The organism is uncultured Pelagimonas sp. (assembly GCF_947498515.1).
In the GTDB taxonomy this organism is placed as follows: Bacteria; Pseudomonadota; Alphaproteobacteria; order Rhodobacterales; family Rhodobacteraceae; genus Pelagimonas.
In genome coordinates, this window is record NZ_CANMKO010000006.1 from 1 (window position 1) to 108,891 (window position 108,891).

The 108,891-nt window shown below is 56.8% G+C and carries 123 protein-coding genes and 1 tRNA gene (1 of these 124 only partly in view); 58 read left to right on the forward strand and 66 right to left on the reverse strand.

Annotation, left to right across the window (positions count from 1 at the left end):
- Both Q1A43_RS12115 and Q1A43_RS12120 read right to left on the reverse strand, forming a co-directional pair.
- The coding region (locus Q1A43_RS12115) for a GTP-binding protein (RefSeq protein WP_299929833.1) at positions 1-242 on the reverse strand (242 nt) is incomplete at its 3' end.
- Between the two features lie 198 nt (positions 243-440).
- Positions 441-977, reverse strand: a complete 537-nt coding sequence (locus Q1A43_RS12120; protein WP_299929830.1) for a hypothetical protein — start codon at positions 975-977, stop codon at positions 441-443.
- Positions 978-1,104: 127 nt separating this feature from the next.
- Here Q1A43_RS12120 and Q1A43_RS12125 point away from each other — a divergent pair, with 127 nt between their 5' ends.
- On the forward strand, positions 1,105-2,472 hold the full coding sequence (locus tag Q1A43_RS12125; protein ID WP_299935493.1) for a cytochrome P450: 1,368 nt from the start codon (positions 1,105-1,107) through the stop codon (positions 2,470-2,472).
- 220 nt (positions 2,473-2,692) lie between these two features.
- Here the strand turns inward: Q1A43_RS12125 and Q1A43_RS12130 are convergent, their stop codons facing one another.
- The 4 genes from Q1A43_RS12130 to Q1A43_RS12145 all read right to left on the reverse strand — a co-directional run bounded on the left by Q1A43_RS12130 (position 2,693) and on the right by Q1A43_RS12145 (position 5,084).
- Entirely contained in the window at positions 2,693-3,268 is a 576-nt protein-coding gene (locus Q1A43_RS12130; RefSeq protein ID WP_299929824.1) for a cob(I)yrinic acid a,c-diamide adenosyltransferase, read from the reverse strand.
- 1 nt (position 3,269) lies between these two features.
- Positions 3,270-3,470, reverse strand: coding sequence for a twin transmembrane helix small protein (locus Q1A43_RS12135; RefSeq protein ID WP_299929821.1), 201 nt, complete (start codon positions 3,468-3,470; stop codon positions 3,270-3,272).
- 38 nt (positions 3,471-3,508) lie between these two features.
- Positions 3,509-4,339 (reverse strand): SDR family NAD(P)-dependent oxidoreductase, encoded by an 831-nt coding sequence (locus Q1A43_RS12140; protein ID WP_299935495.1) that lies wholly within the window; start codon positions 4,337-4,339, stop codon positions 3,509-3,511.
- Positions 4,340-4,529: 190 nt separating this feature from the next.
- Positions 4,530-5,084 (reverse strand): SH3 domain-containing protein, encoded by a 555-nt coding sequence (locus Q1A43_RS12145; RefSeq protein WP_299929814.1) that lies wholly within the window; start codon positions 5,082-5,084, stop codon positions 4,530-4,532.
- Positions 5,085-5,246: 162 nt separating this feature from the next.
- On the opposite strand from Q1A43_RS12145, the gene Q1A43_RS12150 reads away from it, so the two are divergent.
- The 5 genes from Q1A43_RS12150 to Q1A43_RS12170 all read left to right on the forward strand — a co-directional run bounded on the left by Q1A43_RS12150 (position 5,247) and on the right by Q1A43_RS12170 (position 12,259).
- Positions 5,247-7,670 carry a DNA topoisomerase IV subunit A gene (locus Q1A43_RS12150; RefSeq protein ID WP_299929811.1) on the forward strand — a complete coding sequence of 808 codons (2,424 nt, stop codon included), beginning with the start codon at positions 5,247-5,249 and terminating at the stop codon, positions 7,668-7,670.
- A gap of 252 nt (positions 7,671-7,922) precedes the next feature.
- Positions 7,923-9,122 (forward strand): DUF898 family protein, encoded by a 1,200-nt coding sequence (locus Q1A43_RS12155; RefSeq protein WP_299935497.1) that lies wholly within the window; start codon positions 7,923-7,925, stop codon positions 9,120-9,122.
- Positions 9,119-10,279 (forward strand): M48 family metallopeptidase, encoded by a 1,161-nt coding sequence (locus Q1A43_RS12160; RefSeq protein WP_299935500.1) that lies wholly within the window; start codon positions 9,119-9,121, stop codon positions 10,277-10,279. Before Q1A43_RS12155 ends, Q1A43_RS12160 begins: the two co-directional genes overlap by 4 nt.
- Positions 10,280-10,571: 292 nt before the next feature.
- Positions 10,572-11,330 carry an electron transfer flavoprotein subunit beta/FixA family protein gene (locus tag Q1A43_RS12165; protein ID WP_299929801.1) on the forward strand — a complete coding sequence of 253 codons (759 nt, stop codon included), beginning with the start codon at positions 10,572-10,574 and terminating at the stop codon, positions 11,328-11,330.
- Positions 11,330-12,259 (forward strand): FAD-binding protein, encoded by a 930-nt coding sequence (locus tag Q1A43_RS12170; RefSeq protein ID WP_299935502.1) that lies wholly within the window; start codon positions 11,330-11,332, stop codon positions 12,257-12,259. The genes Q1A43_RS12165 and Q1A43_RS12170 overlap by 1 nt, the downstream gene beginning before the upstream one ends.
- A 139-nt stretch (positions 12,260-12,398) precedes the next feature.
- Here Q1A43_RS12170 and Q1A43_RS12175 read toward each other — a convergent pair whose 3' ends face one another.
- Positions 12,399-13,238, reverse strand: a complete 840-nt coding sequence (locus Q1A43_RS12175; protein ID WP_299929795.1) for a DUF6473 family protein — start codon at positions 13,236-13,238, stop codon at positions 12,399-12,401.
- 157 nt (positions 13,239-13,395) lie between these two features.
- Here Q1A43_RS12175 and Q1A43_RS12180 point away from each other — a divergent pair, with 157 nt between their 5' ends.
- On the forward strand, positions 13,396-14,271 hold the full coding sequence (locus Q1A43_RS12180; protein WP_299929793.1) for a 3-hydroxybutyryl-CoA dehydrogenase: 876 nt from the start codon (positions 13,396-13,398) through the stop codon (positions 14,269-14,271).
- 86 nt (positions 14,272-14,357) lie between these two features.
- On the opposite strand, the gene Q1A43_RS12185 is transcribed toward Q1A43_RS12180, so the two are convergent.
- The 7 genes from Q1A43_RS12185 to Q1A43_RS12215 are packed head-to-tail and all read right to left on the reverse strand — an operon-like array spanning position 14,358 to position 19,776.
- Positions 14,358-15,242 carry a lysophospholipid acyltransferase family protein gene (locus Q1A43_RS12185; protein WP_299935504.1) on the reverse strand — a complete coding sequence of 295 codons (885 nt, stop codon included), beginning with the start codon at positions 15,240-15,242 and terminating at the stop codon, positions 14,358-14,360.
- A 48-nt stretch (positions 15,243-15,290) separates the two neighbouring features.
- Positions 15,291-15,569, reverse strand: a complete 279-nt coding sequence (locus tag Q1A43_RS12190; RefSeq protein ID WP_299929787.1) for an HPr family phosphocarrier protein — start codon at positions 15,567-15,569, stop codon at positions 15,291-15,293.
- Positions 15,570-15,602: 33 nt separating this feature from the next.
- Positions 15,603-15,992: a PTS fructose transporter subunit IIA gene (locus Q1A43_RS12195; protein ID WP_299929784.1), complete on the reverse strand. Its 390-nt coding sequence runs from the start codon at positions 15,990-15,992 to the stop codon at positions 15,603-15,605.
- Positions 15,989-16,918 (reverse strand): RNase adapter RapZ, encoded by a 930-nt coding sequence (rapZ, locus tag Q1A43_RS12200; protein ID WP_299935509.1) that lies wholly within the window; start codon positions 16,916-16,918, stop codon positions 15,989-15,991. The genes Q1A43_RS12195 and rapZ overlap by 4 nt, the downstream gene beginning before the upstream one ends.
- Positions 16,919-16,920: 2 nt before the next feature.
- Positions 16,921-17,346: an HPr kinase/phosphorylase gene (locus tag Q1A43_RS12205; protein ID WP_299935511.1), complete on the reverse strand. Its 426-nt coding sequence runs from the start codon at positions 17,344-17,346 to the stop codon at positions 16,921-16,923.
- A 3-nt stretch (positions 17,347-17,349) separates the two neighbouring features.
- Positions 17,350-19,071, reverse strand: a complete 1,722-nt coding sequence (locus Q1A43_RS12210) for a sensor histidine kinase (protein WP_299935513.1) — start codon at positions 19,069-19,071, stop codon at positions 17,350-17,352.
- Between the two features lie 3 nt (positions 19,072-19,074).
- Positions 19,075-19,776: a response regulator transcription factor gene (locus tag Q1A43_RS12215; RefSeq protein WP_299929774.1), complete on the reverse strand. Its 702-nt coding sequence runs from the start codon at positions 19,774-19,776 to the stop codon at positions 19,075-19,077.
- A 358-nt stretch (positions 19,777-20,134) separates the two neighbouring features.
- On the opposite strand from Q1A43_RS12215, the gene Q1A43_RS12220 reads away from it, so the two are divergent.
- From Q1A43_RS12220 to Q1A43_RS12245, 6 genes are all read left to right on the forward strand, one after another.
- Positions 20,135-21,733 carry a phosphoenolpyruvate carboxykinase gene (locus Q1A43_RS12220; protein ID WP_299929771.1) on the forward strand — a complete coding sequence of 533 codons (1,599 nt, stop codon included), beginning with the start codon at positions 20,135-20,137 and terminating at the stop codon, positions 21,731-21,733.
- A gap of 155 nt (positions 21,734-21,888) precedes the next feature.
- The gene (locus tag Q1A43_RS12225; RefSeq protein ID WP_299935515.1) at positions 21,889-22,410 is read left to right on the forward strand and encodes a DUF3859 domain-containing protein; all 522 of its coding nucleotides are present in this window, start codon (positions 21,889-21,891) and stop codon (positions 22,408-22,410) included.
- A 220-nt stretch (positions 22,411-22,630) separates the two neighbouring features.
- Positions 22,631-23,131 carry a YbjN domain-containing protein gene (locus Q1A43_RS12230; RefSeq protein WP_299929765.1) on the forward strand — a complete coding sequence of 167 codons (501 nt, stop codon included), beginning with the start codon at positions 22,631-22,633 and terminating at the stop codon, positions 23,129-23,131.
- Positions 23,132-23,290: 159 nt separating this feature from the next.
- Positions 23,291-24,106, forward strand: a complete 816-nt coding sequence (proC, locus tag Q1A43_RS12235; RefSeq protein WP_299935518.1) for a pyrroline-5-carboxylate reductase — start codon at positions 23,291-23,293, stop codon at positions 24,104-24,106.
- Positions 24,099-24,437: a tRNA-binding protein gene (locus Q1A43_RS12240; RefSeq protein ID WP_299935521.1), complete on the forward strand. Its 339-nt coding sequence runs from the start codon at positions 24,099-24,101 to the stop codon at positions 24,435-24,437. Before proC ends, Q1A43_RS12240 begins: the two co-directional genes overlap by 8 nt.
- 75 nt (positions 24,438-24,512) lie before the next feature.
- Complete coding sequence (locus Q1A43_RS12245; RefSeq protein WP_299935524.1) at positions 24,513-25,631, forward strand: beta-ketoacyl-ACP synthase III; 1,119 nt, start codon at positions 24,513-24,515, stop codon at positions 25,629-25,631.
- 6 nt (positions 25,632-25,637) lie between these two features.
- Here the strand turns inward: Q1A43_RS12245 and Q1A43_RS12250 are convergent, their stop codons facing one another.
- On the reverse strand, positions 25,638-26,807 hold the full coding sequence (locus Q1A43_RS12250; protein WP_299935527.1) for a benzoate/H(+) symporter BenE family transporter: 1,170 nt from the start codon (positions 26,805-26,807) through the stop codon (positions 25,638-25,640).
- 6 nt (positions 26,808-26,813) lie between these two features.
- Positions 26,814-27,398 (reverse strand): thymidine kinase, encoded by a 585-nt coding sequence (locus Q1A43_RS12255; RefSeq protein WP_299935530.1) that lies wholly within the window; start codon positions 27,396-27,398, stop codon positions 26,814-26,816.
- Between the two features lie 331 nt (positions 27,399-27,729).
- Here Q1A43_RS12255 and Q1A43_RS12260 point away from each other — a divergent pair, with 331 nt between their 5' ends.
- Positions 27,730-28,188, forward strand: a complete 459-nt coding sequence (locus Q1A43_RS12260) for a hypothetical protein (RefSeq protein ID WP_299929746.1) — start codon at positions 27,730-27,732, stop codon at positions 28,186-28,188.
- Here the strand turns inward: Q1A43_RS12260 and Q1A43_RS12265 are convergent.
- The 3 genes from Q1A43_RS12265 to Q1A43_RS12275 form a co-directional block, all read right to left on the reverse strand.
- Complete coding sequence (locus tag Q1A43_RS12265; protein WP_299935531.1) at positions 28,185-28,985, reverse strand: hypothetical protein; 801 nt, start codon at positions 28,983-28,985, stop codon at positions 28,185-28,187. The two genes, Q1A43_RS12260 and Q1A43_RS12265, sit on opposite strands and share 4 nt — an antisense overlap.
- Before the next feature lie 176 nt (positions 28,986-29,161).
- Positions 29,162-30,532 carry a 30S ribosomal protein S12 methylthiotransferase RimO gene (gene rimO / locus Q1A43_RS12270; RefSeq protein WP_299935534.1) on the reverse strand — a complete coding sequence of 457 codons (1,371 nt, stop codon included), beginning with the start codon at positions 30,530-30,532 and terminating at the stop codon, positions 29,162-29,164.
- 42 nt (positions 30,533-30,574) lie between these two features.
- Positions 30,575-31,171 carry a LysE family translocator gene (locus Q1A43_RS12275; protein ID WP_299935536.1) on the reverse strand — a complete coding sequence of 199 codons (597 nt, stop codon included), beginning with the start codon at positions 31,169-31,171 and terminating at the stop codon, positions 30,575-30,577.
- A gap of 93 nt (positions 31,172-31,264) precedes the next feature.
- On the opposite strand from Q1A43_RS12275, the gene Q1A43_RS12280 reads away from it, so the two are divergent.
- On the forward strand, positions 31,265-32,158 hold the full coding sequence (locus Q1A43_RS12280) for a LysR family transcriptional regulator (protein ID WP_299935539.1): 894 nt from the start codon (positions 31,265-31,267) through the stop codon (positions 32,156-32,158).
- A 52-nt stretch (positions 32,159-32,210) separates the two neighbouring features.
- Here the strand turns inward: Q1A43_RS12280 and Q1A43_RS12285 are convergent, their stop codons facing one another.
- Positions 32,211-32,813 carry a GcrA family cell cycle regulator gene (locus Q1A43_RS12285; protein ID WP_299935541.1) on the reverse strand — a complete coding sequence of 201 codons (603 nt, stop codon included), beginning with the start codon at positions 32,811-32,813 and terminating at the stop codon, positions 32,211-32,213.
- Between the two features lie 115 nt (positions 32,814-32,928).
- On the opposite strand from Q1A43_RS12285, the gene Q1A43_RS12290 reads away from it, so the two are divergent.
- Positions 32,929-33,750: an ABC transporter permease gene (locus Q1A43_RS12290; protein ID WP_299929728.1), complete on the forward strand. Its 822-nt coding sequence runs from the start codon at positions 32,929-32,931 to the stop codon at positions 33,748-33,750.
- Here the strand turns inward: Q1A43_RS12290 and Q1A43_RS12295 are convergent.
- Complete coding sequence (locus Q1A43_RS12295) at positions 33,740-34,624, reverse strand: LysR family transcriptional regulator (RefSeq protein WP_299935544.1); 885 nt, start codon at positions 34,622-34,624, stop codon at positions 33,740-33,742. The genes Q1A43_RS12290 and Q1A43_RS12295 overlap by 11 nt on opposite strands.
- Before the next feature lie 100 nt (positions 34,625-34,724).
- Between Q1A43_RS12295 and Q1A43_RS12300 the strand changes: the two genes are divergently transcribed.
- Complete coding sequence (locus tag Q1A43_RS12300) at positions 34,725-35,939, forward strand: acyl-CoA dehydrogenase (RefSeq protein WP_299935546.1); 1,215 nt, start codon at positions 34,725-34,727, stop codon at positions 35,937-35,939.
- Positions 35,940-36,056: 117 nt separating this feature from the next.
- On the opposite strand, the gene Q1A43_RS12305 is transcribed toward Q1A43_RS12300, so the two are convergent.
- The 5 genes from Q1A43_RS12305 to Q1A43_RS12325 form a co-directional block, all read right to left on the reverse strand.
- Positions 36,057-37,328 carry a trehalase family glycosidase gene (locus Q1A43_RS12305; protein ID WP_299935549.1) on the reverse strand — a complete coding sequence of 424 codons (1,272 nt, stop codon included), beginning with the start codon at positions 37,326-37,328 and terminating at the stop codon, positions 36,057-36,059.
- A 20-nt stretch (positions 37,329-37,348) separates the two neighbouring features.
- A complete protein-coding gene (locus tag Q1A43_RS12310; protein WP_299935551.1) occupies positions 37,349-38,389 on the reverse strand; it encodes an ABC transporter ATP-binding protein in 1,041 nt (346 codons plus the stop codon).
- 25 nt (positions 38,390-38,414) lie between these two features.
- On the reverse strand, positions 38,415-39,230 hold the full coding sequence (locus tag Q1A43_RS12315; RefSeq protein WP_299935553.1) for a carbohydrate ABC transporter permease: 816 nt from the start codon (positions 39,228-39,230) through the stop codon (positions 38,415-38,417).
- Positions 39,227-40,072, reverse strand: a complete 846-nt coding sequence (locus tag Q1A43_RS12320; protein ID WP_299929710.1) for a sugar ABC transporter permease — start codon at positions 40,070-40,072, stop codon at positions 39,227-39,229. Before Q1A43_RS12320 ends, Q1A43_RS12315 begins: the two co-directional genes overlap by 4 nt.
- 79 nt (positions 40,073-40,151) lie before the next feature.
- Positions 40,152-41,417, reverse strand: a complete 1,266-nt coding sequence (locus Q1A43_RS12325; protein ID WP_299929706.1) for an ABC transporter substrate-binding protein — start codon at positions 41,415-41,417, stop codon at positions 40,152-40,154.
- 234 nt (positions 41,418-41,651) lie between these two features.
- Between Q1A43_RS12325 and Q1A43_RS12330 the strand changes: the two genes are divergently transcribed.
- Positions 41,652-42,665 (forward strand): LacI family DNA-binding transcriptional regulator, encoded by a 1,014-nt coding sequence (locus tag Q1A43_RS12330; protein WP_299935556.1) that lies wholly within the window; start codon positions 41,652-41,654, stop codon positions 42,663-42,665.
- On the opposite strand, the gene Q1A43_RS12335 is transcribed toward Q1A43_RS12330, so the two are convergent.
- Positions 42,662-43,684: an AraC family transcriptional regulator gene (locus tag Q1A43_RS12335; RefSeq protein WP_299935559.1), complete on the reverse strand. Its 1,023-nt coding sequence runs from the start codon at positions 43,682-43,684 to the stop codon at positions 42,662-42,664. The genes Q1A43_RS12330 and Q1A43_RS12335 overlap by 4 nt on opposite strands.
- Positions 43,685-43,800: 116 nt before the next feature.
- On the opposite strand from Q1A43_RS12335, the gene Q1A43_RS12340 reads away from it, so the two are divergent.
- Positions 43,801-45,558, forward strand: coding sequence for an acyl-CoA dehydrogenase (locus tag Q1A43_RS12340; RefSeq protein WP_299935562.1), 1,758 nt, complete (start codon positions 43,801-43,803; stop codon positions 45,556-45,558).
- A gap of 19 nt (positions 45,559-45,577) precedes the next feature.
- A complete protein-coding gene (locus Q1A43_RS12345; RefSeq protein WP_299935564.1) occupies positions 45,578-46,384 on the forward strand; it encodes a crotonase/enoyl-CoA hydratase family protein in 807 nt (268 codons plus the stop codon).
- A gap of 16 nt (positions 46,385-46,400) precedes the next feature.
- Here the strand turns inward: Q1A43_RS12345 and Q1A43_RS12350 are convergent, their stop codons facing one another.
- From Q1A43_RS12350 to Q1A43_RS12385, 8 genes are all read right to left on the reverse strand, one after another.
- Complete coding sequence (locus Q1A43_RS12350; protein ID WP_299929692.1) at positions 46,401-47,312, reverse strand: LysR family transcriptional regulator; 912 nt, start codon at positions 47,310-47,312, stop codon at positions 46,401-46,403.
- 85 nt (positions 47,313-47,397) lie between these two features.
- Complete coding sequence (locus Q1A43_RS12355; RefSeq protein ID WP_299935566.1) at positions 47,398-48,438, reverse strand: oligopeptide/dipeptide ABC transporter ATP-binding protein; 1,041 nt, start codon at positions 48,436-48,438, stop codon at positions 47,398-47,400.
- Positions 48,435-49,427: an ABC transporter ATP-binding protein gene (locus Q1A43_RS12360; protein ID WP_299929686.1), complete on the reverse strand. Its 993-nt coding sequence runs from the start codon at positions 49,425-49,427 to the stop codon at positions 48,435-48,437. The genes Q1A43_RS12355 and Q1A43_RS12360 overlap by 4 nt, the downstream gene beginning before the upstream one ends.
- 5 nt (positions 49,428-49,432) lie before the next feature.
- The gene (locus tag Q1A43_RS12365; RefSeq protein ID WP_299929683.1) at positions 49,433-50,377 is read right to left on the reverse strand and encodes an ABC transporter permease; all 945 of its coding nucleotides are present in this window, start codon (positions 50,375-50,377) and stop codon (positions 49,433-49,435) included.
- Entirely contained in the window at positions 50,374-51,378 is a 1,005-nt protein-coding gene (locus Q1A43_RS12370) for an ABC transporter permease (RefSeq protein WP_299929680.1), read from the reverse strand. Before Q1A43_RS12370 ends, Q1A43_RS12365 begins: the two co-directional genes overlap by 4 nt.
- A 134-nt stretch (positions 51,379-51,512) precedes the next feature.
- A complete protein-coding gene (locus Q1A43_RS12375) occupies positions 51,513-53,069 on the reverse strand; it encodes an ABC transporter substrate-binding protein (RefSeq protein ID WP_299935569.1) in 1,557 nt (518 codons plus the stop codon).
- Positions 53,070-53,492: 423 nt separating this feature from the next.
- Complete coding sequence (locus Q1A43_RS12380) at positions 53,493-55,688, reverse strand: PASTA domain-containing protein (protein ID WP_299935572.1); 2,196 nt, start codon at positions 55,686-55,688, stop codon at positions 53,493-53,495.
- Positions 55,689-55,937: 249 nt separating this feature from the next.
- A tRNA-Lys gene (locus Q1A43_RS12385) sits at positions 55,938-56,013 on the reverse strand.
- Positions 56,014-56,148: 135 nt separating this feature from the next.
- Between Q1A43_RS12385 and dapF the strand changes: the two genes are divergently transcribed.
- From dapF to Q1A43_RS12410, 5 genes are all read left to right on the forward strand, one after another.
- On the forward strand, positions 56,149-56,994 hold the full coding sequence (gene dapF / locus Q1A43_RS12390; RefSeq protein WP_299935574.1) for a diaminopimelate epimerase: 846 nt from the start codon (positions 56,149-56,151) through the stop codon (positions 56,992-56,994).
- Between the two features lie 11 nt (positions 56,995-57,005).
- Entirely contained in the window at positions 57,006-58,259 is a 1,254-nt protein-coding gene (mtaB, locus tag Q1A43_RS12395) for a tRNA (N(6)-L-threonylcarbamoyladenosine(37)-C(2))-methylthiotransferase MtaB (RefSeq protein ID WP_299936032.1), read from the forward strand.
- A gap of 39 nt (positions 58,260-58,298) precedes the next feature.
- Entirely contained in the window at positions 58,299-58,991 is a 693-nt protein-coding gene (locus Q1A43_RS12400) for a CDP-alcohol phosphatidyltransferase family protein (RefSeq protein WP_299935577.1), read from the forward strand.
- Positions 58,992-59,016: 25 nt separating this feature from the next.
- Positions 59,017-59,457, forward strand: coding sequence for a ribose 5-phosphate isomerase B (gene rpiB, locus Q1A43_RS12405; RefSeq protein WP_299935580.1), 441 nt, complete (start codon positions 59,017-59,019; stop codon positions 59,455-59,457).
- Between the two features lie 67 nt (positions 59,458-59,524).
- Positions 59,525-60,430: a DMT family transporter gene (locus tag Q1A43_RS12410; RefSeq protein WP_299935583.1), complete on the forward strand. Its 906-nt coding sequence runs from the start codon at positions 59,525-59,527 to the stop codon at positions 60,428-60,430.
- Between the two features lie 65 nt (positions 60,431-60,495).
- Here the strand turns inward: Q1A43_RS12410 and Q1A43_RS12415 are convergent, their stop codons facing one another.
- Positions 60,496-60,741, reverse strand: a complete 246-nt coding sequence (locus Q1A43_RS12415) for an accessory factor UbiK family protein (protein ID WP_299926379.1) — start codon at positions 60,739-60,741, stop codon at positions 60,496-60,498.
- 196 nt (positions 60,742-60,937) lie between these two features.
- Between Q1A43_RS12415 and lgt the strand changes: the two genes are divergently transcribed.
- The 5 genes from lgt (at position 60,938) to Q1A43_RS12440 (ending at position 64,971) form a co-directional block, all read left to right on the forward strand.
- On the forward strand, positions 60,938-61,825 hold the full coding sequence (lgt, locus tag Q1A43_RS12420; RefSeq protein ID WP_299935585.1) for a prolipoprotein diacylglyceryl transferase: 888 nt from the start codon (positions 60,938-60,940) through the stop codon (positions 61,823-61,825).
- Positions 61,822-62,886, forward strand: a complete 1,065-nt coding sequence (locus Q1A43_RS12425) for an SAM-dependent methyltransferase (RefSeq protein WP_299935588.1) — start codon at positions 61,822-61,824, stop codon at positions 62,884-62,886. Before lgt ends, Q1A43_RS12425 begins: the two co-directional genes overlap by 4 nt.
- The gene (gene pgeF, locus Q1A43_RS12430; RefSeq protein ID WP_299935590.1) at positions 62,883-63,635 is read left to right on the forward strand and encodes a peptidoglycan editing factor PgeF; all 753 of its coding nucleotides are present in this window, start codon (positions 62,883-62,885) and stop codon (positions 63,633-63,635) included. Before Q1A43_RS12425 ends, pgeF begins: the two co-directional genes overlap by 4 nt.
- Before the next feature lie 135 nt (positions 63,636-63,770).
- Positions 63,771-63,929 carry a hypothetical protein gene (locus Q1A43_RS12435; RefSeq protein WP_299935593.1) on the forward strand — a complete coding sequence of 53 codons (159 nt, stop codon included), beginning with the start codon at positions 63,771-63,773 and terminating at the stop codon, positions 63,927-63,929.
- Between the two features lie 361 nt (positions 63,930-64,290).
- Positions 64,291-64,971: a Hint domain-containing protein gene (locus Q1A43_RS12440; RefSeq protein ID WP_299926394.1), complete on the forward strand. Its 681-nt coding sequence runs from the start codon at positions 64,291-64,293 to the stop codon at positions 64,969-64,971.
- Positions 64,972-65,211: 240 nt separating this feature from the next.
- On the opposite strand, the gene dddP is transcribed toward Q1A43_RS12440, so the two are convergent.
- From dddP to Q1A43_RS12460, 4 genes are all read right to left on the reverse strand, one after another.
- Positions 65,212-66,546: a dimethylsulfonioproprionate lyase DddP gene (gene dddP, locus Q1A43_RS12445; protein WP_299935595.1), complete on the reverse strand. Its 1,335-nt coding sequence runs from the start codon at positions 66,544-66,546 to the stop codon at positions 65,212-65,214.
- Between the two features lie 235 nt (positions 66,547-66,781).
- Positions 66,782-67,282: an Lrp/AsnC family transcriptional regulator gene (locus Q1A43_RS12450; protein ID WP_299926398.1), complete on the reverse strand. Its 501-nt coding sequence runs from the start codon at positions 67,280-67,282 to the stop codon at positions 66,782-66,784.
- Positions 67,283-67,488: 206 nt separating this feature from the next.
- Positions 67,489-67,845, reverse strand: a complete 357-nt coding sequence (locus Q1A43_RS12455) for an antibiotic biosynthesis monooxygenase (RefSeq protein ID WP_299935597.1) — start codon at positions 67,843-67,845, stop codon at positions 67,489-67,491.
- Complete coding sequence (locus tag Q1A43_RS12460) at positions 67,842-68,180, reverse strand: NIPSNAP family protein (protein ID WP_299935600.1); 339 nt, start codon at positions 68,178-68,180, stop codon at positions 67,842-67,844. The genes Q1A43_RS12455 and Q1A43_RS12460 overlap by 4 nt, the downstream gene beginning before the upstream one ends.
- Before the next feature lie 71 nt (positions 68,181-68,251).
- Here Q1A43_RS12460 and Q1A43_RS12465 point away from each other — a divergent pair, with 71 nt between their 5' ends.
- From Q1A43_RS12465 to Q1A43_RS12480, 4 genes are all read left to right on the forward strand, one after another.
- The gene (locus Q1A43_RS12465; protein WP_299935602.1) at positions 68,252-68,932 is read left to right on the forward strand and encodes a winged helix-turn-helix domain-containing protein; all 681 of its coding nucleotides are present in this window, start codon (positions 68,252-68,254) and stop codon (positions 68,930-68,932) included.
- Between the two features lie 86 nt (positions 68,933-69,018).
- Entirely contained in the window at positions 69,019-69,960 is a 942-nt protein-coding gene (gene trxB / locus Q1A43_RS12470; protein WP_299935605.1) for a thioredoxin-disulfide reductase, read from the forward strand.
- Positions 69,957-70,457, forward strand: a complete 501-nt coding sequence (locus Q1A43_RS12475; RefSeq protein WP_299935631.1) for an RES family NAD+ phosphorylase — start codon at positions 69,957-69,959, stop codon at positions 70,455-70,457. Before trxB ends, Q1A43_RS12475 begins: the two co-directional genes overlap by 4 nt.
- 78 nt (positions 70,458-70,535) lie before the next feature.
- Entirely contained in the window at positions 70,536-70,868 is a 333-nt protein-coding gene (locus tag Q1A43_RS12480; RefSeq protein ID WP_299926414.1) for a ribonuclease E inhibitor RraB, read from the forward strand.
- Between the two features lie 35 nt (positions 70,869-70,903).
- Here the strand turns inward: Q1A43_RS12480 and Q1A43_RS12485 are convergent, their stop codons facing one another.
- Positions 70,904-71,377, reverse strand: coding sequence for a GNAT family protein (locus Q1A43_RS12485; protein ID WP_299935634.1), 474 nt, complete (start codon positions 71,375-71,377; stop codon positions 70,904-70,906).
- Positions 71,378-71,603: 226 nt separating this feature from the next.
- Here Q1A43_RS12485 and Q1A43_RS12490 point away from each other — a divergent pair, with 226 nt between their 5' ends.
- Positions 71,604-73,679 (forward strand): bifunctional sulfate adenylyltransferase/adenylylsulfate kinase, encoded by a 2,076-nt coding sequence (locus tag Q1A43_RS12490; protein ID WP_299935636.1) that lies wholly within the window; start codon positions 71,604-71,606, stop codon positions 73,677-73,679.
- A gap of 156 nt (positions 73,680-73,835) precedes the next feature.
- Here the strand turns inward: Q1A43_RS12490 and Q1A43_RS12495 are convergent, their stop codons facing one another.
- From Q1A43_RS12495 to Q1A43_RS12525, 7 genes are all read right to left on the reverse strand, one after another.
- Positions 73,836-74,312, reverse strand: a complete 477-nt coding sequence (locus Q1A43_RS12495) for a pseudoazurin (protein ID WP_299935638.1) — start codon at positions 74,310-74,312, stop codon at positions 73,836-73,838.
- Positions 74,296-75,069: an ABC transporter ATP-binding protein gene (locus tag Q1A43_RS12500; RefSeq protein ID WP_299926426.1), complete on the reverse strand. Its 774-nt coding sequence runs from the start codon at positions 75,067-75,069 to the stop codon at positions 74,296-74,298. The genes Q1A43_RS12495 and Q1A43_RS12500 overlap by 17 nt, the downstream gene beginning before the upstream one ends.
- The gene (locus tag Q1A43_RS12505) at positions 75,066-76,142 is read right to left on the reverse strand and encodes an iron ABC transporter permease (protein ID WP_299935640.1); all 1,077 of its coding nucleotides are present in this window, start codon (positions 76,140-76,142) and stop codon (positions 75,066-75,068) included. Before Q1A43_RS12505 ends, Q1A43_RS12500 begins: the two co-directional genes overlap by 4 nt.
- Positions 76,143-76,198: 56 nt before the next feature.
- Positions 76,199-77,347 carry an ABC transporter substrate-binding protein gene (locus Q1A43_RS12510; RefSeq protein WP_299926432.1) on the reverse strand — a complete coding sequence of 383 codons (1,149 nt, stop codon included), beginning with the start codon at positions 77,345-77,347 and terminating at the stop codon, positions 76,199-76,201.
- A 169-nt stretch (positions 77,348-77,516) separates the two neighbouring features.
- The gene (locus tag Q1A43_RS12515) at positions 77,517-77,672 is read right to left on the reverse strand and encodes a hypothetical protein (protein ID WP_299935643.1); all 156 of its coding nucleotides are present in this window, start codon (positions 77,670-77,672) and stop codon (positions 77,517-77,519) included.
- A 122-nt stretch (positions 77,673-77,794) separates the two neighbouring features.
- The gene (locus tag Q1A43_RS12520; protein WP_299926437.1) at positions 77,795-78,022 is read right to left on the reverse strand and encodes a DUF1150 family protein; all 228 of its coding nucleotides are present in this window, start codon (positions 78,020-78,022) and stop codon (positions 77,795-77,797) included.
- 5 nt (positions 78,023-78,027) lie between these two features.
- The gene (locus Q1A43_RS12525) at positions 78,028-78,438 is read right to left on the reverse strand and encodes an Hsp20 family protein (protein WP_299926736.1); all 411 of its coding nucleotides are present in this window, start codon (positions 78,436-78,438) and stop codon (positions 78,028-78,030) included.
- A 159-nt stretch (positions 78,439-78,597) separates the two neighbouring features.
- Here Q1A43_RS12525 and Q1A43_RS12530 point away from each other — a divergent pair, with 159 nt between their 5' ends.
- The 4 genes from Q1A43_RS12530 to Q1A43_RS12545 all read left to right on the forward strand — a co-directional run bounded on the left by Q1A43_RS12530 (position 78,598) and on the right by Q1A43_RS12545 (position 81,152).
- Entirely contained in the window at positions 78,598-78,822 is a 225-nt protein-coding gene (locus Q1A43_RS12530; RefSeq protein ID WP_299926439.1) for a DUF465 domain-containing protein, read from the forward strand.
- Between the two features lies 1 nt (position 78,823).
- Complete coding sequence (locus tag Q1A43_RS12535) at positions 78,824-79,384, forward strand: GNAT family protein (RefSeq protein WP_299926440.1); 561 nt, start codon at positions 78,824-78,826, stop codon at positions 79,382-79,384.
- A 67-nt stretch (positions 79,385-79,451) separates the two neighbouring features.
- Positions 79,452-79,961, forward strand: coding sequence for a 5-(carboxyamino)imidazole ribonucleotide mutase (gene purE / locus Q1A43_RS12540; protein WP_299935645.1), 510 nt, complete (start codon positions 79,452-79,454; stop codon positions 79,959-79,961).
- A 120-nt stretch (positions 79,962-80,081) separates the two neighbouring features.
- Positions 80,082-81,152, forward strand: coding sequence for a 5-(carboxyamino)imidazole ribonucleotide synthase (locus Q1A43_RS12545; RefSeq protein WP_299935648.1), 1,071 nt, complete (start codon positions 80,082-80,084; stop codon positions 81,150-81,152).
- A 60-nt stretch (positions 81,153-81,212) separates the two neighbouring features.
- Here the strand turns inward: Q1A43_RS12545 and Q1A43_RS12550 are convergent, their stop codons facing one another.
- Complete coding sequence (locus Q1A43_RS12550) at positions 81,213-82,355, reverse strand: alpha-D-ribose 1-methylphosphonate 5-triphosphate diphosphatase (RefSeq protein ID WP_299935651.1); 1,143 nt, start codon at positions 82,353-82,355, stop codon at positions 81,213-81,215.
- Positions 82,345-83,103 (reverse strand): alpha/beta fold hydrolase, encoded by a 759-nt coding sequence (locus tag Q1A43_RS12555; RefSeq protein WP_299935654.1) that lies wholly within the window; start codon positions 83,101-83,103, stop codon positions 82,345-82,347. Before Q1A43_RS12555 ends, Q1A43_RS12550 begins: the two co-directional genes overlap by 11 nt.
- A 54-nt stretch (positions 83,104-83,157) precedes the next feature.
- On the opposite strand from Q1A43_RS12555, the gene Q1A43_RS12560 reads away from it, so the two are divergent.
- Positions 83,158-83,613, forward strand: coding sequence for an NUDIX hydrolase (locus Q1A43_RS12560; protein WP_299935657.1), 456 nt, complete (start codon positions 83,158-83,160; stop codon positions 83,611-83,613).
- Here the strand turns inward: Q1A43_RS12560 and Q1A43_RS12565 are convergent.
- The 4 genes from Q1A43_RS12565 to Q1A43_RS12580 form a co-directional block, all read right to left on the reverse strand.
- Positions 83,583-84,437, reverse strand: a complete 855-nt coding sequence (locus Q1A43_RS12565; RefSeq protein ID WP_299935660.1) for a DMT family transporter — start codon at positions 84,435-84,437, stop codon at positions 83,583-83,585. The two genes, Q1A43_RS12560 and Q1A43_RS12565, sit on opposite strands and share 31 nt — an antisense overlap.
- Positions 84,438-84,462: 25 nt before the next feature.
- Positions 84,463-84,816: a hypothetical protein gene (locus Q1A43_RS12570; RefSeq protein ID WP_299935663.1), complete on the reverse strand. Its 354-nt coding sequence runs from the start codon at positions 84,814-84,816 to the stop codon at positions 84,463-84,465.
- Between the two features lie 53 nt (positions 84,817-84,869).
- Entirely contained in the window at positions 84,870-88,325 is a 3,456-nt protein-coding gene (smc, locus tag Q1A43_RS12575; RefSeq protein ID WP_299935665.1) for a chromosome segregation protein SMC, read from the reverse strand.
- A gap of 151 nt (positions 88,326-88,476) precedes the next feature.
- A complete protein-coding gene (locus Q1A43_RS12580; protein WP_299926459.1) occupies positions 88,477-88,869 on the reverse strand; it encodes a hypothetical protein in 393 nt (130 codons plus the stop codon).
- A 120-nt stretch (positions 88,870-88,989) separates the two neighbouring features.
- Here Q1A43_RS12580 and Q1A43_RS12585 point away from each other — a divergent pair, with 120 nt between their 5' ends.
- On the forward strand, positions 88,990-90,198 hold the full coding sequence (locus Q1A43_RS12585) for a hypothetical protein (protein WP_299935668.1): 1,209 nt from the start codon (positions 88,990-88,992) through the stop codon (positions 90,196-90,198).
- Positions 90,199-90,312: 114 nt separating this feature from the next.
- Here the strand turns inward: Q1A43_RS12585 and Q1A43_RS12590 are convergent, their stop codons facing one another.
- The 7 genes from Q1A43_RS12590 to Q1A43_RS12620 form a co-directional block, all read right to left on the reverse strand.
- A complete protein-coding gene (locus tag Q1A43_RS12590) occupies positions 90,313-91,122 on the reverse strand; it encodes a division plane positioning ATPase MipZ (RefSeq protein ID WP_299926465.1) in 810 nt (269 codons plus the stop codon).
- 208 nt (positions 91,123-91,330) lie between these two features.
- On the reverse strand, positions 91,331-91,891 hold the full coding sequence (locus tag Q1A43_RS12595; RefSeq protein ID WP_299926468.1) for a F0F1 ATP synthase subunit B: 561 nt from the start codon (positions 91,889-91,891) through the stop codon (positions 91,331-91,333).
- Positions 91,892-91,894: 3 nt separating this feature from the next.
- Complete coding sequence (locus Q1A43_RS12600) at positions 91,895-92,446, reverse strand: F0F1 ATP synthase subunit B' (RefSeq protein WP_299926471.1); 552 nt, start codon at positions 92,444-92,446, stop codon at positions 91,895-91,897.
- Positions 92,447-92,536: 90 nt separating this feature from the next.
- On the reverse strand, positions 92,537-92,761 hold the full coding sequence (locus Q1A43_RS12605) for a F0F1 ATP synthase subunit C (protein ID WP_072630388.1): 225 nt from the start codon (positions 92,759-92,761) through the stop codon (positions 92,537-92,539).
- A gap of 65 nt (positions 92,762-92,826) precedes the next feature.
- On the reverse strand, positions 92,827-93,585 hold the full coding sequence (locus Q1A43_RS12610; protein ID WP_299926479.1) for a F0F1 ATP synthase subunit A: 759 nt from the start codon (positions 93,583-93,585) through the stop codon (positions 92,827-92,829).
- Positions 93,575-93,913 (reverse strand): AtpZ/AtpI family protein, encoded by a 339-nt coding sequence (locus Q1A43_RS12615; protein WP_299935671.1) that lies wholly within the window; start codon positions 93,911-93,913, stop codon positions 93,575-93,577. The genes Q1A43_RS12610 and Q1A43_RS12615 overlap by 11 nt, the downstream gene beginning before the upstream one ends.
- A 207-nt stretch (positions 93,914-94,120) precedes the next feature.
- Positions 94,121-95,008, reverse strand: a complete 888-nt coding sequence (locus Q1A43_RS12620; RefSeq protein WP_299935674.1) for a LysR substrate-binding domain-containing protein — start codon at positions 95,006-95,008, stop codon at positions 94,121-94,123.
- 107 nt (positions 95,009-95,115) lie between these two features.
- Here Q1A43_RS12620 and Q1A43_RS12625 point away from each other — a divergent pair, with 107 nt between their 5' ends.
- Positions 95,116-95,334 carry a hypothetical protein gene (locus tag Q1A43_RS12625; RefSeq protein ID WP_299935677.1) on the forward strand — a complete coding sequence of 73 codons (219 nt, stop codon included), beginning with the start codon at positions 95,116-95,118 and terminating at the stop codon, positions 95,332-95,334.
- 31 nt (positions 95,335-95,365) lie between these two features.
- Positions 95,366-95,740: a metalloregulator ArsR/SmtB family transcription factor gene (locus tag Q1A43_RS12630; RefSeq protein WP_299926491.1), complete on the forward strand. Its 375-nt coding sequence runs from the start codon at positions 95,366-95,368 to the stop codon at positions 95,738-95,740.
- Here the strand turns inward: Q1A43_RS12630 and Q1A43_RS12635 are convergent.
- From Q1A43_RS12635 to Q1A43_RS12645, 3 genes are all read right to left on the reverse strand, one after another.
- Positions 95,722-96,633, reverse strand: a complete 912-nt coding sequence (locus tag Q1A43_RS12635; protein WP_299935680.1) for a DMT family transporter — start codon at positions 96,631-96,633, stop codon at positions 95,722-95,724. The genes Q1A43_RS12630 and Q1A43_RS12635 overlap by 19 nt on opposite strands.
- Positions 96,630-97,511 (reverse strand): LysR family transcriptional regulator, encoded by an 882-nt coding sequence (locus tag Q1A43_RS12640; RefSeq protein WP_299926497.1) that lies wholly within the window; start codon positions 97,509-97,511, stop codon positions 96,630-96,632. The genes Q1A43_RS12635 and Q1A43_RS12640 overlap by 4 nt, the downstream gene beginning before the upstream one ends.
- Before the next feature lie 174 nt (positions 97,512-97,685).
- Positions 97,686-97,907, reverse strand: a complete 222-nt coding sequence (locus Q1A43_RS12645; protein ID WP_299926500.1) for a hypothetical protein — start codon at positions 97,905-97,907, stop codon at positions 97,686-97,688.
- Positions 97,908-98,308: 401 nt separating this feature from the next.
- On the opposite strand from Q1A43_RS12645, the gene ffh reads away from it, so the two are divergent.
- From ffh to Q1A43_RS12720, 15 genes are all read left to right on the forward strand, one after another.
- A complete protein-coding gene (gene ffh, locus Q1A43_RS12650; RefSeq protein ID WP_299935682.1) occupies positions 98,309-99,820 on the forward strand; it encodes a signal recognition particle protein in 1,512 nt (503 codons plus the stop codon).
- A gap of 70 nt (positions 99,821-99,890) precedes the next feature.
- Positions 99,891-100,397 carry a GNAT family N-acetyltransferase gene (locus Q1A43_RS12655; RefSeq protein WP_299935684.1) on the forward strand — a complete coding sequence of 169 codons (507 nt, stop codon included), beginning with the start codon at positions 99,891-99,893 and terminating at the stop codon, positions 100,395-100,397.
- Positions 100,397-100,918: a GNAT family N-acetyltransferase gene (locus Q1A43_RS12660; RefSeq protein ID WP_299935686.1), complete on the forward strand. Its 522-nt coding sequence runs from the start codon at positions 100,397-100,399 to the stop codon at positions 100,916-100,918. The genes Q1A43_RS12655 and Q1A43_RS12660 overlap by 1 nt, the downstream gene beginning before the upstream one ends.
- Before the next feature lie 88 nt (positions 100,919-101,006).
- On the forward strand, positions 101,007-101,537 hold the full coding sequence (locus Q1A43_RS12665; protein ID WP_299935688.1) for a GNAT family N-acetyltransferase: 531 nt from the start codon (positions 101,007-101,009) through the stop codon (positions 101,535-101,537).
- Entirely contained in the window at positions 101,534-102,043 is a 510-nt protein-coding gene (locus tag Q1A43_RS12670; RefSeq protein ID WP_299935690.1) for a GNAT family N-acetyltransferase, read from the forward strand. Before Q1A43_RS12665 ends, Q1A43_RS12670 begins: the two co-directional genes overlap by 4 nt.
- Positions 102,040-102,633, forward strand: coding sequence for a GNAT family N-acetyltransferase (locus tag Q1A43_RS12675; protein WP_299935692.1), 594 nt, complete (start codon positions 102,040-102,042; stop codon positions 102,631-102,633). Before Q1A43_RS12670 ends, Q1A43_RS12675 begins: the two co-directional genes overlap by 4 nt.
- A complete protein-coding gene (locus Q1A43_RS12680) occupies positions 102,633-103,235 on the forward strand; it encodes a GNAT family N-acetyltransferase (protein ID WP_299926521.1) in 603 nt (200 codons plus the stop codon). The genes Q1A43_RS12675 and Q1A43_RS12680 overlap by 1 nt, the downstream gene beginning before the upstream one ends.
- 1 nt (position 103,236) lies before the next feature.
- A complete protein-coding gene (locus tag Q1A43_RS12685) occupies positions 103,237-103,542 on the forward strand; it encodes a chorismate mutase (RefSeq protein ID WP_299926738.1) in 306 nt (101 codons plus the stop codon).
- Between the two features lie 48 nt (positions 103,543-103,590).
- Complete coding sequence (rpsP, locus tag Q1A43_RS12690; RefSeq protein WP_299926524.1) at positions 103,591-103,965, forward strand: 30S ribosomal protein S16; 375 nt, start codon at positions 103,591-103,593, stop codon at positions 103,963-103,965.
- A gap of 84 nt (positions 103,966-104,049) precedes the next feature.
- On the forward strand, positions 104,050-104,187 hold the full coding sequence (locus Q1A43_RS12695) for a hypothetical protein (protein WP_299926526.1): 138 nt from the start codon (positions 104,050-104,052) through the stop codon (positions 104,185-104,187).
- A 288-nt stretch (positions 104,188-104,475) separates the two neighbouring features.
- On the forward strand, positions 104,476-104,985 hold the full coding sequence (gene rimM, locus Q1A43_RS12700) for a ribosome maturation factor RimM (protein ID WP_299926529.1): 510 nt from the start codon (positions 104,476-104,478) through the stop codon (positions 104,983-104,985).
- Between the two features lie 325 nt (positions 104,986-105,310).
- Positions 105,311-106,417: a hypothetical protein gene (locus Q1A43_RS12705; protein ID WP_299935695.1), complete on the forward strand. Its 1,107-nt coding sequence runs from the start codon at positions 105,311-105,313 to the stop codon at positions 106,415-106,417.
- Positions 106,418-106,476: 59 nt separating this feature from the next.
- Positions 106,477-107,295 (forward strand): tRNA (guanosine(37)-N1)-methyltransferase TrmD, encoded by an 819-nt coding sequence (gene trmD / locus Q1A43_RS12710; protein ID WP_299926535.1) that lies wholly within the window; start codon positions 106,477-106,479, stop codon positions 107,293-107,295.
- Positions 107,296-107,372: 77 nt separating this feature from the next.
- Positions 107,373-107,711 carry a hypothetical protein gene (locus Q1A43_RS12715; protein WP_299926538.1) on the forward strand — a complete coding sequence of 113 codons (339 nt, stop codon included), beginning with the start codon at positions 107,373-107,375 and terminating at the stop codon, positions 107,709-107,711.
- Positions 107,712-107,716: 5 nt separating this feature from the next.
- Entirely contained in the window at positions 107,717-108,175 is a 459-nt protein-coding gene (locus Q1A43_RS12720; protein WP_299935697.1) for a GNAT family N-acetyltransferase, read from the forward strand.
- Positions 108,176-108,242: 67 nt separating this feature from the next.
- Here Q1A43_RS12720 and Q1A43_RS12725 read toward each other — a convergent pair whose 3' ends face one another.
- Complete coding sequence (locus Q1A43_RS12725) at positions 108,243-108,632, reverse strand: response regulator (RefSeq protein WP_299926546.1); 390 nt, start codon at positions 108,630-108,632, stop codon at positions 108,243-108,245.
- A protein-coding gene (locus Q1A43_RS12730; RefSeq protein WP_299935700.1) for an ATP-binding protein crosses the window boundary here: on the reverse strand, positions 108,629-108,891 show its 3' end. The gene runs 1,306 nt beyond the window's last position; the window shows 263 of its 1,569 coding nt (coding positions 1,307-1,569); its start codon lies beyond the right edge, outside the window; its stop codon occupies positions 108,629-108,631. Before Q1A43_RS12730 ends, Q1A43_RS12725 begins: the two co-directional genes overlap by 4 nt.

Here is a 108,891-nt window from a genome sequence, read left to right on the forward strand (position 1 = left end):
GCGTGGCCGGGGCAGTCAACGTGCGCGTAGTGACGTGCATCGGTTTCATACTCAACGTGCGCGGTCGAGATGGTGATACCACGAGCTTTTTCTTCTGGCGCGCCATCAATCTGGTCGTACGCTTTGAAGTCACCAAAATACTTGGTGATCGCCGCCGTCAGCGTGGTTTTACCGTGGTCAACGTGACCAATGGTGCCAATGTTACAGTGCGGCTTGCCGCGTTCAAACTTTTCCTTGCCCATCTTCAGACGCCTCAAGTTAGGGGGCCGCACTGGCCCAAGTTACATCGCGCGCCGTTTATTTGGTTGAGCACGGAAAATCAAGTGCCGGATGCATCGCAACACTGCGAGTCTGACAAGACGCGGCATTTGAGTCGGCATATTCAAGCCGATCTCAGGTCAAACTCCGACCCCGAGCCAACCCAAACTAGAGAAAAGGCCTTATTCTGTGGGCTTTTCTTCAGAACGCGCCGCGAACCACCCCTTGGCGGCATGCTCTTCGCGCATCCATTTTTCAATCATCAAGGCCCCTTCTTCGGCCAAGAGTTTGATCTGATCTTCGCGCGACAAGCTAAGACGCGATTCGAAAACCCGAATAACATGGAACAGCTCGGTTTCTTCGTTGAGTTTTTTGCCCAAAGCGTCATCCCAAACGGTTGCGCGCAGGGCGATGGCCGATTTGCCGGGGGCCATGGACGGCGGGATCGAATAGGCCTCGATGCTGACACCGATATGATAATACTGGGTGCCTTCGTAGCGACGGAACCGTTCTTCCAATGCACCATCAACGGCGGCAATCAACTCTTCTTCACTGGCCTCTTGGCTGATCAGCAGCTTTTCAAGATTGGGGGCCACAACTTCGGCATGTCCCAGCTTGAAGGCCCCAATCGGAACCGCAGGCTTGTCCAAATCAGACGGTGATGCGTTACAGCCTGCAAGAAACAGCCCGACGCAAAGCGCTGCGATCATTCGAAACATCCGGATCCCCCAAAGGTTTGTGGTTCGAAACCGGATACCCGAGCCAGCCCGCCTTAGCAATACACCCACGCCTTTGTCATTTCCCCGCTGCGCGCTATCATTAAACGGATCAAGGGTGGAGTGTCAGATGTTAGCAACCCAAACGATAGCCAAACCCGTGCCGCCTCGGGTGCCTCTGGTCACCCAACCCATGGGGATCTGGAAAAGCCTGCAAACCTCGCGGCGCAACGTTCTGGCAATCATCCCGGACATCGCCACGCGCCAACCCATGGTCTCTGGCAAGACCGGGAAACGCTGGCACATGGTAACGGACCCAACCGCCAACCGGCGGATATTGCTAGAAAACTTGGACAATTACCCGAAATCCATGGTGACCAAGAACCTGTTGCGCCCTGCCATTGGTGAATCGCTGTTTATCGCCGAAGGGGCACATTGGCGCTGGCAACGCCGCGCCGCCGCCCCCGCCTTTTCGCATCGCAATGTCATGAACCTTGCGCCAATCATGAGCGCCGCCGCGCAGCGTTCGGCCGAGCGAATCCATGACGCCGGGCCAAGGGCGATCAACTTTCTCGACGAAATGGTGTCTCTTACCTTTGATGTGATTTCAGATGTGACATTTTCCGGCGACGAAGGGTTTGACCGAAACTCAGTCCACACCGCCATCGACGCCTATATTTCCGAGGCCGGAAAACTATCGCTCTTCGACATTCTCGGCTTTCCCGATTGGGTGCCACGCCCGGGCCGCATGTTTTCAGCGGGCGGTGTCTTGCAGATGAAAAAGGTCGCCGATCACGCCATCGAAGAACGCTCCAAACGCGATGTGTCTGGTGTGCCCGACCTGCTTGACCTGCTTTTGGCAGGCGAAGACCCTGAAACCCTGCGAAAGATGAACACAGCCGAGCTTCGGGATAATCTTCTGACCTTTATTGTCGCCGGGCACGAGACCACCGCACTGACGCTGGCATGGTCGCTTTATCTGTTGGCCTTTGATCCGGAGGTGCAAGAGCGCGCGCGCGCCGAAGTGTTGGCCGTTCTGGATGGCGACACCGCAACCGGCGAGGACGTCGCCAAGCTCCCCTTCATTCGTCAAATCGTTGACGAGGCGCTACGCCTATACCCTCCGGCGGGAATGGTGTCGCGCACGGCTTTGGCCAAAGACGAACTCTGTGGGCGGCAAATCTTGCCCGGCGATACGGTGATTTTGCCGATCTACGCCCTGCACCGGCATCACATGCTCTGGGACGATCCGGATCAGTTCAATCCTGATCGCTGGGCGGCGGGGAAACCCGACAGGTACAGCTATCTGCCCTTCGGTGATGGGCCACGCATTTGCATCGGATCGTCTTTCGCAATCCAAGAAGCGGTGATTGTCCTCGCCACCTTGCTGGCGCGATTCCGGTTTAGCACCGTAGCAGGCAAGGTCCCCGATCCGGTGATGATCATCACGTTGCGGCCGCAAGGCGGTGTCTGGCTTGAGGCGGAACCTATTAACTGACAGGACCACAGGGTTCGCGACTTGGTTCACCAAATTCCTTGCAAGGAATTTGCAAATCCCGTGCACGGGATTTACCACCGCTTGCCACTCATAGATACATTTCCAAAAACCGAAACGCGATTTCCCCCGGACATTCCGCCGCTAGTCGCGGTTCGCTCCTGCCCAAAGGGCCGGGGCTCCGCCCTTCCAGGAGCCGCGATGTCCCCCGGACATCCCGCCGCTAGTCGCGGTTCGCTCCTGGAACCCACAACACATCTTCTCGACCGTTGTCATTGGCGATTCGCGCTGCTGCAAAGAACCAATCCGACAGCCGGTTCAAATACTTAACCGCCGCCGGATTCACCGTTTCAACCGCCGCCAAGGCCACAGCCAAACGCTCAGCCCGGCGTGCAACCGTTCGGCATTGGTGCAGATTGGCCGACAGGGCGCTACCACCGGGTAGGATAAAACTACGCAGCGGTTCCAACACAGCCGTCATAGCGTCGATCTCGGTTTCCAACCGATCGACCTGCGCCTGTACCATCCGCAACGGCGGGTACTCTGCCTCGTCGTCCTTATCCATATCCGGCTGGCACATGTCTGCGCCAAGATCGAAGAGATCGTTCTGAATACGGCTTAGCTGCGCGTCCATCTCGCCACCTGCATGCAACCGCGCCAGTCCGACAATCGCGTTTAGCTCATCCGATGTGCCATAGGCCTCAACCCGCGCGTCATATTTCGCCACGCGCGCGCCATTGCCCAGCGCCGTATCGCCCTTATCACCCGTGCGGGTGTAGAGTTTGTTCAACACAACCATCTCAGCTGCTCCGCATCCAAGCAAAACCAACAACCAACACAACCGCGATAAACTGGGCAATGATACGCCAGCGCATCGCCTTGTTGGCGTGTTTGCGATTGAACTCTCCGCCTTTGGCAAAGCTTCCTATGCCAAAGAACAAGATCCCGACCACCGCCGCCAAAGCGATGAGGATCACAAAAAATAACGGGTCCTGGGCCATGTAATCTCCGATCAGTTGCGTCAGACTTAGCGGCTCTCTCAGCCCTTGGAAACCAGCCAATCCATCGCAGGTGTCGACAACAATCGTCGCGCCGCCCCCATCAGATAGGTCGCCGTGGTGATATAGTATCTAGGCTTGGGGCGCTTGGCCTCAAGCGCATGGATCAATTTTGCGGTCACGGCCGAGGGCGGAAGCTCAAACACATCCGGCCCTCGCTCTTCGTACAACCGCGTGAGCAGTTGCTCCTCATATTGATCCGCGCGCGCCGAGGATTTCCAATCGATCCAGCGTTCAAACTGTTTGATCGCGTTTTTGCGAAACTGCGAGGTCACGGGCCCGGTATTAAGCGACGCTACATGGATCGGTGTGTCGCGCATCTCGATACGAAGCGTATCGGTCAACCCTTCCAGCGCAAATTTGGTAGCATTATACGCCCCCCGCCATGGCCCCACGATCAGCCCTAGAACCGAGGAATGATTGACGATCCGCCCATGCCCCTGCGCCCGCATCACCGGAATCACCTGTCGGGTGAGCTCATGCCAGCCAAAGACATTGGCCTCAAAAATCGCGCGCAAGGCATCGGTCGGAAGGTCCTCAACCGCGCCGGGCGTAGCATAGGCACCATTGTTGAACAATGCATCCAATTGCCCGCCGGTTGCGGCCAACACCTCGGCCAATCCCTCAGTTATGGTGTCCGGGTCTGAGTAATCAATGCGCGGTGCATCAAACCCCATCTCGCGTAGTCGCTGGCAATCAGCCTCTTGGCGACAGGACGCAAACACGCGCCAGCCACGAACACGCAACCCAAGAGCTGCATCATAGCCAATACCAGAGGAACAGCCGGTGATAAGAATGCTTTTGCCTGTCATGATGCCTCGTGTGATTTTGCTCTCTCTACAATGGGTGCCACTACATTTGAAACAACAACCGCACATCATTTGGCATCGTGTACAAGACCCGCGCCGCCCCTTGGGTCCGCTATTGTCACAATTTCCCAATGCCAAACGCAAAAAACGCGCGGTCGCCCGCGCGTTTTCCCCTCGTGCCTGAGGAAAGCAGTCAGTTGACCGCTTTGAGGAAACTCTCTGACATCCAGCCGATATCGCCGCCATCCAAGGCGCGCAGCTTAACCCAACCGTCGGCTTGGCTCTCGGTCACTTCGACCTCTTCGCCACGCAATAGTTGGGTCACAACGTCAAAATCTGTGCCCGGCCCACCGCGCAGATTCACACGCGATCCGGTAACTTGACGGTAATCCAGCGCAAGCGCCGCAACTTCGATCACCGCATCGCTGATGACAGCCGGGTCTTCCAAAGCGGCCATTTTGGCCTGGCTTGGGGCAAAGGCCGGTGTTGGATTGAAAACCGCATTGGGAACCACAACTGATGATGCCTCGATCACGTTGTCCAATTTAGGGGCTGCAAAGACCGTCAGCGGCGCAGCTGTTGTATCAGCGCGCGCAACCTGAGGTTCAACCTCATCTATAATTTTGGCTTTGGGAACCGAGGCAAGCAACGTCACCCCGTTTTGGCCCGGCTGAAAATCAGCCCCGCCAGATAGCTCAAACCAAGCCCAACCAAGTACACCAAACGTCAAAAGAATGACTTTCGCCATGCTTTCACCCCCCAAAAGAAACCCCACCTGTTCGTCGCAAGCAGCGAATGCGACGATAAAACCACCTTACATGATTCCCGCCACAAAGCGTAAGGGAAAAACCGAGAATATTTCCCAGCCACGCGCTTTACGGTAGGCAAGTGCGGTTGTATCACAACATCTATGACTGATGACACCTCAGACGACGATATCGCCGCACGCCAACTGACAGAACCGCTTCGCCGCGCCATCGGTGAACGCTACCTGACTTATGCGCTGTCCACGATTATGCACCGTGCTCTGCCTGATGCGCGCGACGGGCTGAAACCGGTTCACCGGCGCATTCTATATGCGATGCGGCGGTTGCGCCTGTCCTCTTCCGGTGGGTTTTTGAAATCGGCCAAGATCAGCGGCGACACCATGGGGGATTTCCACCCGCATGGTGACATGGCGATCTATGATGCCATGGCGCGTCTCGCTCAGGATTTCACCATCCGCTATCCTTTGGTTGATGGTCAGGGTAACTTTGGCAATATCGACGGGGATAACCCGGCGGCCTCGCGCTATACCGAAGCGCGCATGACCATCATGTCCGAGGCCCTTCTTGAGGGACTTGACGAGAACTCGGTCGATTTCCGCCCCAACTATGATGGCCGGCTAGAGGAACCCTCGGTTCTCCCCGCCTCTTATCCGAACCTATTGGCCAATGGCTCAAGCGGGATCGCGGTGGGCATGGCGACCAACATTCCGCCCCATAATATTGGTGAGTTGATCAATGCCTGTCTGCACCTGATCAAATCCCCAAACGCCGTTGACGACACGCTTTTGCAATATGTGCCCGGCCCCGATTTCCCCACCGGCGGCGTCATTGTCGAGCCACCTGAAAACATCGCCAACGCCTATCGCACCGGACGCGGGTCCATCCGCCTGCGCGCCCGCTGGTCGGTCGAGGATCTGGGCCGTGGACAATGGCAGGCCATCGTCACCGAGATTCCCTATCAGGTCCAGAAATCGAAATTGGTCGAACGGATCGCCGAGCTGATCCAATCCAAGAAAATCCCGATTCTTGCTGATGTGCGCGATGAATCCGCCGAAGATGTTCGTCTGATTCTTGAACCCAAATCCAAGAATGTTGATCCAGATGTTCTGATGAACATGCTGTTCAAGAATTCCGATCTGGAAACCCGGTTCTCGCTCAACATGAACGTGCTGATCGACGGGGTCACCCCCAAGGTTTGTTCGCTCAAAGAAGTGCTGCGCGCCTTTGTCGATTTCCGCCGCGAGGTATTGATCCGCCGCTCGCGTCACCGCATGGCCAAAATCGACAACCGTCTCGAAGTGCTCGAAGGGTTGATCATTGCCTTCCTCAATCTGGACCGCGTGATCGATATCATCCGCTATGATGATGACCCCAAAGCCGCGCTCATGTACGAAGATTGGTCACGAGATCATCAGGCCGGCATTCCGCGCGCTATGGATGAGGCCGACTACGTGTCTCCGCTTGCGGGGATCGATGTTAAATCCCTGACATTGAAAGAAGATCCCGAGGCAATCGCCCGCGGAATTCTTGCTGATGATGGCACTGATTCCAAAGTTCCATCACGGTTTGTTGGCCGCTCCGAAGGGTTGTCGGATGCGCAAGCCGAGGCCATCCTCAACATGCGCCTGCGCAGCTTGCGCCGCCTTGAGGAGCTTGAGCTTGTCAACGAACGCGACAAGTTGATGGAAGAACGCGCGGGCCTCGAAGACCTGCTCGACAGCGAAGAATTGCAGTGGAAATCCATCACCGACGAATTGCGTGAAGTGCGCAAAAAGTTCGCCAAGGATCATCCGCGCGGCCACCGCCTCACCACCTTTGCCGAAGCAGGCGAGGCCGAGGACGTGCCAATCGAGGCAATGATTGAACGTGAACCCATCACGGTGGTGTGTTCGAAAATGGGTTGGATTCGCGCCATGACCGGTCATATCGACCTAAACCGCGAGCTCAAGTTCAAGGATGGCGACGGTCCGCGATTTATCTTCCACGCCGAAACCACCGACCGTCTTTTGGTGTTCGGAAGCAATGGCCGGTTCTACACCTTGTCCGCCGCCAATCTACCCGGTGGCCGCGGCATGGGCGAACCGCTGCGCCTGATGGTTGACCTTCCGAATGAGGCGGAGATCATTGATCTCTTCATCCACAAAGCCGATCGTAAACTGCTGGTCGCGTCGTCTGCCGGTGACGGGTTTGTCGTGCCTGAAAACGATGTGATCGCCCAAACCAAGAACGGCAAACAGGTTTTGAACGTCAAAGAACCGGTTCGCGCCAAACTCTGCAAACCCATCGACGGGGACGCGGTTGCCGTTGTCGGCGAAAACCGCAAAGTTTTGGTGTTTGATCTGGATGAGCTTCCTGAAATGGGCCGTGGCAAGGGCGTTCGGCTACAAAAGTACAAGGATGGCGGCATGTCGGATGCCCGCACCTTTACCTTGGCCGAAGGGCTAAGCTGGCTTGATCCGGCGGGCCGCACCCGGACGGAAACCGAGCTAGACGAATGGCGCGGTAAACGGGCCGGAACCGGTCGCATGGCCCCACGCGGGTTCCCACGCGACAATCGTTTCACCTAAAACTTACTGGGCCTCGGACTTTGTCCGGGGCCTGTTAATTTTGGCCCCCCCCTTGTTCCCCTCACAACTCTGACGCAAGCTGTATCAAGTTTCATTCCGTAAGAGTTTCCCTTGCCAACAGACGATAATCGCCGCTCCCCTTGGGGGAAATCTTCTTCGCCCTGGGGGAATACCCGCGCTGTGCCCCAGCACGGCCCCGCGGCCCCGCCCCCATCGCCTCCGCCCAGTACCGATGTGTTGAGCGGAGAGTTTGTGGGCCTGCGCGGTAACTTGTTTTCGCTGGCTTTGGTGACGGGGTTGTTCACCGTTCTGACCCTCGGACTCTATCGGTTTTGGATGAAAACCCGGCTGCGTCGCTGGTATTGGTCGGCCATTCGCATCGGCGGCGTGCCGCTGGAGTATGTCGGCGATCCCATTGAAAAGCTTTTGGGATTTCTAATCGCGGTGGTCATTTTGGCCTTTTACATCGGCATCGTGAACCTTTTGCTGATGTTTGTGAGCTTTTCATTCTTTCAGGACAATTTCGCCGCCTATTTGCTTAGCTTTATCGGCGTCATTCCCATCTGGTTTTACGCGCAATACCGCGCCCGGCGCTATGTTTTGGCCCGAACCCGTTGGCGTGGTTTGCGATTTGGTCTGGACTCCGGTGCATGGGGCTATGCTCTGCGCGCCTTGATGTATTGGGTTTTGACGATTGTCTCTGCCGGGCTGCTTTGGCCGCTGATGACCTACCGGCTCGAAGAATACAAAACCACCCGGACATCATGGGGCACGGCGACTTTGGAACAAGGTGGCCGGTGGACGATGCTATATGGCTCGGCCAAATGGCTGTTTGCCGGTTTGATTATTGCCGGAGCTGCCGCCGTTCTGATTTATCTGGAGTTTGAGGGCAAAGACCTTGGCAATTTGTTTTCCACGAACGAGTCCGACAATGTCGTGATAACCCTACTGGCAACCCTTCTTGCCTTTTTGGTCCTGCCCTTCGGTCTCGTCCATTACCGCGTCGACAGCCTACGTCGCCTGACCGAAACCAAACGCATGAACGATGTCACCCTAACTCTAGAGCCATCCTCCGGCCGCGTGTTCTGGATTTATGTTGGCGGTTACCTCGCGGCGACCTTGGCGCTTTCTCTTTTCCTTGTTGCCGCCGGTATTGCCATTGCCGTGGGTGTTTTTGGCTCACTCAGCATATCCGGGATAGAGACCGACTTGATCAAGAACATCCCGCAGTGGGTGATGATTATGCTGAGCACCATGATATATTTTGGCACGTTTCTGCTTTGGTCCGCCTTTATGCAGGCCTTTATCACCATGCCAATCATGCGCCATTACAGCACGGTTCTTTCCTTGCATGGCGGCGATGGTCTGGCCGCGATACGCCAGCGCCCTCGCGACGAACATATTGAGGCTGAAGGCTTTGCCGAAGCTCTGGATGTGGGGGCCTCGATATGAGCAGCGCCGATTTCCCCAGACGTGCCCCCAACAATCAAACCTATATTGCCCGGTTTTTGGATGGCATTGTCCCTGTGCCCATTCGCGCCGAGGTTTGGATTGATCGCCAGCAAAACGCCTTGATCATTCGCACCGAAGAGGTGGATGAAAGCTGGCCAATGCGCGATATTCGCAAGTTGCAGGATCAGGCCGACAAGACGCGGCTGGTGTTGCGGCTGCGGGATGATCCGCTGCGCCGGCTTATTCTGCCAGATCATCAACTCTACCCCGATTTGCCCCACCCCAACCGCCGCGCACCGGTGACCCAACGGGGCAAATTGCTCACTTGGGCGGCGGCGGCTGTGGCGTCGGTGGCGTTGATCGTCTTTGTTTTGGTCCCGGTTATGGCCAACCAACTGGCTGAATTCATTCCCCCCGAGGGGGAGCACGCGTTAGGCGAAGTCACGCTCGAACAAATCCGCGGTGTCCTTGGCAACAATTCGGCCACCGGTGTCCAATTTTGCGAAGGCGACAACGGCAAGGCCGCGTTGACGATGATGCAAAACCGCTTGGTCGACACTTTGGAAGCACCGCCGGACCTAACCGTCTATGTGCTTGACCACCCTATGGTAAATGCCTTTGCCCTGCCCGGCGGCCATATCGTGTTATTCCGCGGATTGATCGACAAGGCAGAAAGCCCAGAAGAAGTGGCGGCGGTTTTTGCCCATGAGATTGGCCATGTGGTCAGCCGCGACCCAACCCGCCATGCCCTGCGCTCGGCCGGGTCGATCGGGGTGCTAGGCCTGTTGTTTGGTGATTTTGCGGGCGGCGCGGTGATGCTTTTGCTAGCCGAACAGTTGATCGAAGCCCAATACGCCCAAGGTGCGGAAGCGCAGGCCGATATCTTTGCCCATGACATGTTGCAAAAAGCCGGAATTTCGCCAGACGCATTGGCGGTGATGTTCGAACGGTTCCGAAGCCTCGGTGGCGAAGTCAGCGGCATCGAAGAACATTTCGTGTCACATCCGGCCCTTGGCGACCGCATTGAACAGGCGCGCGATGCCGTGCCCAGCGGGTTTGTCCCAAGGCCCTTGTTGTCCACCTCTCAGTGGAGCGCGTTGCAGTCAATCTGTACCGATCGCCGCAGCCATTCGCTTAGCCCGTTAAATGCGAAATGAGTTAAAAACGCTTTGTTTTTGGAAGCAGGACGCCCAAGACCCCTTGGTTGACAGCTGTCAACTCTGTCAGCCAAGCAGGGAAAGCTTTCGAAACCTTTTCCAAATCATACTTTAGCCTTACGAAATCTTACCATAGGTAAGCAAACAGCGGCTTTCTTTTAAAACGCGACGTCTGTTGGCGGTAACGTGACGATTTTGCTCTGTTTCAACCGCGATCCCCGCGCTATCACCTTTTCGAGAATGACTGACATGTGGGGAATCCCCCGCCATTCGTTTAAAGGAGAGGAACGCGATGAAGGTTTTGGTGCCTGTCAAGCGCGTGATTGACTACAACGTGAAAGTGCGCGTCAAAGCGGACGGATCGGGTGTTGATCTCGCCAACGTAAAAATGTCGATGAACCCATTCGACGAGATTGCCGTCGAAGAGGCCATCCGCCTGAAAGAAGCGGGCAAAGCGACTGAGGTCGTTGCCGTTTCCATCGGTGTAAAGCAGAGCCAGGAAACCCTGCGCACGGCTTTGGCAATGGGCGCCGACCGCGCCATTCTGGTCAACGCAGCCGACGATGTTCATACAGACATCGAGCCGCTGGCCGTTGCCAAAATTCTGGCCGCGATTGTCAAAGAAGAAGAGCCTGGTCTGGTTCTCGCCGGGAAACAGGCGATCGACAACGACATGAACGCAACTGGCCAAATGCTATCCGCCCTTTTGGGTTGGTCGCAGGGGACCTTTGCCTCCGAAGTCGACATTGACGGCGATAGCGCAAAAATCACCCGCGAAGTTGACGGCGGCCTTCAGACCATCAGCGTCAAGATGCCTGCCATCGTGACCGTTGATTTGCGTTTGAACGAACCACGTTACGCGTCGCTGCCAAACATCATGAAGGCCAAGAAAAAGCCTTTGGATGAAAAGACACCTGCCGATTACGGCGTTGATGTCACGCCACGCCTGACCGTTGTCAAAACAGAAGAGCCCGCCGCCCGTGCCGCTGGTATCGTGGTTGGCTCGGTTGACGAACTTGTTGCGAAACTCAAAGAAGCGGGGGCTGTGTAATGGCTGTACTTCTTCTTGCCGAAGTCACAAATGGCGAACTGGCGATGGACGCCACCGCCAAGGCTGTCACCGCTGCGAAAGCATTGGGTGATGTGACCGTTCTGGCCGCTGGTGCCTCTGCCGCTGCTGCGGGCGACGCGGCTGCGAAAATCGACGGTGTTGCCAAGGTTCTGGTTGCCGAGGATGCGTCCTTGGGCCACCGCCTTGCGGAACCAACAGCGGCGCTTATCGCATCGTTGGCCAGTGACTATTCGCATATCGTTGCCCCGGCGACCACCGACGCCAAAAACGTCATGCCACGCGTTGCCGCACTGTTGGACGTGATGGTAATTTCCGACGCCACAGCCGTTGTCGACGCCGATACGTTTGAGCGTCCGATTTATGCCGGTAACGCTATGCAAACCGTGAAATCGTCGGATGCGACCAAGGTTATCACCTTCCGCACCTCGACCTTTGACGCGGCTGGTGAAGGCGGTTCCGCCGCCGTTGAGACCATTGGCGCGGCCGAAAATCCCGGCCTGTCCGAATGGATCGAAGACAAGGTTGCCGAATCAGATCGCCCAGAGCTGACCTCGGCTGGTGTTGTTGTGTCCGGTGGCCGCGGTGTTGGCTCCGAAGATGACTTTGCGTTGATCGAAAAGCTGGCTGACAAGCTCGGTGCTGCCGTTGGTGCCTCGCGTGCCGCGGTTGATTCGGGTTATGCTCCGAACGATTGGCAGGTTGGTCAGACAGGTAAGGTTGTGGCTCCGGATCTCTACATCGCTGTGGGTATCTCGGGCGCAATTCAACACCTTGCCGGCATGAAAGATTCGAAGATCATCGTTGCGATCAACAAAGACGAAGAAGCGCCGATTTTCCAGGTTGCTGACTTTGGTTTGGTTGCTGACCTCTTCGACGCGGTTCCAGAACTCACCGAGAAACTCGGCTAAACGCATCTGCGGGTTTTCATCGAAAACTCGACATATACAAACATCGAAAGGCCCACCAAACTTGGTGGGCCTTTTCGTTTTTTTCCGAAGCTTTCACTTGGCCCTTTTCGACAAGCCCCTTGGAACAACAGCGTGACGCTTAGTCTTCCTCTCGGTCGGTTAACCGTCGAAGAACCCGTTCCAAAACATCTGCCGCATCCACATGAGCATAGGGGCCCATCACCTCGGCGGCAGCACATGCGTCAAAGTCGTTGAAAACCATACCCTTGGTCCCTTCCATAAGGGCGCTTTCCGAGGCGACAACCTCGGCCACTGCTGAAACGCGTGGGCGCAAGGTTTCGACCATTTGGCGGGTCACAAACAAAGGATCCCCGTCAAGTGGCGCATCTAGCCCGGTCGGAATGGGATGGTCCGCAAACCAAAGCAAGACCACCTGACCACGCAACAGCGTCAGAATATGTTTCATCCGGGCCACCCAGGCCGAGCGCAGCTCTTCGATCACAATTTCATAGCGATCTTCAGAGATTTCCGCCAAGCGCCCCAACATGTGGCGCACAAAATGAAACTCGGTAAAATCGACCTCTGGATAGAGGGATTCCAGCCGTTCGGATGCGCGCAAGAACCGATCATTTCGGCGCGGATGCACCGAATAATAACGATTCGACATGTTTTGTGCGCCCATGATCTGAATAACCTTAGCTGCACTGCTAATGGCCAAATCCATCGACGCCGGATCGTTCAAGTATAAATCAACCCCGGCATTGACCACGCCGAAATTTGCGCATGACACCGACATGCGCCGCTCAATCAAGGTTGGAAACGGGTTTTCAATAAACCTACCATAGGTTTCCGTTCCACCGAGAAAGGCAAAGTATTCTCCGTCCAACTGCCGGCGTGGTCCGCGAAACAAAACGCGAGAGCCACCGTATCGGCAAGGATAGTATTCAAGGGCACCATGGCCCCCGCCATGTACTGACATAAAACCCACCTTATTTTTCTCACCCAAGCCTGAGAATCCATCAAACCTCTTTCGAAATGGCTAAAGGGCAAATGCGTCTATAAGTTTAGCCACCTGCCCTTGCGGCCCGGGCGTACAGGCGCCTATTGTTAGCCAAATTGACGAAGAGGAAGCTCCGATGGAAATCAAATCGGTTGGCGTCGTAGGCGCAGGACAAATGGGCAATGGCATCGCCCATGTCATGGCGTTGGCGGGTTACAATGTCCGTTTGAACGATATCTCTCAGGAAGCATTGGAAAAAGCCGTCGGGCTCATCGGCAAGAATCTCGACCGCCAAGTCAGCCGTGAGAAGATTTCCGAACAGGCCCGCGATGACGCCTTGGCCCGGATCGTCACAACGCAAGACATCGTTGAGGTCGCAAAAACCGATCTGGTGATCGAAGCGGCAACCGAGCGCGAAGACATCAAGCACAAGATTTTCGCGGCAATTGTTCCCAATCTTGATGATCACACGATATTAACTTCAAACACGTCCTCGATTTCAATTACCCGACTCGCCTCTGGCACTGATCGGCCGGAAAAATTCATGGGTTTCCATTTCATGAACCCGGTTCCGCTGATGCAATTGGTCGAACTCATTCGAGGTATCGCCACCGATCAGGATACATACAAATCCTGCCTCGCCGTGGTTGAAAGCTTGGACAAGACCGCCGCCAGTGCCGAGGACTTCCCGGCCTTTATCGTCAATAGGATTCTGATCCCGATGATCAACGAGGCCTGTTATACGCTTTATGAAGGCGTGGGAAATGTGAGGTCGATTGATATGGCGATGAAGCTTGGGGCCAATCACCCAATGGGGCCTCTTGAGCTGGCCGACTTCATCGGACTCGACACCTGTTTGGCAATCATGAACGTGTTGCACGACGGTTTGGCCGATACAAAATATCGCCCTTGCCCCCTGCTGACCAAATATGTCGAAGCCGGTTGGCTTGGGCGTAAAACCCAACGCGGGTTTTATGACTATCGCGGTGAAACACCGGTCCCAACACGCTAACGGTCTGCGTCCCGGTCATGGGGCGCGTCACCGCCTGTCTTGCTTAAAGAAATGACCGCGGAAGCGGACCTTTTGGAAGCGTTTGGTTACTGGGCTTGGTCTTTCAAGGCCAAGGTTCGCTCACGCAGCCATGCCACAAACTCGCGCTGACCACCTTCAAAAGCCTTGATCTCATCCGGCAAAATCGGCGCTCCGACAATCGGTTTTTGTGGCCGTTTGCAGGCATGCACAACTTCGTGGATCAACAAACCCTGACGGATCGTCGGCGATACCTTGTTGGCGATTTGGTAAACGCGGCTGTTCTGCCCCGGGAAATAGATCGGCACCACCGTTGCACCAGATCGCTGAACCATCTTGGCGGTGAACGGGTTCCAGCCGGCCTCAATCGCGGGGCCGAACAGGGTTTCGCTTGAAGCTACAACGCCCGATGGGAACAAGACGATGACGCCATTGCCCTTGAGGTGGTCCATCGCTTTTGCGCGCATCGCAAGGCTCTGCTGGCGGGCGTTTTCCTCATGCGGAAAGGGCACAGGAATCATGAACGGGTCGATTTCCTCTACCCCGGTCAACAAACTGCGAGTCAGAATTTTGTAATCCGTCCGCACATGCCCGATCAGATGCGCCAATACCATGCCATCAACCAAGCCATGCGGATGGTTCGCGACAATCACAACAGGCCCCTCTTGGGGAATGTTATTGATCTGCGCCAAAGGCGTCTGAAGTTCGATCCCCATCACACCCAAAGCGCGCGGCCAAAACGCTTGTCCTTCGACCATGCCCTGTTTTTCAAAACGGCGCACAATGCGAATAAGGGGAATTTTGCCGGTCAGCCACTCCATAACCCGGATGACATTTGCCTTCCACGGGTTGGTAAACGTGTTCGCGTAGCTAATCTTGCGCTTGTCATAGGGGACAGGCTGGGCCTCTGGTGTCTCTTCACCCACAGCCGAGGATTGTGTGCTGTCCACCATCCGCTTGTTCAGTCCCGTCTCCAAGGCCCGGGACGATCTCGCCCCCGGCTAGCAATCTTCTCCGAAACGGTCAGCGACCAGCGCCTCAACCGCTTCTGCCAAGGCCAACGCATCTGGCCCTGAAGTTTGGACTTCAATAGTGGTTCCTTTGGCGGCTGCCAACATCAAAAGGCCCATAATGCTGTCTCCACCGGCTGACATTCCGTCGCGAGACACTTCTGCCGTTGCGTCAAAGCCCTCGACCACTTCAACAAGCCGGGCTGAGGCGCGGGCATGCAGGCCCTTTTCATTGATGATTCTCAGCTCACGGCGTGTGTTATCGGTCATATTGCAATCTCGGTTTGAAAAATTTGAAAGGGATCAGGCGTTGATGTTTTGGCTGTCGATATATTTGCGGCCCGCTTCCAAAGCAGCACGCACCGCATCGGCGACAGGTTTCTGGCGGCTCTTGGCCAGTTTGATCAACATCGGAAGGTTGGCACCGTAAACGATCCTTCGACCTTCCGGGCGGCAGGCGTTTAAAGACAAGTTTGACGGAGATCCCCCAAACATATCGGTGACAATGACCACACCCTCACCTTGATCAACGGCATCAGCGGCTTGGCAAATCTCAGCCTGTTTAAGACTTCGATCACAGTCTGCCTCAATCGGAATCGCCGCCATGCCGGGTTGCGCCCCGACGACATGTTCCACAGCCGCCAGATACTCTCCGGCCAATCCGCCATGTGCCACGATCACGATGCCGATCACTCAGACGCCTCTCTTTCACTTTCCGGAGCAACAGGCGTCGTCACACGAACCCCCTGACGCTCTAATTCGCGATGTCTAATTGACACCCGCCAGCTCTGCTTCGCAAGGGCTGCCGCAACAGCTTCCGTAAGGGTAACTGACCGATGCTTGCCGCCGGTACAGCCAAAGCCAACGGAAAAGTGAGCTTTGCCCTCGTCCAAACAGCCGGGCAACACCACGCCCAACAGTTCCATAATATGTTTAACAAACACATCATAGCGTTTATCGGCTGCGACATAATCGGACACCTGACGGTCTAATCCGGTAAAGCGGCGCAGATCGGGTTCCCAATGTGGATTGCGCAGAAAGCGACAATCAAAGGCCATATCCAACCCCTGTGGCAATCCGCGTTTATAGGAAAAGGAATGGATCGAAATCGCCATTCCCTGTCCGGTTGCATCTGAAAACCAATTCTCGATTTCTGCGCGTAGATCGTGGATCGTTAACTCACTCGTATCTACCAAAATATCAGCGCGCGTTTTGACATCTTCAAGCAATGCAAGTTCACGCGCGATCCCATCCGCCGGGCTTTCATCCGGGGCAAGCGGGTGGCGGCGGCGGGTTTCGGAATAACGGCGCGACAAGATATCAGGCAGGCAATCAAGGTACAAAAGTTCGCAATTCATATCACCGCGAGACGACAAAACGGCGTGCAGCTCCATCAACCCTTCGACCGAAAAGTCACGGTTCCGCGCGTCGATACCAAGGGCAAGAGGTTGCGCCAGTGCGTTTGCCCCATCGATAAGACGCGGAATCAGGCTCACAGGAATGTTGTCAATCGCCTCAAATCCCAGATCCTCAAGCGTGTTGATCGCGGTTGAGCGCCCGGCCCCAGAGGGACCGGTGACCAGAACCACACGCTGGCTGGGAGTGGGATTGGCTTTCATGGCTATGCTCTCCGACCACCTTTGAGGAATTGTACAAGACCTGCAGGGAAATAAGGAGACGAAACCTTAAAAAGCAAGGGGACGCTATACCCGAGTATAGGAAACTCGCGCTGCTGTGGCAGTCGGTCGCGTTCATTGTGATCAAGGTCAACCACGGCAAATAAACGGGCATGAGCCACATTTTCGGCCTGCAACAGGCCGATACCGCGCGCTTCGATCAGACCGGCGATGGTTTCCGGTGTCGAAAGCACCACCCCTTTGCCGTCGTCGATCAAAATCGTGCGATCATCTGAAATAAGCGTCGCGCCAAGCCCCATCATCGACAAAGCCAGCCCAGATTTTCCGGCCCCAGACGCGCCTTTGATCAATAGCCCCCGCCCCTGCACGACAACGGCGCTGGCATGCAGGTTCAAAGGGCTGTCTGACATGGATCAGAGCGGCAGGCCGACGACAAAACGCGCACCCAATGGTTCGGATGTAACGTCTGCCTCGGTTGGACGAATGTTTTCCGCCCAGATCACACCGCCATGCGCCTCAACAATCTGTTTGGAAATCGCCAGCCCGAGGCCAGAGTTGTTGCCAAAATCGGATTGCGGGCGCGATGTGTAGAAGCGTTTGAAAATCTTAGCCAAGGCCTCTTCGGGAATGCCCGGTCCGGTATCTTCGACGACGACCAGAACCCGGTTGTCACGTCGGCGAGCCCATACACGAATGGCGTCGCCATCTTCGCAAAAACTAATCGCATTGGTGATCAGGTTGACAAAAACCTGCGCCAAACGCGGTTCCAATCCGTGAATGTTGATCGGACGCGACGGCAAGTCGGTGATGAACTCAATCCCCTTCTTCTCGGCATCTTGCCCAAGGAATTCTGCAATATTGCCAACCATTTCCATAAGGTTGAATTCTTGCTCTTCCTCTTTGACCAGCTCGGAATCAAGGCGTGAGGCATTGGAGATATCACTCACCAGACGGTCCAACCGGCGCACGTCATGGTCGATGACATCCAGCAATTTGTTGCGGTGTTCTTCTTTCTTGACCATACGGAGCGAGCCAACGGCCGAGCGCAAACTCGCAAGTGGGTTCTTGATCTCATGCGCAACGTCAGCGGCAAATTGTTCATTGCTGTCGATCCGGTCGTAAAGCGCGCTCACCATACCGCGCAACGCCCCGGACAAGCGGCCAATTTCATCGGGCCGCGCCGTCAGATCAGGAATTCTAATACGACCGGGCGCGACGCTACGGCGGTGCCGGTCGCGGCCAATTTCGGCGGCATCTGCCAAATCAGAGATCGGATTAGCAATGGTCGAGGCAAGCACAAGGCTCAGACCAATCGACACAAGCGTGGCGATTACAAACATCTGAAGAATGCGTTCGCGTTCCACCCGAACAGCGTCGTCAATTTCTTTGGCAGAAGAGACGAGGGCCACCGTTCCTAGAATAGCATTGCCTTGTTGGATCGGAGAAAAGGCGTGGAACAGGGCGTTGCCGCTGCTCACGTCTTCGGCGATGACCCGCGTCAAAGCCGGGTCTCCAGCTTCGATCATGCGACGCAGCTTGTCCTCAAGAACCAACTCAGGCTCATCCGAGAACATCGTAAACAGGCCTGTGATGCTTTCGGTTGCGCGCCCCAAGAAATCCGAAATCAAGGTCGGCTTTTCTTCGGTTGGGGCAATCGACATCATCGGTGCCATTTTCCCGGACGCCTCACCAACCAAGAAATTTCCGGTGTCGAAAATCATCAACTGAACGCCTTCGCGCAGCTCGATCCCTTCGACCGTTTCGGCAACATCTATTCCGTCGGACGTCGCAAGGCTTACCGGAGCACCGGAGGGCAGTTGAGCCTCGAACACATCTGCGATCAACTCAACTTCGGACTGCAAAGAGTTGGCCCGCTGAATGGCGAGAATATCACGCGACGAATTCAGCCACAAAATACCCGCCACCAACACGTTTACAGCAATCAGGTTAAACGTGATGATCTTGCGGGTCATCGGAGAGCGTTTTAGCGAAAACAGGCTGCGACGCGCACGGGTGTCACGCAGCTCTTTTTCAACAGTGCTGTCTGGCGCGACCCAATCGTCGCCCAGCACCAAATCGGCATCGCGGCGATCTTCGCCGCCGCCGCCAGAGTTCATACGTTCGGCCAAAGCCATCTCTTACTCTTCGTTATACCGGTAACCGATACCATACAGTGTTTCGATCGCCGAAAATTCATCATCAGCGGTTCGCATTTTCTTGCGCAAGCGCTTGATATGGCTGTCGATCGTCCGGTCATCAACATAGACCTGATCATCATATGCGACATCCATCAGCTGATCGCGCGATTTCACAAATCCCGGGCGCTGAGCAAGCGCTTGCAGTAGCAAGAACTCTGTCACTGTTAGGGATACATCATTGCCCCGCCATGTCACCGCGTGACGCAGAGGGTCCATAGTCAGCGACCCGCGAGTCATCAGCTTGGTCTCTTCGGTGTCACCAACAACGTCACCGGCAACGGCCTCTTGGCGACGCAAAAGCGCGCGAATACGCTCGACCAGCAAGCGCTGTGAAAACGGCTTTTTCACATAGTCGTCCGCGCCCATACGCAGGCCCAAAACCTCATCGATTTCATCGTCTTTGGAGGTCAGGAAGATAACCGGCATCTTGGATTTTTGGCGCACACGCTGCAACAGATCCATGCCGTCCATACGGGGCATTTTGATATCAAACACAGCCATATCGGGCATTTGTTTGTTGAACGCGTCAAGCGCGGCTTGACCGTCATTATATGTCTCTACTTCGAAACCCTCAGCCTCAAGAGTCATCGAAACCGACGTCAGGATATTCCTGTCATCGTCCACAAGGGCGATTTTTGACATGGGGCATTCCTTATTACTGCTCTGGTTGCCTGTTTTTTGCGTCACTATGGGGCATTTACCACTTTACAACAATCCCCCACGGCGAATCAGGCACTGTCATTGCCACATTTCGGACGAAATCTGTTAAGGAATGACCAAAATGCCTCACCTTTGTTTCCACATGGGGGCGCAAACATTAGGCAGATTAACCAAAACCCTTGGCAAGCTTTCGCTATGGTATCGCTAAACCTTTGACTGGTTGCGCTAACTGCGCTTTTGCGTCCTGTTCACGCCGGAAAACGACGTGCTAAGGAGCTGTCATATTGCGGCCCCCTGCCGCAAGAATCTTTCAAGACAGCGCGCTACAGGAGCTACGCAAATGACATTTGGACGGGTAAACCCGCAATTCCGCCTCGAAGATCAAGGGATCGAAGGGTTGGGCAATGTCTATTACAACCTCATGGAGCCCGCTTTGATCGAAGCGGCCCTGAAACGAGGCGAAGGCAGCCTGGGCAAGGGCGGTTCGTTCCTTGTGACCACCGGCAAGTTCACCGGCCGGTCCCCCAAGGATAAATTCATCGTCAAGACAGACAGCGTTGCCGACAGCATCTGGTGGGAAAACAACGCCCCAATGACGCCCGAAGGCTTTGACGCGCTTCATGCCGACATGATCGAGCACATGAAAGGCAAGGACTATTACGTACAAGATCTGGTAGGTGGGGCCGATCCGGCCAACGCCATCGACGTGCGGGTTGTGTCCGAGCTGGCTTGGCACAACCTGTTCATCCGTCACATGCTGCGTCGCCCAGATCGCGAAGATCTCGACACGTTTGTTGCCGATTGGACAATCATCAACTGCCCATCGTTCCAAGCGAATCCGGAAAAGCACGGCTGTCGGACCGACACCGTGATTGCGATGAATTTCGACAAGAAAACCATCCTGATCGCCAACACCGAATATGCCGGTGAGAACAAGAAATCTGTTTTCACCCTGCTCAACTACATCCTGCCCGGCAAAGACATCATGGCGATGCATTGTTCGGCGAACCATGCGGTTGGCAACCCTGTCGACACGGCCATCTTCTTTGGTCTGTCGGGCACCGGTAAAACCACCCTGTCCGCCGACCCAGAGCGCGTTCTGATTGGGGACGACGAACATGGTTGGTCGGATCGTGGCACCTTCAACTTTGAAGGTGGCTGCTATGCCAAGACCATTAACCTGTCGCCCGAGGCCGAGCCTGAAATCTACGCCACGACCGAGAAATTCGGCACCGTGATCGAGAACATGGTCTACGACGAAGAGACCCGTGATCTCGACTTCAAAGATGACAGCCTCACCGCCAACATGCGTTGCGCCTACCCGCTTCACTACATCGACAACGCGTCGAAAACCGCGCTGGGTGGCCACCCCAAGAACATCATCATGCTGACATGTGATGCCTTTGGTGTTCTGCCTCCGATCGCGCGTTTGACACCTGCGCAGGCGATGTACCACTTCCTGTCGGGCTTCACCTCCAAGGTTGCGGGCACCGAGCGCGGCGTGACCGAGCCAGAGCCAACATTTTCGACCTGCTTTGGGGCTCCGTTCATGCCACGCCGTCCAGAAGCCTATGGCAACCTGCTGCGCGACAAGATCGCCAAACATGGCGCGACCTGCTGGTTGGTGAACACTGGCTGGACCGGTGGCGCCTATGGCGAAGGATCGCGGATGCCAATCCGCGCCACCCGCGCTTTGCTTCATGCCGCTTTGAACGGGTCGCTCAACAATGCTGAATACCGCAAAGACCCGAACTTCGGCTTTGAGGTTCCGGTGTCTGTAGAAGGTGTTGCCGAGCTATTGCTGGACCCACGCAAGACGTGGGACGACAAAGAAGCCTATGACGCGCAGGCGGCCAAGCTGGTTGAAATGTTCGCGAACAATTTCGAACAGTACGTGCCCTTCATTGATGAAGATGTAAAAGCCGTGGCTATCGGGTAAAACCGCCCGACGCCAAGCGAAACGCCTTATCCGGTCCTCTCTGATTGCTCAGAGGGGGCCGTTTTCGTTTGACGCCCCCCCCTCTAGGGCGCGGTGGGGCTGCATTCCGATACAGGCACACCTATATTGCCATCAAGCCGATGAGAGGTCTGACCATGTTTCGTTTCGCCATTTTGGCATTGCTTGTACCGTCTGTTTTGGTCGCCGAAGACGTGTCACCGGTTTCGCTTTTGGATCATGGGGTGATTTGCGAAGTGACCCAGACCGGAACCGAGGCCGCGCCGGAGACGGCATCCGGGGTGATCAACCTGATTGATCAGACCCGCGTGATAGACGTGACCACCCAATTCGTGCCCGCCCATATCGGGTTAAGCTTTGGCCTTCGCACTAAAATGAGCGCCGATGCAGTGCTCAATGGCGCACGGATGCGGATTATTCATCCGCCGATGGGCGCGAACGGGATCGCCGAACAAAGCTGGGCCGCGCCGATGCAAGCCGGTGAAGCCGCGCTGAACCTTTATACGTTCGAACAAGACGACGAACTGCTTTTGGGTGTTTGGACGTTTCAGGTGATCTTTGCGGACAAGGTCTTGATCGAACAGCGTTTTGAGGTTGTTCCCCAAGGAACCGTGCCGGTGGTTCAGCAGGTTTGTTTTGGGGCAAGCCTCACGTCCTGAACCCTTGTGCTCTCAAGCTGTGGATAACTCTATATTCTGTGGACAAGTCCAATCCATCCACAACTTACTGTGTGTGCACGTAAAATATTGCTTTACTTACCCCCCTCGGCACATGCACCATATCTGGTAAGGGTCGCGGGCTACAACGCAGACCCTAGAGCAGTCAGCAAGCGTTGGCAGAGATCGGCCCCTGTTACGCTATAACAAAAGAGGTGACGGCATGTCCCTGTCCGAGCATTACCTTGAAGAAGACCTGCACCCGATCGATATTGTTGAGCACATCGCGGTTCACAATGACTGGGAATTTGAGCGTTTGGCGGATGACCAAATCGCCATGGCAGTCGAAGGGCAATGGCGCACCTATTCGATCACACTGGCGTGGTCGGGTGGCGATGAAACACTGCGGATGATCTGTACGTTTGACATGGACCCGCCTTCGGACAAGGTGGATGTGCTGCACGAGGGGTTGAACCTTGTGAATGACCAATGCTGGGCCGGATCGTTCAGCTATTGGGCTGCGCAAAAGTTGATGGTTTACAAATACGGGTTGGTGCTCGCGGGTGGTAACGTTGCTTCGCCCGAGCAAATCGACACGATGATCAACGCCGCCGTGATGAGCGCCGAACGGTATTACCCAGCCTTTCAATTGATGGTCTGGACCGACAAAAGCGCCAAGGCCTCAATGCAAGTGGCCATTGCCGAGGCCTATGGTCGGGCCTGACACACGGGCCTGACACGCGGGCCTGAACCGGGTTTGGGGGCGCTGCCCCCGTCGCCACGGCGCCCCCCGGGATACTTTCGGAAAGAAGAAGCCAAGGGTGCCATTGCGGTGCCCTTTTTCTTTGCGTAGCTGTTGGGGAGTTGGATTTTGGGGGATGAGATGCAAGACAGCGAGATCGCGAAACGCGGGTTGGTTTTGTTGGGATGCGGCAAGATGGGTTCGGCCATGTTGGAAGGCTGGCTGGCGCGTGGATTGCCGTCCGGCTCGGTTTGGGTAACCGATCCCTACCCGTCGGATTGGCTAAGCGCGCAGGGTGTGCATTTGAATGAACCCTTGCCCGCCAACCCGGCCATTGTTTTGGTGGCCGTCAAACCGCAGATGATGGCCGAGGCTTTACCGTCGCTACAAGCGCTAGGCAACGGGGAGACCTTGTTCTTGTCTGTGGCGGCTGGGGTGACCATCGCCAATTACGAGGCGATTTTGGGGGCCGAGACCCCGATCATTCGCGCCATGCCCAACACACCCGCCGCCATCGGTCAGGGGATCACGGCCATAGCAGGCAACACTCGCGCCACATCCCACCACATGGATATGTCGCAAGATTTGCTATCAGCGGTTGGCGAAGTTGTGCGCTTGGACAATGAAGGTCAGATTGACGCGGTGACCGGGGTAAGCGGGTCAGGCCCGGCTTATGTCTTCCATATGATTGAATGCCTTGCCGCCGCCGGTGAGGCACAGGGCCTTGCACCCGAGATGGCGATGAAATTGGCCCAGGCGACCGTAGCCGGAGCGGGCGCATTGGCGCAACAAAGCGATGAAAGCGCCGCGCAACTACGCCGCAATGTGACCTCACCCAATGGCACAACACAGGCCGGACTTGAGGTTTTGATGAAAGACGACGGCGGTTTACCCGACCTGATCAAGGCAACAGTGGCCGCCGCAACGGATCGATCCAAGGAGTTGGCCAATGGCTGAGATCACATTTGACGATTTTCTGGCCGTAGATATTCGGGTGGGCACGGTTAAGCGCGCCGAACCCTTTCCCGAGGCCCGCAAACCCGCCATCAAGCTTTGGATCGATTTCGGCAAAGAGATTGGCGAAATGAAATCGTCGGCCCAGATCACTGTGCACTATACGCCCGAGGACCTTGTTGGAAAACAGGTGATGGCCGTGGTCAATTTCCCACCGCGTCAAATCGGGCCCTTTATGTCCGAGGTTCTGGTGCTTGGCTATTCCGACGACAACGGCGATATCGTTCTGGCCCGTCCGGATAAGCCGGTTCCCGCTGGTTCACGCCTGCATTAAAGGCACTTTACCCTGCGGCAAAGCTTGACCTCTGCGCGTGGTTGGGGTTCGGTCTTGGGCCAAAGGAGAACTCGGATGTACCAGCCAGCCATCACCGGACATGGGGTGTTCACCCCGTCGCAATCGATCAGCAACGACGAATTGGTGGTGGCGTTCAACGCCTATGCAGACCGGTGGAATGCCGCGCATCAGGCCGAGATTGACGCCGGTGAGGCCGAGGCGATTGGTCATTCAAGTTCGGAATTCATCTTTAATGCCTCGGGGATTGAACGGCGCTATGTGATGAATAAATCCGGGGTTTTGGACCCGGATCGCATGCATCCACAATTGCCCGCCCGTGCCGATGATACCCCCGGTATTATGGCCGAAATGGGCGTGGACGCCGCCAACAAAGCGCTTGAAATGGCCGGGCTAAGCGGGGGCGATATTGATCTGGTGATTTGTGCCGCATCCAACCACGAACGCGCCTACCCGGCAATTGCCATTGAGATTCAGAATCTTTTGGGCGCTGGCGGCTTTGCCTTTGACATGAATGTCGCCTGCTCCTCGGCCACTTTTGGCATTCAGGCCGCCGCGGATATGGTGCGCTCGGGTTCGGTTCGCCGTGCTTTGGTCATTTGCCCTGAGATTTGTTCGGGGCATTTGGAGTGGCGCGACCGCGATTGCCATTTCATCTTTGGCGACGTGGCCACGGCGGTGGTGATCCAACGCGACGAAGAGGCGACTGGCCCGCATTTCACCATCCAAGCGACCAGCTGCGCCACCAAGTTCTCAAACAACATCCGCAATAACCACGGTTTCTTGCGCAACGCCCATGATCAGATGGAAGACCGCCGCGACATGCAGTTCATGCAGAACGGTCGCAGGGTCTTCAAAGAAGTATTGCCGATGGTTTCGACGCATATCCTGACCCATTTGGCCGACACGGGATGGGAGGCCAGCGACCTGCGCCGGCTTTGGCTGCATCAAGCCAACAAGACCATGAACGATTTCATCGGGAAAAAAGTGTTGGGCCGGGTACCGGAAGAGGGTGAACAACCCAACATCTTGCAAGACTATGCCAATACATCCTCCGCCGGGTCGATCATCGCCTTTTCGCAAAACTCCGAAGATATGCAACCCGGTGATCGCGGCGTGATTTGTTCCTTTGGGGCGGGCTATTCGGTTGGCTCGGTTCTGGTCGAACGGGCCTAATCGCAATCACCGCGCGCGGGTTGTCTTGAGTTTGATCAGGTGAACCGCGCAACCAACCAACAAACCCCAAACCGCCGCCCCTAGCCCAAGCATCGTCACCCCTGACGCCGTCATGACAAAGGTCAGAGCCGCGGCTTCGCGAGTGTCTTCGTTGCCTAGCGCGACCGATGCGGAGTTAGCAAAGACATTGAATAGCGCCACACCGGCAAGGGTGGCCATGGCCAAGGGCGGTGCAAGACCGGCGATAAAGGTCACGCCCGCCGCCAAGACCCCGAAGAGACAATAAAACAAGCCAGCCCAGACCGCCGCCATATAGCGTTGCGCCGGGTCAGGATGGGCGTTTTCATCACAACACATTGCCGCCGTGATCGCGGCGACGCAGGTCGAAATGGCCCCAAAGGGCGCGCTAAGGATGCTAAACACCCCGACCGTCGCAAAGAGAGACCCCGAGGGCGGTTCATAGCCATTGGCCTTTAGGACCGAGACACCGGGAATGTTTTGCGTCGCGGTGGTGACAAGAAACAAAGGCAGGCCCAGACTTAGTATCGCGGAGAGAGAAAACACCGGCACCACGACCACTGGGTCGGTCAAGATATCGGGTGGCACCGGAAATCCATCATTTTGGATGACGACAAGGACCACCAGCGCAATGACCGAAGCAGGCACAGCGAAGAGACGTGAGAATCGCCCAACCACAAACCATGTCAGCATGATCGGCACGGCAATGGCCGGAGCCTCAGCCAAGCTGCGAAACGGCACGAGGCAGATTGAGAACAACACGCCAGACAACATCGCCATAGTGATCGGCGCAGGGATTGCGGCGGCCAAACGGGCCAAGGGCCGCCAGAAGCCAGAGACAACCCCTAAGACGCCTGCAAAGACAAATGCCCCCACCGCCCCGGCAAACCCGGCGGCATCCGGTACAGAGACCGCCAAGAGCGCCGCCCCCGGCGTCGACCACGCGACACTGGCGGGCATTTTGTAGCGCAGGCTTAAGAAGATCGCTGCGATGCCCATGGCCACGGACCCGGCCATAACCGCCGAAGAGGCTTGGGCGGGGCTGGCCCCCATGGCTTCGACGCCTTGAAGGAAAATCGGGAAAGAGCTGAAGAAGCCGACAATTGCGACGACAAGACCGGTCCAAAAGGTTTGAGCGTTCAGCGAAAGCCCAAACATCAGCGTTTACCCCTTGTCACCCACCGCAGCGCGCCAATGGCGTCGGCAAAGGCTAACGTAGGTTTCATTGCCGCCGATTTGCACCTGTTCACCATCTACCAACGCCCTGCCCTGATCGTCTTGTCGGATGACCATAGTCGCCTTGCGTCCGCAATGGCAAATGGTGCGCACCTCGCGCATTTCATCGGCCAAGGCCAAGAGAGCGGCGGAACCGGGGAACAGCTCGCCCCGGAAATCGACCCGCAGCCCATAGGCCATCACCGGCACATCCAAATCATCGACCACACGCGCCAATTGCCAGACTTGGTCGCGGGTCAGAAACTGGGCTTCGTCCACAAAAACGCAGGCCACGGGCCCTTGATCGAGACGTGTTTTGATTTTGGAAAACAGGTCGGCCTTGCTGTCAAACAAATCAGCCTCGCGTGACAGACCAATCCGCGAGCCAATTTTGCCCGCGCCCGCACGATCATCAAAAGAGGCGGTCAACAGATAGGTCTGCATCCCGCGTTCATTGTAGTTGTGCGCGGCTTGCAACAGCAAAGTCGATTTGCCGGCGTTCATGGTGGAGTATTGAAAGTGCAGTTTGGCCATGGCGCATCATGTGCCGCAACTGGGCAAAATGGGCAAGGTGAGAGCCGGAAAAAACCTATTCGCTCAGGTCAGGATCCTGGGGAGTATCCCCCGGGGGTCACGGGACCCTGAACCTGAGCAAACTGGGTAAATGAGAAGGGGCGGATAACCAAAGCACCCCCAGAGACCATTCAAAGCCTTCCCTTCTCGTCACCAAATCCGGTCTGGGAACCGGAAACTCGTACACCCCAACACACGCAGGGACGTTTTCTACATGACATTTCTGGCAGATAGCGGTAATGGGAATGAAGTTTGAAAGTTCCCCGGGAGGTCCCGGGCACGAGGACAAGACATGGCATCTGTCGGGCGCTACCTGAAAAAACACATCGAAGCTCTGGTCAAGGACGTCGGCATCGAAGCCGCCTGTGAATTGACTGGCAAATCCAAAGCAACGCTTGGGCGCTACTATTCCGACTATCCGGAACATGAAGATCGTTACATGCCGGTAGATGCAGTGGCCGCTTTGGAAGAGGCCGCGTCCTACCCGCATGTTACGGCTGCTTTGGCGGAACTTAAGGGAATAACCCTGAACTTCGACGAGTCGCGGAGAAACTCTCAGAGCGAAGGCGGCGTGAACTCAGACGTCATCGCCCTCTCGCAGCGGTTCGGGATGTTGATGGCCGAATACCACCAATCCATCGAAGACGGCATTATTACCGCCAACGAAGCCAAGCGATTGCTCAAAGAAACGCTCGCGATTCAAAAGGTGCTCATTGATATGAAGCTGCACCTTGAGGATGAACAGGCCTAAGGCAAATCCGAGAACGTTGAGCGTTTTTCGACGGCACCTATGAGAGCTTGTTTTTGAACCGGGTTGGCCTGTGCGACGCACAAATCCGCCACTTTGTGTAGGGCACGCTGCCGATCCGGACCTAGCCTGCTGTAGCGAGCTTCTTCCAATGCAAAAACGCGTCGCATCGTATTTAGGTGCGACCCAAACCCAGCCCTCGGCTTCACCTCCGTCATATGTGACGGAGCGCGGAACCGGCTGAAAAACCACCAGAAAACCGGATTATTGATCTCAATACCATATGACACCAATTTTAGGGAAATGTCGTGAATACGATCGACGTCTTGGGGAAATGACAACGCGGCAAGGCCGAGTGCCTTGACGATGTTGCTATTGCTGTTGAACAAATAGGGCGTCATTTGGCGCGGATTGAGTTTCTCAACCTCTTGCAGCACGATCTCAGCCCACTGGTTGGAACGGCGTCCTCCCGACAGAATATCCAGGTTCATAGCGACGTTGAGATAGGAAAACACCAGATGTGTCCGATCTTTGCGCAAGCCGTAGCCAACAGGCATCGACCTGACATTTGGCCAATGAAGCCACATTTTTTCGGCACGCTCTTTGGCGCGCGGCAAATCGACCTGTTCACAAATCTTATGGGCACCAGCGATCAACGCATAAAAGTGGTCAAAACTTGTAAGCGTTTCATCTTTTTCCAAGGCTTCGAGAACCAATAGCTGTTCAGCGAGGTCCTTGGGTCGAATACCCTTTTTGTAGATGAAACGACGCGCCATTTCGCGACGATGGCGGCGCGTCATATTTGAGAACTCTGATAAAACAGATCGTCCACTTTGGTCAGTATACATGACTGTCTCACAGTTGAAAAATTTCTCTCAACATGGGAGCGACGAGAGACCTTTTCAACACCGACGAGATGACCAAGCGGCACCTTGCCGACACTTTTTGTCATGTGAGCAATTCATTGCTGAAAGCCCTAAACCAAGCGTCCCCAAAGATCGTATTCCCCGGCTTCGTCCACCTCTACGGACACAATTTGACCCGGCGCAAGATCACCTGCCCCTTCGTCGATGAACAGGTTGCCATCAATCTCAGGCGCGTCCGCCTTGGTGCGACAAGTGGCAATGCCATCTTCGTCAACGTCATCCACGATCACATCCATAACCTTGCCCACCTTGGCGGCCAGCTTGGCTTCGGAAATCGCCTGTGCCTTTTCCATGAACCGGTCCCAGCGCTCTTGCTTGACCTCATCTGGCACATGATCGGGCAAGTCGTTTGAGCGCGCACCGTCGACGTTTTCATATTGAAAACAGCCGACACGGTCCAATTGTGCTTCGTCCATCCAATCCAAAAGAGTTTGGAATTCGGCCTCGGTTTCCCCCGGATAGCCAACGATAAACGTACTGCGCAGCGTAATGTCGGGGCAAATGCCGCGCCATTCCGCGATCCGGTCCAAGGTGCGTTCCGCCGCCGCCGGACGCGCCATGCGTTTGAGCGTATCAGGGTGCGCATGTTGGAATGGCACATCCAAATAGGGCAGGATCAAGCCATCCGCCATCAGCGGGATCAGCTCGCGCACATGCGGGTAAGGATAGATATAATGCAGGCGCACCCACGCACCGAGGCTACCAAGGTCACGTGCAAGACGGGTAATGTGTTTTTCGGCGCCCCGCTCTGCATCCTTCCAATCAACCCCATAGGCCGAGGTATCTTGGCTAATCACCAAAAGCTCCTGCACACCTGCCTCAACAAGCTTTTCGGCTTCGCGCAGCACCGCCTTGTGGGGTCGTGATTGCAGCTTGCCGCGCATATCGGGGATGATGCAGAACTTGCACTTGTGATTGCAGCCCTCAGAAATCTTCAGATAGCTGAAATGGCGCGGGGTTAGGCTGATGCCACGGGCGGGCAATAGATCAATAAACGGATCGGGCGACGGCGGCACAACCCCATGCACCGCATCCAATACCTGTTCGTATTGGTGCGGGCCGGTGACCGCCATAACCTTGGGATGCACGCCGGTGATATATTCCGGGTCCGCGCCAAGACAGCCGGTCACGATGACCTTGCCGTTTTCCTGCAAAGCCTCACCAATCGCCTCAAGGCTTTCGGCCTTGGCGCTATCAAGGAACCCGCAGGTGTTCACAATCACCGCATCCGCGCCACTATAGTCGGGCGAAATCCCGTACCCTTCGGCACGCAGCCGGGTCAGGATGCGTTCGCTATCGACCAAGGCTTTGGGGCAACCAAGCGATACCATGCCAACAGTCGGCTGGCCATCGCGGCGCGTGTCACCAAATTGCGCACGCGGCGCAAGATCGGGGCGGATATCTGGGGGATTCTGAACCATGCGGGCGTATAGCCTGCCCCCGGCCTTGTGGGAAGGGGGTCGTCAGGATTGCGCCCAGCGCCAAAGAAAGATGCCCACTAGGAGGAGCAGAACACTGCCCATCACACGGCACATCATTGTCATGTAGGCGGGGTTGCGCAAAAGGCGCTGCATCTGCGCACCAAACACCGCCCAAACGCCAACCCCGATGAAACACAAAACGCTCCACACCGCGATCACCAAGACAAGGTCGAGTGATCCGGGCCGCAGATTGAACAATGAGAGCGCCGCAAGGATCGCGCCCCACGCTTTTGGGTTTAACCATTGCAACAACGCGCCCTGCGCAAAGGTCGGGATCGGTTGTTTCTGGGATGTGCCCAAGGCGTTTGGCCGAAAAAGCGGCATCGCAATATAAACGATCAACCCGGCCCCGATCCAGGTCATCACATCCAAGATCACCCCACCTGTCTCTGGTAATTCCGCCATTCCAACACCAATGACCGCCAACAACGCAGCAAACCCAAACGTGGCCCCAGTCACAAAGCCTAGCGTCGGGCGGACACCATTTTGCAAGCCCGAGGCAAGGGTGATGATATTCACCGGTCCGGGCAAGAACGACATGGTAAACGCAAAGAAAGCGATGGGTAGCAGTGATGGCATGGAAGGTCCTCGGTTAACCTAACCAACCTATTGCTGGGACCTCTTGTACAAAATATAGTAACAATTGAACGCACTGATCAAAAAATTATAGCAATGAGCATCGAACATCTCAAATCTCTCGGAATCTTTGCCGAGGTCGCGCAACAAGGCTCCTTTCGCGGAGCGGCGCGCGCTTTGGGCATGACACCGGCTGCGGTCACCTACCATGTCCAACTGCTTGAACAGGCCGTTGGCGGCCCGCTGATCTATCGCTCGACTCGCAAACTGACCCTGACCGAAACCGGTGAACGTTTGCGCGACGCAGCAAGTAACATGCGCCACCTAGCCGAAGCCGGGTTGGAAGAGGCGCTCAACGGCGATGGGACATTGCGGGGTCGATTTCGCATTGCGCTGACTGTTTCGCTGTTGCGATCTCCGGTCTCAAACGCATTGGCACAATTCCAACGTGATCACCCAAATGTGGACTTGGATCTGTGCTACTCCGACACCGCACATGACTTGATTGCAGATCAAATCGATCTGGCATTGCGGGCTGGGGTCTTGCAAGATTCGTCGTTGAAATGCACCCACGTCTGGGAAATGCCTCGCATATTAGTGGCCGCCCCAAGGTTTTTAGCCGAGCATGGCAAGATCGAAACCCTCGACGATCTAGCCCAAGTGCCTTGGATCAAGCACAGCCATCTTGGCACTCGTCGACGGCTCACCCATATCTCCGGCACATCTCAAGACATTGAACAGGACGGCAACCTCAGTGTCGACAACATCGAAGCCATGGTTGATTTGGCGACACATGGTATGGCCGTGGCCTCACCGCCCCGTCATTATGTGGCGACCCAAATTGCGGATGGCTCGCTTGTTGAAATCTTGCCCGACTGGTCCCTGCCCGCCATTCCCGTTCACGCTATTTGGCCCGGGTCCAAAGTCGAAAAACCAACGACCAAGGCCTTTCTGGCGATGCTGTCGCACCATACCAAGGCGCAGAAATGAAAACGCCCTGCCGATGTCGGCAGGGCGCTGTTCATGAGTTTTCTAAACAGGCTTAGCGACGGCGGTCGCGGCGCGAGCTCATAGGCTGGAAGGCGACGCCAACATGGGCTTCGCAATAGGGTTTGCCCTGTTGAACAGGCAGACCGCAGAACCAGAAATCATCGGTCGCAGGGTCGCCAACCGGCCATTTGCAGGTCCGCTCAGTCAATTCCATCAACGTCAGCTTCTTGGCCTTCTTTTCAACTTCGCTCACACGGGCCAAGGCCTCGGGCGAGATTTCGTTGGCCGAAGGTTGCGGTGGCAACGGCTGACCGGCTGGAATGATCTGTTTTCGCGCGGGCAAAACAGCCGGGGTTGTCGCCGCAGGTGCCGCCGCCGCTGGCTTGGGCTCTAGTGCGGGCTTTGGCTTGGGGGCCGCTTCGGCCGCCTTGGGCTTGGGCGCTGGCTTGGGCTTGACCTCTGTCTTCGCCTTGGCTTTGGCCTTGGCATCGGCTGATCCACCGGAACCGGCGCGGTTCGATAGGCCCAGACGGTGCACCTTGCCGATCACGGCATTTCGGGTCACCCCGCCGAGTTCTTTGGCAATCTGACTAGCGGATTGGCCTTCGCCCCACATCTTTTTGAGCGTCTCGACGCGTTCATCGGTCCAGGACATCGTGTATTCCCACTGAAAAAGCGGCCCCCTAGGGACCGCCTGTCGTTTCTGAGTTGGCCCTATTCTAATCATTGCGAAACAAGATACAAGACGGGCAAGGAAACGAGGGGCACCAATGTCACAGACGAATCTACAAAATCCGAGCTTTCACCCCGGTGATCGACGCTTTGGCGCGGTAAATTGGCTGGGTCTCAAGACACTGGCTCTGCGCGAAATCCTGCGATTCTTAAATGTTTGGACCCAAACCTTGTTGGCACCCTTGGTAACGGCGGGCCTGTTCATGTTGATTTTCACCATCGCCATCGGGTCAAAACGTGGCGATGTGATGGGGGTTGATTTCGCCACCTTTATCGCTCCGGGCATCTTGATGATGACGGTGATCCAAAACGCCTTTGCCAACACGTCAAGTTCGCTGGTGATTTCAAAGGTCCAAGGCAATATCGTCGACACCTTGATGCCGCCTCTGTCAGCTTTCGAACTGGTGGTCGGCTATATGGCGGGCGGGGTTGTGCGTGGTGTTATCGTCGCTTTGGCGATCGGTACGGCCCAGTGGTTGGTCTTGGGCATTGTTCCCGCCCACCCGTTGGTGGCGCTGTGCTTTGTCATTCTGGGGGCTGCGTTCTTGTCGGCCTTAGGCATTTTGGCCGGGATCATCGCCAATAAGTTCGACCAAATGGCCGCCATCACCAACTTTGTCGTCACGCCCTTGGCCTTCTTGTCCGGCACCTTTTATTCCGTCGAAGCATTGCCGCCGATTCTGTATCAAATCACCCATCTCAATCCGGTGTTTTACCTGATTGATGGGGCTCGTTGGGGTGTGATTGGCGTCTCTGACAGCAATCCGGCCTTTGGCTTTGCCGTAGCACTTGCGGCGACTTTGGCGATCTGCGGGCTGGCTTGGTATTGGTTCAAAAGCGGTTATCGCCTCAAAGCGTAAAACGGGTCGCGCTGGCGGTTTGCAACCAATCCCGGAACGCGACCAAGGCGGGATAGTCCCCGCCGCGTTCCGGCCAGATCAGGAAGTAAGCACCGATGCTAACCGGCCGGGCTTGGGGCAGTTCGATCAAGGAACCCGCCTGAATCTCTTGCGCCACAAGATAGTCCGGCATCAAAGCGACACCCAATCCGGCCTGCGCCGCCCGTAACATCGTGCCAAATTGATCAACCACCATCGCCGGTTTGCCCGGCTGCGGCAGATTGTGCGCCGCAAACCAATCCGCCCAAGCGTTGGGGCGGGTTTCTAATTGCAAACGCGGCAAATCTGTCACTGCGCCCTGCGCCAAAAGCTCTGGCGCGGCAACGGCCAGCATCTGTTCATCCCACAGCTTCAATTGCCCGGTCCGCGGCCAGTTGCCCTGACCATGGACAATGGCAGCGTGAAAGCTTTCATCCGCGAAATCAAAAGCCACCAGTCGCGTCGACATGTTCAAGGTGATCCCCGGATGCGCCGATAGAAACCCCGGCAGCCGTGGAGCCAGCCAATGGGTGCCAAAGCTTGGCAAACTCGCGAGGTTGAGCGCCCCGCCGTCAGGATTGGATTGAAGCGCAATTGTTGCGGTTTGGATTTGAGCCAAGGCAGCGCGGATATCGCGGGCATAAGACGCGCCTTGCGCCGTGAGGTGCAACCGCTTGCGGTCACGCTCAAACAACACCCCGCCGACCTGCGCCTCAAGCTTTTGGATCTGCCGGGACACGGCGCTTTGGGTTAGGTCCAACTCCCGCGCTGCGTCCGTCACCGATCCGTGACGCGCCACCGCTTCGAAGGCGGTTAAGTAAGCCAAAGGCGGTGTGAAGCGTCGTGATGTGGCCATTTCATTCCCCATTGGAATGTTTTCATGCCGGAAATTTGCTTTGCGGGCAAGGTTCTTGCCCTTATGTCATGATGAAACCCCGTCTTGAAAGGCTTTGCCCATGTCATCGCATCTGTCCCCTCAGTCCCAACCCAGCTTGTCCAGCTTTTCTTGGGAAGACCCGTTTTTGCTGGAAAACCAGCTGAATGAAGACGAACGCATGATCCGCGACAGCGCCAAGGCCTATGCGCAAGACAAGCTGATGTCGCGTGTGACCGATGCCTTTGCCAATGAACAAACCGACCCGGATATTTTCCGCGAGATGGGTGAGATGGGCCTGCTTGGCACCACAATCCCCGAAGAATACGGTGGGCTTGGCGCGGGCTATGTGACCTATGGGCTCGTTGCGCGTGAGGTTGAGCGCGTGGATAGTGGCTATCGCTCGATGATGTCGGTTCAGTCCTCTTTGGTGATGTATCCAATCTATGCCTACGGCACCGCCGAACAGCGCCAGAAGTACCTGCCAAAACTGGCAAGCGGCGAATACATCGGCTGTTTCGGCCTAACCGAACCCGACGCGGGGAGCGATCCAGGCAGCCTTAAAACCACCGCCAAAAAGGTTGATGGCGGCTATGTGTTGAATGGCTCCAAAATGTGGATTTCCAACGCGCCGATCGCCGATGTCTTTGTCGTCTGGGCCAAATCAGGAGCGCATGATGGCAAGATCAAAGGTTTTGTTCTTGAGAAGGGAACCAAGGGCCTTAGCGCGCCCAAGATTGAAGGCAAACAGAGCCTGCGCGCCTCGATCACCGGTGAAATTGTCATGGACAATGTTGAAGTCGGCGAGGACGCTTTGTTGCCCAATGTGTCCGGTCTGAAGGGGCCGTTTGGTTGCTTGAACCGCGCGCGCTACGGCATCAGCTGGGGCGCGATGGGTGCCGCTGAGGCCTGTTGGCACGCCGCTCTGCAATATGGGTTGGATCGCAAGCAGTTTGGCAAACCATTGGCGCAGACTCAGCTGTTTCAATTGAAGCTGGCGAATATGCAGACCGAGATTGCATTGGGCCTGCAGGCCTCTTTGCGCGTCGGGCGTTTGATGGACGAGGCCCAAGCCGCGCCAGAGATGATTTCGATCATCAAGCGCAACAACTGTGGCAAAGCCCTAGAAATCGCCCGCCATGCCCGCGACATGCACGGTGGCAATGGCATCAGTCAAGATTTCCACGTTATCCGTCACATGGTGAACCTCGAAACCGTGAACACCTATGAAGGCACACATGACGTTCACGCGTTGATCTTGGGGCGGGCGCAAACCGGATTGCAGGCGTTTTTCTAATTCGCTACGCGACATTTTTGGAAAAAGTCGAGGGGGCGGTCTGCCCCCTCTTGGCCTAGCGGCCAATTCACCCCCGAGGATATTTCGGGAAAGAAGAAACATGGCCGCCTTGTTGGGTCAGCCTTTTTCAGATTGAGCGATGAATTCAATCACCATGGCGGCGGTCCAAGTGAACCGAGTTCCACCACAGGGTTCGCCGGTTTTGGGGTCATAGTATTCGGCGAAACCGCTTTTCTCGATCAATTGCACCGAGGATGTAGCAATCCGGTTGGCCACCTCAATTTGACCGGCGCGGCGCAAACCGTCGCTGATCAGATAGTTGACGATGAGCCATGCCGGACCGCGCCAGTAGCGCTTGCCATCATAATCCGGCGCATCAGGGTCGTGGCTTGGCACAAGATAGCTCACCTTGTCCGCCATTTCCGTCACTTTATCTGCCAAAGCTTTGGCGCGCTCAGCAGGGATAGGGGCGAAACCGGCAATCAACCCGCCGACCGACGGGCTATCGATCAATTGATCTAAACGGCGGTCTTGGCAGAGATATTGCCCGTGTTTGTCGCTCCACAGGCTTTCCATCGCCGCGATACCTTTGGCGGCTTGGGCGCGCGATTTCGCGGCGGTATCGGTGTCGCCCAGCGCATCGGCCAGGTCGGCCAAGTCCATACAAGAGCGCAGCAAAATGCCGTTGAACCCCGGATCGACAACCTGAAACGGCGACGCATCGTGCAGTTTGGCATTGTCCCAATTCAGACTACGGAACAGTTGCACCAACCAAATGTAGCGTTCGTATTGCGCTTGGGTTGGGCGGTGTTCGGGGTTGGCATGTTGGGTGTCACGACGGGTGAACGGCAAGACGCCCTCGGTTGGGACCCGTTCAAATGCATCATCCCAGTCGATCGAGTTGTCACGCCCGGATTCCCAAGGGTGCAGAATGGCGACCAAACCAGTTCCCTCTGGATCACGGTTGGCAAAGAACCATTCGTGCCAGGCAAAGACCTTGGGCAACAAGGTCCGCGCCATTTTGGCAGCGAGCTCTTTGTCTTTGGCGCGGTCAAACAGGCGCTTGATCGCAAAACCAGCGACGGCCGGCTGGGTGATGCCCGAGGTCGGAACATCGCGCCCGGTTGCCCAGACATCGGGACCGGGGAAATAGCCGTCATCTTCTTTGTGAAAGATGATATGTGGGACCATGCCGTCTTCCCATTGATGGGCCAGCAGGGTTTCGATCTCGCGCCACGCGCGGGCCTCATCAAAATGGGCCTGACCAAGGGCGGTAAGGCAACTGTCCCAGTTCCATTGAAACGGATAGAGGCCGTGGGTCGGCACGGTGTAAGTGCCAAGATCATTCTCACGGAGAATGTCCGAGGCGTTTTGCACAAGCGTTTGCATTGTCTGTTTGTCCTTATGCGTCATTGGACGGCATGGTGTGATTTCGGGTCAAACCAGCGGATGCGGTCTGGCGTTGGGGCAAGGGTCAGGACGTCGCCGGGGGACACCTTGAGGTCGCTATCTAGGACGGCGCGGAACAGGGTTCCGTCAACTTCGGCGGTGACCAAAAGATGCGCGCCAAGCGGTTCGACAACCTTGGCTTTTGCCTTTAATCCAGCGTCCGAAAGGGTCATATCCTCGGGTCGAATTGCGAACTCCAGCGGACGGTTGAGATCAGGCCCCTTAAGGGTTTGACCGGCAACGCGCCATTGGCCCGCCCCTGTCGGTTCGGCGGGGAGAAAATTCATCGGCGGATTGCCTATGAACCCGGCGACAAAACGCTCGGCGGGGTCGCGATACACCTCGATGGGTGAGGCCGCCTGAACAATCCGCCCTTCGTGCATGACGCTAATCCGATCAGCCATCGACATGGCTTCGACTTGGTCATGGGTGACGTAGATCGCGGTTGTGTTGCTTTCAGCCAAAACCCCTTTGAGCTCGGCGCGCATCTCCATGCGCAACAGGGCATCAAGGTTGGAGAGCGGTTCATCCATCAAGATCACATCGGGCTCCATCGCCAAAGCACGCGCCACAGCAACCCGTTGACGTTGCCCACCCGAAAGCTCACCGGAATAGCGGCTGAGCAATTGTTCGATATGCATCAGCTCGGCAGTGCGTTCGACGCGGCGCTTGACCTCATCATTTGGCAATTTCTGCATCCGCAGGCCAAAGCCGATGTTTTCGAACACCGTCAAATGCGGAAACACCGCATAGTTTTGAAACACCATTGCAATGCCACGATCTTTGGGTGGCAAATGGTCGATCCGCCGCCCCCCGATCCAGACTTCGCCGGTGGTCTGGGTTTCCAGCCCGGCAATGATCCGCAGCAAGGTGGATTTCCCACAGCCCGATGCGCCGAGCAGGACCATAAACTCCTGATCGTCGATGGTCAGGTTGATGTCGTGAAGCGCCTGATAAGACCCAAACCGCTTGGCGACATTTTTGATTTCGATAACAGCCATTTTCAGTTTCCAATCAGCGGTTGGCTTAACGGTTAGCGATGCCCCACATCGCAAACAGGTATTTGCGGACGGCAAAGATGAAGATCAGCGCTGGCACGACAAGGATGAAGCCACCGGCGAATTTCAAATGCAGTGGTGAGGTATCGAGGTTCTGCAATAGGAACGCCGTGAGGGTTCGGTTTTCGATTGTGAGAACTGCGGCGGCAAAGACTTCGTTCCACGAGATCACAAAGGCAAAAATCGCGCTGGCGGTGATACCGGGAAGGATCAGCGGCAAGACAACCTTGGTAAAGGCGGTCAGGCGCGTACAGCCCAAGGTCCAAGCGGCTTCTTCCAACTCAATCGGGATGCCGGAGAACAGCGAGAAGGTGATCAGCACAGAAAACGGGATTGCCAATGTGGTGTGCACCAAGGCCAGACCAAACACCGTGTCGTCCAACCCTGTGCGGATAAACATCACTGCCAAAGGCAACGCCAGCAACGGCAACGGAAAGGCGCGGGTCAGCAAGATCAACAGCCGAAACAACCCCTTGCCCGGAAAATCGAACCGCGACAGCGCATAACCAGCCGGGGCACCGATAGCGATGGACATGACCATCGTCATCGCGGCCACAAGGATCGAGTTTTTAAGCGCTGTCAGCATCCCCTCAAATCCGGCGAAGAAGCTTAGACTGCCTAGGTCAAATTCCGGCCAGAACGGCTTGGGAAAACTGTTGACCGTTTCGGGCGAGCTCAGCGTGTTGATCAGCAAAAGGTAAAGCGGCACGATGACCCAAGCGCAAAGCAGGACAACCGAGGCGGTGTATAGGAACCGCCCGCTGGAACGCGTTTCGGCATTCATATCGTTGCTCCTTTCGGGACGCGCAGGGCACGCATGATGATCAGAGTAAAGGCGATGGAGATCGCAAGGATGATCAAGGCCATCGCCGCCGCGGCGCCGCCATTCAGCAGGTCAAATTGGTAGGCGTAGGTTTCGCCCATAAGGACCGGGAACAAGGTGCCGCCCAGCGCCGCAACCACGGCAAAGATTTCAAAGGCCAGGATGACACGTAACACCAGAGCGGTCTGCAAAGACGGGCGCAGCAGAGGAAGGGTGATACGGGTAAACCGTTTCCACGGGCTGGCACCAAACACTTCGGCGGCCTCGTAATATTCTTTGGGGATCAACCCGATACCCGCCACTAGGATAACCAGCATGATCGCTGTCGCGCGCCAGATCTCGGCCAAAGCAATGGCGAGGAAAACAATGCCGGGATGTTGATAGCTTAAGAAATTCACCGGGCGATCAACAACACCCAAGCCGCTCATCATTGAGTTGAGGAAACCGGATTGTTCAAAGATCGCAAGCCAGATGATACCGGCCGCGAGATCGGAAATCCCAAGCGGGATCGTCCAGACATATAGGATAAGGTCGCGGCCCTTTTGCATGCGGGTGACCATCGTGGCCATCAACAGCGCCAGCGCCAATTGCACCGGCACAACAGCAGCCGCAAGCAACATGGTGTTCCTGAAAGAGATCGGGAATTTCCAATGGCTGGTCACGTCCTGAAAGTTCTTCAGACTCCAGCCGCCATCAGCATAAAACGCTTGCTGTGCCACCAGAATGAACGGGTACAAGAAGAAAAGGCACAGAAACAGCGTGACCGGCAGGATCAATAAATAGGGGAGGTACCGCGCGTTCATGGCGCTGCTCCTGTGTGTCAGTTAACATGAAAAGGGAGTGGGTGTCCGGGCCCACGTGTGACCCGGACAAGCGCCGAGCTTACTCGACCGGGCAAGCACCTTCGGAAGGTGCATCCGGGGCCCAGCAGGGCGCGCCGGTTTCATTCATGATCGCCTCAAGCGCACCTTTTTGGTCATCCAGAACCGTACGGATGTCTTGATTGGCCAGAACGATCCGCTCAAACGTGTCGACAAAGACGCGGTTGAATTCGCCACCTTTGGCACCAAGGCCAGCAGGCAAAAGACCGGGGTTGGCATCGGCCGAACCGCTCATCTTGGCAACGGCCCCACCGGCGGCCTGAACGGCAGGCGGCAGATCACCGGGAAGCTCTACATCAACAACCGGGAAGAAGTTGGTGGCGCGCAGAGTCGCCAGCTGAGTTTCCGGCTTGAGCATATGCGCCACCAGAGCCTTGGCCGCGTCCATATCAGGCGCGGTTTTCGGGATACCGACACCGGCGATCACAGGCATGAAACCACGACCGGTTGGACCTGCAGGCGCCGGGAAGGCGACGAAATCATCGGGACGTTCGTTAAACGCCTGTGCCAGACGCGAGGTGTGATCAAAGGCAATCCAAACGTCTTCGTTCAACAACTGTTCTTGAAGGAAGCTGAAGTTGGTCGAGGCTGGGTTGGTATGCGCCCAAAGCTTCTTGAAATCTTCCCATGCTGTAACCGCCGCATCCGAGGCAAAGGTACGCACCACGCCATCGGTGTAGGATGGGTACAAATAGCCTTGGAAGAAGCGGTGCTTAAGTCCCTTAGGGCCCGCAGGGAAACCAAACTTGGCCTCACCAGTTGCCTCATGGACATTGGCGGCCCATGCGATCAGTTGCTCATAGGTCAACGCATCAATGTCTGCACCTTCTGGCAGATGCTCTAGCGCCTTTTTATTGGCCGCCATGATATAGCTCGCCTGCATCCACGGGATGTATTGCGCACTATCGGTGCCCAGTTTGGCCAATTCATTGAAAGTGTCAGAGGCCGACATCACGCCAATATCGCTCAAATCAACCAGATCGTCGGCGTTCATCGCCGAGAAATCACCGTGTAGCGCACCCAGAACGCCAATTGTCCCGGTTCCGGCCTGCAATTCTGCCTGCAGACGGGTCAACCAAGGGCCGCCGTCGTTTGGCTGGTAGTCAACTTTGTCCTGAAAATTGCCAAGAACCTGTTCGCGCATGGCCTGCGCTTCTTCAACTGGTTTGGCTTGTGTCGACCAAAACAGAACATCCGCCTGCGCGGCACCTGTTGTCATGGTAACGGCCAAGGCGGCTGCCCCGGCAAATTTGTATCCGAACGTCATGTCATCCTCCCGAGATGCATTTTTCCAATGCGGACTCAACTTCCCCCAGTGTGAACACCAGACCTCCGAAACTGAGTCTCTGGGTAAAGTTTGGTATAACGTTATACCTCCTGTCAATTCCCTTTTTTCGCCCTCACAGGAGCATACGCTAACATTTCGGTTGATATCTGCCTATAAAATCGCCAATTCTTGTCGCTATTGGTAAAACGCTGCATCACGAAAGCCCGCTCACGCATGTCGCAAAAGCCCAAACTCTCTACCGTTGCTCGCGAAGCTGGGGTGTCGACCGCGACCGCCAGCCAAGTGATGCGCGGGGCCGGGAGAATATCGGACGCGACGCGTAAAAAGGTGCTCGAGGCGGCACATAAACTGCACTACGTACCCGATGGTCGGGCGGCCTCGATGCGCTCAGGCGTCAATCGTGAAATCGGATTTGTCATCCATCAAATCGCCAACCCGTTTAACGCCGAAGTCATCAGCGGCGTCAGCGACCTCTTCGAATCCGAAGGGTTTTTGGTCTCGGTTCTCGATAGCCGTGACGACACCGAACGCCAACGCCGCAACATTCAGGCCTTTATTCGCAATGCACGCGGTGGCCTACTTTGGGTCCCTGCGGATGACACCGATGATAGCACTTATGACCTCTTGCGCACCCACGGCATTCCAACCGTGACCTTCTTGCGTCACCTACCCTCGGAACCCTTTGACCACGTGGGCATTCGCGATGCCGACGCGACCCAAACCGCGACCACGCATTTGGCTGATCTTGGCCACCACCACATTGCCTTTTTGGGCGGCAAATCCCGGTCCTTCGTGCGTACTGAACGGATCGCAGGCTATACCCGCGTGATGCAAGACCGCGGCTTGGGCGACCCAATTATCTGGGACACCGATGATGATAAACTGGCAGGAATGGAGGCGATGGTGGCTCTGCGCGACGCGTATCCAGAGGTCACGGCCTTGGTCTGCAACGGCGACATGGTGGCGATTGGGGCGTCTTTGGCGCTGCAATCCATGGGCTTACAGCCGGGCAAGGACATCTCAATTGTCGGCTTCGATGACGTCCAAGACGCGGCCGTCGCCATTCCGCCGCTCACCACCATGGCCGTTTCACCTTATCAACTTGGCCGCAAACTCGCGCAAATCATGCTCGACCGGTTAGAGGCCCCCGACACGCCCGCGACAGTGACCCAAGTCGCCGCAACCTTGGTGGTGCGCGACACAACGGGTGCGCCAATCCGGCCCTAGGTGCACATGTCATCGCGGTATTGGCGCGGGGTTTGTCCGGTCCATCCACGAAACGCCCTGTAAAAGCTCGCCGGTGTGGCAAACCCCGTGTCCTGAGAGATCGCCTCGATCGGTTTGCCCGTCGCCAAATCGCGCAAGGCCATGTCCCGCCGCACCCCGTCCTTGATGGCCTGAAAAGACGTCCCTTCGGATTTCAAACGCCGGATCAAGGTGCGCGGTGTGACATGCAAATGCCGCGCTGCGTCCCCAAGATCACAGTCCATGCGCGGTGACAGAACAAGCAGCTCTCGAATGCGCAAAGGCAAGGCGTGTTCACGTGAATTCGTGAAAATCCAATCCCGCGGGGCGCGTTGGAGAAAGCTGGTCATATCGGCTTCGCTCCGCGACACGGGCAAATCCCCCAGCGCTTTGTCAAAACCGATCCAAGACGTGGTTTCGTCAAACACAATCGGACCGGGGAACAAAATCGGATAATCCTGAGCAAAACCCGGCTTGGGAAAGGTGAACCCAACCCCGGTCAAGGGCAGCTCGCGCAGCGCCAACCAAGACGCGACCCCATGCGCCAATTTCAACATAAGCATATGCCCGAACCGAGACGGGTTTGCGCCAGAAATCGGACGGATATGCAAGATCAGCGACCTGTCGGTTTCCGACAGGCTCAAGTGGTGGTCATCCAACACGAGGTTCCAAAAGGTCGAAAACCGGTACAAAGCCGCGGCAAGCGATGATGCCCCAAGGACGGAGGCGCACAGGTGCTTGAGCGCTCCGGGGCGAATGATGCGGCTCCAAAGCCCCATCATCTCATCTCCGGTTTCAGACACAACAATCTGATAAAGTTTCACAATTTGATCGTGCGTTACCCGCCCACGTCCGTCGATCCTCTCCTGTCGCAAGCCGCTTCGATATAGCATGTCGCTGACCTGATCTGGTGGGCACATGCGATGAAGCGACTCGATCCAATCTTGGACAAAGGCGCGTGAAACGGTGGGCAAAACCGGAGGGGAGACGGGCATTGGCATGGTGGCAGTCTCTCTGAAAATGTCACTTTTTGCAAATATTGTGTCCACAACGGAGATAGCTCCACCCGCTGCGCAGCGCTACACCCCCTTCAACCCAATAATTGACGGAGCCCGCCATGACCTTCCGCGCACCGGTGCAGGACATCACCTTTAACATCGAACATCTGAGTGGATGGCCCGAGCTGACCACCCTACCTGCCTATGAGGATTTCGAACTCGATGATGTGCAGGCGGTTCTGGAAGAATTTGGCCGGTTTTGCAGCGAAGAGATCGCCCCGCTCAACGCCCCCGGCGATGAGGTCGGATCAAACTATGCCAATGGCAAGGTTGTGCTGCCCGATGGCTTTGCCGAGGCCTATGGCAAATGTGTCGAGATGGGCTGGCCCGGTTTGCCACACCCGGCGGAACACGGTGGTCAGGGCCTCCCCCGTGTTGTGGGGGCGGCCGCGACCGAGATCCTAAACGCCGCCAATATGAGCTTTGCTTTGTGCCAATTGCTCACCGATGGCGCGGTCGAGGCTTTGCTTACCGCCGGATCAGACCAACAAAAAGCCATCTATCTGGAGAAACTGATCACCGGGCATTGGACCGGGACGATGAACCTGACCGAACCGCAAGCCGGCAGCGACCTCGCCCTGCTGCGCACTCGTGCCGAGCCACAAGACAACGGCAGCTACGCCATCACCGGCACCAAGATTTTCATCACCTATGGCGAACACGACATGGCCGAAAACACCGTGCATCTGGTGTTGGCCCGCCTGCCCGATGCGCCAAAGGGCGTCAAAGGCATCAGCCTGTTCTTGGTCCCCAAATTCATGGTGTCCGACGACGGAAACATCGGCGATCGCAACACCGTGCGCTGTGTCAGCGTCGAACACAAGCTTGGCATCAAGGCTAGCCCAACAGCAGTTTTGGAATTCGAAGGGGCCACCGGGTACTTGATCGGCAAGGAACACGCCGGTCTCGAATACATGTTCACCATGATGAACGCCGCACGCTTTGCCGTGGGCGTTCAAGGCATCGCCATTTCCGAACGCGCCTACCAACAAGCGCTTGCCTATGCCCAAGACCGGGTGCAAAGCCGCCCGGTTGATGGCTCTGCTCGTGAGGCGGTGCCAATCATCAACCACCCCGATGTTCGGCGTTTGTTGATGCGGATGAAGGCCTTGACCGAAGGCACCCGCGCCATGGCTTGCACGGCCGCCGCTTGGCAGGATTTGGGCCATCACACCGACGACAAAACCTTGTCTGACCTGTCCGAATTTCTAACACCCCTTGTCAAAGGCTATAGCACCGAGATGGGTGTCGAAGTGGCCTCATGCGGTGTGCAAGTGCATGGCGGAATGGGGTTTATCGAAGAAACCGGAGCAGCTCAACATTACCGCGACGCCCGCATTTTGCCGATCTACGAAGGCACCACCGCCATTCAGGCTAATGACCTTGTGGGGCGCAAAACGCTCCGCGATGGTGGTGTGACGGCGATGCGTCTGGCCGCGATGATTGGCGAAACCGAAGCCTTGCTCGCGGCGGGATCAAACGAGGCCCGCGCCGTGGCCAAACGTCTGGCCGAATCTCGCAGCGATTTCGAAGACGTCGTAGCTTATATGCTCGACACCGCCAAAACGGACCCAAATGCCGCCTTTGGGGCCGGTGTGCCCTATCTGATGTTGGCAGGGAACTTGGTTGCCGGTTGGCAGCTTGGTCGCGCCCTTTTGGCGGCTGAAACGGCCAAAACCCAAGGTGGCGACCCTGCGTTTCTATCTGCCAAAATCACCACAGCTCGGTTCTATGCCGATCACATCCTTGTAGACACCCAATCCCAACGCGCCCGCATCCTTGAGGGGGCTGATGCCCTTCTCTCGGCGGTATTTTGATCCCTGAAAGGACACGGATATGCCCGTTACTCTAGACCAGAGCAATTTCAAAAACCTCGACTTTGATGCACAGGATGATGGCGTCTGGGTTGTCACCATGAACCGCGCGCACAAGCGCAACGCCCTCGACCTTGATACCATCGAGGAACTGGTTGATTTCTTTTCCGCCGCGCCGCGCGCCGGAGTCAAAGCCGTGGTTTTGGCCGGGTCTGGCGATCATTTCTGTGCCGGTCTTGACCTGATCGAACATCACGATGCCGATCGCAGCCCCGCGGATTTCATGCATGTCTGCCTGCGCTGGCACGAGGCCTTTAACAAGATGGAATATGGCGGGGTTCCGGTGATTGCCGCCTGTCAGGGGGCCGTTGTTGGCGGTGGTCTTGAGCTGGCTAGCTCGGCCCATATTCGGGTGATGAACGAAACCACCTATTTCGCTTTGCCCGAGGGGCAGCGCGGATTGTTCACCGGTGGCGGCGCGACCATTCGGGTTGCCGATCTTGTTGGCAAGGACCGGATGATCGACATGATGCTCACCGGCCGCGTTTATCATGGCCAAGAGGCGATGGACCTGCACCTTGCGCAATATATGGTCGAAGGCTCTGTGATGGACAAAGCGCTCGAAATCGCGCGACGTACCGCTGAAAACCTGCCGTTGACCAATTTCGCTATCTGCTCAGCCATTAGCCACATGCAAAACATGTCGCCGCTTGATGCGGCCTATGCGGAATCCGTGGTGGCGGGCGTGGTCAATACCCAAGCTCCGGCGCGCGAACGCCTTGCCGCATTCGCCGATAAATCCGCCGCTCGGGTCCGCAAAGACGCGTAATGCCTTTGGCGCCGCTTCAAGCAGAGGCGGCGCTTATCTGATCCCATAGCTTTTTGAGCGATGGTTTGGTGTTTTCCACGCTGCGATACAGACGCACTTCGAGCTGCTCGACATAAGTATCGTCGCCGATAATCTGCAGCCGACCGTCCTCAAGCTCCTCCCGGCACAATTGGCGCGGAAGCCAGCCCATGCCGAACCCCTCCAAGATCATCGCCTTGACCGAAATCGCCAGTACATTGCGGTTCATCACAAGGATTTTCGGCCCATCCAAATGTTTGCGCAACAGCGCATCAACAACCGTGCGCAGCGCCGATGCCGTTCCATAAGACAGCAATGGAACAGGCTTGTTTTGCCCTTTGCCCATATGGAAGGCCGGGCCATCATTGTCCGCCTTGGCAACAGGAATGAAATCATCGCGGGTCAGGGTAACATAGTCACATTGGCTGGCCTCAAGCGGGGCCAAAAAATCCATGGTTGGATGCCAGTAGGTCAGGATGACATCACAATACCCTTGCTGAAGCGCGGACACGAATTGATCTGCCGCCCAAGAGGTTGAATTCAAATCAATATCAAGCCCACCCTCTTCGACCAGAGGGGCGATGTGGGTTTTGTAATGCGTCATATAAAGCGACTGGGAGGTCGCAAATCGGATGACGTTTTCGCCCGCCGCATCAATGATCTGACAGCGCTCAATCGTTTCTTCATAGGTGCGCAACATCACCCGCGCTTGGCTCAAAAACACTTCGCCCGCCGGGGTAAGTGACAGAGGCAACGTTTGGCGATTGATCAGTTTGACGCCAACCGTATCCTCAAGCGCGCGAATGCGCCGCGAAAACGCCGGCTGAGAGACATTGCGCTCTTCGGCCGCGCGCGAGAAATTCTTCTGCGCGACCAAAGCCTCAAAGTCTCTGAGCCAAATGATGTCCAAATGTCGGTACCCGTGTTGCCAGATCTACCAAGGGGCCATGTAGCCTGAGTAGAACGTCGGTGTCTTGATCAATGTCAGATGGGACTTAGCCCGTTTGCCGCCCTTCTTCCACCGCGTGGCACGCAACCATCGCGCCATCAGGTTGTGCCAAGGGCCGCGGTTTTTCCGACAGACACCGATTGTCCGCCGACGCACAGCGCGACGCAAAGGGACAGCCAGTCGGAAGGTTGATCGGCGTCGGGATTTCCCCCTTGAGCCGGATATGGTTGGGCTTGTCGTCTTTGAGCTGCGGAACCGCCGACAAAAGCGCCTTGGTGTAGGGGTGTTTGGGGTTGTTAAACAACGTCGCTGTATCGGACAGTTCACAAACCGATCCGAGATACAAAACCACCACCCGCGTGCCGAAATGTTGCACCACCGAAAGGTCATGGGTGATGAACAGATAGGTCAACCCACGCTCATCCTTGGCCTCTAGCATCAGGTTTAAAACCTGTGCTTGGATTGACACGTCCAGCGCTGAAATAGGTTCATCGGCGATGATAAACTCAGGGTCCACGGTTAGGGCGCGGGCAATGGCGATCCGCTGACGCTGACCACCTGAAAACTCGTGCGGATAGCGCGAGGCCCAAGTGGGATCGACCCCAACCGATTGCATGACCTCTGCCACCTTGGCCCGCACATCGCTGCGCGACATACCGGGGTTGTGATAGCGCACCGGCTCTTCGAGAGCTTGCTGAATCGTCATTCGTGGGTTCAAGGACGCATAAGGATTTTGGAAAATCATCTGCATCTTTTTACGCATGCTCATCAGCTCGCGGCGCGACTTGTTGTCGATCCGGGTGCCATCATAGTGGATTTCACCCCCAGATGGATCAAGCAACCCGGCAACCAAACGCGCCACCGTGGATTTCCCACAACCGGATTCCCCCACCACACACAACGCCTCGCCACGTTTGACCTCAAGCGAGACGTTGTTGACGGCGTGAACGGCGCGCTCTTCGGTGGTGAACTTGCCGTTTTTAAATCTCAGCTTCTCAAGGAACCCCTTGTCCAGCTCAAAGCGTTTTTCCAGATTCTTCAGCTCAAGGATGGTGTCCTGAGCGGTCTCGTTCACGATGTCCTTCATGCGCTTTGATCCTCAAGCACGGTGTTATGCAGCCGGTTCACCTCATGGCAGGCGACTTCGACATTGGCATAAGAAACGGTTTCGGGCCGGGTGCGACGACAATTGTCGATCGCGTATTGGCACCGCGGTGCAAAGGGGCAACCATCCGGAATGGCCGTCAGACCGGGCATATTGCCGGGGATCTGTTTCAACCGCTGACCGGGCAATGTTTGCTGAGGCAACGCGTTGATCAACCCTTGGGTATAGGGGTGCTGTGGATCGTTGATAATCTCACGGGTTTTGCCCGCCTCGATGATCCGACCAGCATACATCACCAACGTGCGTTCGGTCATTTGGCTAACCACACCCAGATCGTGGGTGATCAGGATCAGACCGACCATATTCGACGTACAAAGCTCGAGCAGAAGCTCCATAATGTCGGCCTGAATGGTCACATCCAAGGCCGTCGTCGGTTCGTCCGCAATGATCAACTCGGGTTCGAGCAACAGCGCCATGGCGATAACGATCCGCTGGCGCATCCCACCCGAAAGCTCATGCGGGTATTGCCCAAGGCGGTCTTCTGGCGACGGAATATAAACCTCGCGCAGCTTCATGATCGAAATCTGCTCGGCATCGGCTTTGGACAGTTTGCGGTGCGCCTGAAGCGTCTCAACCATCTGTTGGCCGATGGTCAGAACCGGGTTCAGCGTGACCATCGGGTCCTGAAAGATCATCGCCATGCGGTTGCCGCGAATGGGGCGCATCTCTTTATCGGAAAGGCCGGCAATCTCGCGGCCTTCGAAATTGATCGACCCGCTATCGATAAATCCGGGGCGGCTGAGCAGGTTCATCAAGGCAAACCCGGTGATGGATTTACCCGCACCCGATTCCCCAACGATACCAAGGCGTTCGCCTTTGCCAAGGTCAAAGCTGATCTGATCAAGGGCGGTAACCGTCTGATCGCGCATCGCGAATTTAACAGTCAGGTCACGTACGGAAAGCAAAGACATGCCGCTTATCCTTTGTACAGTTTCGGGTTCAGGACGTCGCGCATCCAATCGCCCAAAAGGTTGATCACCAGCACCAGAACCACCAGCACCACACCGGGGATGGCGGTGATCCACCAGCTTCCGGAAAAGATATAGTCAAAGCCTGATGAAATCAGCGAGCCAAGCGATGGTTGGCTTGGCGGCATGCCAAGACCAAGGAAGCTAAGCGAGGCCTCGGAAATGATCGCGTTGGCGACCTGGACGGTCGAGATCACAAAGATTGGCGAGAGCGAGTTGGGCAGGATGTGCCGCACCATGATGCGTAGCGGGCCAAAGCCCAAAACGCGGGCGCTATCGACATATTCTTTTTTCTTCTCGGCCAGAACCGTAGCCCGCACGGTACGCGCATATTGCGGCCACTCGGCGACGCCGATGACGGCAATCAAAAAGAACACGGCGTATTGGTTGAAGGTTTCCGAGCCAAACATCGCCTGCGTCACCGCGAGGAAGATGATTGCCACCATCAAGGTGGAAAACGACAACTGAATATCCGCCAGACGCATCAAAAGGCTATCGAGGCGGCCACCGATGTAACCGGCAATCAGGCCGATCGAGATGCCCAAGAACGCCTGCAAACCAACGGCACATAGGCCAATGAGCAACGACAAACGGGTTCCATAAAGGATCGTCGACCAAAGATCGCGCCCCTGATCATCGGTGCCCAAAATGAACTCAGGCTCAGACCCGTCGACCCAGACAGGAGGGTATTCGCTATTCATGATGTCGATCTGCGCCGGATCATAGGGATCAAACGGCGCAATCACCGGGGCCAACAAGGACATAATCGCAATGGCGAGAAAGATCGCCAGTGAGACAACAGCCACCGGATTGCGGCGAAAGCTGTAGGCCATGTTGGAGTTCCATATCCGCTCAAAACGGCTGGGTTCGGGGTTGGTGGCAACTGTGCTCATGCGCCCATCCTCGCCAAGTTTACGGTTGGATTCACAAGGCCATAGATCAGATCGACGATGGTGTTTGTGACAACAAAGATAAAGCCGACAACAATCAGATAGGCCACGATCAACGGGGTATCGACGCGGTTCACCGCCTCAAGGAACATGAAGCCCATGCCCGGCCACTGAAACACGGTTTCGGTCAGAATGGTGTAAGCGACCATCGTCCCAATCTGTACGCCACCCACGGTAATCACCGGCAACAACGTGTTTTTCAGCGCGTGCACGAAATAGATACGGCCGGGGTGAATACCCTTGGCCTTGGCGTATTTGACATATTCGGATTGCAAGACTTCCATCATCTCGGCGCGGATCAAGCGCACAAAGAGCGGCAACATGATCGAGGCAAGTGCAATGGACGGCAATAGGATATGCGCCCAGCCATCCACATTGGCAAAGTTCGTATCCCAATACCCAAACACATGCACAACATCACCGCGCCCATAGCTTGGCAGCCAGTGCAGTTCGACCGAGAACACATAGATCATCAGGATCGCAGTTAGGAAAACCGGGATCGAGATGCCGACAATCGACGCGCCCATGATGATTTTCGATGGGATGCTATTGGGTTTGATGGCGGTGTAGACGCCAAGCGGAACAGACAGGCCAACAATGATCAGCGTCGCGCCCAACACCAGCTCAAGCGTAGCGGGCAGCTTTTTCATAATCACGTCAAGCGCGGGTTCCTTAAAGAAATAGGACGTGCCCAAATCGCCCTGAACGGCATTGCCAAGAAACCGGACATACTGGGTTAGAAAACTGTCGTTCAGCCCTAGCTCATCGCGTAACTGTTGGCGGGTTTCTTCTGACACCGACTGACCGACCAGCTCGCGCAGCGGGTCGCCAAGGTTGTCCTGAATGGCAAAGCCAATAAACGAGATGGCGAGCATCACCGCGATGGCTTGGAAAAGTCGTTTGACGAGGTAGGCGAGCATACCACCACCTTTGCTATGGTTCACTGTTAGCTGAGCACAGGAGATCAATAGCGCAAAAACCGCGCGGCGTGATCAGGTAAAAATGAACGAGGTTTCGACCAAAGAGAGCCGGGAGGAAAAAGCCGGGGCGGGAAAGGGCCCGCCCCGACAAAGGAGCCTTACTCGACGACGAGGTCACCAAAGTAAGGGAAGTTCAGCGCGTTAACGATCGCGCCTGCTTTGACGTTGGATTTCGCTCCCCACGCCAGGTTCTGCCAATGCAGCGGGATAAACGCCGCTTCTTCGTACAAAATACCTTCGAGCTTTTGCAGCATCTCGGCACGTTTGGCTGCGTCGGTCTCGGAGTTCGAGTCCATCATCAGCTTGTCGGCTTCGGCGTTGCAATAGGCACCGGAGTTGTACTGACCGTTACCGGTTGCCTCATCGGGGCACGCCGACAGGAACTGGTGGAAGTTAGCGGAATCTTCGGTATCCGCGTGCCAGCCGATCATCATCATGTCCGCAGCGCGTTCATCAAACTTGGGCCAGTATTGGGCTTTTGGCATGGTCTGAAGGTCAACTTTGATGTTGATCTTGGAGAGCATGGACGCAACAGCCTGAGCGATCTTGTCGTCGTTCACATAGCGGTTGTTTGGTGCCATCATTGTGATCGAAAACCCATCGGCATAACCGGCTTCCGCCATCAAAGCCTTGGCTTTTTCCACGTCGAAACGTGGTGTCAGAGCTTCATCATAGCCAAGGTAGCCAGCAGGCGACGCCTGAGCGCCCACGGTGCCAAAGCCGCGCATGATTTTCTTAACGATTGCGTCGTTGTTGACGGCAAAATCAATCGCCTGACGCACGCGGGCATCTTTGAACGCTTCGACACGGTTCTGGTTCATCTGGAATGTGATGATCCGGGTGCCGGGCATGGTGATCAGGTCAACACCGTCTGCACCATCAACGCGCTTTAGGTCGGTTGGCGGTACGGGCGCGATGAAATCAACATCACCGGACAAAAGCGCCGCGACGCGGGTCGGGTCTTCTTTGATCGGGGTCAGAACGATCTTGTCAACGTTGCCGGGGCTTGCCGCATCCCAATAACCGTCGAAACGATCGAACACGACTTTGACGCCTTGCTCACGCTCGGAAACCACAAATGGGCCGGTGCCGGATACATTGCGCGAGGCAAAGCTATCGCCGTGCTTGACCAGCTCGGCTTTGTCTTTGCCGTCATCTGTCTGGCCGGTGTAAAACGCGCTGTCCATCGGGAAGATGTAGGTCGCGGTGTGGAGCACCAGCGGGTATGGCTCGGATGTTTTGAGGTCGAATGTCATGTCATCGACAACTTCAACATCGGTGAAAAGCGCAAAGATACCCTTGAAGTCGGGGCTTTCTTTCAGGCGATCAAACGTCCAATCGACGTCCTTCGCTGTAAGCGCGTTGCCGGAATGGAACGTCACGCCGCTGCGCAGCTTAAAGCGCGTGGTCGTCGCGTCGATCTGCTCCCAGCTTTCGGCCAGACGGGCTTCGAACTGCAAGTCTTGGGTCCAGCGCACCAGCGGGTCAAACACCATGTGCGACAGCTGCAATGTGCCGCCGGACAGTTGCTCATGCGGGTCCAGCGATACCGGATCCGCGTCATACGCCACCTTAACGGTTGTTTCTGCATTGGCCGCGAAACCGCACATAACGGTCATCACACCAGCCGCAGCAATGCGGATGAATTGATTCATTAGTCTCTCCCTCCGTGTCAGAGGCCGCAACTGGCCCCGTCAAACGATGGCAGGAGTCGTAGTGTATGCATGGGGCGATTAACCAATGCTTATTTTGAATTGCCTATGCGTGATGTGAAGGCATACGGGGTAGGCGATTGAAAACCATACCTATTCCTGTGCCGTTTGGCACCGACACTTGCTCCTCCTTCACTCAAGACCACTGTAGCCGGAGTACCTTTTTGGGCCCAACATACCCCCTCCCGCGCTGGCAATTGGCCGTTGCTCCCGAAACGTTCGTTGCCCCGCCGCGCCAAGACGGTCAGTCAAAAAGGCACTGTCCAACACTGCCCGGCAAAAGACCTTTGAGACAAGTCTGACTCGGGGCGACCCGCCACAGGCGGTCTTTTGAACCCCGCGTTTTTGCCCCACCTTTGGCAGGTATCAGTCCGAACACGGGCCCGACTTTCCGTCTTGGTCAATCTGCTCGCACCCTGTTGGGGTGCCGTCTTGGCTCCATGATTTGGTGATTTTACGTTTTCCCTCTGAGTCAAATGTAGTGGTGATTGCCGGATGACCGTTTGGATAGAACTGCGTTTTGACAGTCGGGAGTCCGTTCACATATTTGGTTTCTGCAAACAAATGGGCGTTGCCAATAGTGGAGTCCCCGGTGCCCGCTTCGCAAACGTACAACCATTCGGCCTGCTTTTCGTTTCCCTCATAAACCTTCCGGATACGGCGATACCAATCACAGCCAGGCTTAACGGCGTAGAGTAGATATTCGCCGTGCCGCTGCCCTTTGACAACAGGAGCCTGCTGCTTCAAGCGACCATCTTCGAAATAGGTGCAATCGACATAGGTTTTGTCATCAGTGGTTCCGCTTGCCACTTTCCTTTGGGTATCCCTGCTGGGATCTAGGTTTTTGACAGGACAGGTTTGCCCGGTGATTTGCGTCAAAGCCGCCGTTGCGACAATAAGCTGGACGGTACTGCCTCTGGCGGCTTCGGTACCGGGCGCAGGGAACGCAGTTTGAACGTCACCAACAGATTGGCCGTTTGCCGCAGGTGAGCCGTTTTTGGGCTCCGGCACGACAAAAAAGCCGTCATTTCCCTGTAGCATCTTCGTTGCCTCAGCCGCGGAAACGCCAATAATCTCATGCGGGATCATTCGGAGATCGGCGCTGTCCTCACAATGCTCTGGGGTGTCCAACGCGTCCAGCTCTGCCAACAGGGGTTGTTGGTTTTGCTCGGAACAGACCCCATCATTCATTCGGTAAATCGGGTTATTGGCAATCTCGGACAACAGCTGACGTTGCAAAGCAAAAGCACCCCTCATATCACAGCTGCGTTGCGACGCCCAAATCTGATCCATTTTGACCCACCAATCGGATGACCGCGACCGCGCAACAGTCAGCAACTCGTTCCTCAAAGTGCGCGGAGACAACCGAGCCATATCACCCTGTCCGCCAAACAACGCCTCTCGGCAACTATGGCTATCTTGGCCCAGCACGGCCAACGTCCGATCAATATCGCTCTGGAAGGTTGTGAGCGCCTCGCAGGCCCGTGGCGTATTCAATCCGTCCAATGCCTTCTTATACAACGCCTCATAACGCAGGCGGGTCATTTCAAAATCACTGATTTTCTGACTGAGATCGTCCTCGCGAATACCTTTAATCTCTGCGAAAATCTTCTCGTAACCACTTAGCGTGTTGCCCACCCGCTCAAGGTAGCGCTTTTGGCGTTCTAGGTCATTTACGATGGTGATCGTCGCGTTTGAATCGCCAATCAGATCGTTGTCCAACGTGTTGTAGGTTCGGATAATGTCCGAAACCAGCTCCGCTTCTAAGCTCCGGTATTGATGGCCCAGCGCCAGACAATCTTCGTCGGCCGTTTCCTCGGCCCGTTGCACCGCCAATCGGGCATCTTCAAAGCGGCACTGTTCGATGTTGAACTCATACTCGTCCAACGCAACAATCCAGCCATCCCACCAAAGCTCTTTGAGAAATCGTAGGGTCCGCCCGCCAGCAACCGTATTATAGGCCCGGCTAAACAGGCTCGTGTCTTGGACCCGATCGGTGGCCGCCAGCGCGGTTTGCGTCATGGCGGCGTCCAGAGCTTCGCTAGAGGCCTTAGACAGCCCCGCAGCCCCTTCGGAGAAGTCCTTCCAATCCTTGATCGTAAACATGTCGTCGATATCAGACTCGAAGCTTGCCTTTTTGGACGGCCCCAAAGACGACACACCGACAAACGATTTGAGAACGCATTTCACCGCATCTGATTTCAGCTCAGAGACCGTGTAAGGCACGCTATACGCCGCCGCAGGTGACATCGACACCGCAGCCAGCAACGCGTATTTTTTCACCTGATCGACGTTTGTATTCGCGGTGACGCAATTGTCGTATAGCGACGAGGCAAGCTTGACCACGTAGGGGTCAAAATTGAGTTGATAAGGCTCAGGCAGGCAAAGATGCCCCTGTTTTTTCAACGCCTCCATTTGGGCTTCTAGTTCCAAATTGGGTGTCCAGCGCACATGGTGCGGCTCTCCCATAACATCGGTCGCGGCGGCCAAAGCGCAAAACGCGACCACAGGTCCAAGAAGCGCGGCGGGTTTGGGAATGGTTCGGTCAAATATAGCCATCATAGCCCCCTCCAGAAGCGAACGGCCCAAGACCAATCTGAACGACCATGTTGGCGACAGGGACTTGCGCCCTTAAATGCCTATATTTTATATCATATTTTGTTTTTGCGATATGACTTCAATCAATCGACCAACGGTCACAAATCGGTGCCACTGCGTCAAACGCCCCCGATTTGGAGACCCGATAAATGCATAGCAAGAACCGCCCCCTAGGGGGGCGCCAAGCGGCAATTTTTGTATTAAGGGAAGAAGTGGTGAGCCGTGCAGGATTCGAACCTGCGGCCAACTGATTAAAAGTCAGTTGCTCTACCAACTGAGCTAACGGCCCACTCTGTTGTGTGGCGGGTTCTAGAAACAAGGTGGGTTAGGGTCAACCCCGAAACCTCACCTTTTTGAACGTTTTTCGTTTTTCTTTCGAAACGCTGATGTGGCGTTGCTTTCTTTTAGCTGATCTTGCGCCTATATGGCCCTTATGACCCAAGAGAATCCCCATACCAGCTTGCCTTTCATGAAGATGCACGGCCTCGGCAACGACTTTGTCGTGATCGATTCCCGCAAACGCACGCATGAGTTGTCACCCAAGCTTGTGACCGCAATTGGTGACCGCCATCGCGGTGTGGGATTCGATCAGCTGGCTGAAATCACCCTGCGGGATGGTGTTCCGCATCTGACGTTTTACAATTCTGATGGCTCGACCTCGGCGGCCTGTGGCAATGCGACCCGCTGTATTGCCCGCTACTTGATGGACGAAACGGGCGCGCGTGACCTGACCCTGACAACCGATCGTGGCACCTTGCCGACGCGGGATGCGGGCAATGGGCTGGTTTCTGTGAACATGGGCCATCCGCAACTTCGCTGGGATGACGTCCCCCTAGCGCAGGACATAGACACGCTCGAACTCCCGATTGATGGCGCGCCAAGCGCCACCGGAATGGGCAATCCGCATTGCACCTTTTTCGTCGATGACGCCGACGCGGTTGATCTCGAAACACGCGGTGCGGACATCGAACATCACCCGCTATACCCTCAACGCACTAACGTGCAATTCGCCAGTGTGATTGGCGAAAACCACCTGCGTATGCGGGTTTGGGAACGCGGCGTTGGCCCGACATTGGCCTCGGGGTCGTCTTCCTGTGCCACTGCTGTGGCGGCGGCGCGGCGCGGTCTGACGGGCCGTTCGGTCAAGATCGACCTTGATGGCGGCACGCTTTGGATCGACTGGAAAGACGACGGTGTTTGGATGACCGGCGGCACAGCTTATGTGTTTGACGGTGCCTTCACCGCTGCGTGGCTTGAGGCAAACCAATGAGCATCCCAAACATCAAGCCGCCCAAATTCACCACGCTTGGCTGCCGCCTCAACGCCTATGAAACCGAGGCGATGAAAGATTTGGCCGCCAAGGCCGGCGTCGACAACGCCGTGGTGATCAACACCTGCGCCGTCACCCAAGAGGCCGTGCGCAAAGCCCGGCAAGAAATTCGCCGCCTGCGTCGCGAAAACCCCGATGCCAAGCTGATTGTCACCGGTTGCGCCGCGCAAATTGACCCCGATAGCTTTGCCACGATGGACGAAGTCGACACCGTCATCGGCAACACCGAAAAGATGTCACCCGAGACGTGGAACGGTCTCGGCCCGAATTTTATCGGCGATACCGAAAGCGTTCAGGTCAACGACATCATGTCGGTCACCGAAACCGCCGGTCATTTGATCGACGGCTTTGGCACACGTTCGCGCGCATATGTTCAGGTCCAGAACGGCTGTGACCACCGCTGTACGTTTTGCATTATCCCCTATGGCCGTGGCAATTCTCGCTCTGTCCCGGCCGGTGTTGTGGTGGATCAGATCAAGCGCCTTGTTCAACAGGGCTATAACGAAGTCGTTCTGACCGGTGTTGATCTCACGTCATGGGGCGCCGACCTTCCGGGGGAGCCGCGGCTTGGCGATTTGGTTATGCGCATCCTTCGTCTTACCGATGTGCCGCGCCTGCGGATTAGCTCAATTGATTCCATCGAAGCCGATGACAATCTGATGCTCGCCATCGCGTCGGAGCCTCGTTTGATGCCGCATCTGCATCTGTCACTTCAGCATGGCGATGATCTGATTCTGAAACGGATGAAACGCCGCCATTTGCGCGACGATGCCATCAAATTCTGCGAAGACGCCCGCAAACTGCGCCCCGAGATCACCTTTGGGGCCGATATCATCGCCGGCTTCCCAACCGAGACCGAGGCGCATTTCGACAATTCGGTGAAACTGGTCACCGATTGTGATCTGACATGGCTGCATGTGTTCCCCTATTCGGTGCGCGAAGGCACCCCCGCCGCCAAGATCCCCAACAAGGTCAATGGCAAGGTGATCAAAGAGCGTGCCGCCCGGCTGCGCACCGCCGGTGATGTTCAAGTGCAACGCCACCTCAAAGCCCAGATCGGCACCAACCATAGCATTCTGATGGAATCGCCAACCATGGGCCGGACCGAACAATTCACCGAAGTGACCTTCGAAACCAAACACCCGGTCGGGCAAATCATCGGCGCAAAAATCACCGGCGCGCGCGGCACTCAGCTAAGCGCCTGAGTATTTGCGCATTGACGCAAATTGGTTCATGACAGGCCCATGACTATTCAGACCCGCGCCCTGCTTGTTCACCTCTTTACCGCCACTGGCGCGGTCTTTGCCATGCTCGCGATGCTTGCCGCTGCGCGCGAAGAATGGTCGCTGATGTTTCTCTGGCTGGTTGTTGCCTTTGCCGTTGATGGCATCGATGGCCCATTGGCGCGCAAATTTGACGTCAAGACCAACGCGCCGCGGTTTGACGGTGTGTTGCTTGACCTGATCATCGACTACCTAACCTATGTGTTCATCCCGGCCTTTGCGTTGTTTCAATCCGGGTTGCTGCCGGGTTGGACCGGCTGGTTTGCGATCATCGTGATCACCTTTGCCAGCGCGATGTATTTCTGCGACAGCCGGATGAAGACTTCGGACAATTCGTTCCAAGGGTTCCCGGGCTGTTGGAACATGCTTGTCATTGTGCTCTTCGCCCTGAAACCGGACTTCTGGACCATTCTGGCGCTGGTCACAGTTCTCGCCGTTGCTATGTTCCTGCCGTTGAAATTCATCCACCCGGTGCGCACGGAACGGTGGCGCAATGTCTCTTTGCCAATGGCCTTGGCTTGGACGTTCTTTGCCGGATGGGCCGCTTGGGTTGATTTCCATCCCCAAAGCTGGGCGCATTGGGGTCTGAACATCACTTCGATCTATCTGCTCTTCGCTGGCATCGCCCAGCAACTCATACCTGAGAAACCCTGACTTTCCTCCAAAACGGACCTTTGTCATGACTGCCAACAAACGCATCGCCCTCTCTAGCGACCACGCCGCCATCGACCTGCGCCAAGCCATCGCCGCCCACATCAAAGCGGCGGGCTGGGAACCGGTCGACATCGGCCCAACCAGCACCGAAAGCACCCATTACCCCAAACATGGCAAGGCAGCGGCGGAACTGGTGGCATCGGGCGATTGCGCGCTTGGCATCATCCTATGCGGCACTGGCCAAGGCATCATGATGGCCGCGAACAAGGTCCCCGGAATCCGCTGTGGTGTCTGCTCCGACACGTTTTCCGCCGGCATGATCCGCGCCCATAACAACGCAAACATCCTATCCATCGGCGCACGCGTTGTCGGCGAAGGCCTCGCACTCGACATCGTTGACGCCTATCTCAACACCGAATTCGAAGGCGGCCGCCACGCCACCCGCGTGGATATGATCGAGGCGTGATCGCCAATCCCGTCTACCGGCCCGTCTACCCGAACCTACGGGTCCAACCGTCGGACAACGCCGCCTGATGGAACTCTGGATAACAATTACGATCGCAGCTGCATTCTTGCAAAACCTGCGATCGACCCTCCAAAAACACCTCAAAGGGGTCATGGGTACAACCGGGGCAACCTTTGTCCGGTTTGGCTTTGGTCTCCCTTTTGCGGCTCTCTATTGGTCCGTCCTCATATGGGGTTTTGGGTTTGAGCCCCCGGACCTGTCGGCAAAATTTGCGCTGTGGGTGATCATCGGGGCCTTGGCCCAAATCGCCGCCACCTTCTTGTTGGTTCACTTGTTCTCACTGCGTAATTTCGCCGTTGGCAACGCCTATTCGCGCACCGAACCGATGCAAACCGCCATCTTTGCCTTTGTTTTGTTTGGAACCGAATTCTCGGCCGGGGCGATCATCGCCATTTGTATCGCCGTCATGGGCGTCATGCTGATCTCTGTTGCTCAAACCAAGATCACACCGCGCAACTTGCTGGTGTCGGTCACAAGCCCAACCGCATTGATCGGGATTGGAGCAGGCACGCTCTTTGGCCTCGCTGCAATCGGCTTTCAAACCGCCGCACGTAGCGTCGGCTCTGACGTCTTTGTTGTTCAGGCCGCGGCCACGCTTTTGATCGGAATTTCCTTCCAAACCGCCGTGATGCTTTTGTATATGCTGCTCAAAGACCCCGGCGAACTTGTCAAAATTAGACGCGCATGGAAACCGGCCTTCGCGGTGGGCTTTGTCGGGGCCACGGCCACCTTTGGCTGGTTCGCTGCCTTCACCCTACAACAAGCCGCGCTTGTCAAAGTGGTGGCTCAGATTGAAATGCTGTTTAGCTTTGGGTCTAGCATCTTTGTGTTCAAAGAAACCCCAAACCGCACCGAAACAATCGGCTGCCTGTTCATTGTAGCAAGCATCATCTGCCTGCTGCTATGGGCCTGAAGGCGAACCCCTAGCGGGATGGTGGGTGGGGTGATGTCCAAAGGACGAACGTCACCCTCCATTCCTTACTTAGACGCGTTCTCCAAGGCATCCAGCCGCGCCTTTAGCGCCTCATTTTCTTCGCGGGCCTTTTGCGCCATGGCGCGTACGGCATCAAACTCTTCACGCGTGACAAAATCACGATCCGCCAACCAACGGTCCATCATCGAACTCACGGCGTTTTCGGCTTCGGTCTTTGCCCCCTGCGCCACGCCCATGGCGTTGGTCATCAGCTGGCCAATATCTTCAAATACCTTGTTGCGGCTTTGCATAGGTCACTCCGGCATTACGTTTTGAACGTTCCGCAAAACACACCCTGAATCAATCCCCATTTGGCGCACCGAAATCTCGTATTTCTGGCCGCGGCAAGTGATTCACGTTTTTCCGACAACGCTTTGCACCTATATGGGGCTCAATACCCCGGTTCACAAGCTTGACTTCCCCCCAAATCCAGAGGCAACAGGACGCATGTTGGCAGCAATCCCCTTCCCGCCCCTTTCGCCCGAACTGTTCGCAATCGACATTTTCGGCTTTCATCTCGCTCTGCGCTGGTACGCACTCGCCTATATCGTTGGCATCCTGTTGGGCTGGCGCTTTGCGGTGATGACGGTCAACCGCGCCGCCCTTTGGCGCGACGATCAGCCCCCCATGACCCGCGACCAGATCGAAGACTTGCTGACTTGGATCATCCTCGGCGTGATTATTGGCGGGCGGCTTGGTTATGTGCTGTTTTACCAACCCGGTTACTACCTCGCCAACCCCACCGAAATCCCCATCATCTGGCAGGGCGGCATGTCCTTTCATGGCGGTTTCCTTGGCACCGTGATCGGGGCGTGGATCTTTTGTGCCCGTCACAACATTCCCAAACTGCCCACCGCTGATATGCTTGCGTTGGCCGCCCCGGCGGGCTTGTTCTTTGGCCGGATCGCCAACTTCATCAACGCCGAACTCTGGGGGCGTCAAACCGACGTTCCTTGGGGGGTCATCTTTCCCGGTGATCACCCACAAAACTGTGGCCAGCCTCTCGGCGAATTCTGCGCCCGCCACCCGTCCCAGCTTTACGAAGCCGGCCTCGAAGGTCTCGCCCTTGGCCTCATCATATTCGTCTTGATCCGACGCGGCGCACTCAAAAAACCCGGTCTGATCGCGGGCACTTTCTTTGCCGGTTATGGGGCCGCGCGCTTCTTTGTCGAATTTTTCCGCCAGCCCGATGCGCAATTCCAATCGCCCGGAAATCCGCTTGGCCTCGCGTGGCACATCAACGGCTATGGCTTGACCATGGGCCAAATCCTGACGCTGCCGATGATCGCGGTTGGCATCTGGTTCATTCTCCGCGCCAAACGGGCCGCCAAATGACCACGCTGCACGACATCCTCATCCGTCAGATCGCCACCACCGGGCCGATCACGCTTGCGGACTATATGACACAATGCCTGCTCCATCCCGAGCACGGCTATTATACCACCCGCGATCCGCTTGGTTCGGCGGGGGATTTCACCACCGCCCCTGAGATCAGCCAAATGTTTGGCGAACTTATCGGGTTGTGTCTTGCCCAGACCTGGCTCGACCAAGGCGCGCCCGGCGCCTTTACCCTTGCTGAAATCGGCCCCGGTCGCGGCACGCTTATGGCCGACATCCTACGCGCCACCCGCGCCGTGCCCGGCTTTCACGCCGCCGCCACCCTTCATCTGATCGAAGCGTCACCAACGCTACGCAAAGCACAGGCCGACCGTCTAACCGACCACACCCCGACATGGCACGACAGCATCACCACCCTCCCCGAGGCCCCGCTCCTCCTTGTTGCCAATGAATTCTTTGACGCCCTGCCGATCCGCCAATTCACCCGCGATGCCAAAGGTTGGCGCGAAACCATGGTGGCCGTCCAAGACACCACTTTAATTGCGGGCCTTTCCGACCCGGCCCCAATCGAAATGCTCGACCACCGCCTAGCGGACACCGAAACGGGGCAGATCGTCGAAACCTGCGCCCCCGCCGCGCCTATCACCGCCGAAATCAGCCGCCGCATCGCCACGTACGGCGGCACGGCGCTGATCTTTGACTATGGAGACTGGCATTCGCGTGGCGACACCTTCCAAGCCCTGCGAAACCATCACCCCGTTGATCCCTTTGCCACCCCCGGTGCCGCCGATCTCACCGCACATGTTGATTTTGAGGCGTTGGCCCTTGCAGCCACTGGCGTCACCCATAGCGCCATGACGACCCAAGGAGTCTTTCTCGAACGACTTGGTATCACGGCACGGGCGCAAACCCTTGCCACGTCTCTTACCGGTACGGCGCTTGAATCGCATATTCAGGCACATCGCCGGTTGACGCATCCCCAAGAAATGGGTTCGTTGTTCAAGACACTGGCGCTCGTTCCGACGGGTGCCCCGCTGCCACCGGGATATAATCAATGACTTTGGAAATCATCACCTCTGATGCTTTGACCCCGTTTCGTCACGGGTTCTTTACCCGCAAAGGCGGTGCCTCTTCTGGTGTGTTTGACGGGCTGAACTGTGGTTCCGGCTCGACCGATCAGGCCGAAATCGTTGCCATCAACCGCGCCCGCGTTGCCGAAGCCATGGACGTCAACGCCCTCGCCTCCGTTCATCAGGTGCATTCCCCCGACGTGATCACCGTCACCGAAACCGCCCAACCAAATGACAAACCCAAGGCCGACGCCCTCGTCACCGCAACCCCCGGTGTGGCGCTATCGATTCTCACCGCCGACTGTCAGCCGGTTTTGTTTGCCGATGCCGAGGCCGAGGTTATCGGTGCCGCACATGCCGGGTGGAAAGGCGCGATGGGCGGGGTTCTGGAAACAACCATCGACGCGATGATCGCCCTAGGCGCCACGCGCGAAAACATCTCGGCCGTGATTGGCCCCTCGATCAGTCAACGCGCCTATGAGGTCGGCCCGGAATTCCTTGATAGCTTTCTAAGCGAAGACCCAGAGAACAGCCGTTTCTTTGCGGATGGTCAGGGCGACAAAGCCCAATTCGACCTGCCGTCCTATGGCTTGCACAAGTTGCGCAACGCCGGGGTCAACGCCGAATGGACCCGGCACTGCACCTATTCCGATCCCGACCGGTTCTTTTCCTATCGCCGTGCCACACATGCCGGTGATGCGGACTATGGCCGCCTCATTTCGGTGATCCGCATCTGATTGGAAACAATCACCACCTTGTCGCGGTATTATCCCACCTTAGTCACATGTCTGCCCCAATTCAGGGTCAAAACAATTTTAACAAAGGCGCAAACGCCACCCCTGATAAGACCCGAGCAGACACGGAGACGACCCATGAAAACGCAGATGAAACCAAAGACCCGCTTCATCAAGTCCATCGTTGCCACCGCCAAGGAAACTCAGACCCAGATGCCTTGGGAACGTGGGGCAACCCGCATGGCCAGCATCGCGCGCCGCCGCGCCGCGCTAATGGGCAATCTGCGGACCGCCTGATTCTATTCAAATTGCCCGCATTTCGGCGCCCTCCCTGTCGAAATGTGGCATTTTCGTTGATGTATTCGTGACAATCTTTTCGATTCCTGCGGGATTGATCCCGCCATACCTGCCAAAACTGACCCAATCTTGACGATGTTCGATAATTGCGGCCTATTCGTGTTCAACGAAACGCGAAACGCAATCGTCCATTTGTCGTTGTTGGTGGGGGCCAGCACGAATGTGACCGACCTGAGTAAAGGGTGATCACATGTCCAGCCTCCGTCATGGCACTTCCAGTATGCAACATGCTCTCTCCGCACCCATTCCGGCTGACCGGAATGCGCGTCTGGAATCGCAACCTCAACGCGCAACCTCTCTCATGCGCAAATACGAGTGTGCGGCTCTGCTGCCTGACCTGACTGTCTCGTTTCGCCAACATGTGGCCCCTGCGTCCCCTCTGTTCGAGGATAGTGCGAGTGCTTTCGCCCGCGGCACGCTGATCCAAACGGTGCGTGGCCCTGTCGCCATCGAAGATCTGCTGCCCGGCGATTATATCGAAACCGCCAATGGGGCCGAACCGGTCACTTGGATCGGCTCAACCACCTATGTGCCCGGTCGCGACGACGCATCGACCTCGCTCACCCATTTGACCCGCATCACCACCGACGCCTTTGGCCTTGGCAAACCCGCCTTTGATTTGATGGTTGGCCCCGGCGCGCGCATGGTTGTGCGTCATGACAAACTGCGGACCATGCTTGGCCAAGACTCGGTTCTTGCCCCGGTCCAAGACTATACCGATGGTGATCGTTTTCTGGAAATCACCCCGGCGGGCACCGTTCAGATGTATCACCTGATGGTGCGCGAACACACGACGATAACCGTTGGCGGCATCGAGATGGAAACCTACCACCCCGGCAAATCCATCGGTCAGGACCTCGGCCAAAACATGCGCGCCCTGTTCCTCTCGATGTTCCCCAACCTAACCGACCTGAACGATTTCGGCCAAGTCAGCCTAACCCGCTCCACCCGCAAGGTGATTGAACAACTACTGGACAGTTAAGCGCGCCTCGGGCAGCCCATTCGCTTTACTCTTGTCGGCTTGGCAGAGTCGGCTTGGCAGAGCGAGTGTTTGGAAACTTCGGTATGAATTGTCGTATTGATGGAATGATTTCCAACTTCGATACGGAACTTATTCATACCCCTTTTCGGACGAAACGGTTCTGCCCGATGTGTGACGAGGCAACCGTTTTCCTACGTAGGGCTGACAATGGTGCAAGGCGCTGGACCGTAACCTTTACGCTCACAGAAAACGTTGGTCGAGCGGATAGCTCGACATCTTTTCGAAACCAACGCTCGATACGACCCCTTGATCTTCAAGCTTAACCATATGATCCCCGCCGACTTCACCCACCAAGGCCTCGATGCAAAGCGTCAGACCGGGTTCAAGCCGCGCGTCGAACGCCCCTTCGACCAATCGATCAGGATAGGCGATCAATGGCCATTCGTCGCACATTCCGACGCCATGCATCGGCGAGGAGTATTTCAGGGCTTGATACCGGCCTTGCAAAACATGCAACGAACGGGTCACATCTTCCATATGCCGCCCCGGTCGCAGGCATGCGATATTGTATCGGATGTGTTCAACCGCCTCTGCAAAGCTTTCACGCATGTGCACAGGCGCACGGTCGTCACTGATCCACCACGTTCGGCTGAGGTCCGCGCAGATGCCGTATGGCCCAATCAAATCAGTGTCAAAGGCGATTATTTCGTTCTCTGAAATGATCCGTGGCCCGCATTCCTGAAACCAAGGATTGGTGCGGCATCCTGAGGTAAGAAGCCGCGTTTCGATCCATTCACCGCCGCGCTTGATGTTTTCGGCATGCAGCACAGCCCAAACATCGTCCTCAGTCACGCCTCCATTTGGAATTTCGCTGCGCGCAAACGTCTCCATCGCGGCCATTGAGCGTTCGCATGAATGAATCGCGCATCGCATGGCACGCAGTTCGTGCTCGGTCTTGATCGCGCGCGTCCGCTCCGTCACCTCCTCGCCGTCGCGATACGCCAGCCCTGCGTTTCGGATCGCGTCCAACCCGGCGGGCTGAATCTTGTCGATTCCAATCTTCTTGTGACCCGGCGCGTGCGCGGCCAGCAGATCCGCCACCTCGGCGGCAAAGGCGTCTGCTGCTGGCTCGATCCGGTCCCCACGTGCAAAGTAGAACATATCCGCACCCGACCGGATTTCACGGACCAGCGGATTAAAGTCAGCAAGGAACGGCGCGTTCTTGTAATCCCAAAGCACCATGTACCCATCAGCACATAAAAGCGCAGCGCGGAACGGATTGTGCGTATTCCATATTTGCATGTTCGTTGTGTCAGTGGCGTAGCGGATGTTTAGGGGATCAAACATAAGCAATCCGCCATAGCCCCGCGCGATAATCGCTTCGGTTAACGCCGCGTGCCGGGCGGCGCGCATTTTCGTGAGGTCCGGCAATGCCAATCCCGCCTCGCGCCATTCTTGAAACGCGAGCGCAGTCGGCCCGATCTCGACGCGGTCGCCATTGTTTTCGGTACCATCACCCAAGCGCGGGCCCTGAGTTGGGTCGATCCGGCGCGACGCGCTATAGTGATTGTTCATTCCGCCACCTCTCCATGCACAGCAGCAGTTCGCCCGCAGGTACCTTGAGAGAAGGGTTGCAACTGCCCGAACGTCCGTCGAGCGTTGCAACGACAAATGAAGTCGCTTTTGTTGAAAATGCTTGCGCCCGAGCCGTCATCTAAGAAGCGTCACGCATCGGTTAGAATGGGCTCAAAGCTGACCTAAGCTCCACTATCGCGGGGCCCCTGCATCTAGAAACCCGTGTCAAAAGCTTTTAGGCGTTGCGGCTTAGCCGTTCTTCCAAGACATCAAACGGCACGCCGGGTTCATCTTTGGCACCGCGAATAACCAGCGATGTTTTCACGCTTGCCACATTTGGAGCGGTCAAAAGATCGCCGGTCAAAAACGTCTGAAATGTCGATAGATCGGGCGCGACGCATTTCAGGATGAAATCGACCTCACCGTTCAGCATATGGCATTCGCGCACCAACGGCCATTCGCGGCAACGCTCTTCGAATGCGCGCAGATCGCTTTCGGCTTGGCTTTGCAATCCGACGCTGGCGAACACCTGGACCTCAAAGCCAAGCTCGCGCGCATCCACCTCGGCATGATAGCCTTTGATGAACCCTTGCTCCTCAAGCGTACGGACCCGGCGCAAACAGGGTGGCGCAGAAATCCCAACCCGGCGGGCCAGTTCTACGTTTGTCATCCGCCCATCGGCCTGCAATTCAGCCAGAATCATACGGTCAATCGGATCGAGCCGGTGCGTTGGCATAGTCTTCCCCTGCAATTCGCGATTGTTATAGCATCCCGCCGCGCTCGCGCAATAATATTTCGCAAAAGCGCAACAAAGTTCCGGATTTCAAAACCGGACGGCAACCCGGCCTCGCGGTGAAGCCGGATTTATCGCGCAGAGGGGCTCTGAATCATGCCCCCTTCACAAGGTCAAGGGAGGACCCGACTTACCCGTCGTCAGCCCACTTACTCGGCATTGCGATCATGGGCCTGCAAACTGTCCTTTGGCGCCTCGTCCCGGTCGGTCATGCCGTAATCCCGGATCACGCTGGCAACCCGAAGCCGATAACCCTCAAACACGTCTGAGCGGCCCAACGCCTGCGCCTGCCGGTGCTCTTCCAATTGACGCCAGCGTAGCACCGCGTCCTCATCCCGGAAAAACGACAGCGATAGCAATTTCTCGGGGTTGGTGAGGCTTTGAAACCGTTCGACCGAAAGAAACCCGTCTACCTGCTCTAGGCGCTGTTTCAAATCGGCGGCAATATCAAGGTAGCGATCCTTTTCACCCCCCTTGATCTTCACCTCAAATATCACCGCAATCATGTTGTCCCCTTTGGTTGAAACGCGCCATGCGGGTCCGATACCCGACAAAGCCATGTTCGGTCTTCGCGCAGCAAAAACCGTTCCTTTTGCGCAAACTCATAGTTTTCTCGCCCCAATGGGTCCGCCGATAACCGGGCGCGATAGGCTTCATACTCTGCAAGGCTCTCGACATTGTAAATGCCATAGGCCAGCGTCGAAGACCCTTCGTGCGGGGCATAATATCCGATCAAATCCGCCCCACAGCGTGGGATCGCTTGCCCCCAGTTTCGGGCGTATTGGGCGAATTGATCGCGTTTGGTTGGATCGATATGATAGCGAATAACGCAGGTTAGCATGGCGGTCTCCTCTTGTGACTTTGCCGTCCTAGCGTATTGCGCGCTTCCAACGCTTCGATTACGGTCGAACTATGAAAGAAGGCCCTGACATCGCCCATATCGCCGCGCTGATCGGTGATCCGGCCCGCGCCAATATGCTCACCGCCTTGATGAGCGGCAAAGCCCTGACCGCCACCGAACTGGCGACCGAGGCCGGGATCACCGTGCAAACCGCCAGCACCCATTTGGCAAAACTCGCCGAGGGTGGTCTGGTCGAGACGCGCAAACAGGGGCGGCACAAATATAGCTCGCTTGCCAATGATGACATTGCGACCCTGCTTGAAAACCTGATGGGGGTGGCGGCCAAAACCGGACATCTGCGCACCCGAACCGGCCCTAAAGACGCCGCTTTGCGCAAGGCCCGCGTCTGTTACAACCATCTGGCGGGCGACATGGGCACCCAAATGTACGACAGTTTGCGCGCCCGCGACATGCTTCACCACTCTGGCGAAACCCTACATCTTTCCCCCACCGGAGAAAGCTTTGTCACCGCATTGGGAATTGACCTTCCCCATTTGCAACACCAACGCGCGCCGCTCTGTCGGGATTGTCTCGATTGGAGCGAACGGCGCTCGCACCTCGCCGGGAGCCTCGGCCGCGCACTCCTGTCCCGATTTATCGAACTTGGCTGGGCCAAACCTGTGGCTGATAGCCGGGTGATCCGCTTTTCGTCCCTTGGCTCAACCGAATTCGCAAAGCATTTCCCGCTCTGACCTCACATTCGTGAGACGCCGATCAGCCCCTCTTTAAACCCGTGACCACGCCCGTTATATCACCCTTGCATTCAAGGAGAGGCCATATGTCCGAGACCCGTCACACCAAAGTTCTGATCATCGGTTCCGGCCCGGCGGGCTATACCGCCGCCGTTTACGCCGCGCGCGCCATGATCGAGCCGATCCTTGTACAAGGCCTTGAGCCCGGCGGCCAGTTGACCACCACAACCGAGGTCGAAAATTACCCGTCTTTCATCGACATCCAAGGCCCCGAGCTGATGATGAAAATGGAAGAACACGCCCGCGCCATGGGCACCGAAATCATCGGTGACATCATCACCTCGATCGATTTTGACCAACGCCCCTTTGTCGCCCAATCCGATAGCGGCACGGTCTATACCGCCGATTCGATCATTCTTGCCACTGGTGCGCGTGCCAAATGGCTGGGTCTGGAAAGCGAAGAGGCGTTCAAAGGCTTTGGCGTTTCGGCCTGTGCCACCTGCGACGGCTTCTTTTATCGTGGCAAAGAGATTGTGGTGATCGGTGGCGGCAACACCGCCGTCGAAGAGGCGCTGTTTCTGACCAACTTTGCCTCCAAAGTGACCTTGATCCACCGTCGTGACGAATTGCGGTCCGAAAAGATCCTTCAGGACCGCCTGTTCAAGAACCCCAAGATTGAACCGCTCTGGTTCCATGAGGTCGAAGAAGTCCTTGGCGATGAAAATCCCAAAGGCGTCACCGGCGTGCGTGTCAAACACACCAAAACCGGCGAAACACAGGTCATCGACTGCGCCGGTGTTTTTGTTGCCATCGGCCACGCGCCCGCCAATGAATTGGTCAAAGACGTGCTCGACACCCACATGGGCGGCTATGTGGTGACCCAACCGGATTCCACCGCGACCTCAATCCCCGGCGTCTTCGCCGCTGGCGATTTGACCGACCACAAATACCGTCAGGCGGTGACCAGCGCCGGAATGGGCTGTATGGCCGCGCTTGAGGCCGAACGCTTCTTGGCTGAGCAAGAGTGATCGACCCACGCCAAACCCTGCCCCTATCGGGGAGGTTTTGGCGATCAACATTTTCGGGGCAAGAGGACACTCTTCTTGCCCCGGCCCAAGCCCCAAACGGGCGCTGGCATCATGACGGGCAAAAGGCCCTATATGTGTCGCAAACGCCCGAAGGTTGCCGCGTTGCCCTGCGGGTCTATGTCAAAGACGGCGACCCCGCGCGGCAAATCTACCCGATCCAAGTCACCCATGCCCGCATCGTCGACCTGCGCGATCCAAAAGTTCGCGAGGCCTTCGACACACGTCTTTCTGACCTGCATGTCTTTTGGTCCGATCTCATGGCCTCGGGCGACCCCGTTCCAACCTGGAACCTTTCCGACCGCCTGCGCAAGATCGGAGCGGACGGCATCTTGACCCCATCTAGAAGCCGCCCCGACCTCACTCATCTCACCCTGTTTCGCTGGAACATCGCCGGCGGCCCCACCGTTCGGCAACTTGGCGACCCGTTGACCTTTTGACCCGTGACAGAATGGCGTGACACCATCGCCCATCTAAGTTAGGTCAGCGCCAAACACCCGCCGCGCAAGGACAGCCCAATGACCCATGATTTTGCCGCCCAAAAGGCTGAAACCTTCGCCACCTACTCCGAGTTGCAGGACAAACATGGCCTGCCCGATGTGGCCGATGTCGACTATTTCTTTGTTCCATCGTCTGAGGAGTCCGATTGGCGCCCGCTGGCCGACGCCCTAAGCCGCGCCGACTACACCTGCGAATACATCGAACCCGAAGATGACGAGGCCCCCTACCTTGTGGCCACCTTGATGGATCAAGTCGTCTCTGCTGATGGCATCTGGATCGGCGAAGACGTCGCCACCCGCGCCGCCCTTGACCACGGGTTCACCCCGGACGGTTGGGGCCTTGAAGGTTAAACACAGCCCCGAAGCCAAACTCAAAACCGGCTTTGTTATCCTGTCTCAAGCCTGAATTTGCGAAATGTTTCGCCCTCATAGTCGATGTCACCCACATAGGTTGCGCCCATTTTGGTTAGCGCTCCTAAATTCTTGCGCGAGGGCGGCAAGAGGAAGGTGACATAGGGAATCCGGTCGTCAGACTTTGCAAAATCAATTGCTTTCCTAGCGATCCGCACGCCCAATCCAAAGGCCGCAGGCGCAAGGACCAAACCAAAGTCCCACTCGTCCCCTTCTTTTTGGAAACCACCCCAACCGACATAGTCTCCGTCACAAAGAATCGCCCAATGCCCAAGGCCATCGCGCTGCCAACAGGCCTCTTTTGACTCCACAAAACGCGCAACGGTGGCTTTGTCCCATCGGAACGTCACAAGCGGCATATGCTCGGCGACCCGTTCATCGGACATATGCGCAAGGATTTCTGCCTGATCAATATCCGACAGTCTGGCAAAAGTGATAACGCGCGGCAAACCAATGCCCCCTTGTTCGAGGTTTTCAAGCACCCTACCCGCCGCGCACCCGATCACAATGTGCAAGCCCGTTTTGCGCCATCAGATGACGACATCTTGAATCCGCAGCACCGGCTGTGACCAATGTGCCGCAATTCGCCGACCGACAAAGGGTGCCCAAGTTTTTGCTTTGCTGCAGCTGCAAACTGTGCAATTTGTTCACGCGTGAACACACTTTGAGTCTGAGATGCCGACTGATATTCAAAAACTGGCTGTGGAAGAGGACCTTCTCTTTCGACTGCTGCGCCAACTCGAGGCCGCGCCTGACGCGTCTCAGCGCGCAACAGCAGCGGCCGTTGGCGTATCGCTTGGCAAGCTGAACGCACAACTGCGCGCCGCGGCCCAAGCCGGTTTTGTCAAAATCACCGACCGCGACGGCCCCGACAAACGCCAACGTTTCGCCTATGCGATCACCGTGCGCGGAGCCGCAGAACAGATCCGTCTCAGAGACCATTTTCTAGCCCGCAAATTCGCAGAATATGACGCTCTGCATGCGGAGTTAACTGGAACGACTAGCGGGCTTGAGCCCTTTAAACACAGGACCAAAATCATGCAAAATAACCTTGCACCCATTCCTGAGCTGTATGTGTCGTATGACAGCGCACAAAAGCTCAAGGTTGAAGCGGCAGAGCTGACCTCTCACGACCTGTCCCCCCGTCAGATTTGCGATCTGGAACTGTTGATGAACGGCGGCTTCAACCCGCTCAAGGGGTTCCTGAGCGAAGAAGACTACAACGGTGTTGTTGAAAACATGCGTTTGGCCGATGGCACCTTGTGGCCCATGCCAATCACGCTCGATGTCTCCGAAGACTTCGCCGCGTCGATCGAAGTTGGTCAGGACATCGCGCTTCGTGACCAAGAAGGCGTGATCCTGGCGACCATGACCGTCACCGACCGTTGGGAACCCAACAAAGCAAACGAAGCCGAAAAGGTTTTCGGGGCCGATGACGATGCGCATCCTGCCGTCAACTATCTGCACAACACCGCTGGCAAGATCTATCTCGGTGGCCCGATCACTGGCATCCAACAGCCTGTTCACTATGACTTCCGCGGTCGCCGTGACACGCCCAATGAATTGCGCGCCTATTTCCGCAAGTTGGGCTGGCGCAAAGTTGTTGCGTTCCAAACACGTAACCCGCTGCACCGCGCGCATCAGGAACTGACCTTCCGCGCCGCCAAGGAAGCTCAGGCCAACCTGTTGATCCACCCAATCGTTGGCATGACCAAGCCCGGCGACGTTGATCACTTTACCCGCGTGCGTTGCTACGAAGCGGTTCTCGACAAATATCCTGCCTCGACCACTTCCATGTCGCTGCTCAACCTTGCCATGCGTATGGCCGGCCCCCGCGAGGCGGTTTGGCATGGTCTGATCCGCGCCAACCACGGCTGCACCCACTTCATCGTTGGCCGCGACCACGCTGGCCCCGGCAAAAACTCGGCTGGCGAAGATTTCTACGGCCCCTATGACGCCCAGGACCTTTACCGTGCCAACCAGTCCGAAATCGGCTGTGAAATGGTTGATTTCAAACACATGGTTTGGGTGCAGGAACGCGCCCAGTATGAAGCCATCGATGAGATCGAAGACAAAGACAATATCACCATTCTCAACATCTCGGGCACCGAACTGCGCCGCCGTTTGGCCGAAGGTCTTGAAATCCCTGAGTGGTTCTCCTTCCCTGAGGTTGTCAAAGAGCTGCGCAAAACCAAACCGCCACGCTCGCAGCAAGGCTTCACCGTGTTCTTCACCGGCTTCTCCGGGTCCGGAAAATCCACCATTGCAAACGCTCTGATGGTCAAGCTGATGGAAATGGGTGGTCGCCCAGTGACCTTGCTCGATGGTGACATCGTTCGCAAAAACCTGTCGTCGGAACTTGGCTTCTCCAAAGAGCACCGCGATCTCAACATCCGTCGTATCGGTTATGTGGCTTCCGAAATCACCAAAAACGGTGGTATCGCGATCTGTGCGCCCATCGCGCCTTATGCCACCACCCGCCGCGCCGTGCGTGAAGATGTCGAACAGTTCGGTGCCTTTATCGAAATCCACGTCGCCACCACGATCGAAGAATGCGAACGTCGGGACCGCAAAGGCCTCTATAAGCTGGCGCGCGAAGGCAAGATCAAAGAGTTCACCGGCATTTCCGACCCATACGATGTGCCTGCAAACCCGGAGCTCAGCGTTGAGACCGAGAATGTCGAAGTCGACAACTGTGCTCATCAGGTCATTCTGAAGCTGGAAAGCATGGGTTTGATCGCCGCTGACTAACGCGCGAACATCCTCTTTAGAAAACACAAAAGGCCGGGCCCCCGGCCTTTTGTTGCATCTAGGGATCGACGCTGCGATCCCTGCCAAGACGTCACTTTGTAGATTGCCGATGACACGAGCCCGTTTGGCAGGGGCGTGCAGGACTTAACCCTCTGACTAGGCTTCAAGTTCGGATAGCAACCTGCGGAAAGCCTTGCGCGCGGCCCCCGGATGACGCACCTTTTTCGCTTTTTCCAGATTTGACAGATCTTCACCGACGATGATCACTCCGACCATCCCCATTTCATAATGTGGCAGGCAAACGCAGCCGTAGACGCCCGGTACGGTGAAAGAAACAGTTAGCTCTTCATCAATAGCCCCGTTCCAGGGTTTCGCCCCCTCGGGGATCATCCCGCGCTTAGAAGCGGCATTGTGGCCACCATCTGTTGGGACAAATGTCACGCTGTCACCCAAATCGATGTGCAGGATCGCAGGTGTGAAAACGTTTGGCGTACCCGTATCACCGCAGGCCGCGTTGAGCATCAGAACGCTGTGAGGAGCATCATTGCGCAGGACAGGCACAGGGCAGGCCCATGCAGTACTGGCCGCCCCAAGGGCAGAAAGGGAGAGGACAAAATTACGACGCGTAGGCATGAACAGTCAGGTCCTTTCTGGGGCCGTTGCAGATCTCAACGTCCACTTTGTAAACTTGGGTAATTGCCGGCGAGCGCAGAACCTCTTGTGCGGTTCCCTGAGCCAAAATTTGCCCTTTTCCCAACAAAATGAGGTGATCGGCATAGCGAGCAGCAAGGTTGAGGTCATGAAGTGCAACGACCCCGATGGCATTGCGTTGCTCCATCACGGTCTTGATCCGCATCAGCACATCGAGCTGGTGACGCAGATCCAAAGCGGAGGTTGGCTCGTCGAAAAGATAGACGTCACAGTGCCGGATCAAAGCCTGCGCGACCGAAACCATTTGGGACTGCCCGCCGGACAATTCGCTTATATAAGCTTCGGCAAGATGCCCAATGCCAGCCTGCGCCAAAGCAATTCCAACGGTATGCATGTCTGCGTCAGACACCCGCCAACCTCGCAAGTGCTTGTGCGCCATCATCACAACGTCAAACACCGTCAACGCGGCATTCGCGGCAAATTGCTGAGGCATAAAGCAAATGAGTTCCAACCGTTTGCGCGCACTTCGGTCCGCAAGGTTATTGCCATCCAGAACTATTTGCCCACGTTGTGGCTTTTTCAAACCCGAGATCAATCGAAAGAGCGTTGACTTGCCCGCCGCATTCGGCCCGATCAACGCTGTGAGTTTGCCCTTTGGAAGGGGTTGGAAGCTTAGGTTTTCTAGAACGTCGCGTGCGCCATAGGAAAACGAGAGATTGTTCGCACTCAAACCTGTCATTGCCAGTGCCTTTTGCGTTGCCCAAGAATGAGCAAAATGAAGAAAGGAATACCGATGAGCGATGTTATCATACCAATCGGGTAGACAATGCCGGGTGTGATCGCCTTAGAGGCAATCGACGTTCCCGACATGATCAACGCGCCACATAGCGCCGACAAAGGTAGAAAACCCCGTTGATCCTCGCCCACGATCATTCGTGCAATATGCGGTCCGACCAACCCGACAAAGGCGACAGCCCCAACAAAAGACACCGCAACAGCGGATAACAGCGAGACACCCGCCAGCACCGACATACGCAAGAGCGAGACGTTGACACCTAATGCTGCGGCCTTCTCCTCCCCCATTCGCAACGCGGTCAACGCCCATGAACGCGACATGAAATAGGGCAGCACGATCAGCAAGACGGCAAAGCAAACACCAACCTTTGCCCATGAGGCGCGGGCAAGCGACCCCAGTTGCCAAAAGATCAACTGCGCCAATTGCAACTCGGATGCTCCGTATTGCAAAAACGCCAAAAGCGCATTGAAGGTGAACAGCATTGCAATACCCACAAGGATCATCACCTCGGGCGTCACACCGCGTAGACGGGTGAATAGGAACAAAAAGCCCGAAGTAATCATCGCAAGCAAGAAAGCGTTCACAGTCACGAACAACCCGCCGACACCGGGGACAACGGACCACCCCAAGACAATGGCGAGTGCGGCCCCAAAACTCGCGGCGGAGGACAGGCCAAGAGTAAAGGGATCAGCCAACGGGTTGTTGAGGATCGTCTGCATTTCCGCACCGGCAACGCCAAGCATCGCGCCCACCGCAACAGCCATCAAGGCGATGGGAAGGCGCAGTTGCCAGATGATGACATCTTCCTTTGGCGATGCGATGGACGGGTCCAAGATCACCGCCAAAGTGCGCCCAAAGCTTAGGTTTGCCGGGCCTGTTATGACATCCAGCACAATAAGGCTGGACAGCAGAGCCGCGGCAGCAAAGACAAGCCCAACACGTTGGAACATGCGCCGCTTATACGCCACAACAAGCGCTGCGGCATCAGGTGCCGCGATACTGATTTGATCAGTCATAGTGAGAATCCGAGTTTAGGCCCGCACCAATGAAAAGGCCGTGCGGGCCGTTTTGATCAGTTCAAGGTCGCCCAGAACTGACCCGATGCATCGAATGGCAAGAACTTGTCGTGCAACTCATTAAACGACGCCTGTGGATCAAGGTCTTCAAAGTCATCTGGATGCAGCCACTTTGCGATCTGCTGTACCGCGACGAAATGATAGGGCGAGTTGTAGAACTGGTGATAGATGGAGTGCATGTGCCCCTCCTTCACCGCCCGTAGGTCTGCAAATCCTGTCCGATCGGCAAGGGCCTGCAGCTTTGTGGCATTGACCGCCGGATCACCATCGTACCCCAATAGTACAGACGTCACCTCGGGCCGTGCTTCTTGCCAATTGGCACCCGTCCCGATGATGTGATCGGGATCTGCTTCGAGAAGCCCTTCAAGGCTGATGTCAACAGAGTAGGCATTGGCAAGCGTTGACGCGTAATTTACGCCGCCTGCAAGCTCAACAAAGCGCCCATAGTTGTATGGGCCAAACGACCAGCAACAAAAATCCGTCTGCCAACCCGCCGCATTTTCGATCGCAACAAGCGGGCGTTCATCGGCCGGGATTTGGTCAACGATATTGGTCACCTTGCGCATTTGACCAATGTAGAAATCGATGAACTCAGCCGCGCGTTTTTCCTCGCCCAAGATCCGACCCATCATCAAAAGCGAGGGCACAGTATTCTCGGTTGCATTGCGGCGGAAATCGACGAAGGCGACATTGACGCCCGCGCTTTCCATTTTCTCGATCAAGCCGGTCTCTTCGGCTTTGAACAGGTTGCCCACATCAAGCAACAACAAGTCGGTTTCAGCCTCCAGCACGGCTTCAACGCTAAAATCACCGGCATATGGGTTACCAAAGTTGATGAGTCGCGCCGTGTCTTCGGGGAACGCGGTTTCGTATTTGCGAAAGGCATCCGGGTCATACAGGATCAAATCATCCTTCCAACCCACGATCTTTTCAAACGGGTTGCCGGTTGTTAGCGGCGCGATAGAATACATCATCCGACCTTCGCCAAGCACAATCTTGTCCGGTAGATCGGTGAATGTAACCTGCCGTCCGGCAATGTCTGTTACAGTGAGGGCTTCCGCTTGAGCTTCACTGGCGTGCGCAATCATCAATGCGCTGGCTGTTACGGCACCAAGGAAACCGCCGTGATGTGTCATGATCGACATGGGCGTCTCCGATTTGGTTTGTCAGTGTAAATCGGCTTGTAGCGGCAGAGAGAAAGATATCCAAGTGTTTTTGTCGGAATTTATTAAATTGCGAATCCAACACGCAAAATTGCCAATCCTTAAGAACGCAAGTTAGGTCTCACGGGAACAAAGAACCGGTTTGCTACTCTCATCCCGAGCAGATCGCCTCGAGATCCAAGTTGAGGTCGAAAAGCCCGCTATAGCGAGCGCCCCCTCGGGACAGACCTCCACCACGTTCGCCCACGGAACCATTCAGACGTCGCATGACGTCCAAACTGCCATCGGCGCGATGCTCGTCGGACATGTTCGCGGCGCGCCTCGTCCGATGTTGTTGGTCCGTCACGCTGGCTATACTGCGCCGGCTAGGCAAAGAAAAAGCCGCGGTCGCCCCCGGCTTTTCTCAATTCTTAACGGGTCTAGACGAGATCAGTGCACCGTGACCGGCGCAAAGTCATTCTGCCGCGCAAGGGCAAAGGCCAAGGTCCGATCTTTAACAAGCGCCAAACGCTCGCCCTCAGAACTATGCACCGCATAAAGCGTCGCACGTCGGCCAACTTTGGCCCGCACATCAACCGGCAAATCCTTGCCTTTGACCGCGCGCACATAGACCACGTTCTCATGGTTCAGTTTGTCGAAATCATACTTCTCGAACATTCGCCTCAACCTTTCTTGATCTGGATCGTCTGCACAACCGTTTCCGGACGGCTCATGGTCAAATCCACATGTAAAAGCCCGTTTTCCATTTGGGCTTCGCCAACCTCGACCCCATCGGCCAACACAAAACTGCGCTGGAACTGGCGCGAGGCAATGCCACGATGCAGGAACACCCGTTCGCCGCCATCGTCCTTTTGTCGACCCCGGATGACCAATTGACGGTCCTCTACAGTGATCGAAAGATCGTCTTCGCCAAATCCGGCCACGGCCAGCGTGATCCGATAGGCGTAATCTGCGGTTTGTTCGATATTGAAAGGCGGATAGCCTTCGCTGGATTTTGCTGTCCGCTCCAGCAGACGCTCCAGTTGCTCGAAGCCGAGCATATGGGGATAGGACCCCAAAGTCAGTTTGGTCATCGACACGTCCTTTTGCAAAGCGACCGTCACACTACGTGGTCCCATCTTGGCAACCCCGCACGTCGAATATGGGAAGCTCAATGCCGCAGCGCAAGACCTTTGCGCCAATGCGATTAATTCGCTATCATATAATCCAGTAATATTTCAGGGGGTTCACCTATGAACGCGCCGACCGATCTATCCATGAAAAACGATGATGTGCTCCGGGTCGAGCTTGAGGTTTTCAAGCAGGAGCACAGTGATCTCAACGTCGCCATTAGCGCCCTTCAAGCCACCGGAACCTTTGACCAGATCACCTTGCAGCGTCTGAAGAAAAAGAAGCTTCAGCTAAAGGACAAGATCGCCCAGATCGAAGACCGCCTACTGCCTGACATCATTGCCTGATATGCGTCTAGTTGGGGGGGATGAGACAGACGGGGATAGGTTGCACAGCGGTGCCCTAACCCTGCGCGCGCCCCGCGCTGGCGATGCCGAGGCCCGGTTTGCCTTGGGCCAAGACCCAACCATCATCCGTATGTTTGGCAAAGACCCGGCCGAGCTCCCCCCTTGGAGCCGCGAAGCCGCCTTTGATTGGGTCGCCGAAATTCAACGCCATCCCCATGCGTGGATCATCGAACGGGACGGTGCCTTGGCTGGCTCAATCCGGCTCAATAACGTCAATCCCAAAGACGCCAAAGCGCGTTTGGGAATCGGTTTGGTCAATCACACCCAATTGGGCCAAGGGATCGGTCGCGGGGCGATCACTCTTTTGCTCGATCATGCCTTTGGCAAGATGGCACTGAACCGCGTTTATTTGCGTGTCATCGAATACAACACCCGCGCCATCCGCTGTTACGAAGCCTGTGGCTTCCGACGTGAAGGCGTTGAACGCCAATCGGCCCGCGTTGGCGACACATGGCATGACGATGTCCTCATGGCAAAACTGGCACAGGATCACCGGGGTTAAACGCGCCGCATTGCCCTATGCGTCTGCCTGCCTATAGTGCGCGCTTCTTCGCATCTGAGGGACGATCATGAGCGCAGCACAAACCACACCCGTCAAAGTCGGTATCATCATGGGTAGCCAATCGGACTGGCCCACCATGAAAGAGGCCGCCGATGTTCTCGAAGAACTGGGCGTCGCGCATGAGGTCAAGATCGTCTCGGCCCACCGCACGCCGGATCGGCTCTGGGACTATGGCAAAACCGCCGTTGACCGCGGCCTTCAAGTAATCATCGCCGGGGCCGGTGGTGCCGCGCATTTACCCGGTATGATGGCGTCGAAAACGCGGGTTCCTGTCATTGGCATCCCGGTTCAAACCCGCGCGCTTTCCGGCGTCGATAGCCTCTATTCCATCCTGCAAATGCCACGCGGCTTTCCGGTTGCGACTATGGCCATCGGGGCGGCAGGGGCGAAAAACGGCGGTCTGATGGCCGCTGGTATTCTGGCGCTTCAGGACCCGGACCTTGCCGCGCGTCTTGATCAATGGCGCAGCGACCTCTCTGCTTCTATCGCCGATGAACCCGACCGCGATCTTGTCTAAGGGCAAAAACCCCTAAAATCGGGGCAAATCGGATAGATTGCCCTGCTTTGCCCCCCTTGGCCCCCTTGCGCAAACGGCGGTTTCGCCGCATCAAGCGCGCAACGCTACAGGAGGCCCATCATGACAACTCCCCTCGCCACCGGATCGACCATCGGTATTCTCGGAGGCGGCCAGCTTGGCCGCATGTTGTCAGTTGCCGCCAGCCGCCTTGGCTTCAAAACCCATATATTTGAACCAAGCGCCAACCCACCCGCCGCCGATGTGGCACATCGGGTCACCACCGCCTCTTACGAAGACGCCGACGCCCTGCGGGCCTTTGCCGATACCGTCGATGTCATCACCTACGAATTCGAGAATATTCCAACCTCCGCGCTGGATTTACTCGAAACGCTGCGCCCCATTCGCCCCGGCCGCGAAGCCCTCCGCATCAGCCAAGACCGCCTGACAGAAAAGGCCTTTCTCGCCGACTTGGGTCTTAGCATCGCCCCCTTTGCCGATGTCACCGACACCGCAAGCATGAGTGCAGCTGTCGAGAAAATTGGTGCGCCGTCGATCCTGAAAACCCGTCGGTTTGGCTATGATGGCAAGGGCCAAGCACGCCTCAAAACCTCCGAAGACGCCGCAACGGCTCTGGCCGACATGCAAGGGGCCCCGGCAGTTCTCGAAGGGTTTGTGAACTTTTCGTGCGAGATTTCGGTCATCGCCGCCCGCGCAATTGATGGTCAGGTCGCGGCCTATGATCCCGGTGAAAACGTCCACCGCGACGGCATCCTGCACACGACAACGGTTCCGGCCAAAGTGCCGTCGCGCTTTCTCACCGACGCGGTTTTGATGGCCGGTCGCATTTTGAATGCGCTGGACTATGTCGGCGTCATGGGCGTCGAATTCTTTGTGACTCCTCAAGGGCTTGTCATCAACGAAATTGCGCCGCGCGTGCATAATTCCGGCCACTGGACGCAAAACGGCTGTGTGTGTTGTCAGTTTGAACAACACATCCGCGCGGTTTCCGGTTGGCCGCTTGGTGACGGGCAACGCCATTCCGACGTGCAAATGGAAAACCTCATTGGCGATGACATGGACAAAATGCCGGAGCTGATGGCCGATCCGTCCTGCGCCCTGCATCTCTATGGCAAGGCGGATGTGAAACCGGGGCGCAAAATGGCCCACGTCAATCGGATCACCAAGGGCTAGGGGCGCGCTCAAATTCCGTGCACGGAATTTGCAAAACTTTTGCAAAAGTTTTGGGGTCGCTCAGACAAAGCGTTGTGCGACCTCGCCACTCATCCACGCCACTTGCCCGCCCGCAACCGTAGCGACAATCCGGCGATTGCTTTGATCCATCACAATGAAATCCGCCCGCAGTCCCGGTTCAAGGCGACCGCGGTCTTCCAGTCCAAGCAAACGCGCCGGGCCGTCTGAAACCAACCGCCACGCTGCAACCTCATCCAACAGGCCAAGCTCAACACAGCGCCACGCCGCGCGTGCCGGTGATGGATAGTGATAATCCGACGCCAAAGCATCACAAAGCCCCGCCCCGATCAAATCTTGCGCCGAAGCATTGCCCGCATGGCTCGCCCCGCGCACAACATTCGGGGCACCAAGCACAATGAACTCGCCCGCATCTCGCGCCGCCTGCGCCGCGTCTAATGTCTCTGGAAATTCAGAGACATGCGCCCCGCGCGCGCGCCATTCGGCGCGATCGGCGGCGGTGTGGTCATCATGGCTCCCCATGGTGATCCCCTTGGCGGCCAACCGATGTGTTAGCGCATCCATCGCCGGGCCAACCTCGGCCCCGCGCCCATGCAAATCGAGCAAAAGCTTAAAATAATCCTCAGGATTGCGACGGCTTTTGAGCGCCTGCCCGGTCAACCGTGGTGGCTTGCGCCCTTCGGCCAGACGCGCGTGCGGCAAGTGATCGTTGAACACCACATAGCCGACACCAAATTCATCAATCACCGCCTCAGCCGCGTCCATTTCATCCAAGTAATGCGTTTCAAGCCGCAATTGCAGCCGCATATCAATGGGAACGCTGGTGCGCATCACCCGCACCGAGTCAAACACCTCGCGGGCGAAATCCGGGCCGCGCAAACCGCCTTCCCAGCTCCAAAACTGGGCCAAGACAGCGGTTGTAATGCCATTCGCGGCCAGCTCCGCCGCAACCGCCACCATACCCGCATCGCGTTCACGCAGCGCCCCACGGCGCGGGGCCATGTGGCGTTCAAACCCATCGCCATGTACGTCTATGATGCCCGGCAAAACGTCATAGCCCGTCAGGTCAATCTCACGCCCATCCGCTGCGTCAACAAAGACGCCACCGGACACCGCCAAGGGCGCGCTGTCCCAGCCATCGGGCCGTAAAACCCGCGCACCTTGCAAGGTTACGTCAATGCTCATGCGGTTCCTCCGGGCAAATTCCAACCAGACAGGTCAACATGGCTGGGGTGACGTCATCCGTCCAATCAAGCCCCGGATCAAAGCGCCCTTCGCGCAAAAACAGCGCCACCTGCGCCATGCTCATTGGGTCCTGCATGATAAACGTATGGGTGACTGGCAAAACGATATGCGCATCCATGCCTTCAATCCGGGTCGAGGCCACGGTGACCTTGCCATCGTCCTCGCCGGGCAAGATCGCCGAAAACGCCGGGTTGAGCGAGTTTGTCCCGGCGATCACCCCAAGCTCAAACCCCACAGGGGGCAATCGCGCCGGCACACCATCCGGACCTGTGCGCAATTGCAAACCGGCCGGGCCGTTGATCCACTCAAACGGGGCCCAATCACCCAGCTCATCAACGATTTCACTGCCTTGATTGGGTGGGGCCAGCATCACAACACGGCCAAGCCAATCTGGCGACGTGTCCTTTAGATAGGATCGCAACAATATCCCACCCATGGAATGGGTGACCATATGAACGGGGCGCGATTTGCATTGGGCTACCGCTTCGGGGATCACCTGAACCAGCTCTTCGATCGGTGCCTCGGTTGACGGGTAATCCGCCACAACCACGTCGTAACCCTGTACTTCCATCACCCGAGCCATCAGGCCAAAGGAAGTGCCGGTTCGCGCCAACCCATGCAGCATAACGATACATTCGGCCCGAACAGGGGCCGCGACACATAAAAGCAAGACAATGAGATATTTCATGGCGCTTGAAATAAGCACCCTGCCCGCCTTAGGAAAGGGATAAAGGAGCCAGACATGAACAATCGCCCCATCCGTTTGGCCGTGCGTGGCATTATTTTGCACGAAAACCGGGTCCTTTTGGTCAATGCTTGGCCGCCAAGCAAGAGCGGACAGCAGTCTGATCTTTGGTGCGCGCCCGGTGGCGGCGTCGAAAAAGGGCAATCACTGCCCGACAATCTGGCCCGCGAAATCATGGAAGAATGCGGGTTTCCCATCGACGTTGGCGCGCCCTGTCTGATCAATGAATTTCACAATCCTGACGACGGTTTCCATCAGGTTGAGGTGTTTTTCCGCTGTCAGATGAGCGGTGACATGCCGTCTGTTTGGCAAGACCCGGAACAGGTGGTGAATAGACGGCGCTTCTTTGGACGGGATGAGGTTCAGGACATACGCCTGAAACCCGAAAGCCTGCGCCGAATCCCTTGGACCGATGAAATCGCCTATGACGCTTTGGAACGTTTGGTGAAATAACTCGGTCCGATGATAGACACCGCGACCCCGCCAAGGATGATGAGTGTCGCCAGAATGGCCTTGGAAGACAGGGTTTCGCCAAGCATCAACACCCCGCCAAGCATCGCTATCGGCGGCACGGTAAGCTGGGCCACCGCCCCAACCGATGCCCCCAAGCGTGGCAAGATGCTATACCAAAGCGCATAGCCAAGGCCCGAGGTCACCGCGCCGCTTATCACGGCCAAGGTCGCCCCGCGCGTCGTGATCACACTTTCGGGAACGCCCATCAGCGCCCAAATCACCAGCGGAAACAGCAAAGCCGCCGCCGCAAAATTGACCGCCGTATCGCCCAAGGCGTTGCCGCTCCCGCGCCCAACAAGCGAATAAAGCCCCCAGCCGATCCCGGCGATGACCATCATTACAACGCTGTATTTGCTATCCGCGATGCCTTGCCACGGCCAAACAAGGTAGATCAGCCCACCCAACGCCACCAAAGCCCCGGCAACACGCAAGCCCGGCAGGGGTTCGCGCAACACCGCCGCTCCGGCAAACATCGCCACCTGAACCGTGCCAAACAGCAAAAGAGCGCCCAAACCGGCATCCATGCCAACATAGGCCGCCGTGAACCCAACGATATAGGCCAGCAAACCGATGATGCTAAGCGCGCGTTTGCCCGAAACAAGGGTCATGTCGCGACGTAGCCAAAGGCTCAGCCCAACCAGAACAACCGCCCCAGCCCCCAACCGCAAGGCCCCAAAGCTCGCCACATCAATGTCGCCCGCGACCAATGCCTCGCGCGTCAAAAGCGAGTTGGCGGCAAAGGCGACCATTGTCAGCGCGGACAAAAGGAAAAGTTGCGTTTTTCCCACCCTAGGGTCGCACCGGGAAACGATGGCCGTCTTCGGTGATCAGGATCAGCCGGTCGCCATTTTTCACATACATATCGCAGCGGGTCGATTCATTCAGAAACTCGATACAGACCGTGCCCTCGGGGGTGATGTCCCAATAGCCATAGGCCGATCCGCCGTCATTGGCATAGGTGTAGCTATAGCGCCCATCCTCGTAGTAATGCGATTGCCCATCGTCATAAAAGGTCAGAACCTCGCCGCGCAGACGACCATCCAACCCCTCAAGATCAAAGGCCGCATCCCCTTGTTTCATGGCAAACCCTTCGGCCAAGGCCGGTCCGGTCAAAACCATCATCACGAGCAAGATCAAGCGCATAAGCTCCTCCTTAGATGAGCTTATCTTAGCCAGCGCTGACATTCCCGTCACGATCACGCGACCATTTTTTCCGCATTTTTCAGATCAACCGAGACAAGCTGACTTACACCCTGTTCCTGCATGGTCACACCATACAACCGATCCATCCGCGCCATGGTCACCGCGTGGTGGGTGATGATCAAGAACCGCGTATCGGTACGGCGGCACATCTCATCCAACATGTCACACAAGCGGGTCACGTTGGCATCATCAAGCGGCGCGTCGACCTCGTCCAACACACAGATCGGCGCGGGGTTGGCAAGGAAAACGCCAAAGATCAGCGCCAGCGCGGTCAGGGTCTGTTCCCCGCCTGACAAAAGCGACAGCGTCGAAAGCTTCTTGCCCGGTGGTTGGCACATGATCTCTAACCCGGCCTCAAGCGGATCATCGCTTTCGACCATCACAAGATTGGCCTCACCGCCGCCAAACAGATGTGTAAAGAGCATGCTGAAATTGGCGTTGACCTGTTCAAACGCGGTCAGAAGCCGTTCACGACCTTCTCGGTTCAGACTGGCGATACCGCTGCGCAGGGTCTTGATCGCCTCTTCAAGGTCGGCCTTTTCCTGCACCAAGTCATCATGCTCGGTCTGAACTTCGCGGGCGTCCTCTTCGGCGCGCAGATTCACCGCCCCAAGCGCATCGCGTTGGCGTTTCAACCGCGCAACATCATGCTCTATCTGATCCGACGCAGGCATGTCATCGGGCGTCTTGTCGAGCTGTTCCAACAAGGCGTCCGGCCCACAGTCGAGCTCTTCTGTGATCCGTTCCGACGCCGCCGCAACGGTTTCCTGCGCCGCCTCGGCCCGTGCTTCGGCCCGTGCACGGGTTTCACGCGTCTCACCGGCCAACCGCTCGGCGTCGCGCTCCTCGGTGATGGCATTGCGCAAGGCGGTTTCCGCCACACTCAAGGCGTCGGTCGCCTCGGCCTTACGCAGTTCGGCGTCTTCGATCCCGGCTGATAGCTCCTCGCGCTTGTCGCTCAACTCTTCTGGAACGGTGATCGCCTCTTCCAACTCTTCGATGCTGGCCTCTTTGCGTTCCGCCAATTCACCGGCGCGCTTTTCCGCTGTTTCCAAACGGTGCCGCCAGCCGGACAACTCCTTGGTCACCTGCTGGCCACGCCCCTTGCGGGCCTCACCCTCGCGGCGCAATTCGTCATGGGCTGACCGTTTGGCCATCATCGTCATCCGCGCCGCTTCAACGGTCACTTTGATGTCTTCGACCTGACCGCGGGCCTCGTCCAAATCGTCCAAATCGGCCAAGGCGCGTTCGGCCTCATCCAACTGTTCGCGCGCGGTTTCGATCTCTTCTTCATAGCGGCGCACCGAAAGCCCGGCGCTTTCAAGTTTGCTTTCCGCCATGTCGCGATCGGCTTCGGCCCGATTGAATGCTCGGTTGGCTTGGGTAAGCTGCTGGTCGGCCTGCCGCCGGGCCTCACGCGCGGATTTATCCGCCGCCGTCAGTTCGGCCATACGTGCCTGCAACGCCTCATGCGCCGACCGTGTGCCATCCAAATGCGCCGTGGCCGCCGCCATTTCCTGCTTCAATCCTTCAAGCCGGTTAAGCTGCTCTAATCGTAGCGCCGCCGCTGACGGCTGGTCTTCGGCCCAGGCGCGGAACCCGTCCCAGCGCCACAAATCGCCTTCAAGCGTCACCAATCGCTGACCCGGCTTCAAAAGCGCCTGCAACCGCGCGCCATCATCCGCGCCAACAAGGCCGATCTGGTCCATACGCCGCGCCAAAACATCCGGCACCGACACGTGTTGCGACAGTGCCGTCACCCCATCGGGCAAGGGCTGGGTTTCTTCATAACTAGGCAGCACAGACCACCCGGTTGGCCCATCGGCCTCAACCTCAGGCGCGCGCAAATCATCGGCCAAAGCCGCGCCAAGCGCCTTTTCAAACCCTTGCTCCACCTGCAGTCGGTCAAGAATCTGACCCCCTTCGGCAGTGTCCCGTTCCAACAAACGCGCAAGCGCCGTGACCTCGGCCCTAAGCGCGTTCATCTCGCCCTCGGCTTCGGACCGTTCCGCCCGCGCTTCGGCCTCGCGGGATTGGGTTTCGGCCCGTGCCTCTTCGGCATTGGCCAACAATTCCTCGGCCCGTTCCGCCATGGCCTGCGCGTCCTCTTGCGCCTGCTCCGCCGTTTCGGCCGCTTCGCGTGACGTGTCCAATGTCAGCGTGGCTTGCCCCACCGCCTGACGCGCCCGCGTGACTTCGCCCTCGGCGCGATCCATGGATTTCCTGCTATCGGCAACAAAGCGTTGCGCCGATTGGTGGCGTGCCGACAAGCGGGCGACATCTTCTGTGCGCTGGGCAAGATCGGCTTCGCGTTCGTGCAAAATACTACCGGCTTCCGATGCCATCTCCGCCGCCTCTTCTAGGCGATCGTCATGACCCTCGGCGGCCTTTTCTAGCTCGCGCGCTTCCCATTGCAACTGCTCAATGGTTTCGCCCGCATCCCGGTTCAACCCGGCCTCACGCTCCATGTCGCGGTCAAGCTGTTCGATCCGCCGCTTGAGCGTATTGATCGCCTCAACCGCGCGCTTTTCCTGATCCGAAAGCGCATCGCGCTGCACCACAAGCCGTTGCAAAACCGCCGCGGCGATGGCCTCTTCTTCGCGCAATGGCGGCAAGGCTTCCTCACCGGCGGCCCGTTTTGCCGCCGTTGCGATTACAATCTTTTCCGCCTGCGCCGCATGGCCAATCATCTCGCGAAGCTGCGTTTCCGCCGTTAGGCGGGCGTCTTCTGCCTCACGCCAACGACGGTAAAGCAACATGCCTTCGGACTGGCGCAACTCCTCGCCAATCGCACGATAGCGCGCCGCCTGTTTGGCCTGTCGCGCCAATTGCCCCAACTGCCCCGCCAGCTGTTCCACAACATCATCCACCCGCAACAGGTTGGACTCGGCGTTCTTAAGCTTTAACTCGGCCTCGTGACGGCGTTGATATAGCCCCCCGATCCCGGCGGCATCTTCCAAGACCTTGCGACGGTTCTTGGGTTTTGCGTTGATAAGCTCCGAAATCTGCCCCTGCCGAACAAGCGCCGGGGAATGCGCCCCGGTGGACGCATCCGCAAATAACATCTGCACGTCGCGCGCCCGCGTGTCCTTGCTGTTCACCTTATAGGCGCTGCCAACGTCACGGGTGATGCGGCGCACGATTTCAAGCTGATCGCTGTCGTTGAACCCCGCCGGGGCAAGACGATCACTGTTGTCGATTGTCAAAAGCACTTCGGCAAAGTTGCGCGCTGGTCGCGTGGCGGCACCGGCAAAGATCACGTCTTCCATGCCGCCGCCACGCATGGCCTTGGCCCGCGTTTCACCCATCACCCAGCGCAGCGCCTCAAGCAGATTGGACTTTCCGCATCCGTTCGGCCCAACAACCCCCGTCAACCCATCCGCAATCAGCAGATCGGTTGGATCAACGAAGCTTTTGAAGCCTGTAAGTCTGAGTTTGTTAAAGCGCAAAAGGCGTGGCCCTATATGACGTCTGATTCCGTGTGTAACGGTCAGATTGGCGGGTCCACAGCGTCAGAGTCAACGAAATACACGCCTATTTGGCGGCAACCCGCCACTTGTCCACAAGATATTGGGAAGTGACCTAGCGACAGGAGCGAAATCACTGGCAGGTCATATACCCGGCAAGGCTCTCGCCGCGTTTGTACAAATCATCAATGTCACAATGCAGGCTCGATTGGCGTGTAGGCCGTTTCGGGGCCTTGCGCCCATCGCAGGAAAGACCAATCCACATCAAGGATTCGTCGCCCACAACCCAAGCCGCCTCACAATCCGTTTCCTTTTGCGTAGCGATGATCGCCTTGCGCGCCACCTCTTGGTAGCGCGGCAAAACTTCGGACGAGGTACGAATCGCAACGACGCGGTCTTGTTTGATCCAAAGAGTGAACTTTGATCCTTCGACCCGGCGCGTCACCTTTTCGCCGCCGTGAAATCCGGGGCCCGGCCCATTGCAGGCACTCAGCACAAAAACCAAAGGGATCAACCATTTCATCATGGGCCGATCCTCGCGCGCAGCCGTTAATTCACCGTTAACGGCCAAGGAGAAGTTTCCCTTTACATTCTAAAGTCAGAATGTATATTACATTCCAGTTTCAGAATATTAATGGAGCCTTTCATGGCCACGCATACAAAACCAGCGGATACCTATTCACCGCTCTACTTCCTCGCCTCGCTGGGCGCAGGGGGTGCTACCGTCACGTTCTTCATGTTCCTGATGTTCTGGGTCCCGCATCCCGACCGCCCTGTCCCGATTTTCGAAGACATCATGACCGCCTTCAACACCGGCGGACCAATGATGCAGGCCGCCATCGTGATCGCATGGATCGGTATTGCCTATTTCACCTTCCTCAACCTCAAAATGCTGGCTTGGAACATGTCGGCCTTCTCGGCCTTCAAACAAACCGACGCCTATCAAAAGCTGATTTCCTCCAACGCGGAATCGACCATTCTTGCCATGCCGCTTGCCATGGCAATGACCGTAAACGCGCTGTTTATTGTTGGTCTGGTCTTTGTCCCCGGCCTCTGGGGCGTGGTCGAATACCTGTTCCCGCTGGCCCTCATCGCCTTTGCCGCCATTGGCGTTTTGGCCTTTAGCCTGATCGGCCGCTTCCTTGGTCGCGTCCTGTCCCAAGGCGGCGTGTTCGACGTCACCGCTCACAACAGCTTCGCGCAACTCTTGCCCGCCTTTGCCGTCTCCATGGTCGCCGTGGGCTTCTCGGCCCCCGCCGCAATGAGCACAAACCCCGCCACCGTTGGCATCTCACTGGTCCTCTCAACCTTTCTTGGCGTGACGGCGATCCTCTACACCCTGCTCGCGGCCTCCTCGGCGATTTCCTCCATGTTGCAACATGGGACCGCCCGCGAAGCAGGCCCAACCCTGATGATCGTTGTGCCCATCGTCACCGTTCTTGGCATTATGTTCCTGCGCCAAAACCACGGGCTACACACCACGCTTGACGTCCATGGCTCGGACGGCGAAACCATGATCTTCCTGACACGCCTTCTGGCGATCCAGCTTGCATTCCTTGGCCTCGGGGCCGTGGTTCTGCGCGCCCAAGGGTATTTCAACGACTTTGTCATGGGCTCCAAAACCTCACCCGGTTCCTATGCGCTGGTTTGCCCCGCCGTTGCCCTGTCGGTGATGATTCAGTTCTTTGTGAACAAGGGTCTGGTCGCCTCCGGCCTGATTGCCAAGTTCGGCATCGCTTACTGGGGCGTCACCGGTATCGCCATCGTCGCCCAGATCATCGCCATCGCGCTGATCCTGCGCTTGGGCCGCCAACATTTCAGCACCCAGACAGCCGCTGCGGTCCCCGCTGAATAAGCCACTAAAAAACACCAAAAGGCCGGGTCATAGTGCCCGGCCTTCACTTCTTCTTTCCCAAAATATCCCAGGGAGTCTCAGCCAGCTGAGACAGGGCAGCGCCTCATCCCGCCGTTAGAAATCAACTTCAACCCCCGGCAGGTTCAACGCCTTGATCAGATCGCGCAATTCCTGACGCGCGGCGATATTGGAAATATTGAGCTGTTTCACCCCGACATCGCGCAAGTCCAAAAGGGTTAGCCCGCGTGGAAACAACTCGCGAAAAACCACCCGCTCGTTAAAGCCCGGCGCGATGCGAAACCCGATCCGCTTGGACAGGCGCTCCAAGGCGCTTTCCATCTTCTTCTTGTTGACCATTTGCTGCGCGCCCAAACGGTTGCGCAACACGATCCAGTCAATCGGCTGAAGCCCCGCCTGCGCCCGCAACTGACGCGCGGACCAGACCATTTCCGAATAGACCGACGGGCCGATGATCTTCTCACCGTCATTGTCGATCTTGGCCAGAAGGTCGAAATCAACAAAGCTGTCGTTCAGCGGCGTGATCAGCGTATCGGCAAGCGAGTGTGCCACTTGGCTCAACCGAGTGTGCGAACCTGGGCAATCGATTACGATGAAATCTGCCTGCGCCTCAAGCTCGGCCACTGCTTGGCTAAGCCGATGATCATAGGCTTTGTCACCATCCGGTGCGTTCTGGGCGTCGGTCGTAGGCAAATCGACATAGACCGGCGTCGGAAGATCCAACCCTTTGCTGTCTAGGTACTTGCGACGGTTTTCAAGATAGCGCCCCATGCTCTTTTGGCGCAGATCAAGATCAAGCGTGCCCACCCGATGCCCCATCCGGGCCAGCGCCGTTGCGACATGCATAGAGACGGTGGATTTCCCCGCTCCGCCCTTTTCGTTCCCGACAACAATTGTATGTGCCACGATGCGCCTCTTTGGTTATGCCCAGCCTATATATGCCTGTGGAGGGCTGGTATGATCCTATATCTGGGTGGCCGTCAAGGAAAGACAGGCGCAAATCATCACCCGCGCCCCGTGTCTTGCACCCCACAGATCAAGCGGGACCAACAGACATGAAAAAGGCCCGGAACCATGTGGTCCGGGCCTTGATCTAATTCAGAATTCTGAACGCTTAGTGAAGCTTTGCGCCCACTTCGGCAATCGAGTCGTCGATCAGCTTGCCTGCGTCTTTGGCAGTCATCTGATCGGCAACCACATCTTGCGCCGCCAGAACCGCAACCTTCGCTGCGCTGTCGCGCACCTCTTTGATTGCGGTGGCCTGAGCCGATGCGATTTGCGATTCCGCAGCCAAAAGGCGGCGGGCAACCGATGCTTTCATGTCTTCCTTCGCCTGCTCAGCGGCCAACTCGGCCTCTTGCTTGGCATGGGCAACAATGCGCTCTGCTTGCTCAGTTACTTCGCGCGATTTGCGCTCATAGCTGGCCAACAGGGTCTGGGCTTCTTCACGTAGTTTGCGTGCTTCGTCCAGCTCGTCGCGAATGCCTTCGGCGCGCTTGTCCAGCATACCACCCAGCATTCCGGGCACTTTGTAGTACACCAGAACCGCCAAGAAGAGCAGGAAGCCAAGCAGAACAACAAAGTCTGTGTTGCCCAGCGAGAAGAACGGGCCAGAGGCTGCGAAAGCCGGGCTAGCTGTGAGACCAAGAGCGGCGGGAAGGATCAGCTTTTTCATGTCTTACCCTTTCAACCGGTTGGCAACAGCAGAGGCGACTTTGGCACTATCGGCCTTGCCACCCAGCACGGCCACGATGGCCTCGGCTGTGTCTTTCGCAACAACTTCAACATTTTCCATGGCCGAGGCGCGGATGTCGGCAATTGCCTTCTCCGACTCAGCAGCCTTAGCAGAAATCTCTGCGTCGGCTTTTTCCAGGGCTATGTCGAGCTCTGCTTTAATTTCGTCACGTGTCGCCTGCGCGATGTTTTGCGCTTCGGCACGGGCATCAGCCAGTGCTTTGTCATAAGCGGCTTCGGCTTCTTCGGCCTTGCGCTTAAGATCTTCGGCAGCGGCGATGTCGTTGGTGATCGTCCCCTGACGTTCCGCCAGAACCGACGCAATGCGCGGCAATGCGATGCGCGACAGCACCAGGAAAATCACCACCAAAGTGATCACCAGCCAGAAAACCTGGTTGCCGATCCAGTCGCCGCAAAGCTGCGGCATGCCAACAGCGGACCCGTGCGAATCTACGCAGGAGCTGACGGCTTCGGCAGCGTGTGTATCAGACGCCATATGTCTGTCCTCCGTCGGAACGTTGTCTTTCGATCGGGCGGGTCAAACGATTGTCTGAACCGCCCGCGCGTAAGGATTATGTTCCGTGGATTATACGGCGAACATCAGCAGCAGCGATACGAGGAATGCAAAGATGCCCAGTGCTTCCGCGAACGCGATACCGATGAAGAGTGTTGCTGTCTGACCGGCTGCTGCCGATGGGTTGCGCAATGCGCCGGCAAGGAAGTTGCCTGCAACGTTACCTACCCCGATTGCGGCTGCGCCGGAACCGATTGCTGCCAGGCCTGCGCCGATGTGTGCGAGATCGCCTTCCATATTCCTATCTCCTTACGATTGGAAGTTGAGTAATTGTGGTTTGGCAGGAGAACCCTGCCGAGCCATTAGTGTGACGGGTGCAGTGCGTCTTTGAGATACACGCAAGTCAAGATTGTGAACACGTAGGCCTGGATAAAGGCCACGAGGATTTCCAAGCCGTACATCGCGGTGATCGCGAGGATGGACACGGGGCTGATCACGGCGATGGCGGCGAAACCCGCGAAGACCTTGATAACCGCGTGACCGGCCATAACGTTACCAGCAAGACGAATGGAGTGGCTAACCGGACGTACAAAGTACGAGATCAGCTCGATAATCGCCAAGATCGGGCGCAGCGCCAGTGGCGCGCTCGACACCCAGAACAGACCCAAGAAACCCGCACCGTTTTTGACGAAACCAAGGATGGTCACGGTCAGGAACACGGCAAAGGCCAGAACCACGGTCACAGCAAAGTGCGATGTTGTGGTAAAGCTCATTGGGATCAGGCCAAGGAAGTTGGCGAAGACGATGAACAGGAACAGCGTCATGATATAGGGGAAGTAAACCAGACCGTCTTTGCCGGTCACATCTTCGATCATTTTGTAAACGAAACCGTAGGCGAGTTCGGCGATCGACTGGCTGCGCGATGGCACGATGGCACGGCGCGAAGTGCCGATAACCATCAGGCCAACGATGGCCAGGATCGCAATGAACATCCACAAGGACGAGTTGGTGATGGTGAACATGCCAACCGCACCGTCGCCAAACAGTGGCTTGACGATGAACTGATCCATTGGGTGGAATACCAGGCTGCTGCCTTCTGCTGCTGCGGTCTCAGTCGCCATTTTTGTCCCCTTCGGTCGCCCCTTGCGAGGCCTCTTGTGTCTCTTGGATCTCTTTGGCGGTGCGAAGCATCACCTTCACGCCTGCCGCCAGACCCAGCATTATAAACAACACCATGAACAGCGGGGTTGTGCCTAACAGCGCATCCAGCCCGTATCCGATGCCAAAGCCGATCCCGAGACCGGCCACCAATTCCGTCACCATCCGCCAGGCCTGATTGGCCATGGAATAGTGCTCCTCCTGATGCTTCTTGCCGCTGCCCGGCCCTTTGGCCGCTTCAATCTTGGCTTCCAGCTCTTTTCGCTTCTGCTCAAGATCGTTTTCAGACACGCAATCCGCCCCGGTTGGAGTTCATGGGGTTGGTATGTCGGCACGCCGCCCGAGTCAACACGCTGTTAATCAGTCAAAACAACAATTCAACCCTTTGAAATTCAACACTATAAACCGGCCCGAATTTGCGCGTGCGATTCCGCCGCAGGCCCTGTTGGCGCTAAACACCGGCAATATGCATATTCAACCAAAACGTTGAGTTTGTTTTCAGTCCCTCTGAGATCGAAACGGCAGCCCCTCGGCCAAAACCCAATCTCGAAACTGTCGAACCGCACGTCGGCGTTCGGCGCGGGGCTCAACAAGCACCTGATACGATCCACCTGACAGCGGCACATCAAATACCCGCGCCAATTGCCCGCAATCCACATAGATCTGGGCAATGTCTTCTGTGACCAACAAAACCCCCTGCCCATTGAGCGCCGCTTGCACCGCCAGATTGGCACGCATGCGCCACTGTGGGGCCGGTTCCGCCGCAACATCCACCCCCGCCGCCGTAAACCACGCGCGCCAAGGATCGCCATGCCGGTCCTGATAGCGGCGACAGGTCAGCAAATCCTTGGGCTCGCGCAGGTGCGCAAACGCCTTCGGGCACGCAAACGGATACATTGGCGCATCACTGATCACGGAACTTGGTTGATCCGGGGTGGTGCTCACAATCGAACGGATTGCCAGATCGGCCTCAAATGCGCCTAGGTCCGCCAAGGAACGCGTTGCGGTGATACGCGGTTCGACCTCGGGAAATTCCTCAAGGAACCGCCCCAAACGCGGCATGATAAAATGCGTCGCGAAGGTTGGCTCGCTGCTGATGGTGATCACGCCACTGGCCCGTCCGGTCATGGACTCGGTCGCTTCGGACAAAACATCAAAAACCGGTGAAATCTGCGCCAGATAGGCCTGCCCCTCCGGGGACAAGGCCACCCCGCGCGCCGCCTCGCGAAACAACTGCACGCCCAATCTCTGCTCCAACCCGCGCACATGTCTGCTGATCGACGAATGCGCCACACCCAGCTCTTGCGCCGCGGCGGAAAAGCTGCCGTGACGGCCCGCCGCCTCAAAGGCGCGCAAGGCATTTAAAGGGGGTAAACTGCGTGGCATGACTCATCTGTGCATTTTTCGCACAAGAGATGTCAAGCATATGCGTTTGTTTTGCCCGGTAAATATAGCGATATTGCTAAAACACCCACCAAGACACGAGATACAAAATGGCACATATACGCTCAACTCCTTTTGGGAGCCTCCTATCGCTTGCCCGCCTGTTTACGCGCTTCTTTGCCGGCCATCCGTCGCAAGACAAGCCCCAAGCCGACCTGTTAGACGGGCTGCCCACTGACATGTCGGACCATCATTTGCGCGACATCGGCCTAACGCACCAACAAATCTATTTGTATCGCGCTCGCAGCCGCACACCGCTTGGGTTTTGAACTTCGCGACAGAAGCGTATAACCATGCGCCATGACCAGCTCGCTCGACACCGTCTTTGCCGCCTTGGCCGATCCAACCCGCCGTCGCATTTTATCAATGCTACTCGAAGACGATATGGCTGTGACCGATGTGGCGGAACCGTTTGAGATGTCTTTGGCGGCCATTTCCAAACACCTGATGATCCTCGCCAATGCCGGATTGATCAGTCAGGAAAAGCGCGGTCGCGTCAAATGGTGCAAGCTCGAGCCGGACGCCATGCGCGAAGCGTCGGTCTGGATGCAAGGGTTTGGCCAGTTTGAGCCGGTCAATCTTGATGCGTTTGAGAGGTTTCTTGAGGTCGAACTGGCCGAGACCGAGGACACTCCGCCAAAGAACGTCCCCCAAGATCAGGCTGACGCAACCTGAGGCTCTTCGTCCTTGAGCAACATGACCAAAGCCAAAACCGTCAAAGCCACCCCCGGCAACACCATCGCCGTTGGCACTGTGCGTCCCATGGCCAACTCCCAAAGGATCACCCAGCTGGGCACCAGATAGGTATAAGCCATCACCTTGGCTGCCGGCAGCCGCAGCGCCGCATATCTCACCGCCAAGAATGTTAAACCCGTCGCCGCAATGGCCGTGTAAAATATCGTCACCCAGACAATATTAGGCATATTGGCCCAATCGGCCGCAACAAGCCCCGGCCCGGCCCAAAGGCACAAAATCAACGCGCCCGCCACCAACACCCCGGCCGTAAAGGCCAAAGCCGGTTCACCCCGGCTGAAAACCCGCACCAACGGCGCATATAGGGCATGGGCGATACAGCCCCAGAAATAGATCATCTCGCCGTGCCCGATCTCAAAGCGCATCGCCAGATCGGGATCACCGCGAAAGATCACCCAAAGCGCCCCAATCCCGCCAATCACAATCGCCAACGCCATACGCGCCGTGGTGATTTGCCGGATCAGCACATAGCCAAACATCGCTGATAGCGCCGGATTCAAAGTGAAAACCGCCGCCATGCTAACTGGTTCGGCGGTCTTAAGCCCCTCAAACATCGTGACAAAGTAGAAGACAAACAAACCGGCCAGTACGAAGTAACGCCATGGCGCAACCCAAACAGAGCGGCTCATGCCGCCACTCAGCCACGCCGCCAAGGCCATAACCGCACCTGCCACAACAAAGCGCACGGCATTCAAGACCTCAGGCTCAATAAACCCCGCCGACATCCCCCCAAGCGAGAACGAACCAGCGACAAGGGCCGAAAACCCCAACATCGCCAAATGCCCGCGTTGCGGTTCTGTCAGGTTGGCGATCACGCGTTGAGTTCTTTGGCGCTGTATTCCTTGAGATGTTTCAGGAACGCTTGCACCTTGGCGGTGCGATGCAAATCCACATGGGTCACCAACCACATCGGCGCGCTCCAGTCCTCCTCAGGGGCCATAACCTGCACCAATTCCGGATGCACGGCCGCTTCGCTCACCCGCAAGAACCCAATCCCGGCTCCGGCCAATATCGCATGGACAAGCGACCGCCAGTCGGTTCCCCGGAACATGACATTTTCAAAGGGGACATGTTTCATCAGCCACAATTGAAATGGCGCGCGAGTCTCTTCGCTGTCATGGCCGACAAATCGGTGATCCTTGAGATCGGCGGCGGTTTTCGGCATGCCATGTTCCGCGACATAGCTCTTGCTGGCATAAAGCGCGATTGGTTGCCGCATAAAGGGCTGCACAACATTGTCCGGCTCAGACGGCACCGACCCGGCGCGCAAGGCCACATGCGCCTCACCATATTCCAACCGGAACAACCGATCCCCCGTTAGGAACCGCACCACAACGTCAGGGTATTTGCGCTGAAAGCTAGCCAATGCCGGAACCAAAAGCGGTGCAAAGGATGCGATCGACGTCACCATCAATTCGCCGGTCACATCGTTGCCGCGCCCCTTGATCCGCCCTTCAAGTTGGGAAAACTGATCGTCGGTTGTCTGCGCTACACGCAACAGATCATCACCGGCTTCGGTTGGGGTATAGCCACGCGTGTGCCGTTGAAACAGCTTCACTCCCAAGCGCAGCTCGAGTGAATCAATATGGCGAATAACCGTTGCGTGGTGCACGCCCAAACGTTCTGCCGCGCCGCTCACTGTTCCCATTCGGGCCACGTGGAAAGCTGTCCGGATTTCGTCCCAATTCTGCATAGCACCCTCGTCTTCGGATTTTTCCTTATGGAAAGGAATTCGGCTTTCCCAGCCAGATTACAAGACCCGCGCCGCACTCTCCTGACAAAAAGAAACAGCGGCCTGCTACCAGACCGCTGTTTCCAAAATCTTTGACAATTGGCTGGGTAAATTCCTCAGCCATTTTGCCTGTGCTTAGTCGGTACCCGACGAAGATGCCAGAGCGGCACCAACAAGGATAACGCCTGCTGCAACAGCAACGGCACCAGTGGCGCCCAGACCCGAAGAAGAAGCTGCAACAGGTACAGCGTCATATACGTCGTCAACAACGTTATCTACAGGTGCATCCATGCCACCGGCGGATGCTGCGGTTGCAACGGCGGCCGAAACCAGCACAGAAGCGATCAGCGTTTTCATTTTAATACTCCATCATGAATAGCGACTTCAGGCCGATTCGTAGCGGATTCGGCCTCAAACTACCAGAGAAATTCCGTGGCAGATGTGCTCTTTGGCAATAACCCACCTATAACGTGCGCGTTTTGCAACGGTCAGATAAAACTGTCAGTATCTGTTTTACCACTCAAAAGCCCCTCAACTTGACTCTATTCGGCACTCGGCGTAAACCGCACCCAACTATCCGGGAGAAATGTATCTTCCGGTCCCTTGGGCTTGCCCGGGATCGCCCTCCGTCAGCGCGTCGCGCCCACGGGGGCCATCGTGCTTTGGGCTTTGGTCCGGCGGCAGGGGGTTACACGACGCGGCTGCGGTTCTTACATGGACAACAGTCATTATAATATACGGCACAAGGAGGCCGCCACATGTTTGAAAATCTATCCGAGCGCCTAGGCGGCGTCTTTGATCGGCTGACCAAGCAGGGTGCGCTGTCTGCCGACGATGTCAAAACCGCCATGCGCGAAGTGCGCGTTGCCCTGCTTGAGGCGGACGTCTCGCTTCCGGTTGCGCGTCAATTCATCAAAGCAGTCGAGAAAAAGGCCACCGGGGCCTCGGTGACCAAATCGGTGACGCCGGGCCAACAGGTTGTCAAAATCGTCCATGACGAATTGATTGCCGTTTTGGCCGGCGAAGGCGAGCCCGGTTCGTTGAAAATCGATAGCCCACCGGCCCCAATCCTAATGGTCGGCCTGCAAGGCTCGGGTAAAACCACTACCACCGCGAAACTGGCCAAACGCCTAAGCGAACGTGACGGCAAAAAGGTCCTGATGGCCTCGCTCGACGTCAATCGCCCGGCGGCGATGGAACAGCTCGAAATCTTGGGCAAGCAAATCGGCGTGGCAACATTGCCAATCGTCAAAGGCGAAGACCCGGTTGCCATCGCCAAACGCGCCAAAACCCAAGCGTCCTTGGGCGGTTATGACGTCTATATGCTCGACACCGCGGGCCGTTTGTCGATCGACGAAGAACTGATGGCCCAGGTCGAAGCCGTCCGCGATGTTGCCAACCCACGCGAAACCCTGCTGGTGGTCGATGGCCTGACCGGTCAGGACGCCGTGCACACCGCCGAAAACTTTGACGATCGCATTGGCATTTCCGGCGTTGTCCTGACCCGGATGGATGGTGATGGGCGCGGTGGTGCCGCGTTGTCAATGCGTGCCGTCACTGGCAAACCGATCAAATTTGTCGGCCTTGGCGAAAAGATGGACGCGCTCGAAACCTTCGAGCCGGACCGTGTTGCGGGCCGTATCCTTGGCATGGGTGACATCGTTGCCCTCGTCGAAAAGGCGCAATCCACCCTTGAGGCCGAACAAGCCGAGCGCATGATGAAGCGCTTCTCCAAAGGTCAGTTCAACATGAACGACCTCAAGATGCAGCTTGAACAGATGATCAAAATGGGCGGCATGGAAGGCATGATGCAAATGATGCCGGGCATGGGCAAAATGGCCAAACAAGCCGGTGACGCAGGCATGGATGACAAGGTGTTGAAACAGCAAATCGCCTTGATCCAATCGATGACCAAACGCGAACGTGCCAACCCACAATTGCTTCAGGCAAGCCGCAAAAAGCGCATCGCTAAAGGCGCGGGTATGGAGGTCTCCGACCTCAATAAGCTCCTGAAAATGCAGCGTCAAATGTCTGATATGATGAAGAAAATGGGCAAGATGGGCAAAGGTGGCATGCTCAAACAAGCCATGAAGGGCATGATGGGCAAAGGCGGTGGAGGTCTGCCGGGTGGCATGGATCCCTCGCAAATGGACCCGGCCGCCATGGAAGCCGCCGCCAAACAGCTTGGCGCGAAAATGCCCGGCGGTCTGGGTGGCATGCCCGGCTTGGGCCTCCCCGGTGGCCTCTCCGGCATTGGCAAAAAGAAATAACCTTTCATCACGCCCAATAAACTCCTGCCGGAAGCTCCGGCATCCCCTAACTCGCTACGGTCAAACCAAAATGAACCCCGCTCGCACCCTTCAAACTCCGCGCTTGCAGCTTCGCCTGCCAGTGGCCCGCGATCTGCCGGTTTACACCGCTTTCGCGACAAGCGCGCGTGCGAAAACGGTCGGCGGCCCATTCGAAACCGCGCAAGCGTTCGACAAACTTGCGGCTATGATCGGCCATTGGGAATTGCGTGGCTGGGGCCGTTACGTCATCGAGCTAGACGGGCGTGCCATCGGCCATTGCGGCCCGCTGGATACCTTTGGCGGCACACCGGAAATGACCTGGACACTCTGGGATGCCACTGCGATGGGGCAAGGCTTCGCCACCGAAGCGGTCCAAGAGGTCATTCGCCACCTGTTTGACGATTGCGGTTGGAGCGATGTCAAAATCTGTATCGATCCAGCCAATGACGCCTCGCATCGGATGGCGCAACGGATCGGCGCGCAGGCGATTAACGTGCCTGGGCCCGCCCGTTGGCCCGAGGCCAAAACCTATACGCTAACGAGGAAAGCTGCCTAATGCCCGCTCCGATCCTCGACACGCCGCGCCTGCGTTTGCGCCCCCATGTCATGAGCGACATGGACGCTTTTGCGACCTTTTTCGAAGGGACGCGCGCCGATCATCTGACAAAGCCGCAGAACACTTCGCATCTTTGGTACATCTTCACTTCTGAAGTCGGCAGCTGGGAGCTGATTGGCATTGGTGGTTGGGCCATCGAGACCCGTGATGGCCAATTGATCGGTCAGGTCGCCATCACCCAACCGCCGCATTTCGACGAGCGCGAAATCGGCTGGATTCTCTTTGATGGGTTTGAGGGTCAGGGCTACGCTCTTGAGGCCGCTACCGCCGCGCTGCATTGGGCCTGGGAACAGGACATGCAAACTCTTGTGTCTTATATTGAAAAAGACAACACCCGCTCCATCGCTCTTGCTGAACGTCTGGGTGCCGTACTGGACCCAGCCGCCCAAGTCGATGAAGACGATGCTTTGGTCTACCGCCATAGCCCCGACATCGATGGCAATCCGGAGGCCTACGCATGATCGCCTCCCTCGCCCCACGCACCCAAATTCCGTGCACGGAATTTGCAAAATCCATGCATGGATTTTCGCCTGCCTCACGGGGGACAGCATGAGCCTGACCCAAGCCCCCATTCTGGAAACTGAAAACCTCTTCCTGCGCGGTCCCGAGAAATCCGACGCCGAGGCGGTGATCACCTTCCTGCTCGACCAAGAGCGCGCCGAAGGTTTCGGAGCCTCGCCCAATCGCGGCGACGCCTGGCGCTGGTTTACCCTAAATGTTGGCCATTGGCATTGGCATGGCTACGGCTATTTCGTCATCGAAGACAAAGAGACCGGAAAACCTGCTGGTATCTGCGGCATTTGGAACCCAGAAGGCTGGCCCGAGCCGGAAATCGGCTGGGTTGTTTTCGCCGGTTTCGAAGGCAAAGGCATCGCCTATGAGGCCGCCCTACGCGTCCGCCGCTACGCCTATGAAGACCTGCGTTTCACCACTCTGACCTCGAACATTGTCCCCGACAATGCCCGCTCCAAAGCGCTCGCCAAACGGCTCGGGGCGCAATACGAACGCACCTATGACAACGTCAATATGGGCGTCGATGAACTCTGGCGCCATCCAAGCCCGGACGAGGTGCTGTCATGACCCGCGCCTTGCACACCGACCGTCTGATCCTGCGTCGCCCCAACGGGTCGGACGCGGCGGCAACAACCGCCTTTTACCAAACCGAACGGGCGCAATATGTCGGCGGCAACGTCCCGGAATTTCGCGCCTTTTCAAACTTCTGTGCGCTTTTGGGCCATTGGGAGGTCCGCGGCTATGGGCTTTGGGCAGTCACCACAAAAACCAGCGATGACATCATCGGCCTTGTTGGCCCCCACCACCCACAGGGCTGGCCGGAATCCGAGATCGGGTGGCTGATGTTTGACGGCTCCGAAGGTCGTGGCTACGCCGCCGAAGCTGCAAAAGCCGCCATCACCGACGCGCGAACCCGGCTTGGCTGGACTGACATCGTGCACTACATCGCGCCGCAAAATGCACGCTCTATCACGCTGGCCGAACGGCTTGGTGCGCGCCATGACCCAAATGCCACCGTCCCAAAGCCCGAAGACCCCTGCCTCGTGTATCGCCAACCGGTGGAGGCGTCATGAGCGACAAGCCCATCCTTGCCCCCTGCGAAAAGCACCGCCCCGGCCCCGCGGCCCGGCAGGCGGCGCGTCTTGGCGGCAAAATCCCGTCGCTCGACACCCGGCGGCTACAAATTCGCGCCCCGCGCATCTACGACTTCAAAGCCTATGCCAAGATCATGGAAAGTGATCGCTCCATCCTGATGGGTGGCCCGTTTTCGCGCAAAGAGGCCTGGGCTGAATTCACCAGCTATTCGGCGCTCTGGATGCTGCATGGCCATGGCCTTTGGACCATCGACGCACAAACCACGCCGTCGGCTGGATTCATCCTCTTGGGCTATGAATACGACGATCCGGAACCAGAACTCGGCATTTTCCTAAGCGACGATGCCGAAGGTCAGGGCATAGCCGAAGAGGCGATGATTGCCGTGCGCGACTATGCCTTTGAGGCGCTGAAATGGGACAGCGTCGCGTCCTTTGTCGATCAAGACAATGACCGCTGCATCAAGCTGATGGAACGTCTCAACGCCACGCGCGACACCGAGGCCGAAGCCACCATTAGTGACGACGGCCACACCCTCGTTTATCGCCACTCAGCCAAAGGAGCTGCCTGATGGGACACCGCGATATTCCCGTCCTCGAAACCAACCGCCTTGTGCTGCGCGGCCCCGATCCCGAGGATTATCCAGACTTCAAAGCCACCTTTGCCTCCTATCGCTCGCGTTTTATGGGTGGTCCTTTGAACGCCTATGAAACTTGGATGCTCTACGCCGCCGAAATCGGCCACTGGGAAATCCGTGGCTATGGCATGTGGATGATCCACCTTAAGGAAACCGACGAAACCGTTGGCATGGCCGGTGGCTGGTTCCCGGCGCAATGGCCCGAACGCGAAATCGCTTGGATCATCTGGCCCAATCAATCCGGTCATGGCTATGCGCTTGAGGCCGCTGACCGCGTGCGCCGCTATTTCTACCACGATCTCGGCTGGGAAACTGCCGTGTCCTATATCGACCCGAAAAACCTCGAAGCGATCCGGCTTGCCGAACGTCTTGGCTGCACCAAAGACCACGCTGCGCCAACCGTTGATGGCCACGACGCGGTCTATCGTCACCCGACTCTGGCCCAACTGCAAAGCCAACTGGGCCATGGCATCGATATGGAAATCGCGCATTACGCCGATCCGCTCTTCAAACCGAAAGGCTGGGCTCTTGACTGATGTGACCAATCAAAACGACGCCACTGCCCGTGCCGCCAAGGTGCTTATGGGGCACCGCGACAGCATCGACAGGCTCGATGCCATCCTCGTCTATACATTGGGCGAGCGGTTCAAACACACTCAGGCCGTTGGTGTGCTCAAGGCACAGCACGACCTCCCGCCCTCAGACCCCGCGCGCGAAGCCAAACAGATCGCGCGGCTCGAAGCCCTTGCGGATCAGGCCAATCTGGACCCTGAATTCGCCAAGAAATTCCTGAACTTCATCATTCAGGAAGTCATCCAACACCACAAACAACATCAATCGTGAATTCGGGCTGCGCCTCAGCAGCCCAAACGCCATCTAAGGAGAATAACCATGGCTATCAAAATTCGTCTCGCCCGCGGCGGTTCCAAAAAGCGCCCCTTCTACCGCATCGTAGCGGCAGACAGCCGTATGCCACGTGACGGCCGCTTCATCGAAAAGCTCGGCACATACAACCCACTGCTGCCTAAAGACAGCGAAGAGCGCGTGAAAATGGACATGGAGCGTGTTCAGTACTGGCTCGGCGAAGGCGCACAGGTCACCGACCGCGTATCGCGCTTCCTCGAGGCCGCTGGCGTCGTTGACAAAAAAGAGCGTAACAACGCCAAAAAAGGTGCTCCAGGCAAAAAAGCCGTTGAGCGCGCCGAAGAAAAAGCCGCCAAAGCAGCAGACGCCGCCGAAGCAGCAGCAGCCGCATCCGAAGAGTAATCTTCGCGGTTTTCGATTTGGGTCCGGCGGTCACACTGCCGGGCCCTTTTTGTGTCTGACCACTTGGCCTGAAAGGGGTGTGTCATGTTCCGCCTGATCCGGCTTGTTATCTTTGTGATGTTTGCATTTTTGGCTGGCATCCTGTTCGAACGCGACAACCAGAAAAACCTGTGTGATCAATCTGGGGGCACGTGGTCTTCGGGGCTTTGCCGGGGGCTTTGACCCGATCAAGAGCCGCATCAAGGGCCGCGCCAAAAGCTGTCCCAAAAGCGTAGGCCGTCGCCACCACAATAGCGCTAGGCGCACAATTGCGCCGAGATGCCCCATCTGAAACTGCATTGTCTGATATGTTGCGGATTGGAGCGATTGAGCATTCCAACCCCATGCAACATGAAAACGCCGCGCAACACGGATCGTTGTCGGGAATCGCAGTGTGCTGGCAACAACATGCGTGACATTCCCGCTCGCTTTTGCCATCACTCCCCTGTTCAGCCGCAACAGGAGAGCGCCATGTCAGAGACTATCTGTGTCGGAACCATCTCCGGAGCGTTTGGGGTTCATGGAGAGGTTCGGATCAAAAGCTTTACCGCCGATCCTCAGGCCATTGCCGACTATACCCCACTCACGACCAAAGACGGCAGCCGGACCTTTGACACCCTGCAAATCACCCGCAGTCTCAAAAATGGCTTTGCCGCCCGCATAACCGGTATTGGCACCAAGGAAGAGGCCGACGCCTTGAAAGGCACCCAGCTTTTTGTGCCGCGCGATGTCCTACCCAACCTACCGGATGACGAATATTATCATACCGATCTTATGGGGCTTGAGGTGGTGGATACCGGTGGCAATCCGCTTGGCACCGTTCATTCGGTTCTAAACCACGGAGCGTCTGATCTTTTGGAGCTCAAAGTGCCGGGGCAAAGCAAAACCGTTTTGCTGCCTTTCACTCTGGCCGCTGTTCCCACCGTTGATCTCGCGTCCGGGCGCATCGTCGCTGACCCGCCCGACGGGCTGTTTGAATAGCGGCTGATCTGTTAGCCGGTGCTAGGCCGCTAAGGCCGCATAAACCTGCAAACTCGCACGCTCACTGCACATGGTGCCACCGGCAAGTTGGATCGCAACACAGCCGAAGCGTAAATCCAAAAGATTCTCTCAAAATTGACTTCGTTGCATCTTTTGGCATGAAATTGACGCCAATCCGAACGCAATTTCTCAAATAGGCCACCACCGTCTCACAAGCGGCGACAATGGAACCAAAAATCGGCCGTTTCCACCAACATAGCGCCACAATGTTTGTCTAATTTTAGCCTTAATCGACAGATTGACGTTAGTAAGTGGACGGGACTAAGTGCATCGCATTGTTTTAACAGTATTGGCCCTCGGCCCTGCGCTGATTGCGGCGCTTCCTATGTCCGGCATCGCTGTTGCGGTCGGCGGCTTGGGAAGTGCTTATGCGCTTGTCGCCTCTTTGCGGCCGCAGCCAATCCGCGTGTCTCGCGTGTCGTCCGGTGCAACGCGGGCAACGACGTTGCTTCGTGGCCCCTTGCCTAAATCTGAACGCTCAAAACTCCCCGGCCAGACCAAGATGTCACGCGATTTGATGCGTATCCTGGCCTCTGCAAATGACTTTCAGCCCCCCAGTGTTCCGCTCGATCGCGACACGGCGATTGCCCGCACGCTTATGGGCTTCATGCAGGGGTGGAAAACGCAAAACCTCGCCTCTCTCACGGAAACCCAACGCGCTGAGCTGTATCTTATCAATACAATGCTGCGCGCTAGCCCGGGTGAGGCAGGTCGCCTCGCTCAGCTTTTTGCACGCCCTGATACCATGCTGGATTTGCGTGACGAAATCGACTTGATCGCCTTACGTCGCGCGGCTTTTGACCGTGACTACAATGCCTTTCTGGCCACCCAAACTTTGTGGGATAGCAACGCCGGCCCGCGCCCCTTGCGCGATACCCTCATTTCCCTGCAAGCCGAAGATGTTGACCTTTGGCATCATGTGGTTGTGCACCATGACCTCCGCGACCCGGATCAACGCAAGGCGGCGCTATGGTGCCTGCAACAACCCGCTTGTGATCGGGCAACTCTGGCGGCCTACTTCGGGCGCTTGACCAAGGAACAATTCCTACGCAGCTCCGGCGCGCAGGCTGATCCTGCCTACTTGCGCGCGGTGCAAAAACTGATCAACGATTGGAATGCTGGCCTCTACAAAGAGCATGAAATCGCTCTTTTGCCACCGGACTCCGTCGCAACGCTTCAGCCGTTTTTCGACATTGAACTCAACCACTTGGTCGAAGAAACTGGTACGATTTGGCCCAACCCACATTGCATCTTTGTCGAATTTATCGGCCGCCCACCGCGGCCACGCGACCATTGGGAGCTTCGCACCGGCCAGCTCAGTGAACCGCCCCGTCAACAGGACTATTTCGAAAGCGCGTTTGAAGCGATCTGATCGCATTGCTTGCCCCGCTTTGCCCCAACCGCTAGGACGGGCGCAAAGCAGGATCCGATATGTCAGACGAAACGCCCAAGACCACCGCAAAGCAGCCCAATAAATCCCATGGTCGCAAGACCATGCGCCCCACGCTGCAACCGCGCGAATTGATGAGCCATGCGCCCGATTTGGCGCGTGCGTGGCAGGCGCATATCATCACCTTGTTCCCCGAAGCCTTTCCCGGTGTGTTGGGCGAAAGCTTAACTGGTAAGGCGATCAAAGATGGTAAATGGCAGCTCACCACCACAGATCTACGCCTCTTTGGCGAGGGCAAGCACCGCAACGTCGATGACACGCCCGCCGGTGGCGGCGCGGGCATGGTGTTGCGCCCCGATGTTATGGGTCGCGCCATTGATCACGCCTTGAAACGCGCGCCCGGCCCGCTGGTTTATCTGTCTCCACGGGGCAAACGGTTTGATCAACAAATGGCGCGGGATTGGGCAACTTTGCCGGGCATCACTATGATCTGTGGTCGTTTCGAAGGGCTCGATCAACGGGTGATCGACCATTACAATATTGCCGAAGTGTCACTTGGCGATTTTGTCCTCACGGGTGGGGAAATTGCCGCGCAAGCCATGCTTGATGCCACGGTTCGCCTTTTGCCCGGCGTCTTGGGCAATGCAGATAGCACCGTTGATGAAAGTCATTCGGATGGGCTTCTTGAACACCCGCAATTTACCCGCCCCGCGACATGGAATGACCGCGCCATTCCGGATGTTTTGATGTCCGGGCATCATGGAAAAATCGCTGAATGGCGCCGTGCCATGAGCAAAGACATCACGCGCCAGCGCCGTCCCGATCTTTGGGCCAAACATCTGGAAAAAACCTCGGACTAGGCGGTTCGCTCAAATCGTGCCAAAGTCGTCGCATAGAATTTTCGTTAATTTGTCTGCGACTTTGAAAAGGACCTGCCATGTTCCGCCTGCTTGCCTTGGCCGCTTTGTTGCCAACCTCCACACTCGCCTTTGAACATATGGTGGAATATCGGTTCAACGGGGCAGAGATTCAATCCTTCGCGGCCCATGCACCCGAGCCCGAAGATCCCTGGACAATCGACATTACCCTCGAAAGCGACGCGTTTGGCCCCAGCCAGTTGTTGATTGAAACCGATGGCGATTATGACGAATGCGTCTCGCTTCTGGATATTCACAAGGGCGACGCGACAACGGATTTTGTCATCCGGATGCATATGAATGCCTTTACGATGAACGGTGTATTGATGGTCGAGTGTTCGACCCGGCATCGCCCGTAACCGACATGCCCGATCCCATCATCCGTCGTGCCCGTCGCGCCGATATTCAGGCCATTGTGGACATGCTGGCGGATGATCCGCTTGGCGCGACGCGGGAAGCGGCCGGACCACCGGCCGATCCGGCTTACACCGTCGCTTTTGACGCCATCGACAGTGACCCAAATCAGTTTCTGGCTGTGGCCGAATGTGATGGCGACATTGTGGGCGTCTTGCAACTTAGCTTCATTCCCGGACTGTCACGACGCGGGGCATGGCGCGGTCAGATTGAAAGCGTTCGCATTCACTCCAAAGCGCGCGGTTTAGGACTTGGCCAACAGTTATTTGACTGGGCCATTCACACCTGTCGGAGCCGCGGCTGTTCGCTCGTGCAACTCACTACCGACAAATCTCGTCAAGACGCTCACCGGTTCTATGAGAGACTCGGATTCATGGCATCTCATTTAGGTTACAAACGAGACCTATAGGGTTTGCCGATCCGGGCTAGGTCATGGTGACGTGACCACAACAGCACGCTTTCCCATGCGTCCTTGGTTAAGACAGGTTGTCCGCCAACACTTCTTTCAATGTGTCTAACCGCACTGGCTTTCCGATAAAGCCGGAGAAGCCCGCCACATCACATTCTTCTCGCTGGGCATTGGAAACGTTGGCTGTCACCGCAATGATCTTTGGGCCGCCCGGTGCCAGCATCCGCGCGATCTCCTTTGTAGCCGTAACTCCGTCCATTTTGGGCATGTTTATGTCCATCAAAATAACGTCGTAGTGGCCGGTTTCCGCCTTTTCGATACATTCAAAACCATCATGGGCAACTTCACAGCTTAGCCCGCAATGCTTCAAAAGCTTCTGCAGAACTTTGATATTGATCGGCTCATCATCCGCGACAAGGATGCGTGGTTGCACTTCGATATGTTGCGAGTCTGTCATGCCGCATTCCTTTTGTCATGGTTTTGCGTTTCGGTGTTTTCCGCAATTTGTGTTGGCAAGATCAGAGCAAACGTGGACCCCGTGCCAAGTTCGCTATCAAGCGTGATGTCGCCATTTGCTTCGCGCACGATCCCCATCGCAATAGCAAGTCCAAGACCGGTGCCACCGGCTTTGCGACTGGACGAGCTGTCACCTTGGGTGAATCGTTCAAAAATTTGGGAACGGTGCTCTTCGGCAATGCCGGGTCCGGTGTCAGAGA

What these genes read in the sequence shown, in the direction of transcription:
- Q1A43_RS12275 (WP_299935536.1), bottom strand. Translation starts at nt 31,171, where the DNA reads ATGCCATCACTGCTACCCATCGCTTTCTTTGCGTTTACCATGTCGTTC.
- Q1A43_RS12305 (WP_299935549.1), bottom strand. Translation starts at nt 37,328, where the DNA reads ATGCAAACGCTTGTGCAAAACGCCTCGGACATTCTCCGTGAGAATGAT.
- Q1A43_RS12375 (WP_299935569.1), bottom strand. Translation starts at nt 53,069, where the DNA reads ATGAATCAATTCATCCGCATTGCTGCGGCTGGTGTGATGACCGTTATG.
- Q1A43_RS12410 (WP_299935583.1), top strand. Translation starts at nt 59,525, where the DNA reads ATGGAACTCTGGATAACAATTACGATCGCAGCTGCATTCTTGCAAAAC.
- Q1A43_RS12605 (WP_072630388.1), bottom strand. Translation starts at nt 92,761, where the DNA reads ATGGAAGGCGATCTCGCACACATCGGCGCAGGCCTGGCAGCAATCGGT.
- Q1A43_RS12660 (WP_299935686.1), top strand. Translation starts at nt 100,397, where the DNA reads ATGCCCGCTCCGATCCTCGACACGCCGCGCCTGCGTTTGCGCCCCCAT.
- Q1A43_RS12315 (WP_299935553.1), bottom strand. Translation starts at nt 39,230, where the DNA reads ATGAATGCCGAAACGCGTTCCAGCGGGCGGTTCCTATACACCGCCTCG.
- Q1A43_RS12450 (WP_299926398.1), bottom strand. Translation starts at nt 67,282, where the DNA reads ATGCCAACGCACCGGCTCGATCCGATTGACCGTATGATTCTGGCTGAA.
- Q1A43_RS12355 (WP_299935566.1), bottom strand. Translation starts at nt 48,438, where the DNA reads ATGAAGGACATCGTGAACGAGACCGCTCAGGACACCATCCTTGAGCTG.
- Q1A43_RS12535 (WP_299926440.1), top strand. Translation starts at nt 78,824, where the DNA reads ATGCGTCTAGTTGGGGGGGATGAGACAGACGGGGATAGGTTGCACAGC.
- rapZ (WP_299935509.1), bottom strand. Translation starts at nt 16,918, where the DNA reads ATGAAAGCCAATCCCACTCCCAGCCAGCGTGTGGTTCTGGTCACCGGT.
- Q1A43_RS12525 (WP_299926736.1), bottom strand. Translation starts at nt 78,438, where the DNA reads ATGACCAAACTGACTTTGGGGTCCTATCCCCATATGCTCGGCTTCGAG.
- rimO (WP_299935534.1), bottom strand. Translation starts at nt 30,532, where the DNA reads ATGGTTCAGAATCCCCCAGATATCCGCCCCGATCTTGCGCCGCGTGCG.
- ffh (WP_299935682.1), top strand. Translation starts at nt 98,309, where the DNA reads ATGTTTGAAAATCTATCCGAGCGCCTAGGCGGCGTCTTTGATCGGCTG.
- pgeF (WP_299935590.1), top strand. Translation starts at nt 62,883, where the DNA reads ATGACTTTGGAAATCATCACCTCTGATGCTTTGACCCCGTTTCGTCAC.
- Q1A43_RS12215 (WP_299929774.1), bottom strand. Translation starts at nt 19,776, where the DNA reads ATGTCAAAAATCGCCCTTGTGGACGATGACAGGAATATCCTGACGTCG.
- Q1A43_RS12340 (WP_299935562.1), top strand. Translation starts at nt 43,801, where the DNA reads ATGACCTTCCGCGCACCGGTGCAGGACATCACCTTTAACATCGAACAT.
- Q1A43_RS12715 (WP_299926538.1), top strand. Translation starts at nt 107,373, where the DNA reads ATGTTCCGCCTGCTTGCCTTGGCCGCTTTGTTGCCAACCTCCACACTC.
- Q1A43_RS12495 (WP_299935638.1), bottom strand. Translation starts at nt 74,312, where the DNA reads ATGCCTACGCGTCGTAATTTTGTCCTCTCCCTTTCTGCCCTTGGGGCG.
- Q1A43_RS12545 (WP_299935648.1), top strand. Translation starts at nt 80,082, where the DNA reads ATGACAACTCCCCTCGCCACCGGATCGACCATCGGTATTCTCGGAGGC.
- Q1A43_RS12440 (WP_299926394.1), top strand. Translation starts at nt 64,291, where the DNA reads ATGCGCAAATACGAGTGTGCGGCTCTGCTGCCTGACCTGACTGTCTCG.
- Q1A43_RS12600 (WP_299926471.1), bottom strand. Translation starts at nt 92,446, where the DNA reads ATGGCGTCTGATACACACGCTGCCGAAGCCGTCAGCTCCTGCGTAGAT.
- Q1A43_RS12530 (WP_299926439.1), top strand. Translation starts at nt 78,598, where the DNA reads ATGAACGCGCCGACCGATCTATCCATGAAAAACGATGATGTGCTCCGG.
- Q1A43_RS12435 (WP_299935593.1), top strand. Translation starts at nt 63,771, where the DNA reads ATGAAAACGCAGATGAAACCAAAGACCCGCTTCATCAAGTCCATCGTT.
- Q1A43_RS12610 (WP_299926479.1), bottom strand. Translation starts at nt 93,585, where the DNA reads ATGGCGACTGAGACCGCAGCAGCAGAAGGCAGCAGCCTGGTATTCCAC.
- Q1A43_RS12300 (WP_299935546.1), top strand. Translation starts at nt 34,725, where the DNA reads ATGTCATCGCATCTGTCCCCTCAGTCCCAACCCAGCTTGTCCAGCTTT.
- Q1A43_RS12670 (WP_299935690.1), top strand. Translation starts at nt 101,534, where the DNA reads ATGACCCGCGCCTTGCACACCGACCGTCTGATCCTGCGTCGCCCCAAC.
- Q1A43_RS12455 (WP_299935597.1), bottom strand. Translation starts at nt 67,845, where the DNA reads ATGATTGCGGTGATATTTGAGGTGAAGATCAAGGGGGGTGAAAAGGAT.
- Q1A43_RS12335 (WP_299935559.1), bottom strand. Translation starts at nt 43,684, where the DNA reads ATGCCAATGCCCGTCTCCCCTCCGGTTTTGCCCACCGTTTCACGCGCC.
- Q1A43_RS12585 (WP_299935668.1), top strand. Translation starts at nt 88,990, where the DNA reads ATGGCCACGCATACAAAACCAGCGGATACCTATTCACCGCTCTACTTC.
- Q1A43_RS12120 (WP_299929830.1), bottom strand. Translation starts at nt 977, where the DNA reads ATGTTTCGAATGATCGCAGCGCTTTGCGTCGGGCTGTTTCTTGCAGGC.
- Q1A43_RS12560 (WP_299935657.1), top strand. Translation starts at nt 83,158, where the DNA reads ATGAACAATCGCCCCATCCGTTTGGCCGTGCGTGGCATTATTTTGCAC.
- Q1A43_RS12325 (WP_299929706.1), bottom strand. Translation starts at nt 41,417, where the DNA reads ATGACGTTCGGATACAAATTTGCCGGGGCAGCCGCCTTGGCCGTTACC.
- trmD (WP_299926535.1), top strand. Translation starts at nt 106,477, where the DNA reads ATGTCAGACGAAACGCCCAAGACCACCGCAAAGCAGCCCAATAAATCC.
- Q1A43_RS12170 (WP_299935502.1), top strand. Translation starts at nt 11,330, where the DNA reads ATGGCTGTACTTCTTCTTGCCGAAGTCACAAATGGCGAACTGGCGATG.
- Q1A43_RS12520 (WP_299926437.1), bottom strand. Translation starts at nt 78,022, where the DNA reads ATGTTCGAGAAGTATGATTTCGACAAACTGAACCATGAGAACGTGGTC.
- lgt (WP_299935585.1), top strand. Translation starts at nt 60,938, where the DNA reads ATGTTGGCAGCAATCCCCTTCCCGCCCCTTTCGCCCGAACTGTTCGCA.
- Q1A43_RS12595 (WP_299926468.1), bottom strand. Translation starts at nt 91,891, where the DNA reads ATGAAAAAGCTGATCCTTCCCGCCGCTCTTGGTCTCACAGCTAGCCCG.
- Q1A43_RS12160 (WP_299935500.1), top strand. Translation starts at nt 9,119, where the DNA reads ATGAGCAGCGCCGATTTCCCCAGACGTGCCCCCAACAATCAAACCTAT.
- Q1A43_RS12130 (WP_299929824.1), bottom strand. Translation starts at nt 3,268, where the DNA reads ATGGTTGTGTTGAACAAACTCTACACCCGCACGGGTGATAAGGGCGAT.
- Q1A43_RS12280 (WP_299935539.1), top strand. Translation starts at nt 31,265, where the DNA reads ATGAGCATCGAACATCTCAAATCTCTCGGAATCTTTGCCGAGGTCGCG.
- Q1A43_RS12665 (WP_299935688.1), top strand. Translation starts at nt 101,007, where the DNA reads ATGAGCCTGACCCAAGCCCCCATTCTGGAAACTGAAAACCTCTTCCTG.
- Q1A43_RS12490 (WP_299935636.1), top strand. Translation starts at nt 71,604, where the DNA reads ATGCCGACTGATATTCAAAAACTGGCTGTGGAAGAGGACCTTCTCTTT.
- Q1A43_RS12550 (WP_299935651.1), bottom strand. Translation starts at nt 82,355, where the DNA reads ATGAGCATTGACGTAACCTTGCAAGGTGCGCGGGTTTTACGGCCCGAT.
- Q1A43_RS12330 (WP_299935556.1), top strand. Translation starts at nt 41,652, where the DNA reads ATGTCGCAAAAGCCCAAACTCTCTACCGTTGCTCGCGAAGCTGGGGTG.
- Q1A43_RS12265 (WP_299935531.1), bottom strand. Translation starts at nt 28,985, where the DNA reads ATGACGCGCCGCCATCGTCGCGAAATGGCGCGTCGTTTCATCTACAAA.
- Q1A43_RS12380 (WP_299935572.1), bottom strand. Translation starts at nt 55,688, where the DNA reads ATGATGGCTATATTTGACCGAACCATTCCCAAACCCGCCGCGCTTCTT.
- dapF (WP_299935574.1), top strand. Translation starts at nt 56,149, where the DNA reads ATGGCCCTTATGACCCAAGAGAATCCCCATACCAGCTTGCCTTTCATG.
- Q1A43_RS12360 (WP_299929686.1), bottom strand. Translation starts at nt 49,427, where the DNA reads ATGTCTTTGCTTTCCGTACGTGACCTGACTGTTAAATTCGCGATGCGC.
- Q1A43_RS12175 (WP_299929795.1), bottom strand. Translation starts at nt 13,238, where the DNA reads ATGTCAGTACATGGCGGGGGCCATGGTGCCCTTGAATACTATCCTTGC.
- purE (WP_299935645.1), top strand. Translation starts at nt 79,452, where the DNA reads ATGAGCGCAGCACAAACCACACCCGTCAAAGTCGGTATCATCATGGGT.
- Q1A43_RS12260 (WP_299929746.1), top strand. Translation starts at nt 27,730, where the DNA reads ATGGCATCTGTCGGGCGCTACCTGAAAAAACACATCGAAGCTCTGGTC.
- Q1A43_RS12140 (WP_299935495.1), bottom strand. Translation starts at nt 4,339, where the DNA reads ATGACAGGCAAAAGCATTCTTATCACCGGCTGTTCCTCTGGTATTGGC.
- proC (WP_299935518.1), top strand. Translation starts at nt 23,291, where the DNA reads ATGCAAGACAGCGAGATCGCGAAACGCGGGTTGGTTTTGTTGGGATGC.
- Q1A43_RS12425 (WP_299935588.1), top strand. Translation starts at nt 61,822, where the DNA reads ATGACCACGCTGCACGACATCCTCATCCGTCAGATCGCCACCACCGGG.
- Q1A43_RS12510 (WP_299926432.1), bottom strand. Translation starts at nt 77,347, where the DNA reads ATGTCGATCATGACACATCACGGCGGTTTCCTTGGTGCCGTAACAGCC.
- Q1A43_RS12285 (WP_299935541.1), bottom strand. Translation starts at nt 32,813, where the DNA reads ATGTCCTGGACCGATGAACGCGTCGAGACGCTCAAAAAGATGTGGGGC.
- Q1A43_RS12150 (WP_299929811.1), top strand. Translation starts at nt 5,247, where the DNA reads ATGACTGATGACACCTCAGACGACGATATCGCCGCACGCCAACTGACA.
- Q1A43_RS12345 (WP_299935564.1), top strand. Translation starts at nt 45,578, where the DNA reads ATGCCCGTTACTCTAGACCAGAGCAATTTCAAAAACCTCGACTTTGAT.
- Q1A43_RS12695 (WP_299926526.1), top strand. Translation starts at nt 104,050, where the DNA reads ATGTTCCGCCTGATCCGGCTTGTTATCTTTGTGATGTTTGCATTTTTG.
- Q1A43_RS12310 (WP_299935551.1), bottom strand. Translation starts at nt 38,389, where the DNA reads ATGGCTGTTATCGAAATCAAAAATGTCGCCAAGCGGTTTGGGTCTTAT.
- Q1A43_RS12125 (WP_299935493.1), top strand. Translation starts at nt 1,105, where the DNA reads ATGTTAGCAACCCAAACGATAGCCAAACCCGTGCCGCCTCGGGTGCCT.
- Q1A43_RS12295 (WP_299935544.1), bottom strand. Translation starts at nt 34,624, where the DNA reads ATGGCCACATCACGACGCTTCACACCGCCTTTGGCTTACTTAACCGCC.
- Q1A43_RS12515 (WP_299935643.1), bottom strand. Translation starts at nt 77,672, where the DNA reads ATGTCCGACGAGCATCGCGCCGATGGCAGTTTGGACGTCATGCGACGT.
- Q1A43_RS12135 (WP_299929821.1), bottom strand. Translation starts at nt 3,470, where the DNA reads ATGGCCCAGGACCCGTTATTTTTTGTGATCCTCATCGCTTTGGCGGCG.
- Q1A43_RS12225 (WP_299935515.1), top strand. Translation starts at nt 21,889, where the DNA reads ATGTTTCGTTTCGCCATTTTGGCATTGCTTGTACCGTCTGTTTTGGTC.
- Q1A43_RS12725 (WP_299926546.1), bottom strand. Translation starts at nt 108,632, where the DNA reads ATGACAGACTCGCAACATATCGAAGTGCAACCACGCATCCTTGTCGCG.
- Q1A43_RS12245 (WP_299935524.1), top strand. Translation starts at nt 24,513, where the DNA reads ATGTACCAGCCAGCCATCACCGGACATGGGGTGTTCACCCCGTCGCAA.
- Q1A43_RS12675 (WP_299935692.1), top strand. Translation starts at nt 102,040, where the DNA reads ATGAGCGACAAGCCCATCCTTGCCCCCTGCGAAAAGCACCGCCCCGGC.
- Q1A43_RS12640 (WP_299926497.1), bottom strand. Translation starts at nt 97,511, where the DNA reads ATGCAGAATTGGGACGAAATCCGGACAGCTTTCCACGTGGCCCGAATG.
- Q1A43_RS12145 (WP_299929814.1), bottom strand. Translation starts at nt 5,084, where the DNA reads ATGGCGAAAGTCATTCTTTTGACGTTTGGTGTACTTGGTTGGGCTTGG.
- Q1A43_RS12220 (WP_299929771.1), top strand. Translation starts at nt 20,135, where the DNA reads ATGACATTTGGACGGGTAAACCCGCAATTCCGCCTCGAAGATCAAGGG.
- Q1A43_RS12415 (WP_299926379.1), bottom strand. Translation starts at nt 60,741, where the DNA reads ATGCAAAGCCGCAACAAGGTATTTGAAGATATTGGCCAGCTGATGACC.
- Q1A43_RS12240 (WP_299935521.1), top strand. Translation starts at nt 24,099, where the DNA reads ATGGCTGAGATCACATTTGACGATTTTCTGGCCGTAGATATTCGGGTG.
- Q1A43_RS12165 (WP_299929801.1), top strand. Translation starts at nt 10,572, where the DNA reads ATGAAGGTTTTGGTGCCTGTCAAGCGCGTGATTGACTACAACGTGAAA.
- Q1A43_RS12255 (WP_299935530.1), bottom strand. Translation starts at nt 27,398, where the DNA reads ATGGCCAAACTGCACTTTCAATACTCCACCATGAACGCCGGCAAATCG.
- Q1A43_RS12180 (WP_299929793.1), top strand. Translation starts at nt 13,396, where the DNA reads ATGGAAATCAAATCGGTTGGCGTCGTAGGCGCAGGACAAATGGGCAAT.
- Q1A43_RS12655 (WP_299935684.1), top strand. Translation starts at nt 99,891, where the DNA reads ATGAACCCCGCTCGCACCCTTCAAACTCCGCGCTTGCAGCTTCGCCTG.
- Q1A43_RS12365 (WP_299929683.1), bottom strand. Translation starts at nt 50,377, where the DNA reads ATGAGCACAGTTGCCACCAACCCCGAACCCAGCCGTTTTGAGCGGATA.
- Q1A43_RS12570 (WP_299935663.1), bottom strand. Translation starts at nt 84,816, where the DNA reads ATGCGCTTGATCTTGCTCGTGATGATGGTTTTGACCGGACCGGCCTTG.
- Q1A43_RS12250 (WP_299935527.1), bottom strand. Translation starts at nt 26,807, where the DNA reads ATGTTTGGGCTTTCGCTGAACGCTCAAACCTTTTGGACCGGTCTTGTC.
- Q1A43_RS12630 (WP_299926491.1), top strand. Translation starts at nt 95,366, where the DNA reads ATGACCAGCTCGCTCGACACCGTCTTTGCCGCCTTGGCCGATCCAACC.
- dddP (WP_299935595.1), bottom strand. Translation starts at nt 66,546, where the DNA reads ATGAACAATCACTATAGCGCGTCGCGCCGGATCGACCCAACTCAGGGC.
- Q1A43_RS12210 (WP_299935513.1), bottom strand. Translation starts at nt 19,071, where the DNA reads ATGGCTTTGGCCGAACGTATGAACTCTGGCGGCGGCGGCGAAGATCGC.
- Q1A43_RS12230 (WP_299929765.1), top strand. Translation starts at nt 22,631, where the DNA reads ATGTCCCTGTCCGAGCATTACCTTGAAGAAGACCTGCACCCGATCGAT.
- Q1A43_RS12205 (WP_299935511.1), bottom strand. Translation starts at nt 17,346, where the DNA reads ATGTCAGACAGCCCTTTGAACCTGCATGCCAGCGCCGTTGTCGTGCAG.
- Q1A43_RS12680 (WP_299926521.1), top strand. Translation starts at nt 102,633, where the DNA reads ATGGGACACCGCGATATTCCCGTCCTCGAAACCAACCGCCTTGTGCTG.
- Q1A43_RS12185 (WP_299935504.1), bottom strand. Translation starts at nt 15,242, where the DNA reads ATGGTGGACAGCACACAATCCTCGGCTGTGGGTGAAGAGACACCAGAG.
- Q1A43_RS12400 (WP_299935577.1), top strand. Translation starts at nt 58,299, where the DNA reads ATGACTATTCAGACCCGCGCCCTGCTTGTTCACCTCTTTACCGCCACT.
- Q1A43_RS12320 (WP_299929710.1), bottom strand. Translation starts at nt 40,072, where the DNA reads ATGAACGCGCGGTACCTCCCCTATTTATTGATCCTGCCGGTCACGCTG.
- Q1A43_RS12645 (WP_299926500.1), bottom strand. Translation starts at nt 97,907, where the DNA reads ATGAAAACGCTGATCGCTTCTGTGCTGGTTTCGGCCGCCGTTGCAACC.
- rimM (WP_299926529.1), top strand. Translation starts at nt 104,476, where the DNA reads ATGTCAGAGACTATCTGTGTCGGAACCATCTCCGGAGCGTTTGGGGTT.
- Q1A43_RS12480 (WP_299926414.1), top strand. Translation starts at nt 70,536, where the DNA reads ATGACCCATGATTTTGCCGCCCAAAAGGCTGAAACCTTCGCCACCTAC.
- Q1A43_RS12580 (WP_299926459.1), bottom strand. Translation starts at nt 88,869, where the DNA reads ATGATGAAATGGTTGATCCCTTTGGTTTTTGTGCTGAGTGCCTGCAAT.
- Q1A43_RS12465 (WP_299935602.1), top strand. Translation starts at nt 68,252, where the DNA reads ATGAAAGAAGGCCCTGACATCGCCCATATCGCCGCGCTGATCGGTGAT.
- Q1A43_RS12190 (WP_299929787.1), bottom strand. Translation starts at nt 15,569, where the DNA reads ATGACCGATAACACACGCCGTGAGCTGAGAATCATCAATGAAAAGGGC.
- Q1A43_RS12500 (WP_299926426.1), bottom strand. Translation starts at nt 75,069, where the DNA reads ATGACAGGTTTGAGTGCGAACAATCTCTCGTTTTCCTATGGCGCACGC.
- trxB (WP_299935605.1), top strand. Translation starts at nt 69,019, where the DNA reads ATGTCCGAGACCCGTCACACCAAAGTTCTGATCATCGGTTCCGGCCCG.
- Q1A43_RS12460 (WP_299935600.1), bottom strand. Translation starts at nt 68,180, where the DNA reads ATGCTAACCTGCGTTATTCGCTATCATATCGATCCAACCAAACGCGAT.
- Q1A43_RS12505 (WP_299935640.1), bottom strand. Translation starts at nt 76,142, where the DNA reads ATGACTGATCAAATCAGTATCGCGGCACCTGATGCCGCAGCGCTTGTT.
- Q1A43_RS12720 (WP_299935697.1), top strand. Translation starts at nt 107,717, where the DNA reads ATGCCCGATCCCATCATCCGTCGTGCCCGTCGCGCCGATATTCAGGCC.
- Q1A43_RS12290 (WP_299929728.1), top strand. Translation starts at nt 32,929, where the DNA reads ATGTCACAGACGAATCTACAAAATCCGAGCTTTCACCCCGGTGATCGA.
- Q1A43_RS12625 (WP_299935677.1), top strand. Translation starts at nt 95,116, where the DNA reads ATGGCACATATACGCTCAACTCCTTTTGGGAGCCTCCTATCGCTTGCC.
- rpsP (WP_299926524.1), top strand. Translation starts at nt 103,591, where the DNA reads ATGGCTATCAAAATTCGTCTCGCCCGCGGCGGTTCCAAAAAGCGCCCC.
- Q1A43_RS12555 (WP_299935654.1), bottom strand. Translation starts at nt 83,103, where the DNA reads ATGAAATATCTCATTGTCTTGCTTTTATGTGTCGCGGCCCCTGTTCGG.
- Q1A43_RS12620 (WP_299935674.1), bottom strand. Translation starts at nt 95,008, where the DNA reads ATGCCACGCAGTTTACCCCCTTTAAATGCCTTGCGCGCCTTTGAGGCG.
- rpiB (WP_299935580.1), top strand. Translation starts at nt 59,017, where the DNA reads ATGACTGCCAACAAACGCATCGCCCTCTCTAGCGACCACGCCGCCATC.